Below are 115,343 nucleotides of genomic sequence, written 5' to 3' on the forward strand. Positions count from 1 at the left end.
TTGATGCCCGACACGGTGTTGATCTGCGCCATCTGGCTGGTCATCTGCGCGTTGTCCATGGGGTTCATGGGGTCCTGGTTGTTCAACTGCGCCACCAGCAGTTTCAGGAAACGCTCTGTCTGCTCTTCGGCGGCATTCTGCGCGGTCTTGGTGGTGGTGGCACCAAACAGGTTGCTGCTGTCTGCCGTGTTGATATTGTTGTTGCTGGTAAGCATGCGTGCTACTCCTTATGTGGCCTATTGGCCCATCTGCAGTGTTTTGAGCAACAGGGTCTTGGCCGTATTCATGACTTCGACGTTGTTCTGGTAGGACCGGGAGGCGGAGATCATGTTGACCATCTCCTCGACCGGGTTCACATTGGATTGCGTGATGTAGCCATCGGCATCGGCCGAGGGGTGGGTCGGGTTGTGGGTGCGGCGCAGGGGCTCGTTGCTTTCCTTGATAGAACTGACCTTGACCCCGGAGGATGCCTCGGAGCCCATGGGCACCGTCTCGAACACCACCTGCCGGCTTTTGTAGCCCTGGCCGTCTGGGCCTGCCACGGCGTCGGCATTGGCCAGGTTACTGGCCACCACGTTGAGGCGCTGCGACTGTGCGCTGACCGCACTGCCGGAGACGCTGAAGATGGAAAACATGGACATGCTGTGGCTTCCTTATGCGGTCTGCGGCCTTATTGCCCCTGGATGGCGCTCAAGATGGACTTGGAACTGCCGTTAATAAAGCGAAGGGTGGCTTCGTAGCGCACCGAGTTGTCGACAAAATTGGCCCGTTCGCGGTCCAGATCGACGCTGTTGCCATCCATGGCCGGCTGGGTCTGGATGGTGTAGTCCAGTTTGGAGTCGCCCAGGCTGCCGGTGGTGCTCTGGATGGCGATATGCTTCGGGTGGGTAACCCCGCTGGAGGTGCCGCCCGAGGGTGCGCTGGGCCGCAGGGTGGTCTCGTGACCCAGGGCGGACTCCATCGCTTCCTTGAAGTTGACGTCGCGGCCCGAATAGCCGGGCGTGTCGGCATTGGCGATGTTGCTGGCGATCACCCGCTGGCGCTCGGCACGTACGACCAAGGCTTTCGCTTGGAAGTCCAGTGCGTTGGTCATATTGGCAAACATAAATCACCTTTGCTGGGGGTGTCGAAGCACATGGCAGGTGCCAATCCATTCGACGTGGGGCAATTATGGGAAAACCTTTAATTTTTTAGACCCCGAATAGAGGGGTGAATGCCGGGTATTTGCAGCGGTTCCCCGGGGGCATGGGTGCCTATAGTTTGTGCATGTCAGGAGAGAACCATGCGCTGCTTTGATGCACCCCAAATAAGGACCTGGGCCTTCACCGTTCTGGGCGGGTTGGCGTGCCTGGCCGCAGGTGCGGCATCGGCGCAGGCCCCGGCAGCACCCGATTTCCGGGAGCTGGCGCAGAACTGGTTGAGCGGTGCTTTGCAGAGCGCGCTGCCGGCGGATGCCAGCCATTTGCGCCTGGAGGCGGTGGTCGGCAACCTGGATGCGCGGCTGCGGCTGGCGCCTTGCGGCAATATTGAGCCCTACTTACCAGTGGGCGCCCGCTTGTGGGGCAAGAGCCGTGTCGGTTTGCGCTGTGTAGATGGCGTAAGCCGCTGGAATATTTCCCTGCCGGTGACCGTGAAAGCCGTCGGCACGGCATGGGTCATAAAGAACCATGTTCCTGCAGGCAGCCAGATTGGCGCGGGGGACGTGGTGGAGGCAGAAGTGGACTGGGCAGAAGAGTTCAACCCCGTGCTCAAGGACCGCAGTCTGTGGCTGGGGCAAACGGCCACCCGCATGTTGACCACGGGCCAGACCCTGCGCCAGGGCATGGTCAAGCCGGCACAGGTGTTTCAGGCCGGCGCCCAGGTTCGGGTGGTGGCGCAGGGGGCTGGTTTTGAGATTTCTTCCGATGCCCAGGCCTTGTCTGCCGGCGTGGTCGGGCAACTGGCCCGGGTGCGCATGGACAGCGGGCGTATTGCTTCCGGCATCGTACTGGATACGCGAACAGTCAGAATTGACCTGTAAATGCAAACATTGATGCAAATTGCCCTAAAGTCGGTGAAGATTGCGCCGATAGCAACCGTACGAGGCTACGAATACCGTAGTTTTGGAGAACGCAATGAAAATAGGTCAACCCCCAGAAATTCCCCCGTCGGTCAACCCCGGCAGCGCTTCGGCCGCCCAAAAGGCAGCCCAGCAGCCCGCCACGGCAACGGCAGCAGCCAATGCGAACGCGAGCAAAAGCACGCGTTCGGCGGGCGTAGCGGTGACGGTGTCTACGCTGGCCCAGTCGCTGGAGAAATCCTCGAGCACACAGCCCGGCGATATCGATACCGAGAAGGTGGCGAGCGTGCGCTCTTCCATCGAAAACGGCACTTACGTGGTCAATCCCGAAGCCATTGCCGACAAATTACTTTCCAACGCGCAGGAAATGCTCAACCGCACCACCCGTTGAGCCAGGCCTGCGTACGGCTCCACGTACGAAAGGCCTGACATGTCATCCCCCCATCTGGAACTCCAAATGAACCTCGTCGAGCAGCAGTTCGACGAGGTTTCTTGCGCTTTGCTGGACGCAGATCCCGCAGCACTTGAGCAGGCTTGCGCAGGCCTGCAGCAAACCGCGGTGGATTTCATCCAGTTGTCCTATCGCCAGGCCCCTGGCGGCGTGCTGCCGGCGGACATGGCGCAACGTGTCAAAGCGCTCGCCGAGGCCCTGCCCCTGTTGCGCGAAGGCTTGTACCGCAAGGCGGCGCTGGTCGAGAGGGCATTGCCTTTGCTGGTGCCTTCGTCCGGACAGCCCAGTACCTATGCCGGAGACAGTGCGCCCTATGCGAGCGCCATGCGCCAGTCGGGCGCTTTCAAGGTGGTCGCCGCCTGAATTTCGGGGGAGGAGCCAGCTTTGTGCTGGCCAGCTTGCTCTGGATGGCCGCTCAGTGGGAGCGCATCTTGGCCCGCAGGCGGGCAATCGACTGGCTGTGCAGCTGGCAAATACGGGATTCCGTCACGTCCAGTACCGCAGCGATTTCCTTCAGATTCATGTCCTGTTCGTAGTACATGCTCATGATGTACTGCTCCCGTTCGGGCAGCCCCTTGATGGCGGTGACCAGGGACTGGCGCAGGCGCTGGTCGCGCAACATGTTCAGAGGGTCTGCGCTGCTGTCGGCCACATGCCGGTCCAGGAACGTGTCGTCATCTTCACCGCGCGACATGTCTTCCAGGTACACCAGTTGGGTGCCGCGCACCTTGCCCAGCAAGCTCTGGTAATCCACCAGGCTGATGCCCAGCTCGGCCGCAATTTCGGACTCGGCGGGACTGCGACCCAGGCGGTGCTCCAGGCGCCGCATGGCCACTTCGATATCTTTTTGGCTCTTGCGTGATCCGCGCGACATCCAGTCGTTCTCGCGCAGCTCATCGAGCATGGCGCCACGAATGCGTTGGGTGGCAAAGGTCTCGAACTGCACCCCTTGTGAGGCTTCATACCGTGTCAGGGCGTCTGACAGGCCGATCAGCCCGACCTGGATCAGGTCATCCACTTCCACACTGGCCGGAAGCTTGGCCATCATGTGGTGGGCCAGGCGACGCACCAGCGGCTGGTACTGTTTGATCAGCGCATTGCGGTCCAACTGGCCCTTGGCGGTGTACATCAGAAGGCCCTCGCGAAACGATCAGCCGGCTGCGTACGCGCCTGGTAGGCCCCACGCGAACGGGGGAAAGAGAGCGGGATGGCCGTTTCCAGCAAATGGGTGGACAGTCGACGCATGGCCGCATCCAGACGGGTTTCGTCTGCACAGAGATCGATGTTCAAGGCGTTCACTTCGTAGCCCAGGAAATTTCTGGCGCAGTCGCTCAAATGGCTGGTTACGTTGGCCGGATTGGCTGTCGCACTGCTTTGCCGTTCACCCATCATATTCAAAATGGTAGGCGCAAGGCGGGCGTTTAACAATAGCCGTTTTAATGCAAGGTAACTGGTCAGCAGTGAGTTCTTGACGGATGACACGGCCAACAAAGGGGTGACACCGCTGTCAACGAGCAAGAGCGCCAGCCACTCGGCCTTGGCGTACAGGATCACGACGCCATTGGGGCTGGAAATAGGCGCCAATCGTTGCAGGCGCTGGACGGGCAGCGTGGTTTCCGCGGACAGATTCTGTATCCCGAGTGCGGAGGGAATCACCGACCAGCCCGGGGCATCCTGTTCTTCCTCTTTATGGCGGAAGTTGTATTCGAGATGCTGTGAAAGCCCGGGGTTGGCCTCGGACTCCCGCTTGGTGGCATCCAGCACCGTCACTGCATAACCCAAACTGACCAGTGCAGAGCAAAGACGCCACAGCAGCGGCAGCTCGGTCTGGTCGTCGCCATGGCTCACCATGGCCACCAGATGGGGGCCTGTGGGTGGTGCCAGTCCACGCAGACCGGCCGCCTGATCGGCGGGGAAATCAAGCATGCAGATGCCCTGCGGTCAGGTTGGTGGCGCTGGACTGGTTGAAGATGAAGCCCAGGTCGGAGGCTTTAGGGTCGTAGGCCGAGTTGCCGGTGGCGCGCAGCGAGCCGCGGACCAGTTTGGACGCGCTTGCAGCCTCCCAATCTTCGGGGACACGCTGACCGGTGGTCACGCCGCGTACAACCAACTGGTGGCGAATGGCCGCATCAATGGCAGGGCCCAGTTTCACGGCTTCATCGATTTTCGAGAAGATGACCTGTTGGGCGCTGGCAGACTTAAAGCTGGTCACGGTATCGTCCAGTGTGTCACCATGGCCGCCGGCGTTGAGCACCAGCAAGCGTTTCACGTTAGGCAGATCCAGCAGTTCCAGCATTTCACGCTTGCGCGGGTCGCGTGGCGCCAGCCCGGTGGTGTCGATCAACACCATTTTTTTGCCGGCCAGCAATCCCAGCAAGTCCTGGAGGGCCGCCCGGTCATGGGCCAGATGGGCCACGACACCCAGCATTTGTCCATAAGCCCGCAATTGCTCCTGCGCACCCACGCGGTAGGTGTCCAGGGAAATCAGGCCCACGCTGCCGGGGCCATGGCGGCGTGCGCACAGGCCTGCCAGCTTGGCGGCGGTGGTGGTTTTCCCCACGCCGGTGGCGCCGATCAGGGCAAAGGTTCCACCTTCTTCATGCAGGGCCAGGCCGTTGGCATCGGTGCGCAGATTGCGTTCCAGCACGTCGACCACCCAACGGACCGCTTCGTTGGCGTCGGAGCCCTCGGGCATGCGTTCCAGAATTGTGCGGGACAAGGTTGGCGAGTAGCCGGCACGGATCAGCTTGAGCATCAGATTCGCCTGGATCGGATTCTGGCGCGCCTGGCCCAGCCAGTTCAGCGTGTTGAAACGGTCCTCGATCAGTTCTTTCATGGCGTGCAGTTCGTCCGCAATGCCTTTGGGCAGTGGGGCGGGGGCGGCAGGTGCGGTCGGTTTGCGCGCGGGGATGGTTTTGGCTTGCAGCGCGGCGATCTCCTGCGTGTGGGACGGTGTGGGCGCTGCACGCGGCAGGCGCTCCTGGGTTACCTCGCGCGTGGCGGGGGCGGGCGTCTGGTCTTGGCCTGCCTCGCTGCGACGGCGCGCCATGCGTTCACGCACATAGTCCTGAAAAGACAGGGTGCTCATGGACAACTGGGCCGCGTCATCTTCCACCTGGCTGGCGACATCCTTGTAATTGAGCGGTTCGGCGGTCCGGCTGGCGAAAGAGGATTTGCCTTTACCGGAGCTGCCGCTGCTGCCCTGGTCCAGCATGTCCAGTGCATCTTCGGCCGTGGCCACGACTTCCACACCGTTTTCGGTGGGACGGTTGGACAGAATCAGGGTGCCATCGCCAAAAGCCTGACGCGCCTTGGCGAGTGCTTCGCGGGATGTGGCGGCAGTAAATCGTTGGATGTTCATGTTGCACCTCTAAGAATGGGGCCAATGCGGATGGTGTGTGTTTCAGGAATTTCACTGTGGGCCAGCACCTGCAAGCGCGGCGCCACACGGCGCACCAGGCGGGAGATGGCACCACGGATCTGGTCGGGCACCAGCAAACAGGCGGGTACGCCGATTTCTTCCTGCTTCAGGGCGGTTTCGGCAGCCGTGCGGGTCAGCATGTCGGCCACACCGGGGTCCAGTGCCGGGCCAGCGCTGTTGCCCAAGGCCTGCACCAGCAGGCGCTCCAGGCTCGGGTCGATGGCGATCACGTTGAGCTCGCGTGTCGGGCCATAGATTTGCTGCACGATGGCGGGGGACAGGGCAATGCGCACGCGTTTGGCGAGTTCTACCGGGTCTGCGGTGCTGGTTGCGTGTTCGGCGATCGATTCGATGATGGTGCGGATGTCGCGGATGTGGACCGACTCGTCCAGCAGCAACTGCAGGACTTTCTGGAAAACAGCGACGGAAACCATTTTGGGTACGACTTCTTCGATCAATTTGGGAGCCAGTCTGGCGACGTGTTCCACGAGTTGTTGGGTCTCTGTGCGGCTGAGCAATTTGGAGGCTTGAACCTGCATCAAGTGTGACAAATGGGTCGCCATGACGGTCTCGGAATCAACCACCGTAAATCCGGCCATTTGCGCAGCTTCTTTCTGCCGTTCGTCGATCCAGTGCGCAGGCAGGCCGAACGCCGGGTCGGTAGTCGCCGTTCCGATCAGGGGCGTGGTGATACCGCCGGGATTGATGGCCAGGTACATGCCGGGGAAGGCTTCGCCTTCGCCCACAATCACGCCGCGCAGGGTGATACGGTAGCCGCTGGGTTTGAGTTCCAGGTTGTCGCGCACGTGCACGGCAGGCGGCAGAAAACCGACCTCTTGTGCGAACTTGCGGCGCACACCCTTGATGCGGTTGAGCAAATCGCCCTGACGTGTCTTGTCGACCAAGGCGATCAGGCGGTAGCCTAGTTCCAGGCCTAGCTGGTCTACCGGCTGCAGATCGTCCCAGGACGCTTCTCCATCTCCGGCCGGAACCGGGGCCACGGTTTGCGGGTCCACAGGTACGGGTTTGTGTGCCAGCATCCAGGCGCCGTAGGTCAAAACCGCCGAGATGCTCAGGAAGACAAAGTGCGGCATGTTGGGAATGACACCCAGGATGAACATGATGGCGGCCGTAATGCCCAGGACGCGCGGAGAGACAAACATCTGCCCGATGATCTGTTTGCCAATATCGTTGTCCTTGCCCACGCGGGACACCACCATGGCGGCAGCCACCGAGATCAGCAGTCCGGGAATCTGGGCCACCAGCGCGTCACCCACGGCCAGCAGGATGTAGGTATTGGCTGCCTGTGTGGCTGTCAGGTCGTGCTGCAAGATGCCGATGGCAAAGCCGCCAAAGATGTTGATCAACAGGATCAGGATGCCGGCGATGGCGTCACCACGCACAAACTTCGAGGCACCGTCCATGGAACCGAAGAAATCGGCTTCTTCACCAATTTCTGCGCGACGGCGTTTGGCTTCGTTTTCGTTGATCAGGCCGGCGTTCAGATCGGCGTCCACCGCCATTTGTTTGCCGGGCATCGCATCCAGTGTGAAACGCGCAGACACTTCCGCAATACGCTCGGAGCCCTTGGTCACCACGACAAAGTTGATCACTACCAGAATCGCGAAAACGATCAGACCCACTGCAAAGTTGCCACCAATCAGGAAGTGGCCAAACGCCTCAATCACAGCGCCTGCAGCGCCGGGGCCGGTATGGCCTTCGAGCAGCACGACGCGGGTGGATGCGACGTTGAGCGACAGACGCATCAGCGTGGTCAACAGCAGCACGGAGGGGAATGCTGCAAAGTCCAGCGGGCGGATCATGTAGGCCGCCACCATCATGACCATCAGCGCCACGGCGATGTTGATGGTGAAGAAGACATCCAGTATCACCGGAGGCAGCGGCAACACCATCATGGCCAGGATGGCGACGACCAGCATGGGGGCGCCTGCGCCCTGGACCACGGCGGCATTGCTGCTCCACCAGTTTTGCAGTGATTTCAGTTGGGCGTTCATGGCGTAGCTGCCTTCACGGTTTTAGCCATCGGGTCCAGCTCTGGAGGTACGAAGGGCTGTGGTACTTCGTTGGGCATCGGTCCGTCACCGCGCAGCGCTGCCCGCAGGCGGTACACATAAGCCAGCACCTGCGCCACTGCGGTGTACAGCGCAGAGGGAATGTCCTGGTCCAGCTCTGCATTGGCATAGAGCGCACGCGCCAGCATGGGTGACTGCAGTACGGGAATGGAGTGGCTCTTGGCCAGATCACGGATGCGCATGGCCAGCAGGTCGGCCCCTTTGGAGATGACCTGGGGCGCACGCATGGTTTTTTCGTCGTAGCGGATCGCGACGGCAAAGTGGGTCGGGTTCATCACCACAAAATCGGCTTTGGGGACTGCGTTGATGCTGCCCCCCTGGGACAGCTCACGTTGCCGCTGGCGCATCTTGCCTTTCATCTGCGGATTGCCGTCAGACTCTTTGCCTTCCTGCTTGAACTCCTGGTGGGACATCTTCATCTGGTCCTTGTGCAGGAAGGATTGCAGCGGTACGTCCACCATGGCGGCCAACAGGATCACCAGCAGCAACATACCGGCCCCCCCGGTGATCCACTCAGTCAGGTGGGCAATGGCCGAGCTGCTGGGCTGCAGGACCAGGGAGGCCATGGTCTGCAGTCCGGAACTCAGGTAAGACGCGGCAATGCAGAACAGGATGATGGTGAGCAGCACCATTTTTGCGGTCGAGAGCAGCTTCTTTTTGCTGAAGAGGTTGCCAATTCCTTTCAGCGGATTGAGCCGGCTGAAGTCGGGCATCAGGGGCTTGAGGCTGTTGACCCAGCCACCAGAGGCCACGGCCGCGAGGATGACTGATGCCATGACGATGACCGCAAATGCCGTGCAGCCTGCGATGCCGACGGTGGTGGCATCGCCCAGGCGCGTCAGCATGCTGCCGGTCTGTTTGACAGTGGTGGCATCGAAGGTGAGTTGCTGGCTCAGGCTGAGCTTGAGCCGGTCAAAAAGCACTGGTGCCAGCACCAGGAGCGCCATGGAGCCCATGCCCAGCACAGCAAGGTGGGAGAGGTCTTCGGAGCGACTGACCTGGCCGTCTTCCCGGGCCTTCTTCAGCTTGCGCTCTGAGGCCGGTAGGTTGCGATCTTGACTGCCTGATTCCATGGTGGCGGGACTCTAAAGTTCCCACCATTGTCGCGAGCAGTCTCTGAAACTAAAGTATGAAAAGAGGGGCTTTCACCCCTCTGTCTGTGTGTGCCGGGGTGGCTGTCTCGCCGCCGGGCCGACCCAAGGCGAAATGCATCCCCTTTGGGGCCGCGACCCGCGCAGCGGCGGAGCGTGGGGGCTTAAAACCCCAGGCTGGCCAGCAGGTCGTCCACCTGCGACTGGTCGGTCACCACATCGGTGTGGGCTTGCCCTGCCACCACTGGACCGGCCAGTGCCGGCACGTAGGCTGCAGCGGGTGCCGCTGCCTTCGCGGCCGCTTCGGGTGGTGCGGTCTGAAGCAGCATCAGCACCAATTGTTCTTCTATGGTGGCTGCCAGGTTCACCACCTTGGCAATCACCTGGCCTGTCAGGTCGTGAAAGTCCTGGGCCATCATGATTTCGGTCAGGTAGCCGTCCACCTTCTGGCTGGCCTGCTCGACATCGGTGATGAAGTTCATCACATGGCCACCAGCCACGGCAGCCACGGGGTCCTTTGTGATCAATGCGCCGATGCGGCGTGTTTCTGCCGCAATGTGATCGTGCTGGGCCTTGGCCTGGTCGACCTGGTTGAGCACTTTTTCTGCGGCCTGACCAGTCAGGCGCGCGATGTATGACAGGCGGCTTTTGGCGTCAGGCAGCTCACCGGCCCAGTCTTTGACTTTGTCGGCCAGTCCCAGGCCGTTCAGGGAGTCGTGCAATTGGCGGGTCAGAGCGCCGAGTTGCTGGTGAATCTGGACGGGAGTGACACCGTCCTTCAGAAGGTCACGCAATTCCGGGGAGGACATGATTACTTCAGGCCTTGCTTGGTCAGGATGTGGTTGACCTTGTCTTCCAGGGTGGCCTTGGTGAAGGGTTTGACGATGTATCCGGCGGCACCTTGCTGTGCTGCCAGCACGATGTCTTCCTTGCGTGCTTCAGCCGTCACCATCAGCACCGGCAGGTGCTTGAGTTTGTCGTCTTTCTTGATCTCGCCCAGCAACTGGAAACCATTCATGTTGGGCATGTTGATGTCGCTGACCACAAAGTCAAATGTGCTGCTGCGCAGTTTTTGCAGGGCGACCACGCCGTCTTCGGCTTCGTCTGCCTCGGCGTATCCACTTTCCTTGAGCAGATTGCGAACAATTCTGCGCATGGTGGAGAAGTCATCGACCACTAAAAAACGGAGTTCTTTTGCCATAGCTAACCCTTTCGCGGGCGGTTTTCGTATTAGCGCAAGTATGACCGAATTTTCGGCGACTTACGGGGGTGATTTCGCGGGGGGCTCGCCTGTGGCTGGTGGACCTTCGGTTTCCGGTTCCAGCGGCACGCGGTCGGCCCCGAGCATGCGTTCTTCCGCATCTTTGGTCATGACCAGAATACTGATGCGCCGGTTGCTCGGGCTAAACGGATTGTCTGGCTCCAGCAGCAGGCTGGATGCCATGCCCACCACACGGACCAGTTTCTCTTCGGGCATGCCCGCCAGCACCAGCTCGCGCCGGGCCGCATTGGCCCGGTCGGCTGAAAGCTCCCAGTTGCTGTAGCCGCGGGCCGCATTGCCGTAGGGTGTGCGGTCGGTGTGGCCGTCCATGCTGACCTTGTTTTCCACGTCGGTCAGCACGATGCCGATTTCCCGCAGGATGTCGCGCATATAGGGTTTGACGGCCGCACTGCCGCTGTCAAACATGGGGCGCTTCTGGTCATCAATGATCTGGATCTGCAAGCCGTCCGGTGTCACTTCGAGTTTGATTTGGGAGCTGAACTCGGAGAGTTTGGGATTGCTGGCGATGGCCTGCGCGATCTTGGCGCTCAGAGCGGCCAGGGTCTTGGCATCGCGTTTGGCGACTTCGGCCTTGAGCTCCGCGCGGGACATCTTCTTGGCGCTGGCGTCTTGCCCGTCACCCTTGCGGGTTTGCCCCACCTGTTGGGTCAGGTCCTTGCCGCCACCCGTGAGAACGCTGTTGCTGGCTCCCGCACCGGGGCCGCCTTGCAATGCCACTTTCATCGGGGACTGGAAGTAATCGGAAATGCCCTTGCGGTCCCCTTCGGAGGTGCTGCCCAGCAGCCACATGAGCAGAAAGAACGCCATCATGGCGGTCACGAAGTCGGCGTAGGCAATCTTCCAGGCGCCCCCATGCGCAGCGTGGCCGCCTTTTTTGACCCGCTTGATGATGATGGGCTGGAGTTTCTTGGCGTCCCCGGCCATAGTCAGCGCTCCATGGTCCTAAGCATGTTTCCCGGACTCCCCGAGCGCGGGTGCGCCGCCCTGTGTGGCCAGTGGCTGGCCCAGCGGGCCCATGACAACTAACCGGCCAATGAGTACAAACATAAATGCATTGTGACAGGGAAGCCCGCGGCCTCAAGGGTTAAAGAGGCAGGGTTTTGCCCGCCTGCACCTATCATATCGCCGCCGGATGCATGCACTTCAATTCACTGCCAAATTGGCACTCGGCCCTCATGGGATATGCGCAAGTAGCTATAGAAATAATAGCAATTAGTGCAACAAAATGCCACCTATAGCAGAGCCCTTGCCGGCCCGCGCGGGCGGAGTGCACAGGCCGCATTCGAAATGCCGCGTGTTCTCGTAGGCCTCGCTCACGAAATGTCCCCCGCACTTGGAGCATTTGGTCATGGACAGCATGTTGTTGTCGATGAACTTGACCAAGCGCCAGGCGCGGGTGATGGACAGCAGCGGTTCCACGCCGCACGCCGCGATCTGTTCGGTGTACAGGCGGTAGGCCGCCATGACCGCGTCGATGTCCTCCATGGCACTGACCTTGGTCAGGTACTCATAGGTGTTCTGGAACAGCGAGGCATGGATATTGGGCTGCCAGGTCAGGAACCATTCGGTCGAGAAGGGCAACTGGCCCTTGCTCGGCGAGCGGCCTGCCACTTCCTTGTACAGGCGCAACAGGCGCTCGTAGGACAGGTCGGTCTCGCTCTCCAGCACCTGCAGGCGGGCGCCGAGCTGGATGAGGGCGACGGCGCGCTCTACCTGTTTGGAATCGTTCAAAACGCTTTTGCTGGCCATGGTGCTGCTCCTGGGGACTGTGCGGGTGGTTCTTGGCTTACATGGCTTCGGCAAATTTGCCGGCCATCAGGATGCTGGCGTGCAGCTTGGTGGTGGCGTCGTTGTCCACTTTGCTTGGCGTGTGGTTGGTCAGCAGGTTCCAGACAATGTCGTCATCCACGCGGAAACGGCACAGCAGCATGTTGCCGGAGGCAATTTTCAGAATCTGGGCGGGCGAGAGGGTGCCAATCAGGTCAGCTGCTTCTTCTGACATGCCCAGGCGGAACAGCGCTTCGGCTTTGTCCTGGCGGATCAGATTCTGGGCCAGCATCAGGTAGGTCAGATTGGCTTCGCGGATCTCGTTGAGTAACTGCTCGTTGGTCATGTTCGGCTCCTTGCGGTGGCGGTAATTCGTGTGAATCACCATGGAGCGAATTCTGGAATGGAGAGCCAGAAACTTAAATCAGAAAAAGACTAATCAGCGTGTCAGGGAAGCGCAAACAGCCTGTAGGCAAAACACCTACAAGCAAAAATAGTCGTATGCAATGGGACGCCCGCTACCGGGTCAGTGCAGATGCCCGCAACCTGGGCAGCACACTGCAATACCTGCAGATATCGGCAGACACACGCTCACGCTGAAGGCCTAACTCATGCCCCATGCGTTGGGAGAGAATCAATGCGCTCGCGCCATGGCTGGACTCCAAGGACCAGAGCGGCGGTTGCGGTGGCGAGGATCAGCCCTTGAGCAACTGCAGAACCTGTTGTGGCAACTGGTTAGCCTGCGCCACCATGGCGGTACCGGCTTGTTGCAGGATCTGCGTGCGCGACAGGTTGGCCGTTTCCAGTGCGAAGTCCGCATCCTGGATACGCGAGCGCGAGGCGCTCAGGTTTTCACCCGTGGTTTGCAGGCTGCTGATGGCAGACTCGAAGCGAGACTGTAAAGCGCCGAACTTGGCGCGCTGCGCGGAAATCACGGACAGTGCCGAATCCACGGTGGTCAGGGTGCGGGTGGCGGCGTCTACGCTGGAGACGTCCATGGTGGATGCGGCCTGCAATTCGCTGGCGGCACTGGTGCCCGTGAAGTAGCTGGCCCCAGTCACTGGGGCTCCGGACGGGGAGCCAATGCTGAAGCTGTTGTTCGAGTCGATCGTCAGTGCACCCAGGATATAGGCGGTGTCTGTACCGTTATTGGTGACCGTAATGGGCGTTCCAGTCGTGGGCGTGGTGGCCGGCGGGATCGGTCCAAAAGATGGGTTAATCACGTTGAACGAACCGACGGAACTGGCTGCGCTGGCGATCGAGATGTCTTCGCCCGCGTCGTTTGTCAGGGTAATGCCGTTACCCGCCGTGTTGATTTTGGCGGTCACCCCGGTTTGGGCTGTCTTGTCATTGAATGCATTGATCGCAGCGGCCAAACCGTCGTTGGTGTTGAGCCCGGCGCCGATGTTGAATCCGATGGTTGCGGGGGTCGCTGCGGAGTTGGCAGAGACCACTGTCAACGAATAATTGCCCGCAGCGGTGAAGTTGCCAAGGTCAATGCTGGTGCGGGCCGTGGCATTGACGCCTGTCGTGCCGGCCTGGGCATTGATAGCGGCAGCCACAGTCTTGGCGCTGGCTTTTGCGGCGACGGTGACAGTGGCGGTGCCAGTTGCGCCGCTGATGGTCAGCGTCTCTCCAGCCGTGGGGTTGCCTGCGGCTGGGTTGAGTACGGCGGTGGTGGGGTTGGTGCCTGTGCTTACGGTGCCAACGACCAAGTCGCCCACGCCACTGGTGCTGGTGGCAACCGAGGAGCCCATGCGGTTGTTGCCATACATGCTGGTGCTGAAGTTGGCCGTGGTGGCGGTGATAGTCTGGTTGGCGTTGGCGCCGACCTGGAATGTGGCAGAGGTAAAGCTACCGTCCAGAATGTTCTGTCCGTTGAATTGGGTGGTTTGGGCAATGCGGTTCAGCTCGGCAGTGAGCTGGCTCACTTCGGCGTTCAACGCGGCGCGGTCCGATGCGGAATTGGTGGCATTGGCCGATTGCACTGCCAGTTCGCGGATCCGCTGCAGCATGCTGGACGAGCTGCCCAACGCGCCTTCAGCCACCTGCGAAAGCGAAATGCCGTCATTGGCATTGCGAGCAGCTTGGTTGACGCCGCGAATCTGGGCCGTGAAACGTTCGCTAATGGCCAGACCCGCAGCATCGTCCTTGGCGCTGTTGATGCGCAAGCCCGACGACAGGCGTGCCATGGAGGTCGACAGCGACGCCTGGCTATTGCTCAGGTTGCGCTGCGCAGTCAGCGACTGGATATTGGTATTGATGGTTGAGGCCATTGCGGAACTCCTAAAAAATTTGAATCAGCGTCGCCGCCGATTGCTATGCCTGCTTACCTGCAGACAATCAGTAACGATGGGTTGAATTCTGGAGAAGCCCGCCTTGGGCATTTGGGCGATAAGCGAGGCAAAAGTCGGCCAAATGTGCAGCCCTTGGCGAATCTTTATAGGGGTAAACCCTAGGTTTTTGGGATTGACAGGTAAATCCCCTGCTGATCGTTATTTCGGCCTGAAATCACCGTGTTAGGGCGTTCTTGTGCGAAGTTGCTAAAGTTTTCTTCAGGCCACCCGAAAACAATTCCAACGGGCCTATTGCGGGCCTGTCGTCCGGAAGGCGCCACAGACGGCGCGCCGGTCATGGCGGTCAGCAGCAATGCTGGCGTTGAGATCGGCATTTCGCCGGATTAGATGAGTCTTTACTAGGAGTTATCCAAATGGCACAAACCATCAATACCAATATCAATACGCTGACTGCGCAGCGCAACCTGACCAACAGCCAGTCTTCGTTGAGCACCTCGATTCAACGCCTGTCCTCCGGCTTGCGCATTAACAGTGCCAAGGACGATGCGGCTGGCCTGGCAATTTCCGAGCGTTTCACCTCGCAAATTCGCGGTCTTAACCAGGCTGCACGCAATGCCAATGACGGTATTTCCCTGGCGCAAACGGCTGAAGGTGCTTTGGGCTCCATGAGCACGGTGCTGCAACGTATTCGCGAGTTGGCGGTGCAATCGGCCAATGCCACCAATTCGGCTTCCGACCGTCAAGCTATCAATGCTGAAGTGGGTCAGCTGACTTCTGAGCTGGATCGTATCTCCCTCGCAACACAGTTCAACGGTCAAAACTTGCTGGATGGCAGTTTTGGTTCTGCGGTTTTCCAGGTCGGCGCGAATGCCAACCAAACGGTGACGGCCACTACTGGTAATACCCGTACCAGCCAGTACGGAAACAACCAAATTGCTGGTACCAACGCGGGTACGGCCTCTACTGCGACTGCTTTCGGCGCCAACGGTGTGACCGCGGGCAACATCGATATCAGTGGTTACGTTGGTACGGCCAGTGCGGCCGTAGCGTTGAACGATACGGCCAAGACCATCGCCGCCACTATCAATGGCAAAACGGCATCGACGGGTGTGACAGCGGATGCACGGACGGAGGCTACGGTTACCTTTGGTACGGCGGGCGCTTACACCTTGAATCTGCGTTCCGACAACTCCACCAACCAGACGATCACGTTCTCGTTGACGTCTGTCGCAACCTCTGACGGCCTGTCTACGGCAGTGTCGGCCATCAATGACCAATCCGCCAAGACCGGCGTGACAGCTGCAGTCAATGCGGCAGGAACAGGGCTGACACTGACCAATGCAACGGGCAACGATATCTACCTAGGCGACACGGCAGCAGCCAACGCAGGTGCCGTAACCGTCACCAAGCTGGACAGCACTGGAACCGCTGTTACCGGTACCATCACCCTGGCTGCCGACACCACGGCAGACGACTCGCTGACCAGCGGTTACCTGACACTGGACTCGCAAAAGTCTTTTGCAGTGACTTCTGCAAGCACAGCGCTGACCACAGGAACTTCCACCTTGAACAAGGTGTCTGACCTGGACGTTTCGACGGTGGCAAAATCGACGCAAGCGATCAAGACGGTGGATTCCGCAGTGGCTTTCATCAGCGGTGAGCGTGCGAAATACGGTGCTTTGCAATCGCGTTTTGAAACCACGATCTCCAGCCTGAACACCACTTCTGAAAATCTGAGCGCATCCCGCTCACGTGTTCAGGATGCGGACTTCGCGGTCGAAACAGCCAACCTGTCTCGTGCCCAGATCCTGCAGCAGGCGGGTACGGCGATGGTGGCCCAGGCCAACCAGTTGCCACAGGGTGTGCTGGCGCTGCTGCGCTGATAGGCGACGGCATAGACGTACCAGGCGCTTAGGCGCCCGGCACCAGAGGCGGCGGGGGGCAAAAGTCCTCCGCCGTCTTCGGCTTTTGGAAATCAGGGGCTTTTCGGGGTTTACAAACAAGACCAACGTGGGACACTGCGGAGGTCTTAGATAGCGCAGGAGGTTTGTATGGCGACCATTTCATCCATCGGCATTGGCACTAGCGGACTGGATGTCGCTGGCATCATCAGTCAGCTGGTCGCGTTGGAAAAGCAGCCTTTGAAGACCCTGCAGTCCAAGGCTACGCTGACGCAGGCCAAAATCTCGGCCTTTGCAACTATTCAGTCCAGCTTCTCATCGCTGGGCGAGATGGCCAATCGTCTTTCCTCGGCGAGTGTCTGGAGCGCCCGGGTTGCATCGTCCTCCAATACCAGTGCTGCCACCGTCACCGCGACCGAAGCTGCAGGGGCCACTTCTTTCACCTTGGATGTGGATGCCTTGGCCAAAGCGCAGTCTGTTTCGTCGTCTTCGCAGGCACTGGGTTCCCTGGTGGGGGCTGGCACTCTGACGTTTCGTGTGGGTACCTGGTCGGATGCCGCGGCCAATGTCGCCAGTACGGCGGCGGCGGCTAGCACGGCAGCCACCAACGCGACCAATGCCTTAAATGCCTTTACCAGTGGTTCCGCTGAGGCCGCAGCCTACCAAGCTGCTCGAGTGGCCAACACGCCCACCGTGACCGACCAGCAGGCCGAAGACGATGCCTACGCCGCCCTGAGCCCGGCCGATCTGACCGCCTTGTCGACTTCCAACAGTGCAGCTGCCGCATCCACTGCGGCGGCTGCGGCAGCTGCCGCAGCAGTGGTGGCAGCCAATGCGGGGCTCCCCAGCTTTACGGCAGGCTCTGGCTCGGATGTCAGCGTGACGGTGACCGCGCAGGACACGATGACGACGCTGGCCGCCAAGATCAATGCAGCCAATACCGGTGTGGTAGCCACGGTTTTCAAGGACGGCACCGGCGAACGCCTGCTGTTCCGTTCCAAGGCGACAGGGCTGGAGTCCGGGTTCCGGGTGCAGGCCACGGATGCGGACGGTAACAACACCGACAACGCCGGCCTCTCAAAATTGGCGTTTGACCCCCAGGCGGGCGCATTCGGCATGGCCAGCAATGGCATTCCTGTGCAGTATGGTCAGAACGCCCAGGTGCGTATCAACGGCCTGCCCGTCACCTCTGCCAGCAATACGCTGACGGACAACTTTCCCGGTGTCACCATCACTTTGACAGCAACCACCACCACAGGCTACGGTACACCGGGTGAAGTGAAGTCGCCCGCCACCATCGCGGTGCGGGAAGATGTGACCCCAGCGGTCAAAAATGTGCAGGACTTCATTACCGCCTACAACACTTTGGCCACCAGCTTGGCCGAAATGACCAAATACGATGCCGCGACCAAGACGCCCGGCATCTTCCAGGGAGATGCGGCGGTGCTGGGCTTGCAAAGCATCATGCGGGGCATGGTGGGCTCCATCAGCTCCGGATCTGTCTATAAGCGGCTCTCGGATGTGGGCATTGAGCGTCAGTTGGACGGTACGTTGACGATGAACACCGCCAAGCTCAGCGCCGCGGCCAACAATGGCACGGAGCTGCAGAAGCTGTTCACGGCCAATAACAACGACTCGCAGAGCAATGGGTTTGCCCTGAAATTCAACGCACTGAGCAAAGGAGTACTGGCCGCGGGAGGATCGGTGAAGAACAAATCGGAGGCCTTGCAAAAGGAGCTGGCCCGCAACGCCACGGAGCAGACCAAGGTCAACGACCATGCAGACTTGGTGGAACAGCGCTTGAACAAGCGCTACACCGCCCTGGATACCCAGATGGCGAGCCTGACTGCCTTGAATAATTATGTTGCGCAGCAAATTACCCTGTGGAACAAGTCCACTGGCTAATTGGCCATGAAAAGTGCCTCTGACCCTTGCCGGTATTGCGCGGGCAGCTATTAAATGGATAGCATTTTTGGGGTTTACGGAGTTTGACGGGGGTGAAAATATCCGCTTCAATGGGCTTTAGTCGGTGCCAAAAGCTGCCGATAAATGGTGCAAGAAGATAAGGATTTGCAACATGTTCACCTCCGTCAGCTCCCGCTCAGCCGCTGCCTACAAGAAGGCCAGTGTTGAGGCCAGCGTTGATTTTGCGGACCCGCACCAGCTGGTGACCCTGTTGTTTGACGCCCTGCTGCGCACCATTGGCAGCGCCAAGCTGGCCATGCAGGCGGGTGATGTCCCTGCCAAATGCACCCATATCGGCAACGCTATCCGGATTCTCGAAGAAGGGCTCAAAGCGCCTCTGGATCTGGAAAAGGGTGGCGAAATCGCCTCCAACCTCAACGCACTCTACGAATACTGTGTCAATCGATTGCTGATGGCCAATGTGCGCAACGAGATTGCGGCGCTGGATGAAGTGAGCAAGCTGATGGAGCCAGTGGTCAGTGGCTGGAAGCAAATCGAGGGCAAGGGCCCTGCCTATTTGCGCCCGGTCTGAATGGCGGAGCCTGTCCATGCCCCAAATGCTGATTGACTATTACAAAGCCATCGAAGACAGCAGTCTTCAGATGCTGGAAGCTGCCAAAACCGAGGATTGGGATGCGGTGGTGCGCTGCGAAGGTGCCTGCGCGGTGCTGATTGAGCAGTTGCGCTACCGTGCCCGCAGCGAAGAGCTGGATGCCGCAGCCCGTGCGGAGAAGGCCCGCATCATGCGGCGCATTCTGGGGAATGATGCACAGATCCGCATTTTGGCGGAGCCCTGGTTGGGGCATTTTGAGGCCCGCTTCCAGCAGAACAACGGCCTGCTGCATTAACCGCCAGGTACGGGGTCTGTCCCTAAAGCGCTTCCACGAGGCGCTTCAACCGATCTTCCAGATTTTTGACGAACCGCGGCGTGTCGAACAGGGCACCACTGCGGCGTACTTCTTCCAGGTGGGTTCGCAGGCGCTGGCATTCTTCGGGGTGTTGCGCCAGAAACACCGCTTTTTCCTCGTAGTCCGCCAGGTTGTAGGTGATCAGCTCTTCGAGCTTAGCCGCGGTGAGCAGGGCACCTGCCATGCGCGAAGCGAACGACCTTCCGGTATAGGTGAGCACGGGCAAGCCCATCCACAAGGCGTCGTTGGCCGTGGTGCCGGCGTTGAACGGGAAGGTGTCCAGAAACAGATCCACGATGCCGTAGCGGGCCAGGTAGTCCTCGGGGGAGGTTCTGGCGGCAAACACCAGCCGGGTCTTCTCAATGCCTTGGGCTTCGGCCGCACGGATCAGATTTTCTTTGGCCCAGGGGTTGTCTGCCAGCAGCAGCAAGACGCTGTTGGGGGTGCGGTGAAGAATGCGCATCCAGGCGGCGAATACCTCCGGGGTGTATTTGTAGTTGTTGTTCAACGAACAAAAGACAAACCCCTCGGGCGGCAGCCCGCATTGCGCACGGGTTGGTTTGGGACCCACCGGGCGTTTGCGGTCACTGACCTGGTACACGTCGGGCATGTACAGGGGCTTTTCTGAATAGAAGGGGGCTGCCTCTTCGGGAATCAGGAAGCGGTCGGCAATCACATAGTCAATGGACGGCAGGCCGGTTGTGGCGGGCAGCCCCAGGTAGGTGATCTGGATCGGGGCGGGGCGGTAGGCCAGCAAGTTGGCCCGCGCGCCGGCTGTCTGACCCTGCAGGTCGACCAGGATGTCGATCTCGTGGGTGCGGATGAGCTGCGCCGCCACGTCGTCTGCCATCTTGTCGATCCGGATGAAGTGGTCCATGGCCTGCATGACGCGTCGGCGCAGGCCGGAGCCGTCTTCGGGGCTCCAGCAAAAGCCATACACCTCAAACGCGTCGCGGTCATGCAGTTCAAACAACTCGGCCGTCAGCATGGACACCGGGTGCAGCGAAAAGTCGGAAGACACGTAGGCAATGCGCAGCTTGCGGTGGCCATAGCCCTTGGGGTTGGCCAGCTTGGGGACGTTGGAGGCGACCTTTTTCTCAACAAAGCGGCGCGCCGCGTTGAGCTGCCGCACGGGGTCGTCCGAGACGCTCATCATTGCCAGCGCGGATGTGGATTCCTGCATGGCTTCCAGGCTGATGCCGGAGAAAGCGGGGTACACCGGCCAGATGCATTGCTTCTGACGCAGGTGCACCCAGTGGTGCAGTGCGTCAGACTGGGTGGGCTCCAGCGTCAGGCTCTTGGTGAGCCATTCGAGTGCTTCCTGCAACTGTTTCTGGTTTTCCAGCACCCGGCCCAGATGGTTGCAGGCCATCAGGAGCAGGGGTTTGTTCTCCGGGGGCTGGGCAGGGAGGTTGTTGGCCACCCAGCGCCACTCGGCCAAGGCTTTTTCTGGCTGGCCCATGCGCTCAAAAAGCGAGCCCAGGTTCAGGCGCGGCTGGGCAAACGTGGGGTGCAGCTCTATGGACTTGCGGTAAGCAACCTCTGCACCGGGGAAATCGTTTTCGTTGGAGAGGGTTGTGCCCAGATTGAAGTAGCCAGCATACGCATAGGGCGAGGTGTTGCGGGACAGCCAGGTCTGGTACAGCACGGCAGACAGGGAGCCCAGCTTGCGGGCCTCCATTTGGGAGGCGCAATCAATCAGTTGCACGAACTCGAGTTGGCCCTGCCAGGCGCGCTGCAAAACCGCCACAAAGTTTTCTTCAAAGGTAGCCACACTCGCCTTGTTGTTTCGGTTGCCGGGAACATATTACAGCAAGGAAGAGTGGCTTCTAAAGGCCTATAACGGGGTCAAAAGGTCGGTATTTGGGCCGGTATTTGACCTCTAGCTGCCATGGGGGCTCAGTAGTATCAAAAGCTGGTACCAGCCCGTTTACACCACCCATGCGCAGAGCCCTTCTTTTGTCGTCCCTTGTCCTGTTGGCTGCTTGCGCGCAGACGACGGATTTCAAGCGTCCGGTGGCGCCGGTACCCGAAAAATGGCGTGATCCAGACAACGGTCTGAGCAAGGTGGATGCCGCCAAGACCCACTGGCGTGCCTTCTTCCCGGATCCGCGCCTGCAGGCCCTGATAGAGGCCGCGCTGGAGAACAACCGCGACTTGCGCATTGCCGTCGCCCGGGTATCGGAAGCGCGTGCGCAATATGGCATTGCCCAGGCAGACCAGTATCCGGCCGTGAGTTTGGGCCCCAGTTATGGCTCGACCATTGGACCAGGCTACTCGGCGCCCATCATGAGTATCTCGTTTGAGCTGGACTTTTGGGGCCGCATTTCCGGCATGAGCGAGGCTTCCCGTTTCAGCTATCTCGCTACGGAAGAAGCGCGTCGCGCAGTCCATCTGTCTCTGATTGCCGATGTGGCTGGGGCTTACTTCGAGATGCTGCAGATGGACGAACTGGTGGTGCTGACCCGCACGACCGTGGCCCTGCGTGAGCAATCCCTGGACCTGGTGGCCAAGAGCCGTGATTTGGGCGCCAGTTATGACTATGAATACCAGCAAGCCAGCGGGATTCTGGAGTCCACGCGCGCCAGTCTGGCGTCCATGGAGCACCAGCGTACCGTCGCGCGTAACCGTCTGGATTTTCTGGTCGGGAGCACCGATGTGCGTTTGCCACCTGGCCGGTCTTTGGACAATCAGGGTCTGGATGCGGAGCTGTCCCCCGGGCTGCCCAGTGAGGTGCTGCTGATGCGGCCAGACGTCATGGCCAGTGAGCAGCGGCTCAAGGCCGCACACGCCAACATCGGTGTGGCGCGCGCTGCGTTTTTCCCGAAGATTGCACTGACTGCGGGGCTGGGGCTGGTGAGTTCCGGACTGAGCACGCTGCTGAGGGCCAGCACCACGTCGCTGGCCCCCAATGTTTCATTGCCAGCCCTGTTCGATGGCGGACGTTTGGCTGGCGGCGTGGATGCCGCACAGGCCCGCAAGGTCATTGCAGTCGCAGAGTATGAAAAAACGATACAGCAGGCATTCCGTGAGGTGTCGGACCAGATGTCTGCACGGGCTTCCTGGGCCAAGCAGGTGCGTGCGACGGGGGCCAATGCAGCCGCACAGGAAAAGCGGCTCCAAATTGCCGAGGCGCGCTACGCTGCTGGGGTGATTGGCTACCTCGAAGTACTTGACGCGCAGCGTGAATTGCTGGGCGCACGGCAGTCCAGTGTCAGTGCCCGCCGAGCGCAATTGGATGCTGCGGTGCAGTTGTACAAGGCGCTGGGTGGTGGAGAGCAAAGTGTTGAGTCCACACAAGTCGCGCAACCGAACGTGCGGTAAGAGGGAACTATGGATGTGAAGCCATCTGCGCGTGACAAGAGCATTTTTGTCCGCACGCTGAAATCGGCCAGACTGGGGCTGCTCGATGCCCAGTATGAAGTGGGCTTGATGTATGCCAACGGGATTGGCGTAGTCCAGAACTTTGAGCAGGCCATGGGCTGGATTCGGCAGGCCGCCGAGCGTGGCTTTGTGCCTGCCCAGTACCTGCTGGCTACCCGGTATGCCAGTGGCATTGCCATTGAAAAGGACGAGCACAAGGCGTTTGTCTGGTATCTGAGGGCGGCGGAACAAGGGCACGCCAAGGCGTACTTCCGGCTGGGGAAATTGCATGCGATGGCCCGTCCTGGTGCGGCGTATGCGTGTTTTTCCAAGGCGGCGGACATGGGGCTTGCGGACGCCCAGTTTCAGTTGGGCCTGGCGTTTGCCGTGGGGGATGGTGTTGCGCAAGATTTCGGGCAGGCGGCGCATTGGTATCACCTGGCCGCTATGCAGGGACTGGCCGCGGCGCAGTGTGCGCTGGCCGGGCTGTATGCGGCGGGACAAGGCGTTGCGCAGGATCTGGATACCGCACTGATCTGGTACCGCCAGGCCGCACAACAGTACTACGCACCCGCCCAGGTGGCGCTGGAGTCTTTGGATGCCGACGGCAACGGGCGGTCTGAGACCCAGGGGCGGAGGAAAAAGGTGGCGGTAGAGCGCAGGCGCGATCTGACAGGCTGGGACGCGGCCGCTGAAAACGGGGATGCGCAGGCCCGTTACCACTTAGGGCTGATGTACGCACAGGGCCTGGGGGTTCCGCAGAGTGACGAACAGGCGCAGCTTTGGTACACCAAAGCTGCGAAACAGGGCGACGCCAAGGCGCAGTTGGCTTTGGCCAAGATGCTGGAAGCCGAGCATGAAGAGGAAGCCATTGGCTGGTATTTGCAGGCTGCCGAGCAGGGTGACCTTGAAGCCCAATGCGCATTGGGCAGGATTTTTGCCTATGCAAAAGGGGTGCAACGGGATGGGCTACGAGGGGCCGCCTGGTATGTCAGGGCCGCTCAAAAGCAGGATCCTCAGGCATTACTTGCACTGGGGCGTCTGTTTGAGGAGGCCTGGGAGGATCTGTCGACCACCAGCTTCAGGCAGGCCGCCGAACTGGGTGTGGCAGAAGCGCAGTTTGTGGTCGGGCAGTGGTATGCCATGGGCAAAGGGGTTGCCAAGAGTGCCACGCGGGCGTGCGACTGGTATCGGCGCTCGGCAGACCAAGGCTACGCGCCGGCCCAATGCGCACTCGGTGCCTACTATCTAGAGGGGCGCGACGTGGCGCAGGACCTGCAGCAGGCGTTTAACTGGTTCCACAAGGCGGCTGAGCAGGGCGATGCGAAGGCGCAGTGGAAGATGGGGTCGCTCTATGCCAGTGGCGGTGAAGGTCTGAAAAAGGACTTGCGGTTGGCATTTACCTTGTGTCAAAGAGCGGCGGATTCCGGTTTTGTTCCAGCCCAGGCAACCCTTGGCGTGCTTTTTGCACGTATCAAAAACCATGAACAGGCTGCCGTGTGGCTCAAACGGGCCGCTGAGCAGGGTGACCCGGAGGCCCAATACAACCTGGCTCTTATATATAGCAAGGGGCAAGGGCTGAAGCAGGACCTGGAGCGCGCCTTTCATTGGCTCACTGAGGCGGCAGAAAACGGCGTTGCCAGTGCCCAAGCGCGTTTGGGACTGATGTATGCCACCGGAGATGCGGTGGCCTTGGACCCTATTGAGGCGCACAAGTGGCTCATCATTGCTGCGGAGGGGGGGGACAAGGCCGGGCGCGCGAATTTCATTCGGTCGGAAGCCGGGCTGGGTCTGATGCAAATTACCGAGGCAAAGCGGCGTGCCAATGTCTGGAAGCAGGCGCATGCCGTGTCTTGAGCCACGCCAACTCCAACTGGCGGGCCGCGCTGCTTCTACTGTATGGGGTAAGTAGGGGCGGTTTTGCGCCCCTTTTGGCGGCTGAAGTTGCAACTGTTGTGTGATAACGTGGTGTTTTACATATGGTTACTTGGGGTGTTGGGGGCATTTGTATTTCCTCAATTGGCTTAAGTTCTTAGAAAAAGTGCCGTTGACAGGGAATGGGCGAAAACCAAGGGTGTATCCGTTGGTGGCACGCCGTGGGTGGGTTTTTGGTCGGAATGCACGTGTTTTCATCGTGTGTGCGCTTAGAAAAGTATCAGAGGTTTAAAAATGGCAGCTTCAAATTTCATTTTGGGTAGTACTACCGCGCAGATTGCTGCGCTGACGACTAAACAAATTGCGGGGCTCGCGACCGATGATTTTGGAGCGCTGACAACCGCTCAAATGCAGGCGCTGACGACGGCGAACCTGGTATTGCTGTCTACGGACCAGTTCCAGGCTTTGTCAACCAGTGCGATCTCGGCGTTGAAGACATCGCAGGTACAGGCCCTGACTACCGACGAGGTGGTCGCCCTTTCGACCACTCAGGTAGCGGTGTTGGGTACGGCGGCAATTGCCGCGCTATCCACCGCCCAGTTGATTGCGATAGAGACGGACGACATTGCCGCACTGACGACTTTTCAGATTTCCAGCCTCTCCACCGCGACGCTTGCGGCGCTGACCACAGACCAAGTGGTGGCGATAGAGACCGCGGACATCCAGTCGCTGTCTACGAAGCAACTGGCGGGTCTTGCGACCAGCACGCTGGTGGCCCTGAGCACAGACCAGATCCAGGCCCTCAAAACCAGCCAACTGGCCGGCTTGGCCACCAGTGCGGTTGCCGCACTGACCACGGACCAACTGGTCTCGCTGACCACGACCCAGATCTCGGGCCTGACCACAGGCACGATCAGCTCGCTGAGCACACTGGCGATCTCGGTGCTGACGACCGACCAGATTGGAGCGATCTCCACGACAGGCCTGGCTGCGCTGAAGACAAGCCAAGTGAGTGCGCTGTCCACAGACGCCATCGTTGCGCTGTCGACCAGCCAAGTAGCGGGCCTGACCACGACGACGATGGCAGCGCTGTCGACCGACCAGGTCCAAGCGATAGAGACGCGTGACATCCAGGCCCTGACGACCCGTCAACTGGGCAGCCTGGCGACCTCGACGATCCAGGCCCTGTCGACAGACCAAATCCAGGCCTTGACGACCTACCAGGTTGCCAACCTGAGCTCGGCCACCATCAAGGCCCTGACGACAGACCAAGTGGCGGCCATTGAGACCGCAGACATCCAGGCCCTGACCACAGGCCAACTGGGCAACCTGGCGACAGCGACCATCCATGCGCTGACCACAGACCAAGTGGTGGCACTGACCACCTACCAGGTCTCCAACCTGTCGACCGCGACGCTTGCGGCGCTGACCACAGACCAAGTGGTGGCGATAGAGACCGCGGACATCCAGTCGCTGTCTACGAAGCAACTGGCGGGTCTTGCGACCAGCACGCTGGTGGCCCTGAGCACAGACCAGATCCAGGCCCTCAAAACCAGCCAACTGGCCGGCTTGGCCACCAGTGCGGTTGCCGCACTGACCACGGACCAACTGGTCTCGCTGACCACGACCCAGATCTCGGGCCTGACCACAGGCACGATCAGCTCGCTGAGCACACTGGCGATCTCGGTGCTGACGACCGACCAGATTGGAGCGATCTCCACGACAGGCCTGGCTGCGCTGAAGACAAGCCAAGTGAGTGCGCTGTCCACAGACGCCATCGTTGCGCTGTCGACCAGCCAAGTAGCGGGCCTGACCACGACGACGATGGCAGCGCTGTCGACCGACCAGGTCCAAGCGATAGAGACGCGTGACATCCAGGCCCTGACGACCCGTCAACTGGGCAGCCTGGCGACCTCGACGATCCAGGCCCTGTCGACAGACCAAATCCAGGCCTTGACGACCTACCAGGTTGCCAACCTGAGCTCGGCCACCATCAAGGCCCTGACGACAGACCAAGTGGCGGCCATTGAGACCGCAGACATCCAGGCCCTGACCACAGGCCAACTGGGCAACCTGGCGACAGCGACCATCCATGCGCTGACCACAGACCAAGTGGTGGCACTGACCACCTACCAGGTCTCCAACCTGTCGACCGCGACGCTTGCGGCGCTGACCACAGACCAAGTGGTGGCGATAGAGACCGCGGACATCCAGTCGCTGTCTACGAAGCAACTGGCGGGTCTTGCGACCAGCACGCTGGTGGCCCTGAGCACAGACCAGATCCAGGCCCTCAAAACCAGCCAACTGGCCGGCTTGGCCACCAGTGCGGTTGCCGCACTGACCACGGACCAACTGGTCTCGCTGACCACGACCCAGATCTCGGGCCTGACCACAGGCACGATCAGCTCGCTGAGCACACTGGCGATCTCGGTGCTGACGACCGACCAGATTGGAGCGATCTCCACGACAGGCCTGGCTGCGCTGAAGACAAGCCAAGTGAGTGCGCTGTCCACAGACGCCATCGTTGCGCTGTCGACCAGCCAAGTAGCGGGCCTGACCACGACGACGATGGCAGCGCTGTCGACCGACCAGGTCCAAGCGATAGAGACGCGTGACATCCAGGCCCTGACGACCCGTCAACTGGGCAGCCTGGCGACCTCGACGATCCAGGCCCTGTCGACAGACCAAATCCAGGCCTTGACGACCTACCAGGTTGCCAACCTGAGCTCGGCCACCATCAAGGCCCTGACGACAGACCAAGTGGCGGCCATTGAGACCGCAGACATCCAGGCCCTGACCACAGGCCAACTGGGCAACCTGGCGACAGCGACCATCCATGCGCTGACCACAGACCAAGTGGTGGCACTGACCACCTACCAGGTCTCCAACCTGTCGACCGCGACGCTTGCGGCGCTGACCACAGACCAAGTGGTGGCGATAGAGACCGCGGACATCCAGTCGCTGTCTACGAAGCAACTGGCGGGTCTTGCGACCAGCACGCTGGTGGCCCTGAGCACAGACCAGATCCAGGCCCTCAAAACCAGCCAACTGGCCGGCTTGGCCACCAGTGCGGTTGCCGCACTGACCACGGACCAACTGGTCTCGCTGACCACGACCCAGATCTCGGGCCTGACCACAGGCACGATCAGCTCGCTGAGCACACTGGCGATCTCGGTGCTGACGACCGACCAGATTGGAGCGATCTCCACGACAGGCCTGGCTGCGCTGAAGACAAGCCAAGTGAGTGCGCTGTCCACAGACGCCATCGTTGCGCTGTCGACCAGCCAAGTAGCGGGCCTGACCACGACGACGATGGCAGCGCTGTCGACCGACCAGGTCCAAGCGATAGAGACGCGTGACATCCAGGCCCTGACGACCCGTCAACTGGGCAGCCTGGCGACCTCGACGATCCAGGCCCTGTCGACAGACCAAATCCAGGCCTTGACGACCTACCAGGTTGCCAACCTGAGCTCGGCCACCATCAAGGCCCTGACGACAGACCAAGTGGCGGCCATTGAGACCGCAGACATCCAGGCCCTGACCACAGGCCAACTGGGCAACCTGGCGACAGCGACCATCCATGCGCTGACCACAGACCAAGTGGTGGCACTGACCACCTACCAGGTCTCCAACCTGTCGACCGCGACGCTTGCGGCGCTGACCACAGACCAAGTGGTGGCGATAGAGACCGCGGACATCCAGTCGCTGTCTACGAAGCAACTGGCGGGTCTTGCGACCAGCACGCTGGTGGCCCTGAGCACAGACCAGATCCAGGCCCTCAAAACCAGCCAACTGGCCGGCTTGGCCACCAGTGCGGTTGCCGCACTGACCACGGACCAACTGGTCTCGCTGACCACGACCCAGATCTCGGGCCTGACCACAGGCACGATCAGCTCGCTGAGCACACTGGCGATCTCGGTGCTGACGACCGACCAGATTGGAGCGATCTCCACGACAGGCCTGGCTGCGCTGAAGACAAGCCAAGTGAGTGCGCTGTCCACAGACGCCATCGTTGCGCTGTCGACCAGCCAAGTAGCGGGCCTGACCACGACGACGATGGCAGCGCTGTCGACGACCAGGTCCAAGCGATAGAGACGCGTGACATCCAGGCCCTGACGACCCGTCAACTGGGCAGCCTGGCGACCTCGACGATCCAGGCCCTGTCGACAGACCAAATCCAGGCCTTGACGACCTACCAGGTTGCCAACCTGAGCTCGGCCACCATCAAGGCCCTGACGACAGACCAAGTGGCGGCCATTGAGACCGCAGACATCCAGGCCCTGACCACAGGCCAACTGGGCAACCTGGCGACAGCGACCATCCATGCGCTGACCACAGACCAAGTGGTGGCACTGACCACCTACCAGGTCTCCAACCTGTCGACCGCGACGCTTGCGGCGCTGACCACAGACCAAGTGGTGGCGATAGAGACCGCGGACATCCAGTCGCTGTCTACGAAGCAACTGGCGGGTCTTGCGACCAGCACGCTGGTGGCCCTGAGCACAGACCAGATCCAGGCCCTCAAAACCAGCCAACTGGCCGGCTTGGCCACCAGTGCGGTTGCCGCACTGACCACGGACCAACTGGTCTCGCTGACCACGACCCAGATCTCGGGCCTGACCACAGGCACGATCAGCTCGCTGAGCACACTGGCGATCTCGGTGCTGACGACCGACCAGATTGGAGCGATCTCCACGACAGGCCTGGCTGCGCTGAAGACAAGCCAAGTGAGTGCGCTGTCCACAGACGCCATCGTTGCGCTGTCGACCAGCCAAGTAGCGGGCCTGACCACGACGACGATGGCAGCGCTGTCGACGACACAGGTCCAAGCGATAGAGACGCGTGACATCCAGGCCCTGACGACCCGTCAACTGGGCAGCCTGGCGACCTCGACGATCCAGGCCCTGTCGACAGACCAAATCCAGGCCTTGACGACCTACCAGGTTGCCAACCTGAGCTCGGCCACCATCAAGGCCCTGACGACAGACCAAGTGGCGGCCATTGAGACCGCAGACATCCAGGCCCTGACCACAGGCCAACTGGGCAACCTGGCGACAGCGACCATCCATGCGCTGACCACAGACCAAGTGGTGGCACTGACCACCTACCAGGTCTCCAACCTGTCGACCGCGACGCTTGCGGCGCTGACCACAGACCAAGTGGTGGCGATAGAGACCGCGGACATCCAGTCGCTGTCTACGAAGCAACTGGCGGGTCTTGCGACCAGCACGCTGGTGGCCCTGAGCACAGACCAGATCCAGGCCCTCAAAACCAGCCAACTGGCCGGCTTGGCCACCAGTGCGGTTGCCGCACTGACCACGGACCAACTGGTCTCGCTGACCACGACCCAGATCTCGGGCCTGACCACAGGCACGATCAGCTCGCTGAGCACACTGGCGATCTCGGTGCTGACGACCGACCAGATTGGAGCGATCTCCACGACAGGCCTGGCTGCGCTGAAGACAAGCCAAGTGAGTGCGCTGTCCACAGACGCCATCGTTGCGCTGTCGACCAGCCAAGTAGCGGGCCTGACCACGACGACGATGGCAGCGCTGTCGACCGACCAGGTCCAAGCGATAGAGACGCGTGACATCCAGGCCCTGACGACCCGTCAACTGGGCAGCCTGGCGACCTCGACGATCCAGGCCCTGTCGACAGACCAAATCCAGGCCTTGACGACCTACCAGGTTGCCAACCTGAGCTCGGCCACCATCAAGGCCCTGACGACAGACCAAGTGGCGGCCATTGAGACCGCAGACATCCAGGCCCTGACCACAGGCCAACTGGGCAACCTGGCGACAGCGACCATCCATGCGCTGACCACAGACCAAGTGGTGGCACTGACCACCTACCAGGTCTCCAACCTGTCGACCGCGACGCTTGCGGCGCTGACCACAGACCAAGTGGTGGCGATAGAGACCGCGGACATCCAGTCGCTGTCTACGAAGCAACTGGCGGGTCTTGCGACCAGCACGCTGGTGGCCCTGAGCACAGACCAGATCCAGGCCCTCAAAACCAGCCAACTGGCCGGCTTGGCCACCAGTGCGGTTGCCGCACTGACCACGGACCAACTGGTCTCGCTGACCACGACCCAGATCTCGGGCCTGACCACAGGCACGATCAGCTCGCTGAGCACACTGGCGATCTCGGTGCTGACGACCGACCAGATTGGAGCGATCTCCACGACAGGCCTGGCTGCGCTGAAGACAAGCCAAGTGAGTGCGCTGTCCACAGACGCCATCGTTGCGCTGTCGACCAGCCAAGTAGCGGGCCTGACCACGACGACGATGGCAGCGCTGTCGACGACCAGGTCCAAGCGATAGAGACGCGTGACATCCAGGCCCTGACGACCCGTCAACTGGGCAGCCTGGCGACCTCGACGATCCAGGCCCTGTCGACAGACCAAATCCAGGCCTTGACGACCTACCAGGTTGCCAACCTGAGCTCGGCCACCATCAAGGCCCTGACGACAGACCAAGTGGCGGCCATTGAGACCGCAGACATCCAGGCCCTGACCACAGGCCAACTGGGCAACCTGGCGACAGCGACCATCCATGCGCTGACCACAGACCAAGTGGTGGCACTGACCACCTACCAGGTCTCCAACCTGTCGACCGCGACGCTTGCGGCGCTGACCACAGACCAAGTGGTGGCGATAGAGACCGCGGACATCCAGTCGCTGTCTACGAAGCAACTGGCGGGTCTTGCGACCAGCACGCTGGTGGCCCTGAGCACAGACCAGATCCAGGCCCTCAAAACCAGCCAACTGGCCGGCTTGGCCACCAGTGCGGTTGCCGCACTGACCACGGACCAACTGGTCTCGCTGACCACGACCCAGATCTCGGGCCTGACCACAGGCACGATCAGCTCGCTGAGCACACTGGCGATCTCGGTGCTGACGACCGACCAGATTGGAGCGATCTCCACGACAGGCCTGGCTGCGCTGAAGACAAGCCAAGTGAGTGCGCTGTCCACAGACGCCATCGTTGCGCTGTCGACCAGCCAAGTAGCGGGCCTGACCACGACGACGATGGCAGCGCTGTCGACGACACAGGTCCAAGCGATAGAGACGCGTGACATCCAGGCCCTGACGACCCGTCAACTGGGCAGCCTGGCGACCTCGACGATCCAGGCCCTGTCGACAGACCAAATCCAGGCCTTGACGACCTACCAGGTTGCCAACCTGAGCTCGGCCACCATCAAGGCCCTGACGACAGACCAAGTGGCGGCCATTGAGACCGCAGACATCCAGGCCCTGACCACAGGCCAACTGGGCAACCTGGCGACAGCGACCATCCATGCGCTGACCACAGACCAAGTGGTGGCACTGACCACCTACCAGGTCTCCAACCTGTCGACCGCGACGCTTGCGGCGCTGACCACAGACCAAGTGGTGGCGATAGAGACCGCGGACATCCAGTCGCTGTCTACGAAGCAACTGGCGGGTCTTGCGACCAGCACGCTGGTGGCCCTGAGCACAGACCAGATCCAGGCCCTCAAAACCAGCCAACTGGCCGGCTTGGCCACCAGTGCGGTTGCCGCACTGACCACGGACCAACTGGTCTCGCTGACCACGACCCAGATCTCGGGCCTGACCACAGGCACGATCAGCTCGCTGAGCACACTGGCGATCTCGGTGCTGACGACCGACCAGATTGGAGCGATCTCCACGACAGGCCTGGCTGCGCTGAAGACAAGCCAAGTGAGTGCGCTGTCCACAGACGCCATCGTTGCGCTGTCGACCAGCCAAGTAGCGGGCCTGACCACGACGACGATGGCAGCGCTGTCGACGACCAGGTCCAAGCGATAGAGACGCGTGACATCCAGGCCCTGACGACCCGTCAACTGGGCAGCCTGGCGACCTCGACGATCCAGGCCCTGTCGACAGACCAAATCCAGGCCTTGACGACCTACCAGGTTGCCAACCTGAGCTCGGCCACCATCAAGGCCCTGACGACAGACCAAGTGGCGGCCATTGAGACCGCAGACATCCAGGCCCTGACCACAGGCCAACTGGGCAACCTGGCGACAGCGACCATCCATGCGCTGACCACAGACCAAGTGGTGGCACTGACCACCTACCAGGTCTCCAACCTGTCGACCGCGACGCTTGCGGCGCTGACCACAGACCAAGTGGTGGCGATAGAGACCGCGGACATCCAGTCGCTGTCTACGAAGCAACTGGCGGGTCTTGCGACCAGCACGCTGGTGGCCCTGAGCACAGACCAGATCCAGGCCCTCAAAACCAGCCAACTGGCCGGCTTGGCCACCAGTGCGGTTGCCGCACTGACCACGGACCAACTGGTCTCGCTGACCACGACCCAGATCTCGGGCCTGACCACAGGCACGATCAGCTCGCTGAGCACACTGGCGATCTCGGTGCTGACGACCGACCAGATTGGAGCGATCTCCACGACAGGCCTGGCTGCGCTGAAGACAAGCCAAGTGAGTGCGCTGTCCACAGACGCCATCGTTGCGCTGTCGACCAGCCAAGTAGCGGGCCTGACCACGACGACGATGGCAGCGCTGTCGACCGACCAGGTCCAAGCGATAGAGACGCGTGACATCCAGGCCCTGACGACCCGTCAACTGGGCAGCCTGGCGACCTCGACGATCCAGGCCCTGTCGACAGACCAAATCCAGGCCTTGACGACCTACCAGGTTGCCAACCTGAGCTCGGCCACCATCAAGGCCCTGACGACAGACCAAGTGGCGGCCATTGAGACCGCAGACATCCAGGCCCTGACCACAGGCCAACTGGGCAACCTGGCGACAGCGACCATCCATGCGCTGACCACAGACCAAGTGGTGGCACTGACCACCTACCAGGTCTCCAACCTGTCGACCGCGACGCTTGCGGCGCTGACCACAGACCAAGTGGTGGCGATAGAGACCGCGGACATCCAGTCGCTGTCTACGAAGCAACTGGCGGGTCTTGCGACCAGCACGCTGGTGGCCCTGAGCACAGACCAGATCCAGGCCCTCAAAACCAGCCAACTGGCCGGCTTGGCCACCAGTGCGGTTGCCGCACTGACCACGGACCAACTGGTCTCGCTGACCACGACCCAGATCTCGGGCCTGACCACAGGCACGATCAGCTCGCTGAGCACACTGGCGATCTCGGTGCTGACGACCGACCAGATTGGAGCGATCTCCACGACAGGCCTGGCTGCGCTGAAGACAAGCCAAGTGAGTGCGCTGTCCACAGACGCCATCGTTGCGCTGTCGACCAGCCAAGTAGCGGGCCTGACCACGACGACGATGGCAGCGCTGTCGACCGACCAGGTCCAAGCGATAGAGACGCGTGACATCCAGGCCCTGACGACCCGTCAACTGGGCAGCCTGGCGACCTCGACGATCCAGGCCCTGTCGACAGACCAAATCCAGGCCTTGACGACCTACCAGGTTGCCAACCTGAGCTCGGCCACCATCAAGGCCCTGACGACAGACCAAGTGGCGGCCATTGAGACCGCAGACATCCAGGCCCTGACCACAGGCCAACTGGGCAACCTGGCGACAGCGACCATCCATGCGCTGACCACAGACCAAGTGGTGGCACTGACCACCTACCAGGTCTCCAACCTGTCGACCGCGACGCTTGCGGCGCTGACCACAGACCAAGTGGTGGCGATAGAGACCGCGGACATCCAGTCGCTGTCTACGAAGCAACTGGCGGGTCTTGCGACCAGCACGCTGGTGGCCCTGAGCACAGACCAGATCCAGGCCCTCAAAACCAGCCAACTGGCCGGCTTGGCCACCAGTGCGGTTGCCGCACTGACCACGGACCAACTGGTCTCGCTGACCACGACCCAGATCTCGGGCCTGACCACAGGCACGATCAGCTCGCTGAGCACACTGGCGATCTCGGTGCTGACGACCGACCAGATTGGAGCGATCTCCACGACAGGCCTGGCTGCGCTGAAGACAAGCCAAGTGAGTGCGCTGTCCACAGACGCCATCGTTGCGCTGTCGACCAGCCAAGTAGCGGGCCTGACCACGACGACGATGGCAGCGCTGTCGACCGACCAGGTCCAAGCGATAGAGACGCGTGACATCCAGGCCCTGACGACCCGTCAACTGGGCAGCCTGGCGACCTCGACGATCCAGGCCCTGTCGACAGACCAAATCCAGGCCTTGACGACCTACCAGGTTGCCAACCTGAGCTCGGCCACCATCAAGGCCCTGACGACAGACCAAGTGGCGGCCATTGAGACCGCAGACATCCAGGCCCTGACCACAGGCCAACTGGGCAACCTGGCGACAGCGACCATCCATGCGCTGACCACAGACCAAGTGGTGGCACTGACCACCTACCAGGTCTCCAACCTGTCGACCGCGACGCTTGCGGCGCTGACCACAGACCAAGTGGTGGCGATAGAGACCGCGGACATCCAGTCGCTGTCTACGAAGCAACTGGCGGGTCTTGCGACCAGCACGCTGGTGGCCCTGAGCACAGACCAGATCCAGGCCCTCAAAACCAGCCAACTGGCCGGCTTGGCCACCAGTGCGGTTGCCGCACTGACCACGGACCAACTGGTCTCGCTGACCACGACCCAGATCTCGGGCCTGACCACAGGCACGATCAGCTCGCTGAGCACACTGGCGATCTCGGTGCTGACGACCGACCAGATTGGAGCGATCTCCACGACAGGCCTGGCTGCGCTGAAGACAAGCCAAGTGAGTGCGCTGTCCACAGACGCCATCGTTGCGCTGTCGACCAGCCAAGTAGCGGGCCTGACCACGACGACGATGGCAGCGCTGTCGACCGACCAGGTCCAAGCGATAGAGACGCGTGACATCCAGGCCCTGACGACCCGTCAACTGGGCAGCCTGGCGACCTCGACGATCCAGGCCCTGTCGACAGACCAAATCCAGGCCTTGACGACCTACCAGGTTGCCAACCTGAGCTCGGCCACCATCAAGGCCCTGACGACAGACCAAGTGGCGGCCATTGAGACCGCAGACATCCAGGCCCTGACCACAGGCCAACTGGGCAACCTGGCGACAGCGACCATCCATGCGCTGACCACAGACCAAGTGGTGGCACTGACCACCTACCAGGTCTCCAACCTGTCGACCGCGACGCTTGCGGCGCTGACCACAGACCAAGTGGTGGCGATAGAGACCGCGGACATCCAGTCGCTGTCTACGAAGCAACTGGCGGGTCTTGCGACCAGCACGCTGGTGGCCCTGAGCACAGACCAGATCCAGGCCCTCAAAACCAGCCAACTGGCCGGCTTGGCCACCAGTGCGGTTGCCGCACTGACCACGGACCAACTGGTCTCGCTGACCACGACCCAGATCTCGGGCCTGACCACAGGCACGATCAGCTCGCTGAGCACACTGGCGATCTCGGTGCTGACGACCGACCAGATTGGAGCGATCTCCACGACAGGCCTGGCTGCGCTGAAGACAAGCCAAGTGAGTGCGCTGTCCACAGACGCCATCGTTGCGCTGTCGACCAGCCAAGTAGCGGGCCTGACCACGACGACGATGGCAGCGCTGTCGACCGACCAGGTCCAAGCGATAGAGACGCGTGACATCCAGGCCCTGACGACCCGTCAACTGGGCAGCCTGGCGACCTCGACGATCCAGGCCCTGTCGACAGACCAAATCCAGGCCTTGACGACCTACCAGGTTGCCAACCTGAGCTCGGCCACCATCAAGGCCCTGACGACAGACCAAGTGGCGGCCATTGAGACCGCAGACATCCAGGCCCTGACCACAGGCCAACTGGGCAACCTGGCGACAGCGACCATCCATGCGCTGACCACAGACCAAGTGGTGGCACTGACCACCTACCAGGTCTCCAACCTGTCGACCGCGACGCTTGCGGCGCTGACCACAGACCAAGTGGTGGCGATAGAGACCGCGGACATCCAGTCGCTGTCTACGAAGCAACTGGCGGGTCTTGCGACCAGCACGCTGGTGGCCCTGAGCACAGACCAGATCCAGGCCCTCAAAACCAGCCAACTGGCCGGCTTGGCCACCAGTGCGGTTGCCGCACTGACCACGGACCAACTGGTCTCGCTGACCACGACCCAGATCTCGGGCCTGACCACAGGCACGATCAGCTCGCTGAGCACACTGGCGATCTCGGTGCTGACGACCGACCAGATTGGAGCGATCTCCACGACAGGCCTGGCTGCGCTGAAGACAAGCCAAGTGAGTGCGCTGTCCACAGACGCCATCGTTGCGCTGTCGACCAGCCAAGTAGCGGGCCTGACCACGACGACGATGGCAGCGCTGTCGACGACACAGGTCCAAGCGATAGAGACGCGTGACATCCAGGCCCTGACGACCCGTCAACTGGGCAGCCTGGCGACCTCGACAGTGCAAGCCCTGTCGACCGACCAAATCCAGGCCTTGACGACCTACCAGGTGCAGGCGCTGTCTACTGCTGCAGTACATGCGTTGACCACTACGCAGATTCTTGCGATGGAAACGGCAGATGTCGCTGTGCTGACAACCAAACAGCTGGCGATACTGACAACGGCGCAAGCGGAAGCGTTTACGACTGATCAGGTAGAGGCATTGACGTCTGCCCAGATAGCTGCGATTCCTACGGGCCCCTACTCACATCTGACTACGGGTACACCAATCATCTTCGACTTGAATGGGGATGGGGTGAGAACGCAGAGCATTGATGCTGGCGTGAAGTTCGACTTGTTTGCAGACGGTGGCGCAATCAACACGGGTTGGGTCAGCGGCGGCGACGGTCTACTGGTAATGGATCGCAACCACGATGGCTCAATCAATGACGGCTCTGAGCTGTTCGGCTCTGCCACACAGCTTGCCAATGGCGAAAAAGCCAAGGACGGGTACGAGGCATTGCGCGAACTCGACACCAATGGTGATGGATTTATCACCAGCGAAGATGAGGCATGGGCAGATTTGCGAGTCTGGGTCGACGGAAACTCGGATGGTTCGACGGATGGAGGCGAACTCCGGACGCTGGATTCCTTGGGTATCGCCAAAATCAATGTCAATGCCAATGTAGGTACGGGCACTGACAATGGCAATATTCTGGGACTGACCTCCAGTTATGAGACAACCGATGGCGCGACGCATGATGCGGCAGACGTCTGGTTCCTTGCCGACAGGACTGGAGCGCCTTCCACTGTCGATAGTGCAGTCGCTGCGCTGCCAACTACTCCGACACCCGCACTGGTGCAGGCAGCCGAAGTAGTCGTGCCACAAGCCACAAATGATGGATTGCATACGAAGGTGAGCAGCTTGGCGCAGGCAATCGGCTCATTTGCCGATACTGCAGGACAGGCTGAATCTTCTACATCGCTGTTGACTACGACAGCGGGGGATGCTGGTGGCAACACTCCAGCCACGCTGGCTGTGGTTGGCATGGTGGACGTGATGAAGCAGTTTGATGCCAGCGGCAATCTGATTGGTGCTTCGACGATTACTAACGCGACTGCAACCCAGGCTTTGGCTGGTACCAGCTTGTTGAAACCTAGTACCAATGATTTCCTGGCGCAGGGAGGTAAGACCTAAAGCGATCCCTTATTGCTGGAAGTGCTGTTCTGCCTTAGGAAAAGAATAATCAGGCCTAAATGCCGTTCTTTTCTCTATGAGCACTTCCAGCAAGCCCGGATACTTAACGCATGTGGTTTCTCTCTTTTCTGTTCGGAACCCTGTTTGGCGATAAATTATTTGGAATCCATTTAGATCGGCTTTTCGGGGGCATCTTCTCGAATCACTTCTTTGGAGTTGATTCGCTGGTAGACGCGCTCGTGAACAATGGGTTGGTTGTTTCTGTCCCAACCCCTACTTCACCTCCCTCGGGACTGACCACGGACGCCATTGCGGCATTGACGACCGACCAAGTGCAGGCGTTGACCACAGCGGTCATTGCCTCGCTGAACACGGATCAGGTTCGCGCATTTACGACAGACGGGATCGCGGCTTTTCTGCCGGGGCAGTTGGCGGCCCTGAATTCCACTGATGTGGCTGCGCTCAGGACCGATCAAGTGGTGGCATTGACCACCTTCCAGTTTTCCGGCCTTCCGACCGCGACCATTAATGCCTTGACCAGTGACCAAGTCATGGTGATTGAGACCCGGGACATTCAGGCGCTGACCACGGGTCAAATTGCCAAACTAGCCACCGCCACTATGGCGGCACTAACAACCGATCAGATTCAGGCGCTTAAAACAGGGCAAATCAAGGCACTGAACACGGCGGATGTTGCTGCGTTAACGACTGATCAGGCGATGGCTCTGACTACAGATCAAATCGTGGCTTTGACGACGGTACAGTTTTCTGTGCTGAGTACAGATGATGTGGCCGTACTCAGCACAGATCAAATTGCCGCTATTGAAACAGCAGATATCGCGGCCCTGAAAACAACGCAAATTAGAGCCCTTACGACGGATCAAGTGGTGGCACTGACCACAGACCAGATCCGCTCGCTATCAACTGCCACGGTAATCACCTTGACAAGTGATCAAGTGGTTGCGATTGAAACAAGAGATATTCAGGCGTTGACCACGGCCCAGATCGCCAAATTGACAACGGCCGCCGTGGCGGTCCTGACCACCGACCAGATTCAGTCCCTGAAAACGGGACAAATACAGGCGCTGAATACGGGGGATGTCGCCGCATTGACAACGGATCAGGCGGTAGCCCTGACAACGGATCAAATCGTGGCATTGACGACCGCGCAGTTTGCTGTGCTGAGCACGGATGACATGTCCGTGCTCAGCACAGATCAAATTGCCGCCATTGAAACGGCCGACGTTGCGGCGCTGAAAACGGCGCAGGTTTCAGCCCTTACTACGGATCAAGTGGTGGCGTTGACCACAGACCAGATCAGGGCGTTGTCCACTGCCATGGTGAACGCCTTGACAAGTGATCAACTGGTCGCGATTGAGACCCGAGATATTCAAGCACTGACCACGAGCCAGATTGTCAAATTGACCACGGCGGCGGTGGTTGTACTGACCACTGATCAGATACAGGCTCTTGGAACAAGGCAAGTACAAGCGTTGACGACTGCGGATGTCGCTGTACTGACGACTGATCAGACGGTAGCCCTGACCACGGATCAGGTCGTGGCCCTGACTACGGCGCAGTTTGCCGTTCTGAGTACGGACGATGTGGTCGTGCTTAGCACGGATCAAATTGTGGCTATTGAAACAGTCGATATCGCTGCGCTGAAGACGACGCAGGTGTCAGTTTTGACTACGGATCAGGTCGTGGCACTCACGACGGCACAGATACGGGCACTATCTACCGCTGCGGTGGTAGCCCTGACCACTGATCAGATTGTGGCCATTGAGACGCAGGATATTGCTGCATTGACGACTCGCCAGATTGTGGCCATTGAGACGCGGGATATCGCAGTACTCACTACGGACCAGGTGCAGGCGTTGACCACTGCGCAACTTGCCGCGTTGACCAGCGCTCAGCAGGCAGTGTTGCCACTCGTTCCTTTGAATATCCCCAGTCTGACTACCGCACAGATAGCTGCACTCACTGTTGCGCAGATCGTGGGGTTGACGACGGATCAAATCGTATCTCTGTCGACCGCACAGGCGGCTGCGATTTCGACCGCGGGGGTGGCCGCACTCACATCGGACGAACTAGTCGCTTTTGAAACTGAAGATTTGGCCGCATTGACGAATGCCCAGATTGCTGCGCTGACGTCGGGGCAAACTGTGATTTTCTCCACCACACAAGTGGAGTCTTTTACGAGCGACCAGATATCGGCGTTTACCACTTCGGCGTATCAGCAGCTTGATACATCGGGCACGCCCATCATTTTTGACTTGAATGGAGATGGGGTGAGAACCTTGGGCATTAGTGCCGGTGTGAAGTTTGACTTGTTTGCAGATGGCACAGCCATTAATACGGGCTGGGTCAGCGGGGGTGATGGCCTGTTGGTAATGGACCGTAACCATGACGGGGTAATTAACGACGGCTCCGAGCTGTTTGGCTCATCGACTCGCCTGGCCAATGGCGAGAAGGCCAAAGACGGTTACGCAGCCTTGCGCGAACTGGACACCAATAATGATGGATACATCACCAATGAAGACGCGGCATACGCAGATTTACGCTTGTGGGTAGACAGCAATTCGGATGGTTTGAGTAGTGCAGGTGAAATCAGAACGCTGGAGTCTCTGGGTATTGCCAAGATCAGTGTCAACGCAAAGGTCGGCACTGCAATCGACAACGGCAATATCCTGGGGTTGACATCCAGTTATGAAACAACGGACGGTGTGAGCCACGATGCTGCAGATGTCTGGTTTCGTGTGGACAAAGTGCCCGTCAGTCCGGTGTCGGTGGACACTGCAATTGCTGCTTTGAGTACTGGCGTGTCCGCAGCAGGATTGGCAGATACCACCTATGTGGCACCGCCAAGCGTACCAGCGGTCCTGCCGCAAGTCCAAGTGGCCCCGATCGTTCCGCCAGCAGTATTGAGCGGTGATGGCTTGCGCTCCAAGGTAAGTGGCATGGTGCAAGCCATTGGATCGTTTGCTGACGCTCCGACATATGTCACGTCGGGAATGCCACGAATGGATGCCCCTTCTGCCAGTGGCGCCTTAGTCACTCGAACAGTTCTCAGTATGGTCGATGTGATGAAGCAATTTGATGTCAATGGCAACCCAATTGGCAACTTGACAACTCCATCCGCAACGGCAGTCCAGTCCTTGACTGGGGGGCGCTTGCAAAACACCAATGCCAACGGCTTTCTCGCTGCAGAGGGTTGATTCTAATTAAGGTGTGAATTGCCGCCAAATGCGCTGATTGACGGCGGGCCTGCCGTGTTGAAATATTTGTTCCCTGATCGGGAACATCAACCATGGCAGATCGCTTTCCTCATACAACCATTCAGTGCCTGGCGGCGCTTGCACAGCATCATCGCCTGGCGATCAACCCTGAGCGGCTGATTGAGGACTATGCGCTGCAGGCGGAAGAGCCGCCGACGGCGACGGTACTGCGGATTGCGGCTGATATCGGCTTGAAGGCCCGGGCAGACAAGTTCACCTGGGATAGCCTGCAAGCGCAAGGTGGGGTGTTTCCTCTCATCGCGCGCATGGCGGATGGGAATTGCGTCATCGTCATGGCCACTTCAGACAAAGCTGGCGGACAAGTCGCGATTCTGAATCCTCTGGCCGACAACCCTACAGAAGTGCTGTTTGTTGATCGTGAGAAATTCTGCGCTCAATGGAAGGGCGATGTTTTTCTGATGAAGCGCGTCTTTAGCGCCAATGAAGAAAAACAACCATTTGGCTTTCGATGGTTCATTCCTGAGATCCTCAAACAGAAAGCCGCATTCCGGGACATCGCGATAGCAGCGATTGCGCTGCACTTTCTGGGCTTGGCCTCGCCCATGTTCTTCCAACTGGTGATCGATAAGGTTCTGGTGCACCAGAGCGAATCCACGTTGTGGACGTTGGGCATAGGCGTCACGATTGCATTGGTGTTTGAATCATTGTTCGGATTTTTGCGGCAAATACTGACACTTGCAGCCTCCAACAAGATTGATATGCGCCTGACGCGCCGTGTTTTCTCGCATCTGCTGTCGCTACCCATTGATTATTTTGAAACGACAACTGCGGGTGTGATTACACGTCACATGCAACAGGTGGAGAAAATCCGGGCATTTCTGACCGGGCGCATGTTTTTCACGGTTCTTGATGCAACCTCTTTGTTTATCTTTTTGCCGATTTTGTTCGCCTATTCCGTGAAGCTGGCGATGGTCACGCTGGCATTTACACTGATGATTGCGGCCATTGTTATGGCCATGGTGCCGATCTACCAGCGACGCCTCAATGATCTGTATACGGCGGAAGGGCAGCGCCAGTCGATGATGGTGGAAACCATTCATGGCATGCGCACGGTCAAGGCGCTGGCTATCGAACCTGCCCAGCGTCGGCAATGGGATCAGCGCTCTGCGCAATCCATCAATATGCACTTCCGGGTTGGTAAGCTGGGCATTACGGGAAATACGATCACCGATTTCTTGGGCAAACTGTTACCTATTGTCATCATCGTGATGGGTGCCCAAGAGGTGTTTGATCAGACCCTTTCGGTGGGTGCATTGATAGGGTTTCAGATGATTTCCGGACGGGTCATTTCTCCGCTGATGGCGATTGTCGGGTTAGTGAATGATTACCAGGAAACAGTATTGTCGGTACGCATGTTGGGCGAAATCATGAATCGCGCGCCTGAAGGACGTGCCGGCGCTGGCGGCCTTCGTCCAGAGCTGGTCGGGGAAATCTCCTTCGAGGATGTCACTTTCAGGTATCCGGGCTCCAGTGCCACTGCTTTGGATCATGCCAGTCTGACTATCCAGGCAGGTACCGTAGTGGGTGTAGTGGGCCGTAGCGGTTCCGGAAAAACTACCTTGACAAAGTTGATCCAAGGGCTTTACAACGTACAAGAAGGCATTGTTAGATTCGACAGAATCGATGCGCGCGAGATAGAGCTGCCGCATTTGCGCCGCCAAATCGGCGTCGTCTTGCAAGAAAACTTCTTGTTTCGCGGCACAGTGCGTGACAACATTGCAGCAGCGAGGCCTGAGGCCACTTTTGAAGAGATTGTTGCTGCGGCAGATGCCGCGGGAGCGTCAGAGTTTATTGAGCGGCTGCCACAGGGCTATAGCACTCTACTGGAAGAAGGCGCCACCAATTTGTCCGGTGGACAGAAACAGAGGTTGTCCATTGCACGCACGCTGGTGACCAAACCCCGTATTCTGATTCTGGACGAAGCCGCCAGTGCGCTGGATCCAGAAAGTGAAGCCATCTTCATCCGAAATCTTTCGCGGATCGCTGTTGGGCGTACCGTCATCATGATTTCCCATCGGTTGTCCACGCTGGTGAATGCCGACGCCATACTGGTCATGCAGCAGGGCCGTCTGGTGGACAGCGGTCGCCACGCAGAGTTGCTGACGCGCAGTGAAACATACCAGCAGCTCTGGAACCAACAGACAAGCCACATATGAAAACGTCGTGGTCCATCTTTCGTTGGGGTAAGGGCGGCAAAACGGCGATCGACTATTTGCCGGATGCAGATGAAATCGAGCGAAGCCCTTTGCCGCCGTTTGCCCAGGTGACCATGCACATCCTGATTTCAGGTGTGGTGGCGTTTGGCTTATGGGCCAGTTTCGCAAAACTTGACCAGGTAGTTGTTGCGCAAGGGAGCCTGGTGAACCCGCTACCCAATATCGTTGTGCAACCCCTTGAGACTTCCATCATCCAGAGTATCGATGTGCGAGTGGGGCAGGTTGTCAAAAAGGGAGATGTTCTGGCGAAGCTGGACTCTACGTTTGTGCGTGCAGACGACAACCAGCTGCGTGTACGGCTGGATAGTCTGGAGCGGCAGGCGAAAGGTCTGCAACAGGAGTTGTCTGGGCAGGTCTCTCTCAATCGTGAGGATGCCAGTGCGGATGGGCAGCTCCAGGCTGACCTGCTCTCAGAGCGACGGGCGAACTACAAAGCCCAGCGGCTAAAAATGGATGAGACCGCGGCGAAGTTACGCGCAGCGCTGGCGACCAATCGACGTGACCAAGGGCTTGCGGCCTCTCGCTTGAAGGCGCTCAGAGAAATTGAATCAATGCAGGAGAAGTTGGTCGCTCAAAAGATTGGGGCTCCACTGCAGTTGATGGAGGCACAGATCAAGAGCAAGGAAGTTGAGCGTGATTTGGCGCAAGTGTCGAATCGAGAGCAGGAAATACTGCGCGAGCTGGCCGCTTTCGAAGCCGAAAAAACCGCCTTCGAAAGAGGTTGGCGCCAAAAAGCGATGGAGGAGTTGCTAACCGTTTCCCGTGAACGCGACGCGCTGAACGAGCAACTTCAAAAAGCGGATAAACGGCACAATCTGGTCACCATGGAAGCGCCGGAAGATGCTGTGGTGCTGGACATCATCAAATTGTCCCCGGGGTCCATTGTGCGAGAGGCAGAAACATTCTTCACTTTGGTTCCCCTCAACAGCATTTTGGAGGCAGAGGTTCGTATTGACTCCGTGGATATCGGATATATCAAGCCAGGACACCCGGTTCATTTGAAAATCGATGCCTTCCCTTTTCAAAAGCACGGTTCGATTGATGCCAAGATACGCACCATCAGTGAAGATGCATTTCGTCGCGACGCCTCTGCGAAGGGGGCGGCGGATGTGTACTACAGTGCGCGTATCACCCTGGGGGACACCAAGCTCAAGAATATGCGTGAAGGGGCACGGCTATTGCCGGGCATGACGTTAAGTGCCGAAATCGTGGTGGGTGAGCGGTCGGTGATGTCGTATTTGTCCTGGCCATTGACCAAGGGGTTGAATGAGGCGGGGCGGGAGCCTTAAGCAGAATGGAAGCCAACAAGTTACAGATATATCAAATCGCATACGACACGGCTTCTCTGGAGTCCGTTCAAAAGAGCGGTTTTTTGCTCCTGGACAACTTGTCCAATAGGCGCCCTGACTGGTATGAGTATTGGCCCATCAGGAGCTACCTCTCGAGCCATGTTATGGATGAAGATGCATGGTATGGATTCTTTTCCCCCAAGTTCTCTGAAAAGACAGGACTGGGAATCGCTGATATTCAGGCCTTTGTAGACAAAGTCACCACGACAAAAGAGGTGGATGTCGTACTGTTCTCGCCCCAGCCTGATATGGGGGCGCATTTTCTGAATGTCTTTGAACAGGCAGAAATGTTCGATACCGGATTCATACAAACGGCAAAGAACTTCCTCGCCACGGTAGGTATGCAATTGCCCCTGGAGGGCATTGTTATGGATTCGCGCCAGATCGTGTTCTCCAACTATTTCATAGCCAAACCTGCGTTTTGGAGGGAGTGGTTTCAGTTAACGGAAATGCTTTTCGCGGTCGCGGAGAACCCCGCGCATCCTCTGCATGCAGAACTAACCACCAACACCTCTTACTCGGAAAACTCCCACCGCAAGGTGTTCTTGATGGAGCGTATAGCTTCATTACTGCTTTTTCTGAGACCAGAATACAAAGTCGCTGTCGCCAACACGTTCCAGTTTTCATGGTCTATGAGCAAGCTGAGGCAAAGCCCCGAAAAAGCCTATATCAGTGATGCGCTCAAAATCGCATTCAAGGAGCTTGGATTTCCACAGTATATGGATGCCTTTCGGAAAATTCGCCAAAGTCTCTGAGCAACGGCCCAAAGAAAAAGACAACATCTTATGAATGAAAACACACAAGGGCGCCTGCTGGATTTCTTTGAGAATCACGAGCACCGAATCATCCATAAGTGGATGCATTACTTTGAGATATATGAGCGACATTTCTCAAAGTTCCAAGGACAAGAAGTCTCGGTTCTGGAGTTCGGCGTGCTGCATGGTGGATCGCTGCAAATGTGGCGGCACTACTTTGGCGAACGGGCACATATCTACGGTGTAGATATCAATCCACGTTGCGGAGATCTGAGCGACCCGAACATTACGGTTCTAGTGGGTAATCAGGAAGATGTTGATTCTTTGCGGACCATCAAGAATAGTCTGCCGTTGATGGACATCATCATTGACGACGGCGGCCACTCGATGCTGCAGCAGACACTGACTTTTGAAGAGCTCTATGGTCACTTGAAGGAGGGAGGCATTTACTTGTGTGAAGACATGCACACAAGTTACTGGCCCGAGTTTGGTGGTGGTTATCGAAAACCCGATAGCTTCATGGAGTACTCCAAAAAGCTGATTGACCAATTGAATGCATGGCATTCACGAGGGGAGGGATTGGCTGTAGATGCATTTGCCGAGACTACGTTCGGGATGCACTATTACGACAGTATTCTGGTGATTGAAAAGCGGAAAATCAATCCTCCGCACGCGCGCATGAAAGGGACTCCTTCTTTTCCGCTAACGCCGGGCGCTATGGCTGTGCACGAGAAGGGGTAGCGAAGTGGAGAACTATCGACCCACTGAGCCACAGAGCATGGCGCCTGAGAATATCCCGGTTGTCGTGGTTTCTTACAACGCGCCCGACATCCTGGAGATTTTGCTACGGTCTTTCAGGCAGTTCTACCAAAACAAGATATACGTCATTGACGGATCTTCTGACGCTTTCTCGACGCCCATTCGGCAGGTGGCATCGGCTGTTGAGGGGGTGGAGCTTATATCTTTCGGGTACAACATTCACCATGGGCCGGGGATGGCTTGGGCGATTAGAAACTTGCCGATCAATGGCAAGGTTCTCTTTTTGGACTCTGATGTGGAGGTCCTAGCTGCGGGTTTCATTGAGTCACTTGACAGTTACCTTGCGCCCGGTATGTACGGTGTGGGCAACGTCCTCAGCGTCAACCGATCGGGATTGAATCGCCCGGACGAGGCGCAAGTGGCTTACCTACACCCCTCCTGCATGTTGTGCAATATGGAGGTCATGCGACAGTGGCCGTTGCCCATCAAACATGGTGCCCCCATGTTGCAAACCATGCTGACATTGCAGGAAGCTGGTGCTTCCTTGTTGATCCGGCATGTCGAGTGGGTCAAGAATGACAATACCTCTGGGGCAAACAGGATCTACATCAAACATGACTGGCAAGGCACTGTTCAGCGCACGGGAGGCTACCATTACGAGGCCCCCTCCGATCTTCGATACAACAGAGATTTGCTGAGTTGCATTCCCGCAAATGCCAAAAAAATCATTGAAGTAGGGTGCAACACGGGAGCGTTGGCCCGGGCGTATCGCAGCACCAATCCACTATGTCGCTACCTGGGCATTGAGATAAATGCTGCGGCTTTGAGTGAGGCCAGAGCCCATTGCGACTTTGTATGGGACTTGAATATTGAGCAGGTCGCAGACGAATTTCTCGAGGCCGAGCGGGATTGTGATTGCTGGATTTTTGGTGATGTTCTGGAGCACCTGATAGATCCGTGGGCGGTTCTGGAAAGAATTCGTAAGGTCATGCCCGAGCATGCCGTTTTACTGGCATGTATTCCCAATGTTCAGCATTGGAGTGTGCAAGCGCGCATTTCTGTTGGGAACTTTGTATATGAGCCTTATGGGCTGTTGGATAAGACGCACTTGCGCTGGTTTACACGCAAAACCATTACCCAAATGTTTGAAGGGGCCGGATACAGAATCAATGCCCTGATGCCGCGTATTTTTGAAGATCCAGCACGGGAAAAATTTATGCCCTTGATTCACGCGATGGCCCAAGCGGCGGGTGATGATCCGGCCATAGCATGTCAAGATGCGCTCGCACTGCAATACATCGTGCATGCACATGCAATGCGCTAGCGTACACGGGCCATTTGTATCGTAGATGCCTCAATCTTGAATTGAATTTGCCGCTGACATAGGGGGTGTTGGGCAATCAACTCATCCTGGATAGCGAAGCACTCGTAGCCCAAATGGGCCAGGAAGTCCAGGAGTTCCTTGCGCCTTTCCTGAAACCAGTCGAGATTCCATGCCTCCAAGAGCATGGGCGGATATTGGTGTTTTTCCAGGAATTTCACTGCGCCCTTGAGCACCTGCAGTTCCAGGCCTTCCACGTCAATCTTTATCAAAGACGGACTTTTCGGAACATCGAGGTTGTCAAGGCAGGCTAATCGCACAGCATGCCCCTGGTCTTTGCCATCAATGGCAACCGGCCCCAGGTGCGAATGCGCGTCCTGATCAAGTGTGAATCCTCCGATATTCTTGGAATCCTTGTAGTTGATAGAGGGAATCAGCACGCTGCCCTCCGTGTCGCCAATTGCCATGTTGAATGGAAAAACATTGTCTAATCGATTTAGAAAGGCATTTCCGCATAACTGGTAGAACACGATGCGTTGCGGTTCATAGGCATACACCATGCCGTCCATGCTGGCAACATCTTTGGCGATGGGGATGGTGTAAGCCCCCAGATTGGCGCCAATATCCATGATGAACGGCGCAGCCTCGTCTTGATAAAACATCTTGCTGATCGCCAGTAGCGGAGATGCCCAGGTTCCTGTGGAATAGATGGTCTTGGACACCGCATCATCGGTGGAGAACAGCAAGAAATCAGCGGAATCGGTGCGGACTAAGTTGACGCGTGGCAGCATGGTAGGCCCGTTCTTGATTAGAAAAATTCCAGTGCCAAAGTAGTCCCGGCGCTTGCGATCAAGGCCTGCCGGGCAAGGCGTGTATCCATATTGGGCGCTTTGTGTTTGCGGTACAGATGCATCATGGTCTCCATGATTTTTTCGTTATGGGAGTTTCCCCTGCGCATGTTTTCGGGCGTGTCTGCTACCGATTTGTGAATGATGACGGAGTCCAGGGGGGCATACGTCAAATCATGGTCTTGCAGGCATTTGAGTAAAAAATCCCAATCTTCGTAAATTGCCATGTCGGACTCGTGCTGAAGATGCGCAATAACATCCCTGCGGTAGACCAGGCAGCTATTGGGAATTCTGTTGCGGATGTAGACGCTGTCACGTGTCACGCCCGAGATTGAAATGGGTTCTAGCGACAGCTGTGTCGGAGGCGAGGTCGTTCGTGTTTCATTGCATACCTGAAAGTCATGAAACAGGAGTGCTGGCGAATGGTCACCAATGCAGCGGGCCAGTACTTCAAGGTGGTTTGGCGCATAAGTATCGTCGTCATCCAGAAATAAGACGTATTTGGAGCGTGCAATCGAGACTCCCATATTTCTGCTTTCCGCCGGCCCTTCGTTGCCGCTGCGGATGATGTACACATACTGCCCTTTGAGCAACAGAAGCTCTTCGTAAGGGGGGACATACGCTGCGGAGTCGTCCACAATGATGACCGTGAAGTTTCGATAGGTCTGCGCGATCAGGGACCGCAGCGTGCGCTGCAGCAAGGCCGGCCTATTGTGTGTAGGAATAATTATGGTGAACATGTTGTATCTCCTGTTTGGCTGGTGTGGCCTTCGGCGTTGTCCCGGCTGGCGCATACCTCTCTCACAACGCGGGCGAACTCCTGTTGAGAGAATTTTTCGACGTAGAAGGTGCGCGCCAGAGCGCTGAAACTTGCATGCTGAGGGACAACTTCCTTAAGCAGCCGGGGTAAGGCTGATGTGTCCGACCATTCCAGCGACTTGCTGGCATAAAGCGAATTGGATCCGATAGCCGGCCCTTGGTCGTTAACGCGATAAAAGAGCACGGGATACCCACATCCTTGTGCTTCTATGGCTGCACGTCCTCCTCCAATGGGGGCCGACCCGATGTAGACGTGGGCATCCAGGTGCAGCAACGTTTCCCAGAGGGATGTGACGTTGCCCAAGGCAACAAAGCGTTCTGGAGCAATGCCGCGATTTTGCAAATGCACCCGAATCTCCGCAATCCAGTCTGCACCCAGTTCGCCGATATGAAAGAACTGCCCGTCCAGTGATTCCAATACGGACGCTACGATGCATTGCAGTGCCATTGGGCCCGTGCGGATGTACTTCACATGGGTTCCGCAGGTTACTGCAGAGAAATTGTTGTTTTCAATGGGCCTGAATGACTTCAGACCTCCATCTGGAACGAATAGCGGGAGCACCCAGGCGGGCCTGTGTAAATGGGTTGAGCAGACGTGTGCCATTTCTTCCACAAAGTCCACGTGCGCTACCTGTTCAAGCGTGCTGCCCAAACTGGGGTTGTGGTCGCAATGGTGAATCAGGGTCTTGTTTGACTGCACATGGCCCAGTGTTCCGACAAAGGGAATGGGGTCTTCGTGGTGGTTAACGTAGAAAATATTCTTGGGATTCAAACGCCTCGTCAGTTGGCCTAAAGCCTGACATTTGGCCCAAAGCGTACGTTGTGGCAACACGATGACCGGCATCGCGGCAAACGCGTCCAGTACCCAGTTCAGATAGTCCGGGGTGTTGCGGAACCTCCAGTACATGTCCGTCAGTACCAAAGTAGGGGAGGGAACCTCTTTCACAAGATCCGCGATCACACGCGAGTGCCCACCCACCTGGTAAATCTCACTCGCGACAATCAATGTGTTTTCCGTGGGCGTTGGAGCGGGTTGCTCGAACTGCTCGTGAAAAATCACTTCGGACAGCGTCTGCATCTGCTGGTCCAACTTGGGGTAGTAGAGAAAATTACGCGCAACTGTTTCCAGTTTGTGGTGCCCATGCACTCCAACCATGATGTTGGCAAGTGCCTCGTTATAACGAAGCCCGGCAATATGGTTATCTATCTCGGGTTCGATAAGCGGTAAGTTGGCAAACATCACTGTTGTCCCATGCGTAAACGAAGCGGCTGCTCAAGGCGCGATGTAGAGAACACCGTCGGCTTTTACTCCAAGGGTGTGAAGGTGTTGCAGCCCGGCAGTCATATTGAAGTTGCGATCTGTCGTGGGAACAAAATTGTCGATGTGCTCCAGGCTCTCTTTGCCAAATACGAAGGTTCCGACAAGAAATTGGGCATGAATGTGGTACATCCGCGGAGACAGCAGGAGTAACGATTGTCCCGGGATGCCAATTTTGTGTTCTTCCAGATCATCGGAATTCTGGTGGGCTTGTGGCCAGAACCACAGTGGTGTGCTGAGAACCAATTTGGATTCTGGCCCCAGCGAATTCAATAAATCTGTCAACAACTGTTTGGCAGGGGCCGGCTCCAAGTGCTCTATGACATCGAACAGGCAAATCAAGTCATAAGCCTGTAGGGACTCCATGGGCAGATCCTGGGCCAAACCATGCCAGATGTTCCGGTAGTGGCCTTGGCTGAATAGTTCCGTATTGCAGCATGCGTCCCAGAAGCCATCGATGCCATCCACCTGCCAATGCTGCAGTGCGGGATTGGTTTTGACGATACGCCCCAAGTCACCGAGGCCAAAGCCGATGTCGAGCAACGACACATTGCGTGCAGGGTTTGGGAAGATGTGTCCGACGATCTCTTTGAGGCCCACAGAGTTGCCGGCAAAGCGGTATTCCCCGGGTGGGATGGTTTGGACCAGGTGGTAGTCCTGCACAATGGCCCGCACACCCGCTGCGGGCGAAGGGGGCGATTTTTCGGTCGTCAAGTAGTGCGTCAATTCGGACACCTTGTCTTTCAAACGGGGTAACAATGCGCGCGCCACGCCGTCATCTTCTTCATTGTGGTCGTGGTTGGCGAAGAATTCGTCCTGCCGCCGCACGCCTTGGGGAAGGTCGGCGGCTCCCATGCCCTGTTTGATTTTGAAGAAGAAATCCCGGCTTTGCACGACATAGTGGTTGATGCGGAAGTGGTCGTAGGTGGGCTCGTAGTCCAGCATGCAGCCGTGGGTGATGGGGCGCATGCGTTCATCGAAAGTGCCCAGCGCCGTTTCAAACATATGGGAGCGGTTAGGGTTGGCATCGGCTCCACCTTTGACGATGGACTTAATGTGCCGGTTCGGTGAAAAGTCGGACTGGCTGTGCCGCGGGTAGTTTTCCAGCACCAAGCCGCTGGGGTCCGCCACATGGCCGTTGCTGCCGTAGCACTTCCAGTACACGCCCAGGGCAGACAGCGGTTTGTCGTTGTAGGGCGCCAATGCGTCTTGGATGGATGAGGTCTGCGTGGGAAACAGAAACTCGTCGCCGTCAATGAACGCCATCCAGTCCACGGCTTTGCCGAAATTCGTCCATGCGTGCTGGTAGGCATGGATCTGGGGGAAATCATCTTCTTCCAGCGCGAAAACATGGATGGGGTAGCGTTTGCCCAGCTGGAGCAGCTTCTCCGTCATGCCATCGGTGGTCTTGTGGCAGTAGATATAAAACTGGTTGAAACCCATCGCGAGGTGGAAAGCGATCCACTCGATGATGTAGGGGTTTCGATTGCGTTGAATCGAGGCAATGGCAATTTTCACGGAGACGTCCTTGGATGCATCGGTGCGCAAAACCCACGCGGCTGACTACTGACTATAAGGTGGGCGCCACGCCATGATGCGCGCAAATAAGGCCGGAAATGCCACCCATCAATGAATCAGGCGCCGTGGCATCTACGGTAGAGTGACGTGTAATGACGGTGCGTGCGGGGGTCCCTCTAATTCTGGAATTACCCTCCCATTGCCCCTCAAAAGGGCGCCTTGCCGCAAAAACGCTTCCGCTAGAGTTCGCTCTGGGCAGGGGGCGTGTGCCGTGGCACTGTCCAAAACCGAATGGAAAACAGCAATATGAAACTTCTTGTCACCGGTGGATGTGGTTACAAAGGGCACGTTCTGGTGCCCAAACTGTTGAAACGCGGCTATGACGTCGTCGTTCTGGACACGGTCTGGTTTGGTAATTTTCTGGCGCCGCACCCCCAACTGACGGTGATCCAGGGGGATGTACGCGACATTGACGCCATCTCGCTGGACGGTGTGGACGGCATCATCCACCTGTCTTCCATCGCCAACGACCCCTGCGGGGACCTGAACCCCAAATTGACCTGGGAAGTGAGTGCCCTGGCCACCATGCAGTTGGCCGACAAAGCGCGCCGCCATGGCGTGAAGCGCTTCATCTATGCATCGTCCGGCAGTGTCTATGGCATCAAGGACGAGCCGCAGGTCACCGAAGATCTGGAGCTCAAACCCATTTCCGAATACAACAAGACCAAGATGGTTGGCGAGCGGGTATTGCTGAGCTACGCCGACGACATGTGCGTTCAGATCGTGCGCCCTGCCACCGTCTGTGGGTATTCGCCGCGCATGCGGCTGGACGTGTCTGTCAACATGCTGACCATGCAGGCGCTGTCCAAAGGCAAGATCACCGTGTTCGGCGGTGCGCAAACCCGGCCCAACATCCATATCGACGACATTACCGATGTCTACCTGCATCTGCTTGATCACCCGGAAGTCACCGGCGTCTACAACGCGGGCTTCGAGAACATCTCCATCCTGGACATCGCCAACCTGGTCACCAAGCATGTGCCGGTGGAGGTGGTGGTGACAGAGTCCAATGACCCGCGCTCCTACCGTGTGAACTCGGACCGCCTGCTGGCAACCGGGTACAAGCCCAAAAAGACGGTGGAAGACGCCATTCAGGAAATCATCCAGAAATTCCGCAGCGGCGAACTCAAAGACGAGCCGCATTTCCACAACCTGCACTGGATGCAGAAAACGGTGCTGGCGCCGGTGCCGGCCTGAAATCCATGGCAACACAGGAATTCCCCATGCCGAACAGCGACCTGTTCACCGGATACGCCCAGCGATTGGGCCAGGTGCTGGCGACGGCTGACTGGAGCGGCGTGGAGCACCTGGCGCGTGCCATGCTACGTGCCTGGCAGGAGGGGCACCAGGTGTTCTTCTGCGGCAACGGCGGCAGTGCCGGCAACGCCATTCACCTGGCCAACGACTTCGTCTACGGCATTGCGCGCACGACCGGTGGCGGCATACGTGCCCTGTCGCTGTCGGCAAACTCTGCCGTGATCACCTGCCTGGCCAACGATGTCGGTTACGACAAGATCTACTCCGAGCAGTTGGCGGTGCAGGGCGAGAAGGGGGATGTTCTCATCGTCCTGTCTGGTAGCGGCAACTCGCCCAACATTGTGGCCGTGCTGGAGCAGGCCAAGCAGATGGGCATTACGTCCTATGCGGTGCTGGGCTATAGCGGTGGAAAATGCAAGTCGCTGGCCGACGTTGCCATCCACTTCCCGGTGGACGACATGCAAATCGCTGAAGACCTGCAACTGGTGGTGGGCCACATGCTGATGCAGTGGCTGTACGAGCACCGCCCGCAGGCGACTGCGCAAGTGCAATAAGGAACTTCATGGATACCGTTTTGGTCGTTGGCAGCAACTCGTTTTCGGGCGCCAGTTTTGTGGACTATGCCCTGGGCCAGGGCGCACGTGTGGTGGGCACCAGTCGCTCGGTTGAGCCGATTCTGGCGCTGTTGCCGTACAAGTGGAGCAAGCACGACAACTTCAGCTTTCAACAACTGGATTTGAACCGGGACCTGCCCGCGATTACCGACTTGCTGCACGAACTGCAACCCGCCTATGTGGTCAACTTCGCGGCACAAAGCATGGTGGGCGAGAGCTGGGCCAACCCCGCGGACTGGTTCATGACCAATGCGGTGTCCACCGTCAAATTCCATGACGTGCTGCGCAAATGCGATTTCCTGAAGCGCTATGTCCACATTTCCACGCCCGAGGTTTACGGTAGTTGCTCTGGCTTTGTGAAGGAAGACTTTCCTTTCAACCCCAGCACACCGTATGCCGTTTCGCGCGCGGCGGCGGACATGAGCCTGCGCACGTTCCATGCTGCCTACAATTTCCCGGTGGTCAGTACCCGTGCGGCCAATGTGTATGGGCCCGGGCAGCAGCTCTACCGCATCATTCCGCGCACCATCCTGTTTATCCTGCTGGGGCGCAAGCTGCAGCTGCATGGTGGGGGCACGTCCACCCGATCCTTCATCCATATCCGCGATGTGTCGGACGCCACTTGGCGCATCATGCAAGGCGGGCGCAATGGAGATACGTACCATATCTCCACCGCCGACGTGATTTCCATCCGCGACTTGGTAGCCAAGATCTGCGACCGCTTGCGGGTGCGCTTTGAAGACCATGTGGAGATCGTCGGCGAGCGCCTGGGCAAGGATTCTGCCTACCACCTGGAGAGCTCCAAGGTGCGTAACGAGCTGGGCTGGACTGACCATGTGGCCTTTGACAAAGGTCTGGATGAATGCATTGCGTGGGTGCGCGACAACTTCGACGCGCTCAAGAACGAACCCTACGACTACCAGCACAAACCGTGAACCCCATCACAGACCCCCATGCCCTGGGCTTGATTGCCAGCCAACTGCGCGCGCGCATCATCGAAACCTCGTCCAAAACAGGCACGCCCCATCTGGGCTCCTGCCTGTCCTGCGTGGACCTACTGACCGTGCTCTATTACGCCGTGCTGCGCATCGACCCGAGTCAACCGCGCGACCCGGGGCGCGACCGTTTCATCCTGAGTAAAGGCCATGCTGCCCCGGCGCTGTTCCAGATACTGGCCATGCGCGGGTTCTACCCGGAGTCCTGGTTGGACGCCTATGGCGAAGACGGCAGTGTGTTTGCGGAGCACCCGCCCACGCCCGACCATCTGGCCGGCATCGAGGCCGCGACCGGTTCGCTCGGCCACGGCCTGCCCATGGGCCTGGGCATGGCGCTGGCGGCGCGCATCCAGAAGCGCAACTACAACGTGTACGCCGTGCTCAGCGACGGTGAATGCAATGAAGGCTCGGTGTGGGAATGCGCCATGCTGGCCGCCGCGCAGAAGGTCACCAATCTGTGCGCCATGGTCGACTTCAACAAATGGCAGGCCACCGGCCGCAGCCAGGAAGTGATGGCGCTGGATTCGCTGGTTGACAAGTGGCGTGCCTTTGGCTGGGACACCCGCGAGATCGACGGTCACGACATGGGTGCCATTCAAAAGGCACTGGCCCGTTTTCCATCCAGCAACGCCAAGCCCACGGCCATCATTGCACATACGGTGAAGGGCAAGGGCGTGTCCTTCATGGAAGACGACAACAACTGGCATTACCGCATTCCGACCGCCGAAGAAGTGCTGCTGGCCAAACGTGAACTGGGAGTGGCAGCATGAGAAACGCCTTTGCCGAAGAGATGACCTTGCTGGCGCAGGATGACCCGCGCCTGGTGCTGCTGTCCGGTGACATCGGGAACAAACTGTTTGACAAGTTCAAGGCGGTCGACGAATCGCGCTTCTACAACTGCGGTGTGGCCGAGGCCAACATGATGGGCGTCGCCGCAGGCATGGCGCTCAACGGGCTGCGCCCCTTTGTCTACACCATTACGCCATTCACGACGACGCGCTGCTTTGAGCAGATCCGTGTGGACGTGTGTTACCACCATGCACCGGTCGTGATCGTCGGTACCGGCTCGGGTCTGTCCTACGCAGAGCTGGGGCCAACCCATCATTCGCTGGAAGACATGGCCATTCTGCGCACCCTGCCCGGCATGCGTGTGCTGGCACCGTGTGATTCCACCGAGCTGCGCCTGGCTTTGCGCGCGGTGCTGCAGGACGACAGCCCGACCTATATCCGTATCGGCAAGAAGGGCGAGCCTGCCATCCATGCCACACCTCCGGTCTTCAAGCTGGGCGAAGCCATCGTTCTGCGGCCCGGCAAGGATGTCGCGCTACTGTGCGCGGGCAACATGATGGCCGAAACCCTGAAGGCTGCCGACGTTTTGGCGGCCAAGGGTGTGAGTGCCGAAGTGGTGAGCTTCCACACCGTCAAACCATTGGATGAAAAGTACCTACAAGCCGCATCGGCGCGCTTTGGCCTGGTCGCTACAGTGGAAGAGCACAGCCGCATTGGTGGCTTTGGTAGTGCCGTGTCCGAGTGGTGCGTGGCACAGAACAGCCCGCTGCGCCAGTTGAGTTTTGGCACGGACGACGTCTTCCTGCACAAGGTTGGCTCGCAGAACTATGCACGCGCCCAGTTCGGTTTGACGGCCGAGGCCATCGCTGCGCGTGTCTCGGCGTCTCTCAAGACGTAGGCGGTTCATGCGCATCGGTATCGATTTCGACAACACCATCGTCAGTTACGACGCGCTGTTTTACAAGGTTGCACGCGAACAGGATGTGGTGCCAGCGGATACGCCGGTCAATAAGGTTGCAGTGCGTGACTACCTGCGTCAGGTTGGCAAGGAAGATGTGTGGACTGCCATGCAGGGCTACGTCTACGGTGCCCGCATGGACGAGGCGATAGCCTACCCCGGCGTGCTGGAATTTCTGTTCCAGGCCGGCCAAGCCGGCCACACACTGGCCATCGTCAGCCACAAGACCAAGCATCCTTTTCTGGGGCCGCAGTACGACCTGCATGCTGCAGCCCGCGCCTGGGTGGAGCAGCATCTGCACCGCGATGGCGTGCCGTTGGTGGCCGCCGACAGTGTGTTCTTTGAATTGACCAAGGACGCCAAATTGCAGCGCGCTACCCAGTGGGGCTGCGAGCTGTTCATCGATGACCTGCCCGAAATCCTGCTGGCACCGGGCTTCCCCACCGGTGCGCGGCGCGTGCTCTTTGATCCCGAGTCCCACCACCACCCCGCAGATGTGCCGGGATGTCAGGTGGTGCAGTCCTGGGCGGAACTAGGTCAATTGGTCGCGCTATGAGCGTGCAGCCCGACATGGACGCGCGCATTGCCAAGCTGCTGGCAGCTATGCCAGTCGGTGCGGTGCGTTCTGTGGCGGCCTGCGCCAGCAGCGGCAACAACCGTACTTACAAGGTGCAGACCGAACACCGTACGCTGGCCGTCAAGCAATACTTTCGCCACGGTGACGATACGCGTGACCGTCTTGGCACTGAGTTTGGCTTCCTGTCTTTCGCCGCACAGGCGGCTCCCGGTTGTGCGCCGGCCCCACTGTCAATGGACTGCGAAGAGTCGCTGGCGGCCTATGAATTTGTCGAAGGGCGTGCGCTGGCGGCCGCTGAGCTGCAATGGACGCACGTGCAAGCGGCTATCGATTTCTTTCTCGCGTTGAATACACCGCAGGCGCGGTTGCTGGCCAAGGACTTGCCGCCAGCTTCCGAAGCCTGTTTCTCCGTTGCCGGACACCTGGAGTTGGTGGGGCGCCGCGTAGCTGGCTTGGCCGCAGGTATCCCCGATACCGTAGATAACTCTGCTGCGGTGGCATTGGTGCAGCAACTCAAGACCTACTGGGATGCACTGGCTTCCCGGGTGCTGGAGTCGGCGGTGGCACCCGATGTGCTGTTGGCGCCAGCGCAACGTTGTCTTTCCCCGTCGGATTTTGGTTTTCACAACGCGCTGCTGCAAGCAGACCAGCGCTTGCGTTTTCTGGACTTTGAATACGCCGGCTGGGACGACCCGGCCAAACTGGTCGGGGATTTCTTTGCGCAGCTGGCGGTGCCCGTGCCAGCAGAATATTTCGATCGTTTTGTCGCCGCCATTGCCGCTGCGTTTACCGACCCCCAGGCAGTCATTGCCCGTGCCAATCTGTTGCGCCCGGTCTATCAGGTCAAGTGGTGCTGCATTGCCTTGAACGTCTTTTTACCGACGCATCTGGCGCGCCGCCAGTTTGCAAATCCCGGCATGGACAAAGCGATTTTGCAACGCCGGCAGGTCGCCAAGGCCCAATCCATTTTTCAATCCTTACCTACTCTGTAGCCATGTCCTATATCGATTTCATGTCGGTGGTGCACAAAAGCACCCAGCGCGACTACCTGGCCCGCGTCAACGAACCCGAGTACCCCAAGGCCAAGGCGGCCGAGCTGGCCAAGCAATGGGCCTTCGACTACTGGGACGGCGACCGGCGCATCAACTACGGCGGCTATCGCTACATGGAAGGGCGCTGGGAGAAGGTGGCCCGCGTCATGGCCGAGCACTACGGCATCAAGGCTGGCGACAAAATTCTGGACATTGGTTGCGGCAAGGGCTTCCTGCTGTACGACTTCACCAAGGTCGTGCCCGGTGTGGAGGTCTATGGCATCGACATTTCCGAATACGCGATTGCCAATTCCAAGGAGGAGGTCAAAGACCGCCTGCAGGTTGCCAACGCGACCGCACTGCCTTTCCCGGATCAACATTTCGATTTCGTCTTCAGCCTGAACGCGTTGCACAACCTGCACAACTATGACCTGGACAAGGCGCTGCGCGAGATGGAGCGCGTGGGCAAAAAGAACAAGTACCTGTGCGTGGAGTCCTACCGCAATGAGGTCGAGAAAGCGAACCTGCTGTACTGGCAAGTCACCTGCGAGGCCTTCTGTACGCCCCAGGAGTGGGAGTGGTGGTTCAAGCAAACGGGCTACAGTGGCGACCACTCCTTCATCTATTTCGAGTGAGCACGCCATGAGCATTCCCAAAACCATGAAGGCTGCCATCCTGGTGGAGCAGCACAAACCACTGGTCGTTGATGAGGTCGAACTGCCGTCCAGCCTGGATGTGGGGCAGGTGTTGGTCAAGGTGCACTACAGCGGTATTTGCGGCTCGCAGATCGGCGAGATCGACGGTGCCAAGGGCGAAGACAAGTTTCTGCCGCATTTGCTCGGGCATGAAGCCTCGGGCAGCGTGGTCGCGACCGGGCCGGGCGTCAAGCACGTCAAGGAGGGCGATACCGTGGTGATGCATTGGCGCAAGGGTCTGGGTATCGAAGGCGCGCCGCCACAATACCGTTGGCGTGGCCAAAAGCTCAATGCAGGCTGGATTGCCACCTTCAATGAATACGCCATCGTGGCGGAAAATCGCCTGACCTCCATCCCCACCGATAGCAATTTGCAGGTGGCGGCGCTGTTCGGTTGCGCGGTGACGACGGGTTTTGGCGTCATTGAAAACAATGCCAAGGTGCGTATCGGTGAATCGGTCGTGGTGTTCGGCGCCGGCGGTGTGGGCCTGAATATCGTGCAGGCGGCAGCGCTGGTGGGGGCCTATCCGGTGATCGCCGTCGACGTGTTCGACAACCGGCTGGCCTTGGCCAAGGAGATGGGCGCCACCCATTGCATCAACGCCAAAACGCAGGACGCGCAAAAGGCGATCGAGGCCATTGTTGGCAACCAAGGGCTGGATGTGTTCATCGACAACACGGGCCAGCCCACCATCATGGAACTCGGCTACCAGATCACCAAGGCCCAGGGCCGGGTGACACTGGTGGGTGTGCCGCGCAAGGGCAACAACATCGGCATCTTCTCCTTGCCATTGCACTTCGGCAAAGTGTTGTCGGGCTCGCATGGCGGTGAGTCCGTGCCACACGAAGACATACCGCGTTACCAGAACCTGTTCAACGCTGGACGCATCAAGCTCAACGAGCTGTTGACCGAGGTGCTGCCGTTGGACGATATCAATACCGCCATAGACCATATGCGCTCCGGCCAGGCCAGCGGACGCTGCCTGATCCGCATGGATTGACATTGCCATATTCCCCACGAGGTAACGCCATGATTCCGCACGAGATGACCAAGGAACCCCAGTACGAACTGCTCTACCAGGTGGTGGAGCAGCATGGGATTGCCAGCTTTGGCCTGATGGCCAATGAGTCCTGGAACCAGGACCCCAAGAGAACCCTGTTCACCCTGGCGCGCTACAAATTCGTGGCCAAGCTGCTCAGCGGCAAGAAATCGGTGCTCGAGGTCGGCTGTGCCGATGCATTCGGCACAAGGCTGGTTCAACAGGAGGTCGGCCATGTGACCGCAGTCGACTTCGACCCAGTGTTCATCAAGGACGCACAGTCGCGTGCGAACAAGAATTGGCCTCTGACGCTAAAGGTGCAGGACATGCTGGCCGGGCCAGTGCCCGGCACCTTTGACGCCGCCTATTCGCTGGACGTGTTGGAGCACATTCAGCCGCAGGACGAGGCGGCCTTCATGCGCAATTTTTGCGCATCCGTCTCGATTGATGCACCTGTGATCATTGGTATGCCATCGCTGGAATCCCAAGCCCATGCTTCGCCGCAGAGCAAGGCTGGCCATGTTAATTGCAAGACGGGCAAGGTGTTCAAGAGTGATCTGGAGCAGTATTTCCAGAATGTGTTTGTCTTCTCGATGAATGACGAAGTGGTGCACACCGGTTACTACCCGATGGCGCACTACTTGCTGGCGCTGTGCTGCGGCAAGCGCACCTGAGAAGTTGCGCATGAAGCTGCCCGGCAAGGTACTGGTAGTCGGGGCCGATGGGGCCATTGGTGCCGCGCTGGCATCCGCCTTGCCGCGGGCCAGCGTACTGGGCACCAGCCGCAGGCCGGATTCTGGGTGGTTGCCGCTGGACTTGGGCATGCCCATTAACACTGCAATACTGCCCGACGCGCAAACGGTTTTCCTGTGCGCAGGTATCAATGGTTTTTCAGCATGCGATGCAGACCCGGCCCTGGCCGCCCGTGTGAATGTGGAGTCCACGCTGGCCGTTGGCGTCCACTATCTGCGGCGTGGAGCCCATGTTGTCTTTCTGTCGTCCACAGCGGTCTTCGGCGCGCGTGCGGATGCCCCGGATGAAGTGACCCCGGTGTCGCCTGATACCTCCTACGGTGCCTTCAAATGCGCCAGTGAGGTTGCCCTGCACGCGGCAGCCCGCAGCACACCCGGACCGTGCACCATCGTGCGACTGACCAAGGTGTTGTCCAGCCAAACCCCTTTGCTGCAGAAGTGGCGCAGCGAGGCGACTGTCGATGCTTTTACAGACAGCATGGTGTGCCCGGTGTCGCTGCCTTTTGTCATACAAGGTCTGCTGCAGATCGCACAGCGCCGGGCCGCGGGGTGCTTTCATCTGGCAGGTGCGCAAACCCTGTCCTACGCCGCCTTGGCGCAGGCGTTGGTGCAGCAAGGCCAGCTGGCCAACGCCGTGGTGCGGGAAACAGGCCAGGGAAGCCGGGAGAGTTCAGGCGTTCAGGCACAGTGTGTTTCCTTGACAATGCCCCAAACTTCACAGAAGTTGGGAATCCGCGCGCAGACCCTTGAGGACTGTCTGCAAGACCTGTAGAGGTGCGTGTGGGCTCCGTCCCCGTTACAACCGTGGTATTTGTTGCATGAATGCAGTCCTGTCCGAAGTCTTTGAGGCGCCTGGCTATTCCAATGCGCTCACCATTCCCGGTGACGAGCTGGAGTGTTTTCGTCGCGCCATCAGCCGGCAGTGGCTGGGTGCGATCCAGCGCGCTTACCCACAACATGCAGACCAGTTCGAAGCACGTGGTATTGCCCGCTACCACGAACTCGCGCATCTGGTGGACCACAGCCGCCTGTGGAACAAATCCAATCGGTGCCTGCCGCAGGAAGATGTGCAGGCGCTGAAGAAACTTAACTTCATGACCGATCTCCAGCAGGAATTCGGCGAGTTTTCTCTCTCCAGCGTGGCCTATGACAACGAAATTGTGGAAGGCCAGGAGGAAATTTATTGGCGCCTCGTACGTCCTCATCAGGCGGGTGATGTCGGCCCGCTGCATGCCGATAAATGGTTCCATGAAATGCTCGGTTTGCAAGGGCGGGCCATGGGCCAGAACAGTTATACGCTCAAGGTATGGACACCGATTTATTGCGAACCCGGCAAGAACGGCTTGCTGCTCGTCCCGAACTCCCACAAGCGCAATTGGAAGCACAGCACCACGCTGGTCAATGGGGTGCCCAAACCCGTATTTGAAGACCAGGCCGACCCCGTCCTGGTGCCCACGCCGCCTGGGAACATGCTGATTTTCCCGGAAGAGACTTTGCACGGTGGTGCGGTGAATCAGGGCAATGAGACCCGTGTGAGTTGTGAAATTACCCTGGTGTTCAAGCACAACCCCGCATTGATGGGGGCTGGACAGGCATGACTGCAGGGCGTTCGTCTTGTCAGGTCTGTGCGCAAGAACAGTTGCAGGAAGTAGAGCGTTTTGCCGCTTTGCCGCGTATCACTTCGGACTGCAGGGCCTATTCGGCAGGCGGGCACCTCTACGTCTGTCGTGCCTGTGGTGCCGTGCAAAAACTGCCAGATACCGCTTGGCTGGAGGAGATAACGGGTATCTATGCCGATTACCAAGCGTATTACCAGGCCGGTGGTGACGAGCAGATCGTTTTTGACCGTGGTACGGGCAAGCCGCGACGTAGAAGTGACGTCCTGGTGGAGCAACTGGCCGCGAGCAAGCTCCTGCCGGATACGGGGCGGGCTCTGGATGTAGGGTGCGGAAATGGCGCTACTTTGACCGCTTTGAGTGCTGCGATGCCCGATTGGGGCCTGAATGGCTTTGAATTGGGTGATAGCACCTTGCCGCGGCTGCAAAAAATCCCCCGTTTTCAGCAGCTCTACACAGGTGAACTGGGCGCGGTGGATGCAAGCTTTGATCTGGTGAGCATGGTGCACGCCCTGGAGCATTTCCCGACACCACACCAGACCTTGCGCGAATTGCAGCCCGCGGTGGGCTCTGGCAGCCTGTTCATCGAAGTGTGCAATGTGGAAGAAAACCCTTTTGACATTCTGGTGGCGGATCATCTGATGCACTTCAGTCCGGATACCTTGGCGCTGCTTTTGCGGCGCGCGGGATTTGCCACCCAACTGGTCAGTACCGAATGGGTCGCCAAAGAAATTTCTCTGCTGGCACAGGCAGATACCAGCGGGCAGGGCGACGCGCAACTGACGCGGGCCGACTACGCTGCGCAAACCTATGGCCGCATTTCTGCCTATGTGGACTGGTTGCATGGTTTGCATACGGCGGCCCATGCCCTTGCTGTCAGTGGGCAAACCTTTGGCGTGTTTGGAACCTCCATTGCTGCCACGTGGCTGGGTGCACAGCTCGCAGACCAAGTGTCCTTTTATGTGGACGAAGACAGCAGCCGGATTGGGCGTGAGCACCTGGGTCGCCCCATCGTCAGTCCTGCCGATGTGCCCCGTGACGCGGTGGTGTACCTGGCTTTATCGCCCCGCATTGCCACCGATATTGCGAAGCGCCTGGCTGGAATGCCGTTCCGCTTCGCTATGCCGCCGGCGCTTCTGGCGTAACTGCATGCGGTGCCCAGGGCTTGTCCAACGGAAACAAAAATGCAGCAACAAACATGCGTGGAGCAGATGTGAAACCTGAAGCGGGTAGCGACAACCTATCGATAGACGGCGTACTGGCAGACATCCGACGCAAGGCGGGTGCCGACAGCGCGATTGTTTTTGTATCGGGCAACTTCAATGTGCTGCACCCTGGTCACCTGCGGGTGCTGAACTTCGCGGCCGACTGCGGTGACTTCCTGGTGGTGGGTGTGACGGATGACACCAGCCCCGGGGCCATCGTGGAGCAGAACCTGCGCCTGCAGGGAGTGCAGTCGATTGGCATCGTCGACTATGCCTTCATCCTGACAGAGCCGGTCGAGGACTTTCTGGGCAAGTTGCAGCCCCACATCGTGGTGAAAGGCAAGGAACACGAGGTTCAGGACAACCCGGAGCAGGCGGCTGTCGACAGCTACGGCGGCAAGCTGCTTTTCAGCTCTGGTGAGGTGCGATTTTCCTCCCTGGATTTGCTGCAGAAAGAGTTGCGCGGTGCACCTACTTCCACCATTCGCAAGCCGGCAGAGTTTGCCAGGCGGCACCAGATAGAGGGCAAGGCATTGGTGCCACTGGTCGAGTCTTTCGCATCCCTGCGTGTGGTGGTGCTGGGTGATTTGATCGTGGACGAATACGTGACCTGTGATGCCTTGGGCATGTCGCAGGAAGACCCCACCATCGTTGTCACCCCGATCAAGGAAGACCTCTTTGTGGGCGGTGCCGGTATTGTTGCGGCGCACGCTGCGGGGCTGGGTGCGCATGTTTCGTATTTCGGAGTCTGTGGCAAGGACAAGGCCGCGGAGTTCGCTTTCCAGACCCTGGAAGGCTACGGCGTCAAAACCGAGCTGGTGGTGGACGAAAGCCGGCCGACCACGCTGAAGCAGCGCTTTCGCGCCCACGGCAAGACCTTGCTGCGCGTCAGCCACCTGCGTCAACACGGCATCAGCCTGGATCTTGCGGGTGAGTTGTTGTCCCGCATGGAAGCAGAGCTGGCGCAGGCGGACCTGGTGATCTTCTCGGACTTCAACTACGGTTGTTTGCCGCAGACCCTGGTGGACGAAGTGGTTGCCCGCTGCACCCGGTTGGGTGTGCCCATGGTGGCGGACAGCCAGTCCTCGTCGCAAATTGGTGACGTGTCGCGGTTCAAAGGCATGCTTCTGATTACGCCCACTGAGCATGAAGCCCGTTTGGCCATGCGCGACACGACCTCGGGCCTGGTGGTGCTGGCCGAACGTCTGCGCCGCGAAGCGACTGCCGGCTATGTATTCATCACGCTGGGTGCCGAAGGTGTGCTGGTGCAGTCCACGCAAGGCGTCAAGAACGGATTGGAGACAGACCAGTTGCCCGCACTGAACATGACGGTCAAGGACGTTTCTGGCGCTGGTGACTGCATGCTGACCTCGGCCGCCATGGCGCTGGTTGCGGGTGCCAATATCTGGGAAAGTGCCTTTGTGGGTTCGGTGGCGGCCGCCTGCCAGGTCGGCCGTGTGGGCAATTTGCCCCTGAGCGCCAAAGAGCTCAAAGAGGAGTTGGCCCGGTGAAAGCCATCCTGCTGGCTGCGGGCCTGGGAACCCGCTTGCGGCCCGTGACCAACACCACGCCCAAGTGTCTGGTGCCCATCCACGGCAAACCGTTGTTGGGGTATTGGCTGGACCTGTTGCTGCAAAGCGGCACGACAGATCAGGTGCTGATCAACACCCACTACCTGCCGGATGCCGTGCGCCAGTACGTGGCGGCATCGCCCTGGAACGCCGCTGTACGGCTGGTGCATGAAGACACATTGCTGGGTACGGGCGGCACCGTACTCCAGAACCGTGGTTTCCTGGGCGATCAGGCTTTCATGCTGGTGCATGCGGACAACCTGACACGTTTCGATCCTGCTGCGTTCATTGCCGCGCATACGAATCGCCCCGCGGGAACCGAACTCACCATGATGACTTTCGACACCGATGCCCCGCAGACTTGCGGCATTGTCGAGCTGGATGCGCGTGGTGTGGTGCAGGCTTTTCATGAGAAACAGCCCAACCCGCCAGGGCGCCGGGCCAATGCGGCGGTGTACATCTTCGAGCCCTCGGTGGTGGACTACATCGTCAGCCTGAATCGTGAGGTCTGCGACATCAGCACCGAGGTATTGCCGCATTTCTTGGGGCGAATGAATACCTTTCACAACGCCGACTACCACCGCGACATCGGAAACCTCGAAAGTTTGGCGTTGGCAGAGCGCGAGTATTAATGGCCAGATCGGGCCACCAGGACACCAACGGCATGCAATGCATGCCGTGAACAAACGAAAGCAGGGCAAACCATGGCAGACACAGATTTCCAGTTCCATTACCACCACGTGGGTGGGCGCGGCGGCAATCTGCCATTTGAAGAGGGCCCCATGCGTGTGCCCAAACAGTTTTATCCGGATATCCAGCTGCATTTGTATGACGCGGACCCCGATTGCGAAAAACAACTGGCGGGCAAAGGGTTTGCCTGCCCCACGCAGGTGCACACCAAGGCGCTGTGGAGCGAGAAGGGCAACAAAACCCTTTACGTGTACTACGACCCGCATGCAAGCTCGTTCTTGCGAGCCAACCCAGCGATGGCAAAGCACTACCGCTGGCAACCGCAATGTGGGGATTTCGAGCTGGGCACCATGCTGCGACCCGTCAAGAACATCCCCATGGCGGTTGAGTCACTGGATGCACATGTCGCCGAGTCCAAAGTACGCGTGGATTTTCTCAGTCTGGATACACAAGGCGCCGAGCTGGACATTCTGAAAGGGGCTTTGCAAACCTGCTCCGACTCGGTGGTTGGCGTCATGGCAGAGATTTCACTGGATCCGCTGTACGAGGGACAAGGACTGTTCACCACCCTGACTGACCACCTGCGCACCCTGCATTTCAGCCTGGTGACCGTGAACTGGAACGAGTTGGGCAGTTACCGGGCGCCGTTGGGCTTCCGGAGCAAGAGTTGCCCCATTGATGGAGACGCTTACTACATCAAGGATGCGGTAGCCGTCTCGTACCACCCCGAGCCGTATCGGGATCTCATGAAGCTGGCTTTCCTGTCGCTCACCTTTGGCCTGTTGGAGCGATGCATGGAAGCGCTGGTCTTGGCGAAAGACCTGCAGTCTGATTTCTCGGGCCCCGTCCCGTCGTATGTGACCATGTTGCAGGAGTTGCTGCGTGCCTTTGAAGCCACGCCCAAGGTCTTTCCTGTCACCTTGCAGGACTTTTATGGGCGCCCGAACGAGCAGGTCCACCTCACGGTGGAGGTCATCCGGGCCCGCTATTTCTCGGCCATGCCTGTGGAGTTGCGCCAGCCGCACTTGGTGAACCTGATCACGCTGGCCGCTACGGCCCAGACGCCGGTGGAAGGGTTTCTGGCCGCATCGGGTTTTGAGGCATTGGCCGCTGAAGTGACAGAGCGCCGGATCAAGGAAGCCATGCACACCTTGCAATACATCGGCGTTCCAATTGCGAAACAGGATGGCCGAACCATCTACAACGCGGCCGTAGAGCCAGAAATACGCGCCATTCCCTACACGGGCGCGAGCACATCCAGCCAGGGCGCCTAGCCCACTGTGATCGGACGGCTGGCGCGGGAAGTGGGCGCTCAGCTGTCCATCATTTGGCTGAATACCGCCTTGAAGTCGGCCATGTCGATGGAATGGTTGTCATGCGACATGTCCAGCGAGGTGTCGGTGCGAAGCCGCCCGTGTTGCGGCGGGCAATACGTTGGCGTGGCATAAAACTTTCCACTGATGACTTGTGTGGCGGCGCTGATCGTCAGATCGTGGCCGGTGTTCTTGGTGTTGCGGATGTCCAGCACCTTGCACGCGGGGTTGATGTACACCGTGTTGGACATGTTGGAGCCGTGGGCGCCAATGATCACTTTGGCGTGGTGGGCCATCGCGATTTGTTCGGCGACGCTGAACGCAGACCACTCCACGATCTGGAACCCGTAAGGCTTCAGGAACTCCAGTACCTCGGACTCGTTGGTAATCTCCCGTGAGCGGCCGTCTTTTCTGCTGATGTAGTAGAGACCGCTTTCATAACCCGCAGGCACTTTTGCCGCGTGTTTGAGAAACTTGCTGCGTAACCAGTGGATGGCCGCAGGACTGTGGGGGGCCGTGCCGAAATGGGTGGGGTAAATCGCCTGCTTCAAATGCAGGGAAACCGAGTCATTGGAGAAGACCAGCCGGTTCTTCTTGAGCCCCAGCATCTCCATGTATTCAAACTGGTAGCGCCGGATGAAGGGATTCATCACAATGGGCAGATCCGCCAGTTCGGGGTACTCATCCAGGTACCAGAAGCGGGTGAGGCACCCCACCAGCCAATGGTGGTAGATATAGGTGTCCGGCCACATGGCCACGATGTGGGGTTCGCTCAGGTGTACCGATGGGGAGAAGACGCCCGCCATGGTGAGCCACTGGAATTGTTCGGTGGTCGCAACGGCCTTGCGCAGGATGGGCTCGTAAGGCGGGAGCAGGTCCTTAAGTGCCGCCACACCGGCGTGACCGATTCCGAAGGACTGTTCCAGCAGCTCATTGTTGCGCGAGTAGATGTAGCCTCGGACGCCAGACACCCTGACATTCCGCAGGCTGGCAATCAGATGGGGCTCGGTGGACTCCGTGTCCTTGTAGGGTGGGAAATGCAGGCGGGTGTAATCTTCCTGCACCTCGGGGGACTGGCTGGCAATGTTGACTGGCAGTTGATTGGCAAAGGCTTGTCTGTCGCCGTGTTTGCGGTAGCCGGAGACGCCTGTTTCTATGCACTTGAGAAAGGCCGCGCGGTCCCATATCTCGTCGGTAGTCGCAGGGATGGAGCCGTAGCGCACGGGTTCCACAGTGCCCGCAATCGGCGCTGCGAGGCGGGGCAAGGTCCAGCCCTCGGGTGTCGCGATCCAGACGTTGGCCGTAAATGTGAGGTGCAGGCGCTGTGCTGCGGCCGCGCTCTCAATGGTGCGGAACTTGGCGGTGTCCCACCCGTGCATGCCAAACGTCCAGACCTTCGCCTGGCCCAGGGTGCGGCCAGCCGCGAGCCATTCCAGCAAGGGGGCGTCGGATACGGCGGGGTCCAGCAGGATGGCATCAACCTTGGTCTCGTGCTGCGTCAGCATGGTTGCCAGGGTATTGGTGTCCAACTGCGCATAACACCAGGTGACCGTCAGCCCCTCGGGCAGAGTCAACGAGCTCGGTAATGGGCCGGCACCGTCCAAGATCAGCGCAAGAATGCGGCAGGGGAGAGCACCCGCTTGGGCGGCCAGTTCGGCGATCTCCTGCAGTCTGCGCGGATCGGCCTGCTGTTGTACACACAGCACAAAACCGGGCCGCGTGGCCCCCAGCATCTCTGCCAAAGCGCCCCGCTCACCGGTGGACAGGGCCGCCTCTGTTGGCAAAGGGTTTGCCGCACTCGGCTGGTGCGTGATGTGTGCACTGGACGCGGCAATGGCGTCAAAAAGAGTCGCGGTACTCATGATTTTTATAAGCGGAGGCTGGTTGGGTGGTGCGCTTGTATTGTGTGGGCGCCATGCAGGCTTAAACCCGCAAATTGTGAGGGAAACGGGGGCTTTTGTAAGAGCCGCACGCCGCCAATACCGGCTACGCTAGCGGGTATCTGCACCCTGTACTTCTACTCTGGGTGTTTGGAATGTGACCATGACCTTGCCAAAGCAGACCCTGACGGGGAAAAGCATCAACCTGCGCGCCGTAACGGTGGGGGATGCGGCTTTCATTTTGAAACTGCGCCTGGATGCCACGCTCAATACACACCTGAGTGCTACTGATCCGGATGTTCACAAGCAGGTCACCTGGATAGAACAGCACCCCTGGGGACAAGGCCAGTATTACTGCATTGTGGAAGACAAGAATGCCAACGCCGTGGGCACGGTGCGTTTGTACGACTTTCAGGGGGACTCTTTTTGCTGGGGCAGCTGGATCCTGCTGCCCGAAGCGCCCCGCAAGGCCGCCATAGAGTCTGCCCTGCTGGTGTACGAATTCGGTTTTTACCAACTCGGGTTTCTGCGCTCACACTTTGATGTGCGCAAACAAAACACGCGGGTCATCGACTTCCACCAGCGCCTTGGCGCCAAAATTGTCCGCGAGTCTGCGCTGGATTACTTTTTCAGCTACAGCCGCGAAGACTACGAAGCCATCAAAGAGCGTTATCAAAGCTTCTTGCCTTAGCATTCAACCGAAACCACCGACCTCAAGGCCCACGGATGAATATTGACCGCTGTCAGATTCTTGACCTCCCCAAAATCCACGATCCGCGTGGCAACCTGACTTTCATCGAATCAAATAACCAAATTCCGTTTGCGATCGAACGGGTGTACTACCTGTACGACGTGCCAGGCGGTTCCGAACGCGGCGGGCATGCGCACAAGGAACTGCACCAGCTCATCATCGCCATGTCGGGTAGTTTTGACGTGGTGCTGGACGATGGCAAGGAAAAGAAGCGGGTGCATCTGAACCGCTCATACAGCGGCCTTTACGTCTGCCCCATGATCTGGCGCGAGCTGGACAACTTCTCCTCCGGTGCGGTGTGTATGGTCCTGGCGTCCAACACCTACTCCGAGGACGACTATTACCGCGATTACGCGGAATTCATGCGGACCAGGTGGGGCGCATGATCGAGTTCCTGAATCTCAAGCGGGTCAACGCACCGCACGAAGCGGCCATTCAAGATGCCATCCAGCGGGTCCTGGCGTCGGGCTGGTACATCCTCGGGCAAGAGACAGAGGCTTTCGAGCGCGAGTTTGCGGCCTACTGCGGTGCGGCGCACTGCATCAGCGTGGCCAACGGGCTCGATGCTTTACAGCTTATCTTGCGCGGCTATGGCATTGGGCCGGGCGACGAGGTCATCGTGCCGTCGAACACCTTTATTGCGACCTGGCTGGCGGTCAGCCAGGTGGGTGCCACGCCAGTTCCCGTGGAGCCCGATCCGCTGACCCACAACCTGGACCCGGCGCGCATTGCCGCCGCCGTCACCCAACGCACCCGCGCCATCATGCCGGTACACCTGTTCGGGCAGCCCGCGGATATGGATGCCATCCAGCAGATCGCAGACCAGCATGGACTGCGGGTGATTGAAGATGCCGCGCAGGCCCATGGTGCCCGTTACAAGGGGCGGCGCACCGGTGCGCTGGGCGATGCCGCGGCTTTCAGCTTTTACCCTGGCAAAAACCTGGGTGCTTTGGGGGATGGTGGCGCTATCACCACCAACGATGCGGACCTGGCAGCCCGCTTGCGCAAGCTGCGCAACTACGGCTCCAGTGTGAAGTACCAACACGACGTTGCAGGCATCAACTCCCGGCTCGACGAGCTGCAGGCTGCGGTGTTGCGGGCCAAATTGAAACATCTGGATGCCGAAAATGACGCCCGACGCGCTGTGGCCGCGCAGTACCTGGCCGCGCTGGCAGGCACACCGCTGGTTTTGCCCCAGGTGTTGCCCGGCGCGGAACCGGTCTGGCATCTGTTTGTGGTGGGTTCGACCCAGCGGGATCGGCTGCAGGCCGGGTTGCTGAAAGAGGGGGTTGGCACCATCGTGCATTACCCCAAGGCCTGCCACCTGCAAGGCGCCTACGCCTCGGGCGTCTGGCCCGCACTGCCGATTGCCGAGCGGCTGCAGGATGCGGTGCTGAGCCTGCCCATGGCGCCCTATCTCACGGCGGACGATGTCCAGGCAGTGAGTGCTGCGGTCCGTAAATCGCTATCTATTTAGTAGCTGCTTGCACATATCCCATGCGGGCTAGGGCTATTTTTCGCTTATAAATTCGGGTGTCGCGGAAGTTGCCTGGCGTCTAGACCTGCATGTTCATGATGTCCGTATACGCCTGCACCATGCGGTTGCGCACATGCAGCGTAGCCTGGAAGCCGATCTGCGCCTTCTGAATCGCCACCATGGTTTCTTCCAGGGAAACCTTGGGGTTCTCCATCTGAACTTCCTGTTGCAGGCGGGTGGCTTCGTTTTGGGACGCACTGACGGATTCAAGGGCGCTCTTGAATGCGCTGGAGAACCCGCCGCCTACGCCTTCTGCCCCTGCCGATGTCGTCGCGCGCGCACCCTGACCGGGGCGAATCGCGGTGGGCATTGACACTGGGGTGAGCTTGAGGTCCATGGCAGTCTTTCAGTCGAAGCAGGTTGGCGCAATCCTATTGCGCCCCTCCAGTGGCTATTATTTTGAATTGGTGGGCAATTGCAGTGCTTTTCGCCCTAATGTTTTCGGGGGTGGGTCGAATAATCAGTCCAATTCGTGAGGCGAACCGCGCCCCACTGCATCGGAAACCAAGATGTCAGCAGTTGCCACCATTCCTGTAAACCCGACCATTGGTCAGCGATTTGCCGGGCTCGACCAGCGCCAGCGCCTGCGCTTGGCCTTGGGCGTCGCGCTTTTTGTGGCCATCGCGGTGGTGGGGCTGGTGATGGGGCGCCAATCCGAATGGCGTGTGCTGTACTCCAATCTGGCCGACAAAGACGGCGGTGCCGTGATCGCCCAACTCACCACGCTGAACGTCCCCTACAAGTACACAGAAGGCGGTGGCTCGATTCTGGTTCCGGCTGAACGTGTGCATGACGTGCGGCTCAAGCTGGCGTCGCTGGGTTTGCCCAAGGGATCGGTCAGTGGGTTCGAGATGATGGAGTCCAACCGTTTTGGCATGACCCAGTTCCAGGAGCGGCTGACGTTCCAGCGCGGCCTGGAGGGGGAGTTGACGCGGTCCATTCAGGCGCTGTCGTCCGTGTCGAGCGCGCGCGTGCATTTGGCCTTGCCCAATCAGAATGGTTTCTTTCGGGAGCAGCAAAAGCCTTCCGCATCTGTGTTGCTGAGCCTGCATCCCGGTCGCACGCTGGACCGCACCCAACTGGCAGGCATTGTTCACCTGGTCGCTTCTAGCGTGCCCGAAATGAACCCGTCTGCGGTGAGCGTGCTGGATGACACGGGCAAGTTGCTTTCCAACACGGACAATGCGGGCGGTGCGGATGCTGAGCAACTGCAGTACGTGCAGCAAATCGAGCAGATCTACAGCCGGCGCATTCTGGACATTCTGGAGCCCATCGTGGGCAAGCAAAACATCAAGGCCCAGGTAACGGCCGAACTGGACTTTTCGCAAACCGAGTCCACCACCGAGTCCCACAAACCGAACCAGACACCGGACAGCGGCGCTGTGCGCAGCCAGCAAATGGTGGAAAGCATCAATGGGGTCACCCCCACACCGCCCGCCGGCGTCCCTGGTGCCACGACCAACCAGCCTCCGGCCCAGCCTTCTGCGCCGATCAACGGACAGGCGCAGCCACTGGCCGCCAACGGACAGACGGGATCGGGCGCAGCCGCCAACGGCAGCTCCAAGAAAGAATCCATCATCAACTATGAGGTGGACAAGACGGTGCGCGTGGTCAAGGGTGCGACGGGTGTCGTCAAGCGCATCAATGCCGCCGTGGTGGTGAACAACCAGAGTGTCACCGACGACAAGGGCAAGACCACCAGCGTGCCCCTCACCGAGGCACAGATCGAGAAAATGACGGCGCTGGTACGCGAAACCGTGGGTTTCAACAAGGACCGTGGCGACTCCGTCAACCTGATGAACGCACCGTTTGCGCTAGAAAAGAGCGAAGGCGATGGTATTCCGCTGTGGCGCCAGCCCGAAATTGTGGACATTGCCCGCAGCTTTGCCTGGCCGCTGGGAACCCTTGCACTGGCTGCCCTGGTGCTGCTGGGGGTTATCCGCCCGGTCATGAAAACTATCGCCCAGCCGCCCATCATTGCGTCAGACCTTGACGAAAACAACCGCCTGGATGCGCTGGAAGGCGAAACACCGGAGCGTCCCCAGTTGGGTGGCCCTGCCAGTGCTGACACTGCGCAAGCCACGGCTGCCGAGCTTCGCCTGGAAGACGCCCGTAAATTGACGCGTGACAACCCCGCTGCAGTGGCCAATATTGTCAAGACATGGATCAACGGAGAGGCACCGGCGTAACGACCGGAGCAAAATAGCACCATGGCACAAGACGATGGACTCCAAGACGCGGCAATTCTGATGATGTCACTCGGTGAAGCCGAGGCATCCGAGGTATTCAAGCACCTGTCACCCAAAGAGGTGCAGAAGCTGGGTGAGGCCATTGCCAAGACCACCCAGGTCACACGTGAGCGTGTGGACGAGGTGGTCGTCAAATTCACGGGTATCGCAGCATCCCAGAGCCTGCTGGTCTCCAATTCGGGCGACTATGTTCGTTCCGTACTGAAGCTGGCACTGGGCGATGACAAGGCCGCGCTGCTCATTGACCGCATCCTGCAAGGCGGCGATGTTTCCGGCATTGAAAGCCTGAAGTGGATGGACCCGCTTTCCGTGGCCGAACTGCTGCGCAACGAACACCCGCAAATTGTGGCGGCAATTCTGGTGCACCTGGAGTACGACCAGGCGGCTGACGTGCTGAAAAACCTGACCGAGCGCCAGCGCAATGAGGTGATGCTGCGTGTGGCCACCATGGAAGGTATCCAGCCTACAGCCCTGAAGGACCTGAACGAAGTGCTGTTCAAGGTACTGGCCGGTGGCGACAAGATACGCAAGGCCTCTTTGGGCGGTATCAAGACGGCGGCCGAAATGATCAATCTGATGGGCACCGCGATCGAGGGCACCGTCATTGAGTCGATTCGCAGCCACGATGCGGACCTGGCCCAGAAGATCATGGACAAGATGTTTGTGTTTGACGACGTCATCAAGCTGGACGACAAGGCGATCCAGATGGTTCTCAAGGAAGTGTCGTCCGATGTGCTGATCGTCGCGCTCAAAGGCGCCCAGCCCGAACTCAAGGAAAAGATTTTGGCGAACATGTCTTCGCGTGCGGCGGCCACCCTGCGGGAAGACCTGGAGTCGCGTGGTCCCATGCGTCTGTCCGAAGTGGAGGCGCAGCAGAAGGAAATTCTCAAGACAGTGCGTCGTCTGGCAGACGAAGGACAGATTGTTATTGGCGGCGGAGGTGGCGACGACGCCATGGTTTGATGACACGCGCACACTCACGTTTTATCTCCGGGCCCGAACTTGGCACTGTTGTCGACTGGGACTTTGGTGCAGTAGACCAGGGCTCTCTGCGCTTTGCCGCCAAGCTCAAGGCACAGGCTGAGGCCGAAGAGCAGGCGAGGGCGGTTGCGACCCGACAGGCTGGCTTTGCCGATGGACATGCCAAGGGTTACGCAGAAGGCTACGAGCAAGGGCATGCCCAGGCCACCCTCGAAGGGCAGCGGCAAATCAACGAATACATCAGCACCCAGGGCGAGGCAGCTGCACGCACGTTTGCGCAATTGTTTGAGTCTGCAAGTTCCCAGATTGCGGACGCCGAGCAGACCATGGCCCAGGGCGTGCTGGAGTTGGCCTGCGAGCTGGCCCGCCAGGTCTTGCGGCACGAGTTTTCGGCCAATCCCAATGCGCTGCAACCCGTCGTTCGAGAGGCGCTCAGCACCCTGACCGTGGACAACAAAGCCGCAGTGGTACGCCTGAACCCTGTCGATCTGGATGTGTTGGCAGAAGTTTTGCCGCAGGAATTCCCCGGTTTGGCACTTACCCTGGTGCCGGATGCCGCCATGACCCGCGGCGGTTGCCTGGTGGAATCTGCTGGCACCGTGGTGGACGGCACGGTGGAAAAGCGCTGGCTGCGTGCCGTCTCCAGTCTGGGGTTGGAGTCGTCCTGGGAGGCGCCTGATGCTCACGACTGAGTCTCCGCGCAAATGGCAGACCTACTTTGACCGGGCCCGCAGCAGCGTGGCGCGTGAGAGCACGCTGGAAGTGCGGGGAACCTTGACGCGTCTGGCGGGGCTGGTGTTGGAAGCCAAAGGCATCCAGGTACCTGTCGGGTCGCAATGTGTGGTCACCATGAAGTCCCGGCCCTCCGTTTTGGCGGAAGTGGTGGGGTTCTCTGGCGACCGCGCATTCCTGATGCCTGCCGGTGATGTTTATGGATTGTCGAGCGGTGCAGGTGTTGCTGCGGCGCCCGCCTATGTTCCGGTTCCCCGGCTTGGCGATGAATCACCCGTGGAAGACATGGCCGACTCGGGCATGTTGCGCCTGCCTCTGGGGGAAGGTTTATTGGGGCGTGTCGTGGATTCACAAGGCACGCCGATGGACCGTTTGGGCCCGATTGCCGATGTTAGTTCGCTGCCCCTGAATCGCAAACCTATCAACGCCATGGACCGGGACCCGGTGCGCGAGCCCCTCGATACCGGTGTGCGTGCCATCAATGCCTTGTTGACCGTCGGGCGCGGGCAGCGCATAGGGCTGTTTGCCGGTTCTGGCGTCGGCAAGAGTGTGCTGCTGGGCATGATGGCCCGCTACACGCAGGCCGATGTCATCGTGGTCGGGTTGATCGGTGAGCGGGGTCGAGAAGTTAAAGAATTCATTGAAGACATTCTGGGCGCAGAAGGCCGGGCGCGTTCTGTTGTGGTGGCAGCCCCCGCCGATGCCCCGCCACTCCTGCGCATGCAGGGTGCAGCGTATGCGACGGCCATTGCCGAGAGCTTCCGGGACAAGGGTAAACACGTTTTACTGCTGATGGATTCGCTGACACGCTATGCCATGGCCCAACGCGAGATTGCGCTGGCCATTGGGGAGCCGCCGGCCACCAAAGGTTATCCGCCCTCCTGTTTTGCCAAGTTGCCCCAATTGGTGGAGCGCAGCGGCAATGGTTTGCATGGTGTGGGGTCTATCACCGCTTTTTACACGGTGCTCACCGAAGGGGATGATCAGCAGGATCCGATTGCCGACGCGGCACGTGCCATTCTGGACGGGCACATCGTGCTGTCCCGCACCTTGGCGGAGTCGGGGCACTACCCTGCCATCGATGTGGAGCAGTCGGCATCCCGCGTGATGCACAACGTGGTCTCGCGCGAACATTTTGAGCTGGCCAGGCGTTTCCGGGCCATCTACTCCAAATATGAGAAAGGCCGTGATCTGGTGCAGATCGGCGCCTATGCGCAGGGCTCAGACCCTGCCATGGACGAGGCGATTGCGCTGCACGGCAGCATGGGCCAGTTCCTCCAGCAGGATATGTATGAGGCTGCGGCCATGGAAACTACGGTGAGCGGAATGGCGTCGGCAACGTCACGAGACCATGTCTGAGCTCCGAAGCATTCTGTTGGCGATTGGGTTGGCTGAAAGTCAGCGGGACGAGCTGGCGTTGGTCCAGGCCCGGGCCCAGCGCAGTCTGGATGCCGCACAAGAACAGATGCTGCAGTTGCAGGGGTACGCCAGTGACACAGACACTCGCTGGATTGGCGGTGCCTCCATCACGCGCTCGACAGAGTTGATACGCCATCACTACCAGTTCATGGAGCGGCTGCAGCAGGCCATTGAGATGCAGCGTGGTGTGCTGGTGAAACTGGCACAACAACTGGAGCTGGAGCGGCAGGCCGTATTGCAGGCGGAATTCCGCCTGTCCGGTTTGAACCAGATACTGAAAACGCGCAAGGCAGGCTTGTTATTGAAGCAAAGAAAGCGTGAACAGCAGCAGACGGATGAGTTCGCAGCACTGCAACATTCCAGAACGAAGGCATTGCGCCGGCAAGAGGATACCCATGACCATTGAAACAGGCCCAGCTCCTACCGCCCCCAAGGCCCCGACCTCCGAGGCTGGTGGCGCCAAGGGAAAAACGGCAAACAATCAGAATGGCGGGGGGGCTCCAGGAGGCTTCTCGGCCATTCTGGAAATGGTCGGAACCGATACTGCGCCCGAAGTCCCTTCCACCGCGGACGTAGCGACGGCAGAAGATCCAAAGGCAGATGTGCCACTGGATCCCGCCGCCTTGCTGGCGCAGGCCCTGCAAATCCAGGCGCCAGTGTCAGAGGAGTCAGTGGGTGCCCAGACGCCTCCCTCTGGTGCTGGTGGCCGTTTTGCGCGGCGTTCACCGGATGCTGCGTTGGCAGCAGGTGTCACACAAGCGGGTGACGGAGATGCTGCGCAAGGTGGGGCCACTGCATTGTTGGCAGGCCGCTCAAGTGGAACGGCCAAAGGCGTGCCAGGGGCCGCGACTCCCAGCGCATCTGCCGCCTCCCAAGGGCCAGCAGATGCAAAACCGCAGAAATTCGCGGGAGAGATGGAGGCGGCGCGCGTCCATCTCTCGGCGCCGGAAGCGCAGAGCGTCTTGCCGACCATCCTGCCAGGCACGGATAAGCCGGCACGTGAGCAATCACTCTTCAAAAATGAGTCAACAGAAAGCAAATTTTCGTTGTCTCTGGGCGCCGCTCCAACCGTAGAGACCACGTCGGGCGTATCCGCGGAGGGGGCGACCAGTGCAACCATGGGCGTTGCCGAGCAGGTGACCTATTGGATTTCACAGGACGTGCAGAAGGCGGAAATGATGCTGGATGGCGTCGGGGAAACACCTGTGGAGGTGAGCATCCGCATGAGTGGTAACGAGGCGCACGTGGCGTTCCGCACCGACGAATCACAAACTCGGGATGTTTTGCAGAATGCGACTGCCGAGTTGAAGGAGATGCTGGGCCGCGAAGGGCTGATGCTGGCGGGGGTCTCTGTGGGGGCATCTGGCACCGGCGACTCGGGTGGGCAGGACCGGAAATCCCGCCAGGGGGCAAAACAGGCTTTGGTGGAGGTCGCTCAGACCCCATCGGTCACGTCACGTGGGCCGGGCGTGGGCAGCTCCGGGCGGGCGGTGGATCTGTTTGTTTGAGCGGTTTGCGGAGCGTAATGCCGATTGGATATTGAATTCGCAATGCTTATAAGTCTTTTGGGTGGTTCGAATTCGCCAATAATGCTAGTTATTCTGCATATGTAAGGAACCTATTGTGTCTGCGAAACCTGAAGCTGCTGACGCCGGAAAGGCCCCTGCGAAGAGCAAGAAATTGCTGATCATCGTGGTTGTTGCACTGCTGGTCGTTGTTCTGGCTGGCGTGGCTGCGTTTGTGGTGATCAGCAAGCAGCGCGCCGCGGCAGATGAAGACGGCGGCGAAGCACCGGCTCCGAAGGCGGTTAGTCATTCCGCGCCGAAAACGCCTCCTGCCTATCTGCCTCTGGACAGCATGGTGGTGAACCTTGCTGACCCTGGTGGCGAACGCGTGGCTCAAATCGGCATCATTCTGGAGGTAGCAGATGCGCATGCCTCCGATACGGTCAAGGCCTATTTGCCGTCCATCCGCAGTGGAATCCTGCTTCTGGTGTCCCAAAAGACGGCAGAGGAACTGCTCAAACCAGAAGGAAAAGAGAAGCTGGCGGCAGACATCTTGCGTGAGGCGGCCGTGCCTTTTGGTGGCGGTGATGAGTCTGAGGATGAGGCGCCTTCCAAGAAAAAGAAGAAAAGGGCTGTGCACGTGGAATATCCGGTCGTTGGCGTGCTCTTTTCCAGTTTTATTGTTCAGTAGTTGGCTACCAGGTGACATTCCATGAGTGAGTCATTTCTTTCCCAGGAAGAGGTTGATGCCCTGCTAGAGGGCGTGACCGGCGAAAGTCAGAAGGCAGTAGAAGATACGGCCGAGCATGACGAAGTCCGGTCGTACAACATTTCCAGCCAGGAAAGAATCGTCCGTGGGCGCATGCCCACCATGGAAATCGTGAACGAACGGTTTGCGCGTAACTTGCGGGTGGGGTTATTCAATTACATCCGCCGCAGCCCTGAAATTTCGGTGGGGCCTGTATCGGTACAGCGTTACAGCGCATTTTTGCGCGAACTGGCGGTACCTACAAACTTCAACATCGTTGCCATACGGCCGTTACGGGGTAGTGGGCTGATCGTGTGTGAACCCGCTTTGGTGTTTGGTGTCATTGACACGCTGTATGGTGGTATCGGGAAGTTTCAAACCCGGATTGAAGGGCGCGATTTTTCGGCGACAGAGCAGCGGGTCATCAATCGTCTGGTGGATGTGATTACGGGCGAATACAAAAAGGCCTGGACCGGCATCTACCCGCTGGAGCTGGACTACCAGCGCTCTGAAATGCAGCCGCAGTTCGCCAATATCGCCACGCCCAGTGAAATTGTGATTTCCACCTCTTTCCAGTTGGAAATTGGGGATATTGCAGGCTCCATTCACTTCTGCTTTCCTTATTCCACGCTGGAACCTATCCGGGATGTGTTGTACTCCTCCACGCAGGGTGACTCTATTGAAGTGGACCGCCGGTGGGTGAATGTGCTCACCCGGGAAATTCAGGCGGCGGAAATTACGCTGGTAGCTGAGTTGGCCCGGGCCGATGCAACGGTGGAACAGCTGCTGGCTATGAAGAAGGGCGATTTCATTGAGTTGGAGCGCGAGCCCAAGATCCAGGCCACGGTAGATGGGGTCCCCATTTTCGAGTGCCACTATGGCACCCACAATGCCAAGTACGCAATACGGATAGACAAGGCCCTGCGCGGTCATGACCAGAACTGGTTGGGAGAACGAAATGGCATCTGAAGATAAACCGGACGAAGCAGCGGATGACGGCATGGCCGACTGGGCGGAGGCATTGCTGGAGCAGAAAGCAACGGATGCGGCCGGTGCAGAGGGTCAGCCAGGGGGCGTCTTGGCCGGAGATACTCCAAGGCCATTCTCATCCATGCCTGGCGGGGGCGGCGGTGACGGACCTGTCCATGACATCAATATGGTGCTGGACATCCCAGTTCAGTTGTCTGTCGAGCTGGGACGCACCAAGGTGCCCATCAAGCATATTCTGCAACTCGGGCAGGGGTCTGTGGTCGAATTGGATGCGTTGGCCGGTGAGCCCATGGATGTGTTGGTCAACGGGTATTTGATTGCACAAGGTGAGGTGGTGGTGGTGAACGACAAATTCGGCATTCGCCTGACGGACGTTGTCACACCCTCTGAGCGTTTGCGGCGGGTCAGCAAGAATTGATGACATGACGCAGTCGTTGATTTCCGTGGCGATTTTTATCGTACTCATTGCCTGTATTCCCTTCGCTGTCAAATGGACCCAACGCAGGATGGGTGCGCGAACAGGGGAGATTGGGGCGCAGTCCAGAATCATCTCTGCAGTCGCGGTTGGGCCTCACCAAAGGGTCGTTACGGTTGAGATAGGTCCAGAGGGGGAGCGGGTATGGCTCACTCTTGGGGTGACGGCACAGGCGATTCATTGCCTGCACAGTGGGCCAGCGGAGGCCCTCGCCAAAACAAACATGGTTGCGGCAATCGCTCCGGCTTCTTTGAAGCAGTGAAATGCGACACCTATTGGGTTTGCTGAAAGAGTTATGTGTGAATAGTGTTCGTATGCTGCGCCCAGTCTGGGTTGCAGGCGCTCTGTTGCTTTTGAATGGAATGGCGCTTGCGCAAGCGCCTGGGCAATTGCCGTTGTTGGTGGGTTCCGGTGAGTCGGGAATGAGTTTTTCCGTCCCGATTCAGACGCTGCTGTTCTTCACGGCGCTTTCATTTTTACCGGCTGTGATTTTGATGATGACGGGGTTCACCCGAATCGTTATTGTCTTGTCTCTGTTGCGCCAAGCGCTTGGTACGCAGTCTGCTCCGCCCAACCAGGTCATTGTTGGTCTGTCCTTGTTCTTGACCTTTTTTGTCATGGGGCCGACGCTGGACAAGGTCTATGCGGACGCGTACCAGCCGTACTCCCAAGGTGCCATCAGTTTTGAACAGGCCCTGCAGCGAGGGGAGAGTCCCGTGCGTGGGTTTATGGTCAAGCAGACGCGGCAGTCGGACTTCTCCTTGTTTGCCAAACTGGCCAAGCTGGCGCCTGACGTGAAAGCGGAGACTGCCCCCATGCGGGTGTTGGTGCCCGCATTTGTGATCAGTGAGCTGAAGTCCGCGTTTCAGATTGGGTTCATGATTTTTATCCCGTTCCTGGTGATCGATATTGTGGTGGCCAGTGTCTTGATGTCGCTGGGCATGATGATGTTGTCCCCGGTGTTGGTGGCATTGCCCTTCAAATTGATGCTCTTCGTATTGGCGGATGGATGGAACTTGCTGATCGGTTCTTTGGCCGCGAGTTTTGTTACGTAAGGAGTCTTCATCATGAACGCGCAAATGGTTCTGACGATGGGGCAAGAGGCTTTGCTGATGCTCCTTATGGTGTCTTCCCCTGTCTTGGGGGCGGCGCTGGTGGTCGGGCTGCTGGTCAGCCTGTTTCAGGCGGTGACCCAGATACATGAGGCAACATTAGCCTTTGTTCCCAAGCTGGTTGCAGTGATCGCCGTGTTTGCGATTGCGGGTCCCTGGATGCTGACCATGCTGGTTGAGTACATCCGACGCACCATTGAGGCCATCCCTGCCTCGGTGGTCTGACTAGGCTGCAGTGTTTTCCGTAACCGAAGCACAAATTGCCGCGTGGGTGTCCCCGCTACTATGGCCATTTTTGCGTGTGTTGGCCATGTTTACGGCGGCGCCCGTGTTTTCTTCCCGGGCCTTCCCCATGCGCGCCAAAATAGCGCTGGCATTTTTTGTGGCGCTGGCTGCGCAAGCCAGCTTGCCCGTCATGCCGGTCATTGGCTTCAATGACCCAGGCATCTTGGGTGTAGTGATTCAGCAAATAGGCGTGGGGCTGGCCATCGGATTTGCCGTCCGGGTGGTGTTTTCGGCGGTGGAGCTTGCCGGCGAAGTAGTGGGCTTCCAGATGGGGCTGAACTTCGCGGCGTTTTTTGACCCCTCAATGAACACCCAATCCAGTGCTATCGCGCGGTTTTTTGGGCAGATGACGGCGTTGTTATTTGTTGTCATGAATGGGCATCTCATGGTGTTGATGGCTATTACCAAGAGCTTTGATGCATTTCCCGTAGGGCAGAACTTCCTGGATGCGTTGGGGCGTATGCGACTCTACAACCTGGGTGCCGACTTGTTCGCCAGTGCTTTGTGGATCGCGCTGCCGATGATTGGCATGCTGATGTTTGTCAATATGGCGCTGGGGATTGTTTCCCGGGTGGCGCCTCAGATGAATATTTTTGCGGTAGGTTTTCCCATCACCTTGGTGGTGGGGCTGGTTGGAATTGCCTTTACCCTACCGATGCTGGATCAGCCCTTTATTGCCTTGATGGAGCGCACCATTGCGGTGTTCGGCCCCAACTGAGGGACCTCACACCAGTTCGTTGCGGATGGCGTACACCGTCAACTCGGCATTGTTGGCCAGTTTGAGTTTTTCCAGAAGTCGGGAGCGATAGACACTGACGGTTTTGGGACTGAGCATGAGCTCTTCTGCGATATCGGATAACCGTTTGCCAGAGGCGATTCTGAGCAAGGTTTGCAGTTCGCGTTCGGAAAGCGTGCTGTGCAGCGCCTCGGTAGTGGGGGACGCAAGGTTTTCCACCAGCATTTCGGACACTTCGGCTGTGACGTATTTCCTTCCTTGGGCGACGGTTCTTACCGCCACGACCAGTTCGGTCGGATCGCCCGCTTTGTTGAGATACCCCTGTGCACCAGCGCGGAGGCAGCGGATGGCATATTGGTCTTCGGCAAACATGCTGACAATCAGCACCTTGATGGGCGAGGCCGCTTCCCGCAGGCTTGCTAATACGTCGAGTCCTCCTCTGCCGGGTAAGTTCAAGTCCAAAACAAGAACATCGCAGGGCGTTTCACGCAGTGTTTCGCGAACTTCGGCATAACTCCCGGCTTCAGCCGTGACCTGAATGTCCACCGCATCCGCCAGTGTGTCCCGAATGCCGCGGCGGACCATGGCGTGATCGTCGCAGATAACAACACGGATCATGAATGCGACTCCTCTGCCTGTGAGAGCTTCGCGTGTGTCAAAGGAACCGTCAGAATGATGGAGGCGCCATCTCCTTCCCGGCTACTGATATCCAGCCATCCCCCAACGGCTTTGGCGCGCTCATGCAGTCCACGAAGGCCAAATGCCCTGGGCTTTTCAAGCTGATCTTTGGCAATTCCGCGGCCATTGTCGACAATCTCTACAGTCAGGACGCCATCTGCATCAGACAGATCGAGTCGTACGAGATTGCATTCTGCGTGCTTGGAGATATTGGTAAGCGCTTCTTGCGCTGTTCTGTAGGCGACCAACTGCACGGATTTGGGGGGGGCCAGCATTTCACTGCTGGTGCGAAGCGTCGTTTTGATACCTGTACGTTTTTCAAAACTGATGGCGAGCCATTCAATGGCTGCCAGCAGGCCCTGATCCAGGATAGACGGACGCAAATTCATCATGATGCGCTGGCTGGCATCCATGGCCTGCTGCAGCATGGTGGTGGCAGCCCGAAGGTGGGCCTGAATTGCTTGGTCTTCACTGTGTCGTGATATCCATGACAAATCGAGATTAACTGCCGTGAGCGAACCACCTATATCGTCATGAATTTCGCGCGCAATAGCTGCGCGCTCACCTTCAATCGTCGTTTGCAGGTGTTCGGCGAACTCCGCGAGACGTTTTTCGGAGGCGGCGAGTTCCACATCTGCCCGTCTTTTGGCGACAACTGCCCTGTGGATATCCAGGGCGCGCAGGATGACGCGTCCGAGCGTGCCGATGTCTTCTTTGCTGACATAGTCACTGATTCCGGAATGTATGGCTGATACGGCTGCTGCTTCTCCTATGGCACCAGACAATAAAACGAAAGGGGGGCGCGCCTCTGTGGCTAGCTCCGCCCAAGCATCTAACGCTGTAAAACCGGGCAGCTTGTAGTCTGCCAGGATGACATCCGGTGGACTGGACCGTGTTGCCTGTTCAAAATCACCTAACGTCTCCACCCGTTCGATGCTGAATCGCATGCCGGATCGCTCAAGGGCTCTGCAAGCCAACGCATGGTCGATTGGTGAGTCCTCTAGGTGAAGGATTTTTATAGGGTTTTCCGCTGGGCTATGGCCTGCATTCGACGTTATCATGATCTAGTGAATTATGGGGTGTTTCGAAACTCACCCGATGGCATTGAATCCTGATAATCTAGACGTCCATGGACGGGAACGATAAAAACAAGGTCATGTTTGACGTGTAGGTGCTTTTGAGGACAAAAACATGCAACCATTAATGACAACGCCTGCCGCGCCCGCTGTGCAATTGCCTGTCATGCTTGTAGCGGAAGTGCAAGACTCCCTGCTTGTGGTGGTTCATGACTTGAATCGACTTGACGGTTTGTTGGCCCACACCATGGAAAATCTGATGGAGCGGTTCACGTCGGCGAGCGCCAATTTGGCTGAACCAGGTTTGGTGAATTCCAAAGAACTGGACAGCGTGCGCAGCACCTTGCGGGCAGCTGTAACCGAGTTGCAGTTTCAGGATATGGCCTCCCAGCTTATCGTTCACACTTCCAAGATCTTGCAAGGATGTGCTTATCGCTTGGCTTCCGAATCCATGGGCTCGGAAGATGGTGAAGCGGTTCCTTTCGTTGCAGAGGTGCCTGAACGCCCCAATCCGGTTACGCAAGATGAAATGGACGCAGGTTCCATTGAACTTTTTTAATGATTTTCACAATCTCACAGAATTAGTCGGAGTTTTAAATGTCTGTAATCCTCGCTGTTGATGACTCTCCTTCCATGCGCAAAATGGTCTCGTTTACGTTGACCGGAGCTGGCTATCAGGTGGTGGAAGCGGTTGATGGTCAAGATGCCTATGAGAAGGCGCAAACGCAGTCATTTGACTTGGTCTTGACCGATCAGAATATGCCGCGTTTGGATGGTTTGGGCTTGACCCGGAAGCTGCGAGACCATCCGCAGTTCAAAACCACGCCTATTTTGATGCTTACCACCGAGTCCAGCGATTTGATGAAGCAGGCTGGGCGCGCCGCGGGTGCTACGGGCTGGCTGGTCAAGCCGTTCGATCCAGCGCGACTGCTGGATGTCATTAAAAAAGTGATTCGCTGACTGATTGGCCAGTAACAGAGTAACGAGAAAGAACAGGAGCTTTACATGGCTGAGACGCATCAAGACAGTAGTGGTTCGGGCGGTGATTTTGATTTAAGCCAGTTTTATCAAATCTTCTTTGAAGAGGCAGGAGAGAATCTGGATCAGATGGAGCAAATGCTGCTCAACTTGAATCTGGAAACCGCCGATGACGAAGAGTTGAATGGAATTTTCCGGTGTGCGCACTCTGTTAAGGGCGGTGCGGCGACTTTCGGTTTTACGGACGTTGCCGAGTTGACCCATCAAATGGAGTCTTTGCTGGATCGTTTGCGCCGCCACGAATTGCAACCAAACGCTGCAATGGTTGATGTTCTGCTTGAGTCTGCCGATGCTTCCAGAAGTTTGCTGGCGCGCCATCAGTCGGGCGAAGGGGGCGATGCTCCGCCAACTGGAGACCTGGTACGCCGGATCAGTGATCTGGCTGCTGGCAATGCAAGCCCGCCTCCAGCTACTGTCGCGGTTGCTGCGCCTCCTGTGGTCGTGCCCAAGCCAGCGCCACCCAAAGTTGCGGGTGTGCGATCGCTGCAGATTGAGATCGGACCTCTGGACCGACCTGACCAAGCTGATGCCATTCAGGAGCTGTTCAGGGATATTCCCGGCTTGGGTGAAATCAAGGCGCTAGCTTCTGAGCGGGCGAATATGCGTGTATTCGCTGTCGGGACTTCATCCAGTGACGAGGATTTGTTGGACTTGTTTGCTTTTCACGTGTCGCGTGAGCACATCGTCATCAAAGAAAATGATGCCGCTTCTGCGGATGCGCCAAGTGATACCAGTGTGCATGTTGCCTCGAGTTATGCGGATGATCCTCCTCCTGGCGCGCCATTGGCTCCTTTGCCCGGGTTTGGCTTCTTTGATGGATCCCCCGGGGCGCCGGCCGTGGTGGGTGGTGGTGCTTCGCCTGTTGCTGGACAAAGTGTGGCGAAGGTACCCGCCAAGACAGCTGCGGCGGGGCCGGCTGCGCAGCCGGAAGCTGCGACGATCCGCGTTGCCATCAGTAAAGTTGATCAACTTATCAATCTGGTGGGGGAGCTTGTTATTACCCAGGCAATGCTGGCGCAAAACAGCCGTGCATTGGACCCCGCTGTGTACCAACAGCTGCTGACCGGGTTGGCCGATCTGGATCGCAACACGCGTGATTTGCAGGAATCGGTGATGTCGATCCGAATGATTCCCATGTCCATCGTTTTCAGCCGGTTCCCCAGAATGTTGCGCGATCTTGCGACCAAGCTTGGCAAGAAGGTGGACTTTGTTACACAAGGGGAGGCCACAGAACTCGACAAGGGCTTGGTTGAGAAAATCACAGACCCGTTGACACACTTGGTTCGGAACAGTTGTGACCATGGTGTGGAGATGCCGGCAGATCGCATTGCTGCTGGCAAATCGGAAACCGGAACTATCACGCTTTCAGCCTCGCACCAAGGTGGATCCATTGTGATCGAGGTGCGTGACGACGGGCGAGGGCTCTCACGCGAGAAGATTCTGAGCAAGGCGCGTGAGCGCGGCTTGGATGTGTCTGACCAAATGTCGGACGCCGATGTCTGGCAATTGATCTTTGCGCCTGGCTTCTCTACTGCCGCAGTAGTGACAGACGTCTCCGGACGTGGTGTGGGCATGGATGTCGTCAAGAAGAACATTGCCGCACTGAACGGAACTGTGGAGATCGATTCTTCTGAAGGTTATGGCATGAAGGTGTCAGTCAGATTGCCATTGACTTTGGCGATCATGGATGGCATGTCGGTGGGTGTTGGCGAAGAAGTTTATATCCTCCCTCTCTCATCCGTAGTGGAGTCCTTCCAGGTAAAGGCAGACGCTGTCAGTACTGTGGGACAGGGCGCGCAGCTTGTTAAGGTGCGTGAAGAGTACATGCCCGTGATCGAGCTGGAAAAAGTATTTCAAATTCCGAGATTTGGTCAGGAGAAGTCGTGCGACATCATGGTGGTTGTCGAGGCGGATGGCAGCCGTGTGGCGCTTCTGGTCGACGAGTTATTGGGACAGCAGCAGGTGGTAGTGAAAAATCTGGAATCCAACTACCGAAAAGTTCCAAATGTGTCTGGGGCGACTATTTTGGGAGATGGGAAAGTGGCACTGATTCTGGATACTGGTGCGCTGGTTCGTCGTTCGCGGCATTGAAGTAATGCATTCAAGGAGAGCAGCATGGGCATGATGGAAAAAATGGATGAGTTGGCATCTTCTGGCGCACGCGAATACCTAACCTTTCGCCTGGATCAAGAGGAGTATGGAATCGACATCCTTAAGGTTCAGGAGATACGAGGCTATGAGCGCCCTACAAGGGTAGCAAATGCGCCAAATTTCATCAAAGGCGTTGTCAATTTGCGCGGGACGATCGTGCCAATTGTTGACATGCGCCTGAAATTCAACTGTTCCAAAGCGGATTACAACTCCTTCACTGTTGTGATCATCTTGAATCTGCGCAACCGTATCGTTGGCATTGTTGTCGATTCGGTTAGCGACGTGATGGAACTGCCTCCCGAAAGCCTTAAGGCAGCCCCTGAAATAGACAGTGTTATTGATAGTGGTGCAGTGATGGGGCTGGGGTCCCTTGGGGACAGGATGTTGATACTCTTGGATATTGAGCGGCTGATGGATGGTCAAGAAATGGGTTTGGTGTCGGGCTTAGATTGAGGCGGATTTGCACCATTCGCTCTTAGCCCCGCCATCCAATGAAATACACACCCAGCACTTCGGTGTTTGCCAAGGCTTCTTCAACAATGGGCGCCGATACTGGCTCAGGAGGTGCGCAAGGGCGCGAGTTTGCTTGGACTGACGCTGATTTCGATAGGGTTCAATCGCTGATCTACCAGCGCGCTGGCATTAGCTTGCATGATGGAAAGCATGCAATGGTCTACAGTCGGCTGTCGCGGCGATTGCGAGACACGGGCTATCAGAGCTTTCGGGAATATTTGAGTTGGCTTGAGTCCACTGATGGACCTGAGTGGCAGGAGTTTGTCAACGCGCTCACTACCAACTTGACATCTTTCTTCCGCGAGCAGCATCACTTTGAAGTGTTCGCTGACCATTTGAAAGCCAAGTCTGCGGCCACACAATGGCGTGTCTGGTGCAGCGCTGCCTCCACGGGCGAGGAGCCCTATTCAATAGTGATGACAGCATTAGAAGCGTTGGGCACGCGAGCGAACTTTTCCTTGACCGCGAGTGACATCGACTCCAAGGTGCTGGCGTCAGCTGCGCAAGGGGTATATCGCTTGGAGGCGCTCAAAGGGGTTGACTCATCCAAGCTTTACCGCTTTTTCTTGCGTGGAAAAGGCGCTAACGATGGCATGGTGAGAGTGAAGCCGGAATTGAGACAGGCCATAGACTTTTGCATCGTCAATTTGATTCGGGATGATTGGCCTTTCCGGGACCCATTTGATGTGGTCTTTTGCAGGAATGTCATGATTTATTTTGACGCTCCTACACAGCGGCGAGTGTTGGAGCGGATCCACAAAGTAATGAAGCCGGGCGGGCTTCTGTTTGTCGGGCACGCCGAAAACTTCAGCGATTCCAGAGACTTGTTTGTCCTGAAGGGCAAAACTGTTTACGAGCGACGTTAGCCACGTTTTAGATGTGCTACCCGGCTCATTTCTACGCTCCGATTTAGTGAAATACCCATGAACTCCCCCCAAACCAGTGCCTCATCTACGGTATCAAGTGCCTTTGGGGTGCAGTTGCCCAGCAAAGTTCTTCCGAGTGGGCGGGTATCCAGGATCGACCACCTAAAGGCGCAGCCGCGTAAGCCTGGGGAGGCGTCTTTTTTCTACGCTGACCATCACTTTCAGTACGATGCTGTGAAGGTGCTGCCTGGGGAGTACTACGTTTCTAATGAGGACTTAGTCATCATGACTGTTCTCGGATCCTGTATCGCAGCATGTATCTGGGATGGGCGAGCCCGCACAGGGGGTATGAATCACTTCATGCTGCCAGACGGGGATGGGGCCGATGGATCTGGTCGCTACGGATCTTATGCCATGGAACTGTTGATTAACGAAATGCTCAAGCTCGGTGCGAGACGCGAAACAATGCAAGCGAAGATTTTTGGAGGAGCCCAGGTTATGGCGGGCTTCACCACCATGAATGTTGGTGAGCGCAACACGCAATTCGTGCTCGACTACCTGGCTACTGAGCGAATACCTGTTGTGTCCCAGGATGTTTTGGATATTCATCCTCGCAAAGTCTGCTTCTTTCCTGTCACGGGCAAGGCGCTGGTGAAGCGGTTGGCGCACTCTCATCCAGAAACTCTGGCTGTGGAGGAGCGACGTGGAAATGCCGCCTCCGTTGCCAAATCCACGGCAGGCGGCTCTGTCGATTTGTTCTGAGGTGAGTCTTGAAAAAAATCCGTGTATTGGTCGTTGATGATTCCGCGTTGGTTCGGAGCCTGCTCTCGGAGATTATTAATAGACAAGGCGATATGGAGTGCGTCGGAGCAGCCAACGATCCCTTGATCGCCCGCGAGATGATTCGTGAGCTAAGCCCTGACGTCATAACGTTGGATATAGAAATGCCAAAGATGGATGGCATCGATTTCCTTGGTCGGCTTATGCGCTTGCGTCCGATGCCGGTGGTGATGATCTCCACCCTGACAGAGCGCGGAGCAGAAGTTACTATGCGGGCGCTGGAGTTGGGGGCGGTGGATTTCGTCGCCAAGCCTCGGATTGGGCTGGCCGATGGCATAAAAGAGCTGGCCGGGCAGATTGTCGACAAAGTGCGCGTAGCTGCCACGGCCCACATCCGGCGTGCCGCGGTTCCTGCGACAGGCGCCGGGGCACGGCAATCAACGGCTCAGCCAGAAAATGCGCCGATTGGTCGCATTTCCACGGAAAAGTTGGTGTGTATAGGTGCCTCTACGGGGGGTACTGAAGCCATCAAGGAAATTTTGACGCGCATGCCGGCCGATTCCCCTGGAATTGTTATTACCCAGCATATGCCTCCGGGGTTTACAACCAGCTTTGCGGCGCGGTTGAATGGGCTGTGTCAAATCACGGTCCGCGAGGCTTCAAATGGCGAGCGCATCCTTCCTGGGCACGCATACATCGCGCCTGGGGGGAAGCAATTCCGAATTGACAGAAGTGGTGCGAACTACATTTGCGTTGTGGAGGATGGTGAGTTGGTCAATCGCCATAAGCCTTCTGTTGAAGTGCTCTTCAAGTCTGCTGCCCGTGTTGTAGGGCGGAATGCGCTTGGAATCATGCTTACCGGCATGGGGAACGACGGAGCGAAGGCAATGAAGGAAATGAAAGATGCCGGGAGCTATAACTACGTGCAGGATGAAGCCAGTTGCATTGTGTTTGGCATGCCTCGTGAAGCCATCTTGCATGGAGCCGCAGACGAGGTCTTGCCTCTGTCTGGAATTGCGCCAGCGCTATTGAACCGATTGAGTGGGTCCTCCGACCGATATCGGGTGTAGTCAACTTATTCACTGAAAGCGCCCGAGGCCATTAGCGTTTAATTCACGCTTGGGTCATGCCCTCTGGATTGGGGTGTTGCCCAATTTTTCTGAGATTTCGTTGAAGGCCACAATTCTTCATGCTAGAATCTGAGGCTCAGCTGCAAACACTGATCACAATGTGACTTGAAAGTGGCTGATAAAAACGAAGCGAAATGAAGTAAAAAATATTTCGCGAAGTTTGACAGAGGGTTAAAAACTGTGTCATAATTCAAGGCTTCGCTGATCACAGCAAAGCAAGCGAAACAAGGTAAAAAACTGTTTCGGATCATTAAAAATTTACAGCCGATAAGCGTGGGCGTTTGAAGGCAATTGCCAAGTTCTTCGGAACTAAGTCTTAATTGGCTTACAAACGCTCATGAATGAAAAGAAATGCGAACTTCAGCAATGAAGTTCATGTTAATTCCAGTTTATGAGTTGCTCGAAAGAGCGAAAAATTCAAGATCGAACTATAGAGTTTGATCCTGGCTCAGATTGAACGCTGGCGGCATGCCTTACACATGCAAGTCGAACGGCAGCACGGGAGCAATCCTGGTGGCGAGTGGCGAACGGGTGAGTAATATATCGGAACGTGCCCAGTCGTGGGGGATAACGTAGCGAAAGCTACGCTAATACCGCATACGATCTACGGATGAAAGCGGGGGATCGCAAGACCTCGCGCGATTGGAGCGGCCGATATCAGATTAGCTAGTTGGTGGGGTAAAAGCTCACCAAGGCGACGATCTGTAGCTGGTCTGAGAGGACGACCAGCCACACTGGAACTGAGACACGGTCCAGACTCCTACGGGAGGCAGCAGTGGGGAATTTTGGACAATGGGCGCAAGCCTGATCCAGCAATGCCGCGTGCAGGATGAAGGCCTTCGGGTTGTAAACTGCTTTTGTACGGAACGAAACGGCTCTTTCTAATAAAGAGGGCTAATGACGGTACCGTAAGAATAAGCACCGGCTAACTACGTGCCAGCAGCCGCGGTAATACGTAGGGTGCGAGCGTTAATCGGAATTACTGGGCGTAAAGCGTGCGCAGGCGGTTATATAAGACAGATGTGAAATCCCCGGGCTCAACCTGGGACCTGCATTTGTGACTGTATAGCTAGAGTACGGTAGAGGGGGATGGAATTCCGCGTGTAGCAGTGAAATGCGTAGATATGCGGAGGAACACCGATGGCGAAGGCAATCCCCTGGACCTGTACTGACGCTCATGCACGAAAGCGTGGGGAGCAAACAGGATTAGATACCCTGGTAGTCCACGCCCTAAACGATGTCAACTGGTTGTTGGGTCTTCACTGACTCAGTAACGAAGCTAACGCGTGAAGTTGACCGCCTGGGGAGTACGGCCGCAAGGTTGAAACTCAAAGGAATTGACGGGGACCCGCACAAGCGGTGGATGATGTGGTTTAATTCGATGCAACGCGAAAAACCTTACCCACCTTTGACATGTACGGAATTCGCCAGAGATGGCTTAGTGCTCGAAAGAGAACCGTAACACAGGTGCTGCATGGCTGTCGTCAGCTCGTGTCGTGAGATGTTGGGTTAAGTCCCGCAACGAGCGCAACCCTTGTCATTAGTTGCTACATTTAGTTGGGCACTCTAATGAGACTGCCGGTGACAAACCGGAGGAAGGTGGGGATGACGTCAAGTCCTCATGGCCCTTATAGGTGGGGCTACACACGTCATACAATGGCTGGTACAAAGGGTTGCCAACCCGCGAGGGGGAGCTAATCCCATAAAGCCAGTCGTAGTCCGGATCGCAGTCTGCAACTCGACTGCGTGAAGTCGGAATCGCTAGTAATCGTGGATCAGAATGTCACGGTGAATACGTTCCCGGGTCTTGTACACACCGCCCGTCACACCATGGGAGCGGGTTCTGCCAGAAGTAGTTAGCCTAACCGCAAGGAGGGCGATTACCACGGCAGGGTTCGTGACTGGGGTGAAGTCGTAACAAGGTAGCCGTATCGGAAGGTGCGGCTGGATCACCTCCTTTCTGGAAACTGCAATTTAATTCGAACGCTCACACTTATCGGTTGTTGGAAGGTTGTCGCTAACGACTATGGCTCCGGTCTTAGTCTTAAGTGACCGACTCGGGTCTGTAGCTCAGTTGGTTAGAGCACCGTCTTGATAAGGCGGGGGTCGTTGGTTCGAGACCAACCAGACCCACCATTGTCGTCCAACGTCCTTCTGGTTTTGGGGGTGTAGCTCAGCTGGGAGAGCGGCTGCTTTGCAAGCAGTAGGTAGCGGGTTCGAGTCCTGTCACCTCCACCAATCTTTTACTTCTTATCGTAGGTATCAATTCAATACCAAAGTGGCTTTTAACGAGGCCCCTTTGTTGTTGATCGAGATAACTTGATCAATCGGCTGTTCTTTAACAATTTATAGAGTTTAATCAGCGTTGCTAGCGGAAACTGCACATTCGTAAAGGTTTAGTGCAGACCGTGCCGCTAGCGACATAATTTTGATTGCGTCAAAATGAATATCAAACTTCACGTTTGAATTCGAGTTATTCAAGTTAATTGAATACGGCATAACGCGTCAGGTGAAAGACCTGACAAAACATTCCTTGAAGATGCTTTGATTCTCGAAAGAGATGTCAAAGTTATAGGGTCAAGTGAATAAGAGCATATGGTGGATGCCTTGGCAATGATAGGCGACGAAGGACGTGATAGCCTGCGATAAGCTTCGGGGAGCTGGCAAATTAGCTTTGATCCGGAGATTTCCGAATGGGGAAACCCACCCTTTGGGGTATCGCATACTGAATACATAGGTATGCGAGGCGAACCGGGTGAACTGAAACATCTCAGTAGCTCGAGGAAAATACATCAACCGAGATTCCGAAAGTAGTGGCGAGCGAAATCGGAGAAGCCTGTTAGTGATAGCACAAGACTTAACGGAACATTCTGGAAAGGATGGCCATAGCGGGTGATAGCCCCGTACGTGAAAAGACCTGTGTGATACTGAGCTAACGAAAAGTAGGGCGGGACACGAGAAATCCTGTCTGAATATGGGGGGACCATCCTCCAAGGCTAAATACTCATCATTGACCGATAGTGAACTAGTACCGTGAGGGAAAGGCGAAAAGAACCCCGGGAGGGGAGTGAAATAGATCCTGAAACCGTATGCTTACAAAAAGTAGGAGCCCGCAAGGGTGACTGCGTACCTTTTGTATAATGGGTCAGCGACTTACATTCAGTGGCAAGGTTAACCGAATAGGGAAGCCGTAGAGAAATCGAGTCCGAATAGGGCGTCTAGTCGCTGGGTGTAGACCCGAAACCAAGTGATCTATCCATGGCCAGGATGAAGGTGCCGTAACAGGTACTGGAGGTCCGAACCGACTAGTGTTGCAAAACTAGCGGATGAGCTGTGGATAGGGGTGAAAGGCTAAACAAACTTGGAAATAGCTGGTTCTCTCCGAAAACTATTTAGGTAGTGCCTCAAGTATTACCGTCGGGGGTAGAGCACTGTTTAGGCTAGGGGGTCATGGCGACTTACCAAACCTATGCAAACTCCGAATACCGACGAGTACAGCTTGGGAGACAGAGCACCGGGTGCTAACGTCCGGACTCAAGAGGGAAACAACCCAGACCGCCAGCTAAGGTCCCTAAAATTGGCTAAGTGGGAAACGAAGTGGGAAGGCTAAAACAGTCAGGATGTTGGCTTAGAAGCAGCCATCATTTAAAGAAAGCGTAATAGCTCACTGATCGAGTCGTCCTGCGCGGAAGATGTAACGGGGCTAAGCCAGTTACCGAAGCTGCGGATTTGCAATTTATTGCAAGTGGTAGGAGAGCGTTCTGTAAGCCTGTGAAGGTGCGTTGTAAAGCGTGCTGGAGGTATCAGAAGTGCGAATGCTGACATGAGTAGCGTTAAAGGGGGTGAAAAGCCCCCTCGCCGTAAGCGCAAGGTTTTCTACGCAACGTTCATCGGCGTAGAGTGAGTCGGCCCCTAAGGCGAGGCAGAGATGCGTAGCTGATGGGAAACAGGTCAATATTCCTGTACCGATGTATAGTGCGATGTGGGGACGGAGAAGGTTAGCTCAGCCAACTGTTGGATATGTTGGTTCAAGCCTGTAGTCGTGCCTGGTAGGTAAATCCGCCGGGCTTAGATGAGGGGTGATAACGAGTCTGCTTGCAGACGAAGTGAGTGATACCCTGCTTCCAGGAAAAGCCACTAAGCTTCAGCTATACACGACCGTACCGCAAACCGACACTGGTGCGCGAGATGAGTATTCTAAGGCGCTTGAGAGAACTCGGGAGAAGGAACTCGGCAAATTGACACCGTAACTTCGGAAGAAGGTGTGCCTTTAGTAGGTGAAGGGATTTACTCCTGGAGCCCAATGAGGTTGCAAAAAATCGGTGGCTGCGACTGTTTATTAAAAACACAGCACTCTGCAAACACGAAAGTGGACGTATAGGGTGTGACGCCTGCCCGGTGCTGGAAGATTAAATGATGGGGTGCAAGCTCTTGATTGAAGTCCCAGTAAACGGCGGCCGTAACTATAACGGTCCTAAGGTAGCGAAATTCCTTGTCGGGTAAGTTCCGACCTGCACGAATGGCGTAACGATGGCCACACTGTCTCCTCCCGAGACTCAGCGAAGTTGAAATGTTTGTGATGATGCAATCTCCCCGCGGAAAGACGGAAAGACCCCATGAACCTTTACTGTAGCTTTGTATTGGACTTTGAACAGATCTGTGTAGGATAGGTGGGAGGCTTTGAAGCGGTGCCGCTAGGTATCGTGGAGCCAACGTTGAAATACCACCCTGGTGTGTTTGAGGTTCTAACCTAGGTCCATTATCTGGATCGGGGACAGTGCATGGTAGGCAGTTTGACTGGGGCGGTCTCCTCCCAAAGCGTAACGGAGGAGTTCGAAGGTACGCTAGTTACGGTCGGACATCGTGACGATAGTGCAATGGCATAAGCGTGCTTAACTGCGAGACTGACAAGTCGAGCAGATGCGAAAGCAGGACATAGTGATCCGGTGGTTCTGTATGGAAGGGCCATCGCTCAACGGATAAAAGGTACTCTGGGGATAACAGGCTGATACCGCCCAAGAGTTCATATCGACGGCGGTGTTTGGCACCTCGATGTCGGCTCATCTCATCCTGGGGCTGTAGCCGGTCCCAAGGGTATGGCTGTTCGCCATTTAAAGAGGTACGTGAGCTGGGTTTAAAACGTCGTGAGACAGTTTGGTCCCTATCTTCCGTGGGCGCTGCAGATTTGAGGAAGCCTGCTCCTAGTACGAGAGGACCGGAGTGGACACACCTCTGGTGTATCGGTTGTCACGCCAGTGGCATTGCCGAGTAGCTAAGTGTGGAAGAGATAACCGCTGAAAGCATCTAAGCGGGAAACTCGTTTCAAGATGAGATCTGCCGGGGCCTTGAGCCCCCTAAAGAGTCGTTCAAGACCAGGACGTTGATAGGTCAGGTGTGGAAGCGCAGTAATGCGTTAAGCTAACTGATACTAATTGCTCGTGCGGCTTGACCCTATAACTTTGATTCACGATAAGTGTCTCAAGGATGTTATGCCAAGTTGACGCATTCAAAAATAACTGCTGTGTGAGAGATCGCACTTCAGTGTCGAAAAGACAAGCTGATTAGCTCTATAAATTGGTTGTGCAGACCTTAGGTCTGTGCGACAACAAGTTATGCCTGACGACCATAGCGAGGTGGTACCACTCCTTCCCATCCCGAACAGGACAGTGAAACGCCTCTGCGCCGATGATAGTGCGGCTTCCCGTGTGAAAGTAGGTCATCGTCAGGCTATTACAGCCCGAAACGCCCCCCTCTGATGAGGGGGCGTTTTTATCAGCGCATACGAAATGCATGTGCTGATAAAAACGAAGCGAAATGAAGTAAAAAATATTTCGCGAAGTTTGACAGAGGGTTAAAAACTGTGTCATAATTCAAGGCTTAGCTGATCACAGCAAAGCAAGCGAAACAAGGTAAAAAACTGTTTCGGATCATTAAAAATTTACAGCCGATAAGCGTGGGCGTTTGAAGGCAATTGCCAAGTTCTTCGGAACTAAGTCTTAATTGGCTTACAAACGCTCATGAATGAAAAGAAATGCGAACTTCAGCAATGAAGTTCATGTTAATTCCAGTTTATGAGTTGCTCGAAAGAGCGAAAAATTCAAGATCGAACTATAGAGTTTGATCCTGGCTCAGATTGAACGCTGGCGGCATGCCTTACACATGCAAGTCGAACGGCAGCACGGGAGCAATCCTGGTGGCGAGTGGCGAACGGGTGAGTAATATATCGGAACGTGCCCAGTCGTGGGGGATAACGTAGCGAAAGCTACGCTAATACCGCATACGATCTACGGATGAAAGCGGGGGATCGCAAGACCTCGCGCGATTGGAGCGGCCGATATCAGATTAGCTAGTTGGTGGGGTAAAAGCTCACCAAGGCGACGATCTGTAGCTGGTCTGAGAGGACGACCAGCCACACTGGAACTGAGACACGGTCCAGACTCCTACGGGAGGCAGCAGTGGGGAATTTTGGACAATGGGCGCAAGCCTGATCCAGCAATGCCGCGTGCAGGATGAAGGCCTTCGGGTTGTAAACTGCTTTTGTACGGAACGAAACGGCTCTTTCTAATAAAGAGGGCTAATGACGGTACCGTAAGAATAAGCACCGGCTAACTACGTGCCAGCAGCCGCGGTAATACGTAGGGTGCGAGCGTTAATCGGAATTACTGGGCGTAAAGCGTGCGCAGGCGGTTATATAAGACAGATGTGAAATCCCCGGGCTCAACCTGGGACCTGCATTTGTGACTGTATAGCTAGAGTACGGTAGAGGGGGATGGAATTCCGCGTGTAGCAGTGAAATGCGTAGATATGCGGAGGAACACCGATGGCGAAGGCAATCCCCTGGACCTGTACTGACGCTCATGCACGAAAGCGTGGGGAGCAAACAGGATTAGATACCCTGGTAGTCCACGCCCTAAACGATGTCAACTGGTTGTTGGGTCTTCACTGACTCAGTAACGAAGCTAACGCGTGAAGTTGACCGCCTGGGGAGTACGGCCGCAAGGTTGAAACTCAAAGGAATTGACGGGGACCCGCACAAGCGGTGGATGATGTGGTTTAATTCGATGCAACGCGAAAAACCTTACCCACCTTTGACATGTACGGAATTCGCCAGAGATGGCTTAGTGCTCGAAAGAGAACCGTAACACAGGTGCTGCATGGCTGTCGTCAGCTCGTGTCGTGAGATGTTGGGTTAAGTCCCGCAACGAGCGCAACCCTTGTCATTAGTTGCTACATTTAGTTGGGCACTCTAATGAGACTGCCGGTGACAAACCGGAGGAAGGTGGGGATGACGTCAAGTCCTCATGGCCCTTATAGGTGGGGCTACACACGTCATACAATGGCTGGTACAAAGGGTTGCCAACCCGCGAGGGGGAGCTAATCCCATAAAGCCAGTCGTAGTCCGGATCGCAGTCTGCAACTCGACTGCGTGAAGTCGGAATCGCTAGTAATCGTGGATCAGAATGTCACGGTGAATACGTTCCCGGGTCTTGTACACACCGCCCGTCACACCATGGGAGCGGGTTCTGCCAGAAGTAGTTAGCCTAACCGCAAGGAGGGCGATTACCACGGCAGGGTTCGTGACTGGGGTGAAGTCGTAACAAGGTAGCCGTATCGGAAGGTGCGGCTGGATCACCTCCTTTCTGGAAACTGCAATTTAATTCGAACGCTCACACTTATCGGTTGTTGGAAGGTTGTCGCTAACGACTATGGCTCCGGTCTTAGTCTTAAGTGACCGACTCGGGTCTGTAGCTCAGTTGGTTAGAGCACCGTCTTGATAAGGCGGGGGTCGTTGGTTCGAGACCAACCAGACCCACCATTGTCGTCCAACGTCCTTCTGGTTTTGGGGGTGTAGCTCAGCTGGGAGAGCGGCTGCTTTGCAAGCAGTAGGTAGCGGGTTCGAGTCCTGTCACCTCCACCAATCTTTTACTTCTTATCGTAGGTATCAATTCAATACCAAAGTGGCTTTTAACGAGGCCCCTTTGTTGTTGATCGAGATAACTTGATCAATCGGCTGTTCTTTAACAATTTATAGAGTTTAATCAGCGTTGCTAGCGGAAACTGCACATTCGTAAAGGTTTAGTGCAGACCGTGCCGCTAGCGACATAATTTTGATTGCGTCAAAATGAATATCAAACTTCACGTTTGAATTCGAGTTATTCAAGTTAATTGAATACGGCATAACGCGTCAGGTGAAAGACCTGACAAAACATTCCTTGAAGATGCTTTGATTCTCGAAAGAGATGTCAAAGTTATAGGGTCAAGTGAATAAGAGCATATGGTGGATGCCTTGGCAATGATAGGCGACGAAGGACGTGATAGCCTGCGATAAGCTTCGGGGAGCTGGCAAATTAGCTTTGATCCGGAGATTTCCGAATGGGGAAACCCACCCTTTGGGGTATCGCATACTGAATACATAGGTATGCGAGGCGAACCGGGTGAACTGAAACATCTCAGTAGCTCGAGGAAAATACATCAACCGAGATTCCGAAAGTAGTGGCGAGCGAAATCGGAGAAGCCTGTTAGTGATAGCACAAGACTTAACGGAACATTCTGGAAAGGATGGCCATAGCGGGTGATAGCCCCGTACGTGAAAAGACCTGTGTGATACTGAGCTAACGAAAAGTAGGGCGGGACACGAGAAATCCTGTCTGAATATGGGGGGACCATCCTCCAAGGCTAAATACTCATCATTGACCGATAGTGAACTAGTACCGTGAGGGAAAGGCGAAAAGAACCCCGGGAGGGGAGTGAAATAGATCCTGAAACCGTATGCTTACAAAAAGTAGGAGCCCGCAAGGGTGACTGCGTACCTTTTGTATAATGGGTCAGCGACTTACATTCAGTGGCAAGGTTAACCGAATAGGGAAGCCGTAGAGAAATCGAGTCCGAATAGGGCGTCTAGTCGCTGGGTGTAGACCCGAAACCAAGTGATCTATCCATGGCCAGGATGAAGGTGCCGTAACAGGTACTGGAGGTCCGAACCGACTAGTGTTGCAAAACTAGCGGATGAGCTGTGGATAGGGGTGAAAGGCTAAACAAACTTGGAAATAGCTGGTTCTCTCCGAAAACTATTTAGGTAGTGCCTCAAGTATTACCGTCGGGGGTAGAGCACTGTTTAGGCTAGGGGGTCATGGCGACTTACCAAACCTATGCAAACTCCGAATACCGACGAGTACAGCTTGGGAGACAGAGCACCGGGTGCTAACGTCCGGACTCAAGAGGGAAACAACCCAGACCGCCAGCTAAGGTCCCTAAAATTGGCTAAGTGGGAAACGAAGTGGGAAGGCTAAAACAGTCAGGATGTTGGCTTAGAAGCAGCCATCATTTAAAGAAAGCGTAATAGCTCACTGATCGAGTCGTCCTGCGCGGAAGATGTAACGGGGCTAAGCCAGTTACCGAAGCTGCGGATTTGCAATTTATTGCAAGTGGTAGGAGAGCGTTCTGTAAGCCTGTGAAGGTGCGTTGTAAAGCGTGCTGGAGGTATCAGAAGTGCGAATGCTGACATGAGTAGCGTTAAAGGGGGTGAAAAGCCCCCTCGCCGTAAGCGCAAGGTTTTCTACGCAACGTTCATCGGCGTAGAGTGAGTCGGCCCCTAAGGCGAGGCAGAGATGCGTAGCTGATGGGAAACAGGTCAATATTCCTGTACCGATGTATAGTGCGATGTGGGGACGGAGAAGGTTAGCTCAGCCAACTGTTGGATATGTTGGTTCAAGCCTGTAGTCGTGCCTGGTAGGTAAATCCGCCGGGCTTAGATGAGGGGTGATAACGAGTCTGCTTGCAGACGAAGTGAGTGATACCCTGCTTCCAGGAAAAGCCACTAAGCTTCAGCTATACACGACCGTACCGCAAACCGACACTGGTGCGCGAGATGAGTATTCTAAGGCGCTTGAGAGAACTCGGGAGAAGGAACTCGGCAAATTGACACCGTAACTTCGGAAGAAGGTGTGCCTTTAGTAGGTGAAGGGATTTACTCCTGGAGCCCAATGAGGTTGCAAAAAATCGGTGGCTGCGACTGTTTATTAAAAACACAGCACTCTGCAAACACGAAAGTGGACGTATAGGGTGTGACGCCTGCCCGGTGCTGGAAGATTAAATGATGGGGTGCAAGCTCTTGATTGAAGTCCCAGTAAACGGCGGCCGTAACTATAACGGTCCTAAGGTAGCGAAATTCCTTGTCGGGTAAGTTCCGACCTGCACGAATGGCGTAACGATGGCCACACTGTCTCCTCCCGAGACTCAGCGAAGTTGAAATGTTTGTGATGATGCAATCTCCCCGCGGAAAGACGGAAAGACCCCATGAACCTTTACTGTAGCTTTGTATTGGACTTTGAACAGATCTGTGTAGGATAGGTGGGAGGCTTTGAAGCGGTGCCGCTAGGTATCGTGGAGCCAACGTTGAAATACCACCCTGGTGTGTTTGAGGTTCTAACCTAGGTCCATTATCTGGATCGGGGACAGTGCATGGTAGGCAGTTTGACTGGGGCGGTCTCCTCCCAAAGCGTAACGGAGGAGTTCGAAGGTACGCTAGTTACGGTCGGACATCGTGACGATAGTGCAATGGCATAAGCGTGCTTAACTGCGAGACTGACAAGTCGAGCAGATGCGAAAGCAGGACATAGTGATCCGGTGGTTCTGTATGGAAGGGCCATCGCTCAACGGATAAAAGGTACTCTGGGGATAACAGGCTGATACCGCCCAAGAGTTCATATCGACGGCGGTGTTTGGCACCTCGATGTCGGCTCATCTCATCCTGGGGCTGTAGCCGGTCCCAAGGGTATGGCTGTTCGCCATTTAAAGAGGTACGTGAGCTGGGTTTAAAACGTCGTGAGACAGTTTGGTCCCTATCTTCCGTGGGCGCTGCAGATTTGAGGAAGCCTGCTCCTAGTACGAGAGGACCGGAGTGGACACACCTCTGGTGTATCGGTTGTCACGCCAGTGGCATTGCCGAGTAGCTAAGTGTGGAAGAGATAACCGCTGAAAGCATCTAAGCGGGAAACTCGTTTCAAGATGAGATCTGCCGGGGCCTTTAGCCCCCTAAAGAGTCGTTCAAGACCAGGACGTTGATAGGTCAGGTGTGGAAGCGCAGTAATGCGTTAAGCTAACTGATACTAATTGCTCGTGCGGCTTGACCCTATAACTTTGATTCACGATAAGTGTCTCAAGGATGTTATGCCAAGTTGACGCATTCAAAAATAACTGCTGTGTGAGAGATCGCACTTCAGTGTCGAAAAGACAAGCTGATTAGCTCTATAAATTGGTTGTGCAGACCTTAGGTCTGTGCGACAACAAGTTATGCCTGACGACCATAGCGAGGTGGTACCACTCCTTCCCATCCCGAACAGGACAGTGAAACGCCTCTGCGCCGATGATAGTGCGGCTTCCCGTGTGAAAGTAGGTCATCGTCAGGCTATTACAGCCCGAAACGCCCCCTCTGATGAGGGGGCGTTTTTATTTGTGCGAACGGTTTATAAACCGCCTCCATTCATGGATTTATGTCCTATGAAGGGTGGCGATTTTCGCCTTTGTGGTTTCGCTGTCGATTACCGCCGAAAACTGATCCACTGGCGGTGCGGCGTAAAACTTGGACTGGTTATGCCACGATTCCAAGACTCGCCCGATATTCGATGGGACTGAGTGAGCCAAGGGTGTGTAGATCTGCTTCAAATTGCGCCGCTGTTTTCGAGATTTTGTTGCCTCCAATTCCAGCCATCCGGCCAGCTTTTCGGCATAGGAATCCAGCTTCTTTGAGCTGACCCGCCTTGGGTAGGCAGGTTCAATTTCCTCTGAGCTGAGGTACTTCTTTACGGTGTTGCGAGCCAGGCCTGTACGCCTGGAAACCTCGCGGATGGACATTTGTTCCCGTAGTGCCCAACGCCTGATGACATTCAATGTCGCCACGTCTATCACTCCTAATTTCCCCCTGCTTTAAAAACTAGCAGGGTAGGGCCAACGTGGATCAAATTTGGCTGGAAATATCTGCTCGAAGTAGATCAGTTTTCAACGGAAATCAACAGGGCTTTTCCCAAGCATTCCCGCAAAGCGGACTCACTGGTGACAGCATCGCTGGCAAACAGCCGCGCTATCCACACTGATTCGCGCGCGCGGATGATGCCCAGGAACTCCAGTGCGCGCTGGCCTTTACCAGACATGCCAGCGAAGGTGTCGAAGCCCGACTCCAGAAAAGTCTGCAAGGATCCCAGCCCGGCTGCCAAGGCCGACCGGCGCATCATTTTGAGCATCAAACGCAGCCCGGGTGTCCGGGTCAACCGATCCAGTTCTTGCCCTACGGTGAGAACCACGTCCAGTTGCCGTTTACGCTCTTCACTCTGGCCAACTGTATTCCAGGCCCGTACATAACTTGCTGCGTCGCGGGCTTCCGTGCCTGAGCTGCTACCGGTCCATACGAGTGCCATTTGGTGGTCGAGCTCCTCCGTAAGGGCATGCAGTTGTGCCAGCGACACTGCAGTAGCCACTACTTGTTGGGGGAAAAAGGTTTGCAGTGCGCCCGCTATACGCGCAAACTGTGCATCGCGCAGGGAATAGTCTTTGTCGCTGTAGAGTTCTTCTAGGAAAAAACGGGTGGCACTTCCGTATTCCTTGCTCCCTAGCAGGTCGTCATAAGTACCGGCAAAGCGCAGGGCCTGGAATTTCTTGACGGCGACAGTGGCCGAATGCAGATGGAGATCGGCTTGCGTTTGTGCCCGCAATGCCGTTACCCTTGCCACCGCGTTGCGTATCGTTTGTGCTGCGTCCATATGGTCGGCAAGTGTATCTGCCACGCGAGGAAAGGTTATTTGAGTAAAAAAGTTAGCGCTAGCTACTCGAAATGATCCTGTGGGCGATAACCTCCTGATTTTCTAAGGAAACGAAAGCCCAATTCATTTCAAGGATTCATATTGGAGTGTGGAGACTAGGGAAAACCCTTATAGTTGCGCCATGGTGCATACCAAAGATCTGATCAAGGCTTCTATTGAGGCGGGCAAGGACTTTCTGCGTCCGCCCGTCGACCATGAGGAAGAGCCAGCCTTGGTTCGGCCCACGCCGGTTATCGTGCCCATCCGTTCGCTGGGGGCCAATCACCGCGAGCGCATCGCACAGCATTTGCTGTCGTTGGGATCGCACGACCGCTATCTGCGTTTTGGTTACACGGCGCAGGATGCGCAAATCAAAAAATACGTGAATGACCTGAACTTCGAACGTGACGAAATATTCGGCATCTACAACCGCAAATTGCAATTGATCGCGATGGCGCATCTGGCCTACGCCAAGACCGAAGGATATGAGTCTTGCGCGGAGTTCGGTGTCTCGGTATTGCCCGCAGCGCGGGGGCGGGGTTATGGGGCGCGCCTGTTTGACCGGGCGGCAATGCATGCCACGAATGACGGCGTTTCGCAGATGTTCATTCATGCCCTGAGTGAAAACGCGGCCATGCTGGCCATTGCCCGCAAAGCCGGTGCCATCGTGGAGCGTGACGGCTCGGAATCCGAAGCTTATTTGCGCCTGTCGCCGCCCTCATTGGACAGCAGGGTGACAGAAATGATCGAGGAACAAATTGCCCAGACCGACTACCGCCTGAAAGTGCAGGCCAAGCAGTTCTGGAGCTTTCTGGCCGACGTGCAGGAAGTGCGCCGCGCCGTTCTTGACGCGCAAAACCGCGTTTCGCCCTGAGCCTGCTAAAGGCTTCATCCAAATCCGCTATCCTTGCGGTTCCGCAATAACGGCAAATTTTGCCCCCACGTCAGTGTCCGACCCCCACCCCGCGCGCCTTTCCGACAAGGAAGACAAGCGCACATTTCTACAAAAACTGGCTGAGTTCATCCACCCCGGACCGGACTCTACCGCCGAACTGATAGAAACCCTGGCGGAGGCGGAGGACAACAACATCATTGGTGCGGAATCCCGCGTCATGCTCGAAGGCGTCATTCGCATGGCCGACATGACGGCCGGCGACGTGATGGTGCCCTCCACCCGCATGGACCTGCTGGACATCCACTCCACGATGGACGAGTTGATGCACAACGTGATCGACACCGCGCACTCGCGTTTTCCGGTGTTTGATGGCGAACGCGAAAACATCATCGGCATCCTGCTGGCCAAAGACCTGCTTAAACTGCAGCGCGCTCCCGAGCTGAATATCCGCGCCCTGTTGCGCCCCGCCGTGTTTGTGCCCGAGACCAAGGGCCTGAACGACCTGTTGCGCGACTTCCGTGGCAACCGCAACCACTTGGCCATCGTGATCGACGAGTTTGGCCGTGTGGCCGGACTGATCACCATCGAAGACGTGCTGGAACAAATCGTGGGCGAGATCGAAGACGAGTTCGACATCGCCGAAGACGAAGGCGATATCTTCGGCCTGGCGGACCGCACCTACCGCGTCAGCGGCGACACCCCTATTGAACGCGTCAACGACGCCTTCTCCGTCACCCTGGCTGGCAGCGACCCTGAAGATGACTTCGACACCATCGGCGGCCTGATTGCGCACGAGATGGGTCATGTGCCCAAGCGCGGCGAGCGCCATACCCTGGGTGGACTGGACTTTGTCGTGCTGCACACCAAGGGTGGCGCCGTAAAGTGGTTCAAGGTCTCGCCGGCCGAGAGCGACGCGGCCTGATCCCATGGCGGGAGCCGGTTTTTTGACCCGCACGACGGCTCTTCCCAAAAGCCTTTTTGCTATTATTTTAGTAGCTGCTTGCGCAAATGCAGCAAGCGTCGCGTGGCCTTTTGACCTGATTTTTGCCAAAGGCGAAACGCTCTGGTGGCTGCAAACCCTGGCGCTGGCCGCCCTGTGCTGGGTGTTAGGGCGTTGCCAGAGTCCAAAGCAAGCGGCCGTCGTAGGCGGCGTCTTTGCCACGGTATGGCTCAGCACCACCTTCTGGTGGTTGTTTGTCGCCATGCACACCTATGCCGGGCTCAACCCGCTGCTGACCGTGGCTGCGATTGTGGCGCTGGCTGCCGCGCTAGGCCTGTACTACGCTGCCGCCTGTGCCGCTTTCTGGTATCTGTTACGAAATCGCGTCTGGCTAGCCAGTCTCACCTTCGCTGCGTTGTGGACCATGGCCGAGATGGCGCGTGGCACCTGGCTCACCGGCTTTGGCTGGGGGGCGGTGGGGTACGCGCATATCGACGCCCCGCTGGCCTGGTACGCGCCCTGGGTGGGCGCCTACGGCATGACCGCCATCGCCGCGTGGCTCTCCGCCGTGGTCGCGTGCATAGGGCGTCGCCAAATCGGCTTGTTCGCCGCCGCTGCCGTAGTACTGCTCCTGCCTTCGGTTGTTCCTGCCAGCTGGAACACCTGGTCCCAACCCACGGGCAGCTTGTCGGTAACTCTGCTCCAAGGCAATATTCCCCAGGACGAAAAATTCCAGCCCGGCTCTGGCGTGCCGCTGGCGCTGCAGTGGTACGGTGAGCAACTGCTGGCCAGCCGTGGTGACCTGGTCGTGGCGCCCGAGACGGCCATTCCCCTGCTGCCACAGCAATTGCCTGAGGGCTACTGGGCCGCGCTGCAGAGTCGTTTTGCCGCGGGAGGTCAGACTGCGCTGATTGGCATCCCGCTGGGCAATTACAACCAGGGCTATACCAACTCCGTGATCGGGCTTGCGCCGGGGCAAAGCGGTACTTGGCACTACGACAAGCACCACCTGGTGCCGTTTGGCGAGTTCATCCCGCCTCTGTTCAAGTGGTTCACCCGCATGATGAACATCCCGCTGGGTGACTTCAACCGCGGCGCTATAGGCCAGCCGTCGTTTGCCGCGCACGGCCAGCGCCTGGCGCCCAATATTTGCTACGAAGACTTGTTTGGTGAGGAATTGGGTGCGCGTTTTATCGATGCGTCGCTGGCGCCCACTGTGTTTGTGAACGTTAGCAACATCGGCTGGTTTGGCGACACCGTGGCAATAGACCAGCATTTGCACATCTCGCGTATGCGCGCGCTGGAGTTTGAGCGGCCCTTTGTGCGCGCCACCAACACCGGCGCCACGGTCATCATGGACCACCGCGCCCAGGTACTCGCTGCGCTGCCGCGCCACACCCGTGCAGTGCTCACGGGCGAGGTTCAGGGGCGTAGCGGCACCACGCCGTTCGCCTGGTGGGTGTCGCGCTTTGGGCTGTGGCCCGTATGGTTGCTGGCCATTGTGGTGTGCGCATTCGCCGCCTGGCGTGTGCGCCGCGGCGCGACAAGCCCCATCGCCCCGTAAAATGCAGGGTTTGGTCGAGCGCGCGTCTGTGGCGCGCCCGGCTGGCCGATTTTCTGCCTCACCACCATGCTCACATTCCAGCAAATCATCTTGAAACTGCAGTCCTATTGGGCTGAACAGGGCTGCGCCCTTTTGCAACCGTATGACATGGAAGTCGGCGCCGGTACTTCGCATACAGCTACGTTTTTGAGAGCAATTGGCCCCGAGCCATGGAAAGCCGCCTACGTGCAGCCCAGCCGCCGCCCGAAGGACGGCCGTTACGGCGAGAACCCCAACCGCCTGCAGCACTACTACCAGTACCAAGTGGTGCTGAAGCCCGCGCCCAGCAATATCCTGGAGCTGTACCTGGGTTCGCTGGAAGCGCTGGGGTTCGATCTGAAGAAAAACGACATTCGTTTTGTTGAAGACGATTGGGAAAACCCCACGCTGGGCGCCTGGGGCCTGGGCTGGGAAGTTTGGCTCAACGGCATGGAAGTCACGCAGTTCACCTACTTTCAGCAGGTCGGTGGCATTGACTGCAAGCCCATCACCGGCGAAATCACCTACGGTCTGGAACGCCTGGCGATGTACTTACAGGGCGTGGACAACGTCTACAACCTGACCTGGACGGATGGGCTGACGTATGGTGACGTCTACAAACAAAACGAGGTGGAGCAGTCCACCTACAACTTCGAACACAGCGACGCTGACTTCCTGTTCCATGCTTTTGGAAAGCACGAAGAGAAGGCCAAGGATTTGATGGAAAACCAGTTGGCGCTGCCTGCGTACGAGCAGGTGCTCAAGTGCGCGCACAGCTTCAATCTGCTGGATGCCCGTGGTGCCATCAGCGTGACCGAGCGCGCCGCCTATATCGGCCGCATCCGCAACCTGGCGCGTAGCGTTGCGCAAAGTTATTACGAGAGCCGTGAGCGCCTGGGCTTCCCCATGGCGCCGCGCGAATGGGTGGAACAGATGACGAAGAAGGCTGCGTGAGAGACATGACGATGACTAGCAAAAACCTTCTCGTTGAATTGTTTGTGGAAGAGCTGCCACCCAAGGCTTTGAAAAAGCTGGGTGAGGCGTTTTCTTCGGTGTTGGCGGATTCGCTGAAAGCCCAAGGACTGGCCGGTGCGGATGCGGTGGTGACCCACTTTGCATCGCCGCGTCGTCTAGCTGTGCACGTAACGGCTGTTGCCGCGCAAGCTGCGAACAAAGCTGTTTCGCAAAAGCTGATGCCCGTGGCGGTGGGTCTGGATGCGTCCGGCAACGCAACGCCTGCTTTGTTGAAAAAACTGCAGGCGCTGGGCGCCGACGCGTCGGCTGTCGCAGGTTTGAAGCGCGCACCCGATGGCAAAGCTGAAGCCCTGTTCTATGACAGCAATGTCAAAGGCGCTACGTTGGCTGAAGGTCTGCAAAAGGCGTTGCTGGAAGCGATTGCCAAGCTGCCTATCCCCAAGGTCATGACCTATCAGTTGGAGTCGGGCTGTGAATTGCCAGGCTGGAGCAGCGTGAGCTTCGTACGTCCTGCGCACAGCCTGATTGCTTTGCACGGTAGCGACGTAGTTCCCGTGCAAGCGCTGGGATTGAACTCCGGCAACAGCACGCAAGGCCACCGCTTTGAAGCGGCTGTGTCGCCCGTCGTGATCAAGGATGCGGACGCTTATGCTGCGACCCTGACCAAAGACGGTTCTGTGATCGCCAGCTTTGCCGAGCGCCGTGCTGAGATCGTGCGCCAACTGGCCGCTGCTGCAGCAAAAGTCGGCGGCGGTTGCAAACCGATTGACGACGATGCATTGCTGGATGAAGTGACTGCGCTGGTCGAGCGCCCCAATGTGCTCATCTGCGAATTCGAAAAAGAATTCCTGGAAGTGCCGCAGGAGTGCTTGATTCTGACGATGAAGGCCAACCAAAAATACTTCCCGCTCTTGGACGCTGCTAACAAGCTGACCAACAAGTTTCTGGTCGTTAGCAACATTTCACCCGAAGACACAAGCTTCGTGATCGGCGGCAACGAGCGCGTGGTGCGCCCACGCCTGGCTGATGCCAAGTTCTTCTTTGACCAAGACCGCAAGAAGACGCTGGCTTCGCGCGTTGAAGGCTTGGGCAAGGTGGTCTATCACAACAAGCTGGGTACGCAGGGTGAACGCGTTCAGCGCGTGCGGGCGATTGCACAAGGTATCTCACATCAATTGCGTGATCTGGCACTTCTTGCGCAAGCGGACACTGCTGCACAACTAGCGAAGACCGACTTGGTGACTGATATGGTCGGTGAGTTTCCAGAACTGCAAGGCATCATGGGCGGCTATTACGCTCTCAACGATGGTTTACCCGAAGCCGTGGCACATGCCATCGAAGACCATTACAAACCTCGCTTTGCTGGGGATGCTTTGCCTCGCAACGATGTGGGTGTAGTTGTGGCGCTGGCTGACAAGCTGGAAACCTTGGTGGGTATGTTTGGCATTGGTAATTTGCCTACTGGTGACAAAGATCCATTTGCACTGCGCCGTCATGCGCTGGGCATTATTCGAATGCTGGTGGAAAAAGACTTACCGCTTGAACTCAATGAACTTGTCGGCATGGCATTCTCGAAATTCGATATGGCTACCCAATTGGGCTTTGACGATGAGATTGCTCCTACAAAAACCACGATGGTCAAAGGCGATGTCATAGCATTTGATGGTGCAGCTGGCGCAGCTCTTTCCGACTTCATTTACGACCGCCTAGCGGGCTCCCTGCGCGAGCAAGGCTATAGCGCCCAGGAGGTCGACGCCGTGCTGGCCCTGCGCCCTCAGCGTCTGGGCGACGTACCCAAACGCCTAGCCGCCGTACGTGCTTTCGCCGAATTGCCCGAAGCCCCCGCGCTTGCCGCCGCTAACAAGCGTGTAGGCAATATCCTGAAGAAGGCTGAAGCCGAAGCCCAAGCGGAGGTACTGGTCAACACCAATCCGGGGCTGTTGAAGGAGGCGCCAGAAAAAGCGCTTCACGCCGCTCTCGAATCGGTTGGCCGCGAAGCAACCTTTGAGTTCAATGATGGCAACTATGCGAAGAGCTTGCAGCTACTTGCCGCACTCAAGGCGCCGGTTGATGCCTTTTTCGACGGCGTGATGGTCAATGCCGAAGACCCCGCACTCAAGGCCAACCGCCTGAGCTTGCTCAAGAGTCTGTACAAGACCATGAACCGCGTCGCCGATCTTTCCAAACTGGCGACCTAACCGGACACTGCCTCCATGAAACTCGTCATCCTCGACCGCGACGGCACCATCAACGAAGACAGCAACGAATACGTCAAGTCTGCCGACGAATGGCAGCCGCTGCCCGGTGCGCTGGAGGCGATTGCCAAGCTCAACCACGCGGGTTGGCATGTGGTGGTGGCCACCAACCAGTCGGGTCTGGGCCGCGGCCTGTTTGATGTGGCGGCGCTCAACGCCATGCACGCCAAGCTGCACCGCTTGCTGGCAGCGGTGGGCGGCCGTGTGGATGCGATTTTTTACTGCCCTCACACGCCCGATGACAAGTGCCAGTGCCGCAAACCCGCGCCCGGTCTGTTCGAGCAGATTGGCGAGCGTTATGGCGTGGACCTCAAGGGTGTGCCCGCCGTGGGCGATACCGCACGCGACTTGATCGCGGGTGTGGCGGTCGGCTGTGAGCCGCACTTGGTGATGACGGGCAAGGCCATGCCGCTGCGTGGCCGCACGCTGCCGCAGGGCTACCCCGACAACACCACCGTGCACCAGGACCTGGCTGCATTCGCTGACTACCTGGTGGCACAAGGATGAGCCGCTCGGTGGGTGGGTTGGTCATGGCGTTTCTGCGCTCGGTGGTTCACATGCTGTGGATGCTGGTCACGGTGATCCCCTGGGGCATCATCATGGTGACGGCGTCGGTCCGCGTGCGCGGCAAGCCGCTGTGGTGGATGGCGGTGCGCTGGTTGGGCTGGGCCATTGGCGGTGCGCGTGTCATTCTGGGCATCCAGACACGGATCACCGGCTGGGAGAACCTGCCGCAGGGCGACACCGCGCCGGCGATTTTGCTGGTCAAGCACCAGTCCACGTTTGAGACCTTTTTGATGCCCACGCTGATGCCGCATCCGTTGGCCTATGTGTTCAAGAAAGAGCTGATCTACGTGCCCTTTTTCGGCTGGGCGATGGCGCGGCTGGACATGATCCACATTGACCGCAGCCTGCGTGCTAAGGCCTTCAACAAGGTCGTGGCGCAGGGCAAGCTGCTGCTGGCGCAAGGTATCTGGATCATCATGTTCCCCGAAGGCACACGCATTCCCCGCGGGCAAAAGGGCGTCTACAAAACCGGCGGCACGCGCCTGGCGGTGGAAACCGGCGCACCGGTGATCCCGATCGCCGTGACTTCGGCCAAGTGCTGGCCGCGCAAGGCTTTCCTCAAGACGCCGGGTGTGGTGGACGTGTCGATTGGCAAACCGATTCCCAGTGCAGGGCGCCAGCCTGAAGAGCTGATGCGGGAAGTGGAAGCCTGGATCGAAGCGGAAATGCGGCGGCTGGACCCTGAGGCCTACCGTGACTAAACCACGCCCCGTTTCGCCGCCGGGTCGCCCCCAGGTGAAAAGCGCCCCTTCGGGCGGCGTGGGGGTCATGTCCCTGCTGCGTTACACCCTCGATCTTTTTGAGCCTTTTGAGGCTGTAGCCCCCGTAGAACCTGCGCAAGCAGCTCCTAAAAAGATAGTAAATACAGCTCCCAGCCAACCTTTTGTGGCCGGCCAGCCGCTGCAACAGGCCATTGCACCAGCCGCTTTCACCCATCCGCAAGCCAACCGCGAGGTGCGTCTGGACGGCGCCGTGGTGGCCTATGCCTTTGCGCGCGCCAAGCGCCGCACCATCGGTTTTGTGGTCGGCCCTGACGGTCTGGTGGTGCGCGCACCGCGCTGGACGCCGCTGTACGAGGTCGACGCCGCGCTGCAGGAAAAAGGCCCCTGGATCCTGCGCAAGCTGCACGAGACGCGTGAGCGCCACGCACGCCAGGAAAACGCGCGCATCGACTGGCGCGACGGCGCCACGCTCCCCTACCTGGGCGAGACGCTGGTGGTGCAACTGGACCCAGGGCACGGCTTTGCCGCCAAGGGCGCCGCGCTGCAGGCCTCAGACCCTGCGGGTGGCCCGCGTGTGCTGCAAGTGGGCTTGCCCCACAGCGCCAGCACCGCGCAGATCCGCGATGCGGTGCAGGCCTGGTTGATGCGGCAGGCCAAGACACTGTTCACCGAACGGCTGGACTACTTTGCCCCGCTACTCGGCGTGAAGTGGCAAAAAATGAGTTTGAGCAACGCCGGCACACGCTGGGGCAGTGCGCGCGCGGATGGTGCGATCCGGCTCAACTGGCGGCTGGTGCATTTCAGCCCCGCGGTGGTGGACTATGTGGTGGCGCACGAACTGAGCCATCTGCGCGTGATGGACCACAGCCCGCGCTTTTGGGACACGGTGCGCTCCGTGGTGCCCGACTACGCCAGCCTGCGCGGCCAGCTCTCCGACGACGCTATCCCGAAGTGGTAGGTGCGGTGGTGGAAGCCGTTGCCGTGCGCACCATCCACAACCCCGCCAAACCGGCCAGCGCGGCGATGCTGCTCAACACCCCAATCACGCCGCTGGCGTCCGCGCCCTGCGCGCCCAAGCCCACGGCCAAACCCGCCAGCGGCTGGGTCAGGTTGTTGAGCAGAATCACCATGCCGCTGGTCTTGCCAAAGTCGGCGGGCGGGATGATGCGCTGGCGCCAGGCGCGGATGTAAACGCTGAACATCTTGTCAAAGCTGATCACCAGCAAAAAGCCCAGTGCATACACGGCGTAGCTGCTGCCAATTGCGGTGAGTATGCCGCCCACCAGCACACCGGCAAACGACAACAAACCCATGGAATGGCCGCGCCAGTGCAGGTGGGCTACCAGCGCCAACACCACCACGGTGGCGAGTGCTGCGCCGGTTTGCAGCGTGGCATAGGCCGCAGTGCTTTGCTGTAGCAGGCCGGTGACCATGGCTGCGGCCGTGGCCAGCGTCACACCCAGCACCAGGTTCACCGCCGCCGTTACTACCACCATGCCGCGAAAGCCTGGCAGCGTCCAGATATGCGCCAGCGCCGTGCCCATTGGCTGCCACCAGCGTTCCAGCGGATTGAAGCGGGGTGTGGGCAGCACCGCAGTGCTCGCCCGTTGCCACCACAGCAGGAAACCATCGGCTACCAAAAACAACACGCCGCTGCAGGCCAGCACGCCCTGCCATGGCAAGAGCGCCAGTGCGGCTGCGGCCAGCAGCGGGCCGGCGACCATACCCAACTGGTCGGCAATCTGCGCATGGGCGATGACTTTTTCCAGCCGGGCCTCGGGAAAGATGTGCGGCAGCATGACCTCGCGCGCGATCAGACCCTGCGTGGTGAACACGCCGCAGGCCGCGCCCACCAGCACCAGTACGCCCAGGGCAATGTGGCCGCTGAACGTCCAAGCCGCCAGCAGTCCCACCACACAGGCCACGGCACGCAAGGTCTGGCTGGCGCGCAGCAGGCCCAAGGCGGGGCGGCGGTCACACAGTACGCCGCACACCGGGCAGGCAGCAAAACGCGCCAGTGTTTCGACGAAGAAGGCCACGCCGGTCCAGGCGGCGCTTTGGGTTTGTTGGTACACGACCAGGGGCACCAGAAACAGAAGAATCTGGTCCGCCAGCCGCGAGAGCAGTAGCGAGAGGTAAAAGCTCAGGTGTTCGGCACGCATGCGAGCAGGCCCTAAGCGGGTGTGACGCCAAAGCGCAGCACACCGTCGTCCCCCAACTTACGCTGCAGCCGCCCTGCAAACCACAGTGAATGCAGGTGGGCAATCGACTCGCCTATGGCAAAGGTGGTCTGGTGCAAATCCATGGACCGCTTGAACAACACGGGCAGGATGTCGGCCCCGCTGCAGGGCTTTTCTGCGCAGGCCTCCATCACCTCGGCCAGGCGGTCGCGGTGGTGGTCGTGGAGTTGCTGGATGCGGGTGTGCATGCCGGTGAACGGTTTGCCGTGGGAGGGCAGCACCAGTGTGTCTTCGGGCAGGGCCTTGAACTTGTCGATGGAGTCCAGGAACAGATCCAGGGAATTCGCTTCGGGCTCCTGCTCGTACACACTCACGTTGGTGGAGATGCGTGGCAGCATCATGTCGCCGCCGATCAATACATTCAGGTCATCGCAGTACAGCGCCATGTGTTCGGGCGCGTGGCCGTAGCCGCTGATGCAACGCCAGGCGTGGCCGCCAATCTGCAGCACCGTGCCATCGAGCAGGCGGTGGTATTGCTCGGGTACTGAGGGCACTAGCGAAGGGAAATAGTTGGTGCGTGCCTTGATCTGCGCCACGGTGTCGGGTGCGTTGAGGCCGTGCATCGCAAAGAAATCTGCCGCGCGCTCACCACCAAACGCGGTTGGGCCCATGGTGCCAAAGCGGGCCACCTGGTAGTCCAGCGCACTGATCCACAAATTCACATTCCAGCGTTGGCACAACCAGTGCGCGAGGCCAATGTGGTCGGGGTGCATGTGGGTGACGATGACGCGCAACACCGGCAGGCCTTCGAGTTCGTGGGTGAAGATGTCTTCCCACTGGGCCTTGGCCCCGTCGTTGCTGATGCAGCAGTCGACGATGCTCCAGCCCTGAACTTTGCCATCCGGCCCATCCATTTCGTCCCGCAGCAGCCACAGGTTGATGTGGTTCAGTGCAAACGGCAGTGTCATGCGGATCCACTTGATACCCGGCACCACCTCCAGGCAGCGTCCCGAATCGGGCAGGGCTTCGCCCAGGGGGTAGTGCAGTTGCAGTTCCAGATCGTTCATGGAGGAGTCGAGGAGGGGTTGATTTGCTCCATAATTGACGTTTACGTAAACGTCAACTGGATCAAGCATTGTAGAGAGGCGTGTAGCGCCTGCCTGTCACCTGCGTATCGTACTGCCCATGACCACCCACACCTACAGCATTGGCGATTTGGCGCGTGAGTTTGACCTCACCACCCGCGCCATCCGTTTTTACGAAGACCTGGGGCTGTTGCAGCCTGAACGCACCGGGCCGGGCGGGCGCAACCGGGTCTACACCGGGCGTGACCGCACCCGCCTGAAGCTCACGCTGCGCGCCAAGCGCCTGGGCCTCTCCTTGACCGAGGCCAAGGACATCATTGACATGTACGACAGCCCGCGTGACACGGGCACCCAGCTCGCCAAGTTCCTG

At 57.9% G+C, this 115,343-nt stretch carries 93 protein-coding genes, 4 tRNA genes, 6 rRNA genes and 1 pseudogene (2 of these 104 only partly in view); 77 read left to right on the forward strand and 27 right to left on the reverse strand.

All coding sequences use genetic code 11. The features are described from left to right. The 3 genes in view from RS694_RS02720 to flgB are tightly spaced (at most 29 nt apart) and all read right to left on the reverse strand, a layout consistent with a single transcriptional unit that may run on beyond the window. On the reverse strand, positions 1-215 hold the beginning of the coding sequence (locus RS694_RS02720) for a flagellar hook assembly protein FlgD (protein ID WP_029709458.1). It extends 451 nt beyond the left edge of the window; 215 of the gene's 666 nt are visible here — the first part of the coding sequence; it begins with the start codon at positions 213-215; its stop codon lies off the left edge, out of view. 21 nt (positions 216-236) lie between these two features. Continuing rightward, positions 237-641, reverse strand: coding sequence for a flagellar basal body rod protein FlgC (flgC, locus tag RS694_RS02725; protein ID WP_029709459.1), 405 nt, complete (start codon positions 639-641; stop codon positions 237-239). A gap of 29 nt (positions 642-670) precedes the next feature. Then, complete coding sequence (gene flgB, locus RS694_RS02730; protein ID WP_029709460.1) at positions 671-1,105, reverse strand: flagellar basal body rod protein FlgB; 435 nt, start codon at positions 1,103-1,105, stop codon at positions 671-673. A gap of 177 nt (positions 1,106-1,282) precedes the next feature. Between flgB and flgA the strand changes: the two genes are divergently transcribed. From flgA to RS694_RS02745, 3 genes are all read left to right on the forward strand, one after another. Then, positions 1,283-2,020 carry a flagellar basal body P-ring formation chaperone FlgA gene (gene flgA, locus RS694_RS02735; protein ID WP_029709461.1) on the forward strand — a complete coding sequence of 246 codons (738 nt, stop codon included), beginning with the start codon at positions 1,283-1,285 and terminating at the stop codon, positions 2,018-2,020. Positions 2,021-2,114: 94 nt separating this feature from the next. Continuing rightward, on the forward strand, positions 2,115-2,450 hold the full coding sequence (gene flgM / locus RS694_RS02740; protein ID WP_029709462.1) for a flagellar biosynthesis anti-sigma factor FlgM: 336 nt from the start codon (positions 2,115-2,117) through the stop codon (positions 2,448-2,450). A gap of 39 nt (positions 2,451-2,489) precedes the next feature. Further along, positions 2,490-2,873, forward strand: a complete 384-nt coding sequence (locus RS694_RS02745) for a hypothetical protein (RefSeq protein ID WP_152528897.1) — start codon at positions 2,490-2,492, stop codon at positions 2,871-2,873. Between the two features lie 52 nt (positions 2,874-2,925). On the opposite strand, the gene RS694_RS02750 is transcribed toward RS694_RS02745, so the two are convergent. The 11 genes from RS694_RS02750 to RS694_RS02800 form a co-directional block, all read right to left on the reverse strand. Beyond that, on the reverse strand, positions 2,926-3,639 hold the full coding sequence (locus RS694_RS02750; protein WP_029709464.1) for an RNA polymerase sigma factor FliA: 714 nt from the start codon (positions 3,637-3,639) through the stop codon (positions 2,926-2,928). Next, positions 3,639-4,436 (reverse strand): hypothetical protein, encoded by a 798-nt coding sequence (locus RS694_RS02755; RefSeq protein WP_076069292.1) that lies wholly within the window; start codon positions 4,434-4,436, stop codon positions 3,639-3,641. The genes RS694_RS02750 and RS694_RS02755 overlap by 1 nt, the downstream gene beginning before the upstream one ends. Further along, complete coding sequence (gene flhF / locus RS694_RS02760) at positions 4,429-5,871, reverse strand: flagellar biosynthesis GTPase FlhF (protein WP_076069295.1); 1,443 nt, start codon at positions 5,869-5,871, stop codon at positions 4,429-4,431. Before flhF ends, RS694_RS02755 begins: the two co-directional genes overlap by 8 nt. Next, positions 5,868-7,946, reverse strand: coding sequence for a flagellar biosynthesis protein FlhA (flhA, locus tag RS694_RS02765; protein WP_029709467.1), 2,079 nt, complete (start codon positions 7,944-7,946; stop codon positions 5,868-5,870). Before flhA ends, flhF begins: the two co-directional genes overlap by 4 nt. Further along, a complete protein-coding gene (locus tag RS694_RS02770) occupies positions 7,943-9,097 on the reverse strand; it encodes an EscU/YscU/HrcU family type III secretion system export apparatus switch protein (RefSeq protein WP_029709468.1) in 1,155 nt (384 codons plus the stop codon). The genes flhA and RS694_RS02770 overlap by 4 nt, the downstream gene beginning before the upstream one ends. A 182-nt stretch (positions 9,098-9,279) precedes the next feature. Then, positions 9,280-9,924 (reverse strand): protein phosphatase CheZ, encoded by a 645-nt coding sequence (locus RS694_RS02775; protein ID WP_051392102.1) that lies wholly within the window; start codon positions 9,922-9,924, stop codon positions 9,280-9,282. Positions 9,925-9,926: 2 nt separating this feature from the next. Then, complete coding sequence (gene cheY / locus RS694_RS02780) at positions 9,927-10,316, reverse strand: chemotaxis response regulator CheY (RefSeq protein ID WP_029709470.1); 390 nt, start codon at positions 10,314-10,316, stop codon at positions 9,927-9,929. A 60-nt stretch (positions 10,317-10,376) separates the two neighbouring features. Continuing rightward, on the reverse strand, positions 10,377-11,321 hold the full coding sequence (gene motB / locus RS694_RS02785; RefSeq protein WP_029709471.1) for a flagellar motor protein MotB: 945 nt from the start codon (positions 11,319-11,321) through the stop codon (positions 10,377-10,379). Positions 11,322-11,609: 288 nt separating this feature from the next. Beyond that, positions 11,610-12,146, reverse strand: coding sequence for a flagellar transcriptional regulator FlhC (flhC, locus tag RS694_RS02790; protein WP_029709472.1), 537 nt, complete (start codon positions 12,144-12,146; stop codon positions 11,610-11,612). A 37-nt stretch (positions 12,147-12,183) separates the two neighbouring features. After that, on the reverse strand, positions 12,184-12,510 hold the full coding sequence (gene flhD / locus RS694_RS02795; RefSeq protein ID WP_029709473.1) for a flagellar transcriptional regulator FlhD: 327 nt from the start codon (positions 12,508-12,510) through the stop codon (positions 12,184-12,186). Between the two features lie 349 nt (positions 12,511-12,859). Beyond that, positions 12,860-14,440, reverse strand: coding sequence for a flagellin N-terminal helical domain-containing protein (locus RS694_RS02800; protein ID WP_029709474.1), 1,581 nt, complete (start codon positions 14,438-14,440; stop codon positions 12,860-12,862). A 434-nt stretch (positions 14,441-14,874) separates the two neighbouring features. Between RS694_RS02800 and RS694_RS02805 the strand changes: the two genes are divergently transcribed. From RS694_RS02805 to RS694_RS02820, 4 genes are all read left to right on the forward strand, one after another. Continuing rightward, positions 14,875-16,344: a flagellin N-terminal helical domain-containing protein gene (locus RS694_RS02805; RefSeq protein WP_029709475.1), complete on the forward strand. Its 1,470-nt coding sequence runs from the start codon at positions 14,875-14,877 to the stop codon at positions 16,342-16,344. 168 nt (positions 16,345-16,512) lie between these two features. After that, positions 16,513-18,267 carry a flagellar filament capping protein FliD gene (gene fliD / locus RS694_RS02810; protein ID WP_051392103.1) on the forward strand — a complete coding sequence of 585 codons (1,755 nt, stop codon included), beginning with the start codon at positions 16,513-16,515 and terminating at the stop codon, positions 18,265-18,267. A 172-nt stretch (positions 18,268-18,439) separates the two neighbouring features. Next, on the forward strand, positions 18,440-18,859 hold the full coding sequence (fliS, locus tag RS694_RS02815; protein WP_037248355.1) for a flagellar export chaperone FliS: 420 nt from the start codon (positions 18,440-18,442) through the stop codon (positions 18,857-18,859). A gap of 16 nt (positions 18,860-18,875) precedes the next feature. Continuing rightward, entirely contained in the window at positions 18,876-19,175 is a 300-nt protein-coding gene (locus RS694_RS02820) for a flagellar protein FliT (protein ID WP_029709478.1), read from the forward strand. 22 nt (positions 19,176-19,197) lie between these two features. Here the strand turns inward: RS694_RS02820 and RS694_RS02825 are convergent, their stop codons facing one another. Further along, a complete protein-coding gene (locus RS694_RS02825) occupies positions 19,198-21,009 on the reverse strand; it encodes an O-linked N-acetylglucosamine transferase, SPINDLY family protein (RefSeq protein WP_076069298.1) in 1,812 nt (603 codons plus the stop codon). A 185-nt stretch (positions 21,010-21,194) separates the two neighbouring features. On the opposite strand from RS694_RS02825, the gene RS694_RS02830 reads away from it, so the two are divergent. The 12 genes from RS694_RS02830 to RS694_RS02885 all read left to right on the forward strand — a co-directional run bounded on the left by RS694_RS02830 (position 21,195) and on the right by RS694_RS02885 (position 47,684). After that, positions 21,195-22,559 (forward strand): efflux transporter outer membrane subunit, encoded by a 1,365-nt coding sequence (locus tag RS694_RS02830; protein WP_161631576.1) that lies wholly within the window; start codon positions 21,195-21,197, stop codon positions 22,557-22,559. A gap of 9 nt (positions 22,560-22,568) precedes the next feature. Continuing rightward, on the forward strand, positions 22,569-24,455 hold the full coding sequence (locus tag RS694_RS02835; protein WP_051392105.1) for an SEL1-like repeat protein: 1,887 nt from the start codon (positions 22,569-22,571) through the stop codon (positions 24,453-24,455). Positions 24,456-24,767: 312 nt separating this feature from the next. Next, complete coding sequence (locus RS694_RS02840) at positions 24,768-28,565, forward strand: beta strand repeat-containing protein (RefSeq protein ID WP_156876166.1); 3,798 nt, start codon at positions 24,768-24,770, stop codon at positions 28,563-28,565. 92 nt (positions 28,566-28,657) lie between these two features. Next, the gene (locus tag RS694_RS02845; protein WP_076069303.1) at positions 28,658-30,796 is read left to right on the forward strand and encodes a hypothetical protein; all 2,139 of its coding nucleotides are present in this window, start codon (positions 28,658-28,660) and stop codon (positions 30,794-30,796) included. A 92-nt stretch (positions 30,797-30,888) separates the two neighbouring features. Beyond that, complete coding sequence (locus RS694_RS02850) at positions 30,889-32,283, forward strand: hypothetical protein (RefSeq protein ID WP_076069306.1); 1,395 nt, start codon at positions 30,889-30,891, stop codon at positions 32,281-32,283. Positions 32,284-32,375: 92 nt separating this feature from the next. Next, entirely contained in the window at positions 32,376-37,982 is a 5,607-nt protein-coding gene (locus RS694_RS02855; RefSeq protein ID WP_211274980.1) for a heme utilization protein, read from the forward strand. A gap of 110 nt (positions 37,983-38,092) precedes the next feature. Further along, positions 38,093-41,200, forward strand: coding sequence for a hypothetical protein (locus RS694_RS02860; RefSeq protein ID WP_051391924.1), 3,108 nt, complete (start codon positions 38,093-38,095; stop codon positions 41,198-41,200). Between the two features lie 92 nt (positions 41,201-41,292). Continuing rightward, entirely contained in the window at positions 41,293-43,437 is a 2,145-nt protein-coding gene (locus RS694_RS02865) for a peptidase domain-containing ABC transporter (RefSeq protein WP_029708097.1), read from the forward strand. Next, positions 43,434-44,786, forward strand: coding sequence for an HlyD family type I secretion periplasmic adaptor subunit (locus tag RS694_RS02870; protein ID WP_076069309.1), 1,353 nt, complete (start codon positions 43,434-43,436; stop codon positions 44,784-44,786). The genes RS694_RS02865 and RS694_RS02870 overlap by 4 nt, the downstream gene beginning before the upstream one ends. 164 nt (positions 44,787-44,950) lie before the next feature. Next, entirely contained in the window at positions 44,951-45,601 is a 651-nt protein-coding gene (locus tag RS694_RS02875) for a hypothetical protein (RefSeq protein WP_152528830.1), read from the forward strand. Between the two features lie 30 nt (positions 45,602-45,631). Then, positions 45,632-46,342 (forward strand): class I SAM-dependent methyltransferase, encoded by a 711-nt coding sequence (locus RS694_RS02880; protein ID WP_051391923.1) that lies wholly within the window; start codon positions 45,632-45,634, stop codon positions 46,340-46,342. A 37-nt stretch (positions 46,343-46,379) separates the two neighbouring features. After that, on the forward strand, positions 46,380-47,684 hold the full coding sequence (locus tag RS694_RS02885) for a bifunctional glycosyltransferase/class I SAM-dependent methyltransferase (RefSeq protein ID WP_051391922.1): 1,305 nt from the start codon (positions 46,380-46,382) through the stop codon (positions 47,682-47,684). Here RS694_RS02885 and RS694_RS02890 read toward each other — a convergent pair. Genes RS694_RS02890 through RS694_RS20210 form a run of 4 tightly spaced genes read right to left on the reverse strand, consistent with a single transcriptional unit; the run spans position 47,681 to position 52,184 of the window. Further along, positions 47,681-48,472 (reverse strand): FkbM family methyltransferase, encoded by a 792-nt coding sequence (locus tag RS694_RS02890; RefSeq protein WP_029708088.1) that lies wholly within the window; start codon positions 48,470-48,472, stop codon positions 47,681-47,683. The genes RS694_RS02885 and RS694_RS02890 overlap by 4 nt on opposite strands. 17 nt (positions 48,473-48,489) lie before the next feature. Then, positions 48,490-49,269, reverse strand: coding sequence for a glycosyltransferase family 2 protein (locus tag RS694_RS02895; RefSeq protein ID WP_029708086.1), 780 nt, complete (start codon positions 49,267-49,269; stop codon positions 48,490-48,492). Then, positions 49,257-50,588 carry a hypothetical protein gene (locus RS694_RS02900; RefSeq protein ID WP_029708085.1) on the reverse strand — a complete coding sequence of 444 codons (1,332 nt, stop codon included), beginning with the start codon at positions 50,586-50,588 and terminating at the stop codon, positions 49,257-49,259. Before RS694_RS02900 ends, RS694_RS02895 begins: the two co-directional genes overlap by 13 nt. A gap of 33 nt (positions 50,589-50,621) precedes the next feature. After that, entirely contained in the window at positions 50,622-52,184 is a 1,563-nt protein-coding gene (locus RS694_RS20210; protein WP_156876167.1) for a glycosyltransferase family 92 protein, read from the reverse strand. A gap of 306 nt (positions 52,185-52,490) precedes the next feature. On the opposite strand from RS694_RS20210, the gene RS694_RS02915 reads away from it, so the two are divergent. The 16 genes from RS694_RS02915 to RS694_RS02990 all read left to right on the forward strand — a co-directional run bounded on the left by RS694_RS02915 (position 52,491) and on the right by RS694_RS02990 (position 67,307). Next, positions 52,491-53,441, forward strand: a complete 951-nt coding sequence (locus RS694_RS02915) for an NAD-dependent epimerase/dehydratase family protein (RefSeq protein ID WP_029708083.1) — start codon at positions 52,491-52,493, stop codon at positions 53,439-53,441. A gap of 26 nt (positions 53,442-53,467) precedes the next feature. Continuing rightward, positions 53,468-54,055 carry an SIS domain-containing protein gene (locus RS694_RS02920; RefSeq protein WP_152528829.1) on the forward strand — a complete coding sequence of 196 codons (588 nt, stop codon included), beginning with the start codon at positions 53,468-53,470 and terminating at the stop codon, positions 54,053-54,055. 8 nt (positions 54,056-54,063) lie between these two features. After that, a complete protein-coding gene (locus RS694_RS02925; RefSeq protein WP_029708079.1) occupies positions 54,064-55,050 on the forward strand; it encodes a GDP-mannose 4,6-dehydratase in 987 nt (328 codons plus the stop codon). Then, positions 55,047-55,880, forward strand: coding sequence for a transketolase (locus RS694_RS02930; RefSeq protein ID WP_051391921.1), 834 nt, complete (start codon positions 55,047-55,049; stop codon positions 55,878-55,880). Before RS694_RS02925 ends, RS694_RS02930 begins: the two co-directional genes overlap by 4 nt. Next, a complete protein-coding gene (locus RS694_RS02935) occupies positions 55,877-56,797 on the forward strand; it encodes a transketolase family protein (RefSeq protein WP_029708075.1) in 921 nt (306 codons plus the stop codon). Before RS694_RS02930 ends, RS694_RS02935 begins: the two co-directional genes overlap by 4 nt. 7 nt (positions 56,798-56,804) lie before the next feature. Beyond that, on the forward strand, positions 56,805-57,413 hold the full coding sequence (locus tag RS694_RS02940) for an HAD family hydrolase (RefSeq protein ID WP_029708073.1): 609 nt from the start codon (positions 56,805-56,807) through the stop codon (positions 57,411-57,413). After that, a complete protein-coding gene (locus tag RS694_RS02945; protein WP_051391920.1) occupies positions 57,410-58,426 on the forward strand; it encodes an aminoglycoside phosphotransferase family protein in 1,017 nt (338 codons plus the stop codon). The genes RS694_RS02940 and RS694_RS02945 overlap by 4 nt, the downstream gene beginning before the upstream one ends. A gap of 2 nt (positions 58,427-58,428) precedes the next feature. After that, positions 58,429-59,100, forward strand: a complete 672-nt coding sequence (locus RS694_RS02950) for a class I SAM-dependent methyltransferase (protein WP_029708071.1) — start codon at positions 58,429-58,431, stop codon at positions 59,098-59,100. A 7-nt stretch (positions 59,101-59,107) separates the two neighbouring features. Continuing rightward, on the forward strand, positions 59,108-60,160 hold the full coding sequence (locus RS694_RS02955) for a zinc-binding dehydrogenase (RefSeq protein ID WP_029708070.1): 1,053 nt from the start codon (positions 59,108-59,110) through the stop codon (positions 60,158-60,160). 29 nt (positions 60,161-60,189) lie between these two features. Continuing rightward, entirely contained in the window at positions 60,190-60,873 is a 684-nt protein-coding gene (locus tag RS694_RS02960; RefSeq protein WP_029708069.1) for a class I SAM-dependent methyltransferase, read from the forward strand. 10 nt (positions 60,874-60,883) lie between these two features. Further along, a complete protein-coding gene (locus RS694_RS02965) occupies positions 60,884-61,723 on the forward strand; it encodes a sugar nucleotide-binding protein (protein WP_029708068.1) in 840 nt (279 codons plus the stop codon). Between the two features lie 46 nt (positions 61,724-61,769). Further along, complete coding sequence (locus RS694_RS02970) at positions 61,770-62,549, forward strand: phytanoyl-CoA dioxygenase family protein (protein ID WP_029708067.1); 780 nt, start codon at positions 61,770-61,772, stop codon at positions 62,547-62,549. Next, a complete protein-coding gene (locus tag RS694_RS02975) occupies positions 62,546-63,712 on the forward strand; it encodes a class I SAM-dependent methyltransferase (RefSeq protein ID WP_081708643.1) in 1,167 nt (388 codons plus the stop codon). The genes RS694_RS02970 and RS694_RS02975 overlap by 4 nt, the downstream gene beginning before the upstream one ends. Before the next feature lie 68 nt (positions 63,713-63,780). Then, complete coding sequence (locus RS694_RS02980; protein ID WP_241464044.1) at positions 63,781-65,283, forward strand: PfkB family carbohydrate kinase; 1,503 nt, start codon at positions 63,781-63,783, stop codon at positions 65,281-65,283. Continuing rightward, positions 65,280-65,975 carry a nucleotidyltransferase family protein gene (locus tag RS694_RS02985; protein ID WP_029708064.1) on the forward strand — a complete coding sequence of 232 codons (696 nt, stop codon included), beginning with the start codon at positions 65,280-65,282 and terminating at the stop codon, positions 65,973-65,975. The genes RS694_RS02980 and RS694_RS02985 overlap by 4 nt, the downstream gene beginning before the upstream one ends. A 72-nt stretch (positions 65,976-66,047) precedes the next feature. After that, entirely contained in the window at positions 66,048-67,307 is a 1,260-nt protein-coding gene (locus RS694_RS02990) for an FkbM family methyltransferase (protein WP_029708063.1), read from the forward strand. 38 nt (positions 67,308-67,345) lie between these two features. Here RS694_RS02990 and RS694_RS02995 read toward each other — a convergent pair whose 3' ends face one another. After that, entirely contained in the window at positions 67,346-69,208 is a 1,863-nt protein-coding gene (locus tag RS694_RS02995) for a glycosyltransferase family 61 protein (protein ID WP_076069315.1), read from the reverse strand. Between the two features lie 181 nt (positions 69,209-69,389). Between RS694_RS02995 and RS694_RS03000 the strand changes: the two genes are divergently transcribed. The 3 genes from RS694_RS03000 to RS694_RS03010 are packed head-to-tail and all read left to right on the forward strand — an operon-like array spanning position 69,390 to position 71,454. Further along, on the forward strand, positions 69,390-69,917 hold the full coding sequence (locus tag RS694_RS03000; protein WP_029708061.1) for a GNAT family N-acetyltransferase: 528 nt from the start codon (positions 69,390-69,392) through the stop codon (positions 69,915-69,917). Positions 69,918-69,952: 35 nt separating this feature from the next. After that, positions 69,953-70,363 carry a sugar 3,4-ketoisomerase gene (locus RS694_RS03005; protein WP_029708060.1) on the forward strand — a complete coding sequence of 137 codons (411 nt, stop codon included), beginning with the start codon at positions 69,953-69,955 and terminating at the stop codon, positions 70,361-70,363. Further along, positions 70,360-71,454: a DegT/DnrJ/EryC1/StrS family aminotransferase gene (locus tag RS694_RS03010; RefSeq protein WP_029708059.1), complete on the forward strand. Its 1,095-nt coding sequence runs from the start codon at positions 70,360-70,362 to the stop codon at positions 71,452-71,454. Before RS694_RS03005 ends, RS694_RS03010 begins: the two co-directional genes overlap by 4 nt. 79 nt (positions 71,455-71,533) lie before the next feature. On the opposite strand, the gene fliE is transcribed toward RS694_RS03010, so the two are convergent. Continuing rightward, positions 71,534-71,851 carry a flagellar hook-basal body complex protein FliE gene (gene fliE, locus RS694_RS03015; RefSeq protein WP_029708058.1) on the reverse strand — a complete coding sequence of 106 codons (318 nt, stop codon included), beginning with the start codon at positions 71,849-71,851 and terminating at the stop codon, positions 71,534-71,536. A gap of 172 nt (positions 71,852-72,023) precedes the next feature. Between fliE and fliF the strand changes: the two genes are divergently transcribed. The 13 genes from fliF to fliR all read left to right on the forward strand — a co-directional run bounded on the left by fliF (position 72,024) and on the right by fliR (position 82,728). Then, on the forward strand, positions 72,024-73,703 hold the full coding sequence (gene fliF, locus RS694_RS03020) for a flagellar basal-body MS-ring/collar protein FliF (RefSeq protein ID WP_029708057.1): 1,680 nt from the start codon (positions 72,024-72,026) through the stop codon (positions 73,701-73,703). A 21-nt stretch (positions 73,704-73,724) separates the two neighbouring features. Then, a complete protein-coding gene (fliG, locus tag RS694_RS03025; RefSeq protein WP_029708056.1) occupies positions 73,725-74,726 on the forward strand; it encodes a flagellar motor switch protein FliG in 1,002 nt (333 codons plus the stop codon). Continuing rightward, positions 74,726-75,436 (forward strand): FliH/SctL family protein, encoded by a 711-nt coding sequence (locus RS694_RS03030; protein ID WP_029708055.1) that lies wholly within the window; start codon positions 74,726-74,728, stop codon positions 75,434-75,436. Before fliG ends, RS694_RS03030 begins: the two co-directional genes overlap by 1 nt. Continuing rightward, the gene (fliI, locus tag RS694_RS03035) at positions 75,423-76,835 is read left to right on the forward strand and encodes a flagellar protein export ATPase FliI (RefSeq protein ID WP_029708054.1); all 1,413 of its coding nucleotides are present in this window, start codon (positions 75,423-75,425) and stop codon (positions 76,833-76,835) included. The genes RS694_RS03030 and fliI overlap by 14 nt, the downstream gene beginning before the upstream one ends. Beyond that, positions 76,828-77,301: a flagellar export protein FliJ gene (locus tag RS694_RS03040; protein WP_029708053.1), complete on the forward strand. Its 474-nt coding sequence runs from the start codon at positions 76,828-76,830 to the stop codon at positions 77,299-77,301. The genes fliI and RS694_RS03040 overlap by 8 nt, the downstream gene beginning before the upstream one ends. Further along, positions 77,291-78,403 carry a flagellar hook-length control protein FliK gene (locus RS694_RS20740; protein WP_241464042.1) on the forward strand — a complete coding sequence of 371 codons (1,113 nt, stop codon included), beginning with the start codon at positions 77,291-77,293 and terminating at the stop codon, positions 78,401-78,403. Before RS694_RS03040 ends, RS694_RS20740 begins: the two co-directional genes overlap by 11 nt. 115 nt (positions 78,404-78,518) lie before the next feature. Next, positions 78,519-79,091, forward strand: coding sequence for a flagellar basal body-associated FliL family protein (locus tag RS694_RS03050; protein ID WP_029708049.1), 573 nt, complete (start codon positions 78,519-78,521; stop codon positions 79,089-79,091). A gap of 21 nt (positions 79,092-79,112) precedes the next feature. Further along, the gene (gene fliM, locus RS694_RS03055) at positions 79,113-80,117 is read left to right on the forward strand and encodes a flagellar motor switch protein FliM (protein ID WP_029708048.1); all 1,005 of its coding nucleotides are present in this window, start codon (positions 79,113-79,115) and stop codon (positions 80,115-80,117) included. Continuing rightward, positions 80,107-80,556: a flagellar motor switch protein FliN gene (gene fliN / locus RS694_RS03060; RefSeq protein WP_029708046.1), complete on the forward strand. Its 450-nt coding sequence runs from the start codon at positions 80,107-80,109 to the stop codon at positions 80,554-80,556. The genes fliM and fliN overlap by 11 nt, the downstream gene beginning before the upstream one ends. Positions 80,557-80,560: 4 nt before the next feature. Continuing rightward, complete coding sequence (locus RS694_RS03065) at positions 80,561-80,875, forward strand: FliO/MopB family protein (protein ID WP_051391918.1); 315 nt, start codon at positions 80,561-80,563, stop codon at positions 80,873-80,875. Positions 80,876-80,927: 52 nt separating this feature from the next. Beyond that, complete coding sequence (gene fliP, locus RS694_RS03070) at positions 80,928-81,668, forward strand: flagellar type III secretion system pore protein FliP (RefSeq protein WP_029708043.1); 741 nt, start codon at positions 80,928-80,930, stop codon at positions 81,666-81,668. Between the two features lie 12 nt (positions 81,669-81,680). Continuing rightward, entirely contained in the window at positions 81,681-81,950 is a 270-nt protein-coding gene (gene fliQ / locus RS694_RS03075) for a flagellar biosynthesis protein FliQ (protein WP_029708042.1), read from the forward strand. Between the two features lie 10 nt (positions 81,951-81,960). Then, positions 81,961-82,728, forward strand: coding sequence for a flagellar biosynthetic protein FliR (gene fliR / locus RS694_RS03080; protein WP_029708041.1), 768 nt, complete (start codon positions 81,961-81,963; stop codon positions 82,726-82,728). 6 nt (positions 82,729-82,734) lie between these two features. Here fliR and RS694_RS03085 read toward each other — a convergent pair whose 3' ends face one another. Then, positions 82,735-83,364, reverse strand: coding sequence for a response regulator (locus tag RS694_RS03085; RefSeq protein ID WP_029708040.1), 630 nt, complete (start codon positions 83,362-83,364; stop codon positions 82,735-82,737). Then, entirely contained in the window at positions 83,361-84,485 is a 1,125-nt protein-coding gene (locus RS694_RS03090; RefSeq protein ID WP_029708039.1) for a hybrid sensor histidine kinase/response regulator, read from the reverse strand. Before RS694_RS03090 ends, RS694_RS03085 begins: the two co-directional genes overlap by 4 nt. Positions 84,486-84,615: 130 nt before the next feature. Here RS694_RS03090 and RS694_RS03095 point away from each other — a divergent pair, with 130 nt between their 5' ends. The 17 genes from RS694_RS03095 (at position 84,616) to rrf (RS694_RS03175) (ending at position 102,386) form a co-directional block, all read left to right on the forward strand. Beyond that, a complete protein-coding gene (locus RS694_RS03095) occupies positions 84,616-85,059 on the forward strand; it encodes a hypothetical protein (RefSeq protein WP_029708038.1) in 444 nt (147 codons plus the stop codon). A 38-nt stretch (positions 85,060-85,097) separates the two neighbouring features. Beyond that, positions 85,098-85,460 (forward strand): response regulator, encoded by a 363-nt coding sequence (locus RS694_RS03100; RefSeq protein WP_029708037.1) that lies wholly within the window; start codon positions 85,098-85,100, stop codon positions 85,458-85,460. A gap of 45 nt (positions 85,461-85,505) precedes the next feature. Further along, positions 85,506-87,629 carry a chemotaxis protein CheW gene (locus tag RS694_RS03105; RefSeq protein WP_029708036.1) on the forward strand — a complete coding sequence of 708 codons (2,124 nt, stop codon included), beginning with the start codon at positions 85,506-85,508 and terminating at the stop codon, positions 87,627-87,629. Positions 87,630-87,653: 24 nt separating this feature from the next. Continuing rightward, positions 87,654-88,142: a chemotaxis protein CheW gene (locus RS694_RS03110; protein ID WP_029708035.1), complete on the forward strand. Its 489-nt coding sequence runs from the start codon at positions 87,654-87,656 to the stop codon at positions 88,140-88,142. Between the two features lie 86 nt (positions 88,143-88,228). Beyond that, the gene (locus RS694_RS03115) at positions 88,229-89,068 is read left to right on the forward strand and encodes a CheR family methyltransferase (protein WP_051391917.1); all 840 of its coding nucleotides are present in this window, start codon (positions 88,229-88,231) and stop codon (positions 89,066-89,068) included. 57 nt (positions 89,069-89,125) lie between these two features. Continuing rightward, the gene (gene cheD, locus RS694_RS03120; protein WP_029708032.1) at positions 89,126-89,830 is read left to right on the forward strand and encodes a chemoreceptor glutamine deamidase CheD; all 705 of its coding nucleotides are present in this window, start codon (positions 89,126-89,128) and stop codon (positions 89,828-89,830) included. 8 nt (positions 89,831-89,838) lie between these two features. Further along, on the forward strand, positions 89,839-90,918 hold the full coding sequence (locus RS694_RS03125) for a protein-glutamate methylesterase/protein-glutamine glutaminase (RefSeq protein ID WP_029708031.1): 1,080 nt from the start codon (positions 89,839-89,841) through the stop codon (positions 90,916-90,918). A gap of 485 nt (positions 90,919-91,403) precedes the next feature. Further along, positions 91,404-92,938 (forward strand): 16S ribosomal RNA (locus RS694_RS03130). A gap of 99 nt (positions 92,939-93,037) precedes the next feature. Then, positions 93,038-93,114, forward strand: a tRNA-Ile gene (locus RS694_RS03135). A gap of 26 nt (positions 93,115-93,140) precedes the next feature. Beyond that, positions 93,141-93,216, forward strand: a tRNA-Ala gene (locus RS694_RS03140). 337 nt (positions 93,217-93,553) lie between these two features. Continuing rightward, positions 93,554-96,431: ribosomal RNA gene (locus tag RS694_RS03145) — 23S ribosomal RNA — on the forward strand. 162 nt (positions 96,432-96,593) lie between these two features. Further along, positions 96,594-96,706, forward strand: a 5S ribosomal RNA gene (rrf, locus tag RS694_RS03150). 377 nt (positions 96,707-97,083) lie between these two features. Next, positions 97,084-98,618: ribosomal RNA gene (locus tag RS694_RS03155) — 16S ribosomal RNA — on the forward strand. Positions 98,619-98,717: 99 nt separating this feature from the next. Continuing rightward, positions 98,718-98,794 (forward strand) — tRNA-Ile (locus RS694_RS03160). Positions 98,795-98,820: 26 nt separating this feature from the next. Continuing rightward, positions 98,821-98,896, forward strand: a tRNA-Ala gene (locus RS694_RS03165). A gap of 337 nt (positions 98,897-99,233) precedes the next feature. After that, positions 99,234-102,111 (forward strand): 23S ribosomal RNA (locus RS694_RS03170). Positions 102,112-102,273: 162 nt separating this feature from the next. Beyond that, positions 102,274-102,386, forward strand: a 5S ribosomal RNA gene (gene rrf, locus RS694_RS03175). The 16S, 23S and 5S rRNA genes sit together here with 4 tRNA genes alongside, the layout of an rRNA operon. 232 nt (positions 102,387-102,618) lie before the next feature. Here rrf (RS694_RS03175) and RS694_RS20375 read toward each other — a convergent pair. Then, positions 102,619-102,885 (reverse strand): annotated as a pseudogene (locus RS694_RS20375) (IS21 family transposase); the annotation flags it as partial. Positions 102,886-102,968: 83 nt separating this feature from the next. Continuing rightward, positions 102,969-103,757 carry an FFLEELY motif protein gene (locus tag RS694_RS03185; protein ID WP_244898407.1) on the reverse strand — a complete coding sequence of 263 codons (789 nt, stop codon included), beginning with the start codon at positions 103,755-103,757 and terminating at the stop codon, positions 102,969-102,971. Between the two features lie 157 nt (positions 103,758-103,914). Between RS694_RS03185 and RS694_RS03190 the strand changes: the two genes are divergently transcribed. From RS694_RS03190 to RS694_RS03225, 8 genes are all read left to right on the forward strand, one after another. Further along, positions 103,915-104,646 (forward strand): GNAT family N-acetyltransferase, encoded by a 732-nt coding sequence (locus RS694_RS03190; RefSeq protein WP_029706180.1) that lies wholly within the window; start codon positions 103,915-103,917, stop codon positions 104,644-104,646. Between the two features lie 73 nt (positions 104,647-104,719). Further along, positions 104,720-105,589 carry an HlyC/CorC family transporter gene (locus tag RS694_RS03195; RefSeq protein ID WP_029706181.1) on the forward strand — a complete coding sequence of 290 codons (870 nt, stop codon included), beginning with the start codon at positions 104,720-104,722 and terminating at the stop codon, positions 105,587-105,589. A gap of 181 nt (positions 105,590-105,770) precedes the next feature. After that, positions 105,771-107,171, forward strand: a complete 1,401-nt coding sequence (gene lnt / locus RS694_RS03200) for an apolipoprotein N-acyltransferase (RefSeq protein ID WP_420852654.1) — start codon at positions 105,771-105,773, stop codon at positions 107,169-107,171. A gap of 66 nt (positions 107,172-107,237) precedes the next feature. Continuing rightward, positions 107,238-108,143 (forward strand): glycine--tRNA ligase subunit alpha, encoded by a 906-nt coding sequence (gene glyQ / locus RS694_RS03205; RefSeq protein WP_076069321.1) that lies wholly within the window; start codon positions 107,238-107,240, stop codon positions 108,141-108,143. An 11-nt stretch (positions 108,144-108,154) separates the two neighbouring features. After that, positions 108,155-110,362, forward strand: coding sequence for a glycine--tRNA ligase subunit beta (gene glyS, locus RS694_RS03210; RefSeq protein ID WP_029706185.1), 2,208 nt, complete (start codon positions 108,155-108,157; stop codon positions 110,360-110,362). Positions 110,363-110,377: 15 nt separating this feature from the next. Then, positions 110,378-110,926: a D-glycero-beta-D-manno-heptose 1,7-bisphosphate 7-phosphatase gene (gene gmhB, locus RS694_RS03215; RefSeq protein WP_029706186.1), complete on the forward strand. Its 549-nt coding sequence runs from the start codon at positions 110,378-110,380 to the stop codon at positions 110,924-110,926. A gap of 23 nt (positions 110,927-110,949) precedes the next feature. Continuing rightward, positions 110,950-111,687, forward strand: coding sequence for a lysophospholipid acyltransferase family protein (locus tag RS694_RS03220; RefSeq protein ID WP_029706187.1), 738 nt, complete (start codon positions 110,950-110,952; stop codon positions 111,685-111,687). A 67-nt stretch (positions 111,688-111,754) separates the two neighbouring features. After that, positions 111,755-112,666: a M48 family metallopeptidase gene (locus RS694_RS03225; protein ID WP_029706188.1), complete on the forward strand. Its 912-nt coding sequence runs from the start codon at positions 111,755-111,757 to the stop codon at positions 112,664-112,666. Here the strand turns inward: RS694_RS03225 and RS694_RS03230 are convergent. Together RS694_RS03230 and RS694_RS03235 are read right to left on the reverse strand one after the other, a co-directional pair. Beyond that, entirely contained in the window at positions 112,650-113,870 is a 1,221-nt protein-coding gene (locus RS694_RS03230) for an MFS transporter (protein WP_029706189.1), read from the reverse strand. The genes RS694_RS03225 and RS694_RS03230 overlap by 17 nt on opposite strands. Positions 113,871-113,881: 11 nt before the next feature. Beyond that, complete coding sequence (locus tag RS694_RS03235) at positions 113,882-114,955, reverse strand: MBL fold metallo-hydrolase (RefSeq protein ID WP_029706190.1); 1,074 nt, start codon at positions 114,953-114,955, stop codon at positions 113,882-113,884. A gap of 118 nt (positions 114,956-115,073) precedes the next feature. Here RS694_RS03235 and RS694_RS03240 point away from each other — a divergent pair, with 118 nt between their 5' ends. Further along, positions 115,074-115,343 carry the 5' portion of a MerR family transcriptional regulator gene (locus tag RS694_RS03240; RefSeq protein ID WP_029706191.1) on the forward strand. It continues 162 nt past the right edge of the window, so the window shows 270 of its 432 coding nt (coding positions 1-270); the start codon lies at positions 115,074-115,076; the stop codon falls past the right edge of the window.

The organism is Rhodoferax saidenbachensis (assembly GCF_001955715.1).
Taxonomy (GTDB): Bacteria; Pseudomonadota; Gammaproteobacteria; order Burkholderiales; family Burkholderiaceae_C; genus Allorhodoferax; species Allorhodoferax saidenbachensis.

Excerpts from the sequence above, each read along its gene's own strand:
- fliG (WP_029708056.1), top strand. The coding sequence starts at position 73,725 with ATGGCACAAGACGATGGACTCCAAGACGCGGCAATTCTGATGATGTCA.
- RS694_RS03010 (WP_029708059.1), top strand. The coding sequence starts at position 70,360 with ATGATCGAGTTCCTGAATCTCAAGCGGGTCAACGCACCGCACGAAGCG.
- RS694_RS02915 (WP_029708083.1), top strand. The coding sequence starts at position 52,491 with ATGAAACTTCTTGTCACCGGTGGATGTGGTTACAAAGGGCACGTTCTG.
- RS694_RS02750 (WP_029709464.1), bottom strand. The coding sequence starts at position 3,639 with ATGTACACCGCCAAGGGCCAGTTGGACCGCAATGCGCTGATCAAACAG.
- RS694_RS02835 (WP_051392105.1), top strand. The coding sequence starts at position 22,569 with ATGGATGTGAAGCCATCTGCGCGTGACAAGAGCATTTTTGTCCGCACG.
- RS694_RS02920 (WP_152528829.1), top strand. The coding sequence starts at position 53,468 with ATGCCGAACAGCGACCTGTTCACCGGATACGCCCAGCGATTGGGCCAG.
- RS694_RS02900 (WP_029708085.1), bottom strand. The coding sequence starts at position 50,588 with ATGTTTGCCAACTTACCGCTTATCGAACCCGAGATAGATAACCATATT.
- RS694_RS02865 (WP_029708097.1), top strand. The coding sequence starts at position 41,293 with ATGGCAGATCGCTTTCCTCATACAACCATTCAGTGCCTGGCGGCGCTT.
- flgB (WP_029709460.1), bottom strand. The coding sequence starts at position 1,105 with ATGTTTGCCAATATGACCAACGCACTGGACTTCCAAGCGAAAGCCTTG.
- RS694_RS03225 (WP_029706188.1), top strand. The coding sequence starts at position 111,755 with ATGTCCCTGCTGCGTTACACCCTCGATCTTTTTGAGCCTTTTGAGGCT.
- flhF (WP_076069295.1), bottom strand. The coding sequence starts at position 5,871 with ATGAACATCCAACGATTTACTGCCGCCACATCCCGCGAAGCACTCGCC.
- RS694_RS02820 (WP_029709478.1), top strand. The coding sequence starts at position 18,876 with ATGCCCCAAATGCTGATTGACTATTACAAAGCCATCGAAGACAGCAGT.
- glyQ (WP_076069321.1), top strand. The coding sequence starts at position 107,238 with ATGCTCACATTCCAGCAAATCATCTTGAAACTGCAGTCCTATTGGGCT.
- RS694_RS02870 (WP_076069309.1), top strand. The coding sequence starts at position 43,434 with ATGAAAACGTCGTGGTCCATCTTTCGTTGGGGTAAGGGCGGCAAAACG.
- RS694_RS02860 (WP_051391924.1), top strand. The coding sequence starts at position 38,093 with ATGTGGTTTCTCTCTTTTCTGTTCGGAACCCTGTTTGGCGATAAATTA.
- RS694_RS03085 (WP_029708040.1), bottom strand. The coding sequence starts at position 83,364 with ATGATCCGTGTTGTTATCTGCGACGATCACGCCATGGTCCGCCGCGGC.
- fliN (WP_029708046.1), top strand. The coding sequence starts at position 80,107 with ATGGCATCTGAAGATAAACCGGACGAAGCAGCGGATGACGGCATGGCC.
- flgA (WP_029709461.1), top strand. The coding sequence starts at position 1,283 with ATGCGCTGCTTTGATGCACCCCAAATAAGGACCTGGGCCTTCACCGTT.
- fliM (WP_029708048.1), top strand. The coding sequence starts at position 79,113 with ATGAGTGAGTCATTTCTTTCCCAGGAAGAGGTTGATGCCCTGCTAGAG.
- RS694_RS02800 (WP_029709474.1), bottom strand. The coding sequence starts at position 14,440 with ATGGCCTCAACCATCAATACCAATATCCAGTCGCTGACTGCGCAGCGC.
- RS694_RS02975 (WP_081708643.1), top strand. The coding sequence starts at position 62,546 with ATGACTGCAGGGCGTTCGTCTTGTCAGGTCTGTGCGCAAGAACAGTTG.
- fliF (WP_029708057.1), top strand. The coding sequence starts at position 72,024 with ATGTCAGCAGTTGCCACCATTCCTGTAAACCCGACCATTGGTCAGCGA.
- flgC (WP_029709459.1), bottom strand. The coding sequence starts at position 641 with ATGTCCATGTTTTCCATCTTCAGCGTCTCCGGCAGTGCGGTCAGCGCA.
- RS694_RS02995 (WP_076069315.1), bottom strand. The coding sequence starts at position 69,208 with ATGAGTACCGCGACTCTTTTTGACGCCATTGCCGCGTCCAGTGCACAC.
- RS694_RS02965 (WP_029708068.1), top strand. The coding sequence starts at position 60,884 with ATGAAGCTGCCCGGCAAGGTACTGGTAGTCGGGGCCGATGGGGCCATT.
- fliS (WP_037248355.1), top strand. The coding sequence starts at position 18,440 with ATGTTCACCTCCGTCAGCTCCCGCTCAGCCGCTGCCTACAAGAAGGCC.
- RS694_RS03100 (WP_029708037.1), top strand. The coding sequence starts at position 85,098 with ATGTCTGTAATCCTCGCTGTTGATGACTCTCCTTCCATGCGCAAAATG.
- RS694_RS02990 (WP_029708063.1), top strand. The coding sequence starts at position 66,048 with ATGGCAGACACAGATTTCCAGTTCCATTACCACCACGTGGGTGGGCGC.
- RS694_RS02950 (WP_029708071.1), top strand. The coding sequence starts at position 58,429 with ATGTCCTATATCGATTTCATGTCGGTGGTGCACAAAAGCACCCAGCGC.
- RS694_RS02745 (WP_152528897.1), top strand. The coding sequence starts at position 2,490 with ATGTCATCCCCCCATCTGGAACTCCAAATGAACCTCGTCGAGCAGCAG.
- RS694_RS02805 (WP_029709475.1), top strand. The coding sequence starts at position 14,875 with ATGGCACAAACCATCAATACCAATATCAATACGCTGACTGCGCAGCGC.
- RS694_RS03095 (WP_029708038.1), top strand. The coding sequence starts at position 84,616 with ATGCAACCATTAATGACAACGCCTGCCGCGCCCGCTGTGCAATTGCCT.
- RS694_RS02840 (WP_156876166.1), top strand. The coding sequence starts at position 24,768 with ATGGCAGCTTCAAATTTCATTTTGGGTAGTACTACCGCGCAGATTGCT.
- flhA (WP_029709467.1), bottom strand. The coding sequence starts at position 7,946 with ATGAACGCCCAACTGAAATCACTGCAAAACTGGTGGAGCAGCAATGCC.
- RS694_RS03005 (WP_029708060.1), top strand. The coding sequence starts at position 69,953 with ATGAATATTGACCGCTGTCAGATTCTTGACCTCCCCAAAATCCACGAT.
- flgM (WP_029709462.1), top strand. The coding sequence starts at position 2,115 with ATGAAAATAGGTCAACCCCCAGAAATTCCCCCGTCGGTCAACCCCGGC.
- motB (WP_029709471.1), bottom strand. The coding sequence starts at position 11,321 with ATGGCCGGGGACGCCAAGAAACTCCAGCCCATCATCATCAAGCGGGTC.
- RS694_RS02895 (WP_029708086.1), bottom strand. The coding sequence starts at position 49,269 with ATGTTCACCATAATTATTCCTACACACAATAGGCCGGCCTTGCTGCAG.
- flhD (WP_029709473.1), bottom strand. The coding sequence starts at position 12,510 with ATGACCAACGAGCAGTTACTCAACGAGATCCGCGAAGCCAATCTGACC.
- RS694_RS03115 (WP_051391917.1), top strand. The coding sequence starts at position 88,229 with ATGGGCGCCGATACTGGCTCAGGAGGTGCGCAAGGGCGCGAGTTTGCT.
- fliD (WP_051392103.1), top strand. The coding sequence starts at position 16,513 with ATGGCGACCATTTCATCCATCGGCATTGGCACTAGCGGACTGGATGTC.
- gmhB (WP_029706186.1), top strand. The coding sequence starts at position 110,378 with ATGAAACTCGTCATCCTCGACCGCGACGGCACCATCAACGAAGACAGC.
- RS694_RS02940 (WP_029708073.1), top strand. The coding sequence starts at position 56,805 with ATGCGCATCGGTATCGATTTCGACAACACCATCGTCAGTTACGACGCG.
- RS694_RS20740 (WP_241464042.1), top strand. The coding sequence starts at position 77,291 with ATGACCATTGAAACAGGCCCAGCTCCTACCGCCCCCAAGGCCCCGACC.
- fliE (WP_029708058.1), bottom strand. The coding sequence starts at position 71,851 with ATGGACCTCAAGCTCACCCCAGTGTCAATGCCCACCGCGATTCGCCCC.
- RS694_RS03090 (WP_029708039.1), bottom strand. The coding sequence starts at position 84,485 with ATGATAACGTCGAATGCAGGCCATAGCCCAGCGGAAAACCCTATAAAA.
- fliP (WP_029708043.1), top strand. The coding sequence starts at position 80,928 with ATGCTGCGCCCAGTCTGGGTTGCAGGCGCTCTGTTGCTTTTGAATGGA.
- RS694_RS02955 (WP_029708070.1), top strand. The coding sequence starts at position 59,108 with ATGAGCATTCCCAAAACCATGAAGGCTGCCATCCTGGTGGAGCAGCAC.
- RS694_RS02770 (WP_029709468.1), bottom strand. The coding sequence starts at position 9,097 with ATGGAATCAGGCAGTCAAGATCGCAACCTACCGGCCTCAGAGCGCAAG.
- RS694_RS03220 (WP_029706187.1), top strand. The coding sequence starts at position 110,950 with ATGGCGTTTCTGCGCTCGGTGGTTCACATGCTGTGGATGCTGGTCACG.
- flhC (WP_029709472.1), bottom strand. The coding sequence starts at position 12,146 with ATGGCCAGCAAAAGCGTTTTGAACGATTCCAAACAGGTAGAGCGCGCC.
- RS694_RS02775 (WP_051392102.1), bottom strand. The coding sequence starts at position 9,924 with ATGTCCTCCCCGGAATTGCGTGACCTTCTGAAGGACGGTGTCACTCCC.
- RS694_RS02945 (WP_051391920.1), top strand. The coding sequence starts at position 57,410 with ATGAGCGTGCAGCCCGACATGGACGCGCGCATTGCCAAGCTGCTGGCA.
- cheY (WP_029709470.1), bottom strand. The coding sequence starts at position 10,316 with ATGGCAAAAGAACTCCGTTTTTTAGTGGTCGATGACTTCTCCACCATG.
- RS694_RS03230 (WP_029706189.1), bottom strand. The coding sequence starts at position 113,870 with ATGCGTGCCGAACACCTGAGCTTTTACCTCTCGCTACTGCTCTCGCGG.
- RS694_RS03000 (WP_029708061.1), top strand. The coding sequence starts at position 69,390 with ATGACCTTGCCAAAGCAGACCCTGACGGGGAAAAGCATCAACCTGCGC.
- RS694_RS02890 (WP_029708088.1), bottom strand. The coding sequence starts at position 48,472 with ATGCTGCCACGCGTCAACTTAGTCCGCACCGATTCCGCTGATTTCTTG.
- RS694_RS02925 (WP_029708079.1), top strand. The coding sequence starts at position 54,064 with ATGGATACCGTTTTGGTCGTTGGCAGCAACTCGTTTTCGGGCGCCAGT.
- RS694_RS03190 (WP_029706180.1), top strand. The coding sequence starts at position 103,915 with ATGGTGCATACCAAAGATCTGATCAAGGCTTCTATTGAGGCGGGCAAG.
- RS694_RS03235 (WP_029706190.1), bottom strand. The coding sequence starts at position 114,955 with ATGAACGATCTGGAACTGCAACTGCACTACCCCCTGGGCGAAGCCCTG.
- RS694_RS03040 (WP_029708053.1), top strand. The coding sequence starts at position 76,828 with ATGTCTGAGCTCCGAAGCATTCTGTTGGCGATTGGGTTGGCTGAAAGT.
- RS694_RS02885 (WP_051391922.1), top strand. The coding sequence starts at position 46,380 with ATGGCGCCTGAGAATATCCCGGTTGTCGTGGTTTCTTACAACGCGCCC.
- fliI (WP_029708054.1), top strand. The coding sequence starts at position 75,423 with ATGCTCACGACTGAGTCTCCGCGCAAATGGCAGACCTACTTTGACCGG.
- RS694_RS02935 (WP_029708075.1), top strand. The coding sequence starts at position 55,877 with ATGAGAAACGCCTTTGCCGAAGAGATGACCTTGCTGGCGCAGGATGAC.
- RS694_RS02960 (WP_029708069.1), top strand. The coding sequence starts at position 60,190 with ATGATTCCGCACGAGATGACCAAGGAACCCCAGTACGAACTGCTCTAC.
- fliQ (WP_029708042.1), top strand. The coding sequence starts at position 81,681 with ATGAACGCGCAAATGGTTCTGACGATGGGGCAAGAGGCTTTGCTGATG.
- RS694_RS03110 (WP_029708035.1), top strand. The coding sequence starts at position 87,654 with ATGGGCATGATGGAAAAAATGGATGAGTTGGCATCTTCTGGCGCACGC.
- RS694_RS02755 (WP_076069292.1), bottom strand. The coding sequence starts at position 4,436 with ATGCTTGATTTCCCCGCCGATCAGGCGGCCGGTCTGCGTGGACTGGCA.
- RS694_RS02875 (WP_152528830.1), top strand. The coding sequence starts at position 44,951 with ATGGATGAAGATGCATGGTATGGATTCTTTTCCCCCAAGTTCTCTGAA.
- cheD (WP_029708032.1), top strand. The coding sequence starts at position 89,126 with ATGAACTCCCCCCAAACCAGTGCCTCATCTACGGTATCAAGTGCCTTT.
- RS694_RS03030 (WP_029708055.1), top strand. The coding sequence starts at position 74,726 with ATGACACGCGCACACTCACGTTTTATCTCCGGGCCCGAACTTGGCACT.
- RS694_RS02880 (WP_051391923.1), top strand. The coding sequence starts at position 45,632 with ATGAATGAAAACACACAAGGGCGCCTGCTGGATTTCTTTGAGAATCAC.
- glyS (WP_029706185.1), top strand. The coding sequence starts at position 108,155 with ATGACTAGCAAAAACCTTCTCGTTGAATTGTTTGTGGAAGAGCTGCCA.
- RS694_RS02970 (WP_029708067.1), top strand. The coding sequence starts at position 61,770 with ATGAATGCAGTCCTGTCCGAAGTCTTTGAGGCGCCTGGCTATTCCAAT.
- RS694_RS03105 (WP_029708036.1), top strand. The coding sequence starts at position 85,506 with ATGGCTGAGACGCATCAAGACAGTAGTGGTTCGGGCGGTGATTTTGAT.
- RS694_RS03065 (WP_051391918.1), top strand. The coding sequence starts at position 80,561 with ATGACGCAGTCGTTGATTTCCGTGGCGATTTTTATCGTACTCATTGCC.